This window comes from Pseudomonas sp. P867 (assembly GCF_019891455.1).
Classification (GTDB): domain Bacteria; phylum Pseudomonadota; class Gammaproteobacteria; order Pseudomonadales; family Pseudomonadaceae; genus Aquipseudomonas; species Aquipseudomonas synxantha_A.
The window spans coordinates 57,672-168,709 of record NZ_JAFLXB010000002.1 but is presented as its reverse complement, the minus strand read 5'-3'; the positions used below and the strand labels follow the sequence as shown (position 1 = coordinate 168,709).

General features: G+C 60.4%; 110 protein-coding genes, 2 pseudogenes and 1 riboswitch (2 of these 113 cut by a window edge). Of the genes and pseudogenes, 55 read left to right on the top strand and 57 right to left on the bottom strand.

The window, feature by feature from the left end; all coding sequences use genetic code 11:
• A protein-coding gene (locus J1G33_RS04275) for a DUF3482 domain-containing protein (protein ID WP_032878894.1) crosses the window boundary here: on the bottom strand, positions 1-1,029 show its 5' portion. The gene continues 339 nt to the left of window position 1, outside the view; only the first 1,029 of its 1,368 coding nucleotides appear in the window; it begins with the start codon at positions 1,027-1,029; its stop codon lies beyond the left edge, outside the window.
• Complete coding sequence (locus tag J1G33_RS04270; RefSeq protein ID WP_223017739.1) at positions 1,022-2,401, bottom strand: DUF2868 domain-containing protein; 1,380 nt, start codon at positions 2,399-2,401, stop codon at positions 1,022-1,024. Before J1G33_RS04270 ends, J1G33_RS04275 begins: the two co-directional genes overlap by 8 nt.
• 69 nt (positions 2,402-2,470) lie before the next feature.
• Between J1G33_RS04270 and J1G33_RS04265 the strand changes: the two genes are divergently transcribed.
• On the top strand, positions 2,471-2,983 hold the full coding sequence (locus J1G33_RS04265; RefSeq protein WP_032878896.1) for a dihydrofolate reductase: 513 nt from the start codon (positions 2,471-2,473) through the stop codon (positions 2,981-2,983).
• Between the two features lie 85 nt (positions 2,984-3,068).
• Here J1G33_RS04265 and J1G33_RS04260 read toward each other — a convergent pair whose 3' ends face one another.
• Entirely contained in the window at positions 3,069-4,460 is a 1,392-nt protein-coding gene (locus J1G33_RS04260) for an L-cystine transporter (protein WP_216090440.1), read from the bottom strand.
• Between the two features lie 242 nt (positions 4,461-4,702).
• Between J1G33_RS04260 and J1G33_RS04255 the strand changes: the two genes are divergently transcribed.
• Complete coding sequence (locus J1G33_RS04255) at positions 4,703-5,764, top strand: haloacid dehalogenase-like hydrolase (protein WP_223017738.1); 1,062 nt, start codon at positions 4,703-4,705, stop codon at positions 5,762-5,764.
• A gap of 189 nt (positions 5,765-5,953) precedes the next feature.
• Here the strand turns inward: J1G33_RS04255 and ilvD are convergent, their stop codons facing one another.
• The 3 genes from ilvD to J1G33_RS04240 form a co-directional block, all read right to left on the bottom strand.
• Positions 5,954-7,795, bottom strand: coding sequence for a dihydroxy-acid dehydratase (gene ilvD, locus J1G33_RS04250; RefSeq protein ID WP_003195159.1), 1,842 nt, complete (start codon positions 7,793-7,795; stop codon positions 5,954-5,956).
• A 238-nt stretch (positions 7,796-8,033) separates the two neighbouring features.
• Positions 8,034-9,224: an MFS transporter gene (locus J1G33_RS04245; protein ID WP_032878899.1), complete on the bottom strand. Its 1,191-nt coding sequence runs from the start codon at positions 9,222-9,224 to the stop codon at positions 8,034-8,036.
• A 142-nt stretch (positions 9,225-9,366) separates the two neighbouring features.
• Complete coding sequence (locus J1G33_RS04240) at positions 9,367-10,563, bottom strand: class I SAM-dependent rRNA methyltransferase (protein WP_005792302.1); 1,197 nt, start codon at positions 10,561-10,563, stop codon at positions 9,367-9,369.
• Between the two features lie 277 nt (positions 10,564-10,840).
• Here J1G33_RS04240 and J1G33_RS04235 point away from each other — a divergent pair, with 277 nt between their 5' ends.
• Both J1G33_RS04235 and mutM read left to right on the top strand, forming a co-directional pair.
• Entirely contained in the window at positions 10,841-11,653 is an 813-nt protein-coding gene (locus tag J1G33_RS04235; RefSeq protein WP_223017821.1) for an HDOD domain-containing protein, read from the top strand.
• A 21-nt stretch (positions 11,654-11,674) separates the two neighbouring features.
• Positions 11,675-12,487, top strand: a complete 813-nt coding sequence (mutM, locus tag J1G33_RS04230) for a bifunctional DNA-formamidopyrimidine glycosylase/DNA-(apurinic or apyrimidinic site) lyase (RefSeq protein ID WP_005792299.1) — start codon at positions 11,675-11,677, stop codon at positions 12,485-12,487.
• Positions 12,488-12,610: 123 nt separating this feature from the next.
• Here mutM and J1G33_RS04225 read toward each other — a convergent pair whose 3' ends face one another.
• The 5 genes from J1G33_RS04225 to J1G33_RS04205 form a co-directional block, all read right to left on the bottom strand.
• Complete coding sequence (locus J1G33_RS04225) at positions 12,611-12,862, bottom strand: YfhL family 4Fe-4S dicluster ferredoxin (RefSeq protein ID WP_003195146.1); 252 nt, start codon at positions 12,860-12,862, stop codon at positions 12,611-12,613.
• Between the two features lie 102 nt (positions 12,863-12,964).
• Positions 12,965-13,444 carry a pantetheine-phosphate adenylyltransferase gene (gene coaD / locus J1G33_RS04220; protein ID WP_003195136.1) on the bottom strand — a complete coding sequence of 160 codons (480 nt, stop codon included), beginning with the start codon at positions 13,442-13,444 and terminating at the stop codon, positions 12,965-12,967.
• A 103-nt stretch (positions 13,445-13,547) separates the two neighbouring features.
• Positions 13,548-15,143 (bottom strand): GMC family oxidoreductase, encoded by a 1,596-nt coding sequence (locus J1G33_RS04215; RefSeq protein WP_103734224.1) that lies wholly within the window; start codon positions 15,141-15,143, stop codon positions 13,548-13,550.
• A 37-nt stretch (positions 15,144-15,180) separates the two neighbouring features.
• Positions 15,181-15,726 (bottom strand): hypothetical protein, encoded by a 546-nt coding sequence (locus J1G33_RS04210; RefSeq protein ID WP_005792296.1) that lies wholly within the window; start codon positions 15,724-15,726, stop codon positions 15,181-15,183.
• 29 nt (positions 15,727-15,755) lie between these two features.
• The gene (locus tag J1G33_RS04205; RefSeq protein WP_032878902.1) at positions 15,756-17,183 is read right to left on the bottom strand and encodes a coniferyl aldehyde dehydrogenase; all 1,428 of its coding nucleotides are present in this window, start codon (positions 17,181-17,183) and stop codon (positions 15,756-15,758) included.
• A 146-nt stretch (positions 17,184-17,329) separates the two neighbouring features.
• Between J1G33_RS04205 and J1G33_RS04200 the strand changes: the two genes are divergently transcribed.
• Both J1G33_RS04200 and J1G33_RS04195 read left to right on the top strand, forming a co-directional pair.
• Positions 17,330-18,001, top strand: a complete 672-nt coding sequence (locus J1G33_RS04200) for a TetR/AcrR family transcriptional regulator (RefSeq protein WP_223017737.1) — start codon at positions 17,330-17,332, stop codon at positions 17,999-18,001.
• Positions 18,002-18,034: 33 nt separating this feature from the next.
• Positions 18,035-18,889, top strand: a complete 855-nt coding sequence (locus J1G33_RS04195) for a sulfurtransferase (RefSeq protein WP_223017736.1) — start codon at positions 18,035-18,037, stop codon at positions 18,887-18,889.
• Between the two features lie 135 nt (positions 18,890-19,024).
• On the opposite strand, the gene J1G33_RS04190 is transcribed toward J1G33_RS04195, so the two are convergent.
• From J1G33_RS04190 to J1G33_RS04175, 4 genes are read right to left on the bottom strand one after another with little or no spacing between them, the layout of a single operon-like run.
• On the bottom strand, positions 19,025-20,020 hold the full coding sequence (locus tag J1G33_RS04190; protein ID WP_223017735.1) for a hydrolase: 996 nt from the start codon (positions 20,018-20,020) through the stop codon (positions 19,025-19,027).
• Positions 20,021-20,071: 51 nt separating this feature from the next.
• Entirely contained in the window at positions 20,072-20,689 is a 618-nt protein-coding gene (gene rsmD, locus J1G33_RS04185) for a 16S rRNA (guanine(966)-N(2))-methyltransferase RsmD (protein WP_005792291.1), read from the bottom strand.
• Complete coding sequence (locus J1G33_RS04180; protein ID WP_078822563.1) at positions 20,689-22,179, bottom strand: pitrilysin family protein; 1,491 nt, start codon at positions 22,177-22,179, stop codon at positions 20,689-20,691. Before J1G33_RS04180 ends, rsmD begins: the two co-directional genes overlap by 1 nt.
• Positions 22,172-23,527, bottom strand: a complete 1,356-nt coding sequence (locus tag J1G33_RS04175) for a pitrilysin family protein (protein WP_223017734.1) — start codon at positions 23,525-23,527, stop codon at positions 22,172-22,174. The genes J1G33_RS04180 and J1G33_RS04175 overlap by 8 nt, the downstream gene beginning before the upstream one ends.
• A gap of 338 nt (positions 23,528-23,865) precedes the next feature.
• On the opposite strand from J1G33_RS04175, the gene ftsY reads away from it, so the two are divergent.
• The 4 genes from ftsY to rpoH all read left to right on the top strand — a co-directional run bounded on the left by ftsY (position 23,866) and on the right by rpoH (position 27,932).
• Positions 23,866-25,260, top strand: a complete 1,395-nt coding sequence (ftsY, locus tag J1G33_RS04170) for a signal recognition particle-docking protein FtsY (protein ID WP_223017733.1) — start codon at positions 23,866-23,868, stop codon at positions 25,258-25,260.
• Positions 25,257-25,928, top strand: coding sequence for a cell division ATP-binding protein FtsE (gene ftsE / locus J1G33_RS04165; RefSeq protein WP_003213784.1), 672 nt, complete (start codon positions 25,257-25,259; stop codon positions 25,926-25,928). Before ftsY ends, ftsE begins: the two co-directional genes overlap by 4 nt.
• Positions 25,925-26,947, top strand: coding sequence for a permease-like cell division protein FtsX (gene ftsX, locus J1G33_RS04160; RefSeq protein WP_032878914.1), 1,023 nt, complete (start codon positions 25,925-25,927; stop codon positions 26,945-26,947). The genes ftsE and ftsX overlap by 4 nt, the downstream gene beginning before the upstream one ends.
• A gap of 130 nt (positions 26,948-27,077) precedes the next feature.
• Positions 27,078-27,932, top strand: a complete 855-nt coding sequence (rpoH, locus tag J1G33_RS04155; RefSeq protein WP_003176698.1) for an RNA polymerase sigma factor RpoH — start codon at positions 27,078-27,080, stop codon at positions 27,930-27,932.
• Positions 27,933-28,063: 131 nt separating this feature from the next.
• Here the strand turns inward: rpoH and mtgA are convergent, their stop codons facing one another.
• The gene (gene mtgA / locus J1G33_RS04150) at positions 28,064-28,786 is read right to left on the bottom strand and encodes a monofunctional biosynthetic peptidoglycan transglycosylase (RefSeq protein ID WP_078822561.1); all 723 of its coding nucleotides are present in this window, start codon (positions 28,784-28,786) and stop codon (positions 28,064-28,066) included.
• A gap of 74 nt (positions 28,787-28,860) precedes the next feature.
• Here mtgA and J1G33_RS04145 point away from each other — a divergent pair, with 74 nt between their 5' ends.
• The 5 genes from J1G33_RS04145 to J1G33_RS04125 all read left to right on the top strand — a co-directional run bounded on the left by J1G33_RS04145 (position 28,861) and on the right by J1G33_RS04125 (position 31,987).
• The gene (locus tag J1G33_RS04145; protein WP_032878916.1) at positions 28,861-29,235 is read left to right on the top strand and encodes a DUF423 domain-containing protein; all 375 of its coding nucleotides are present in this window, start codon (positions 28,861-28,863) and stop codon (positions 29,233-29,235) included.
• 79 nt (positions 29,236-29,314) lie between these two features.
• Complete coding sequence (gene thiS, locus J1G33_RS04140) at positions 29,315-29,515, top strand: sulfur carrier protein ThiS (RefSeq protein ID WP_032878918.1); 201 nt, start codon at positions 29,315-29,317, stop codon at positions 29,513-29,515.
• Between the two features lie 54 nt (positions 29,516-29,569).
• The gene (locus tag J1G33_RS04135) at positions 29,570-30,364 is read left to right on the top strand and encodes a thiazole synthase (protein WP_223017732.1); all 795 of its coding nucleotides are present in this window, start codon (positions 29,570-29,572) and stop codon (positions 30,362-30,364) included.
• A 9-nt stretch (positions 30,365-30,373) separates the two neighbouring features.
• Positions 30,374-31,099, top strand: a complete 726-nt coding sequence (trmB, locus tag J1G33_RS04130; protein ID WP_032878921.1) for a tRNA (guanosine(46)-N7)-methyltransferase TrmB — start codon at positions 30,374-30,376, stop codon at positions 31,097-31,099.
• A 78-nt stretch (positions 31,100-31,177) separates the two neighbouring features.
• Positions 31,178-31,987, top strand: a complete 810-nt coding sequence (locus J1G33_RS04125; RefSeq protein WP_050549378.1) for a hypothetical protein — start codon at positions 31,178-31,180, stop codon at positions 31,985-31,987.
• Here J1G33_RS04125 and J1G33_RS04120 read toward each other — a convergent pair.
• The 10 genes from J1G33_RS04120 to J1G33_RS04075 form a co-directional block, all read right to left on the bottom strand.
• Positions 31,980-32,528 (bottom strand): RNA 2'-phosphotransferase, encoded by a 549-nt coding sequence (locus J1G33_RS04120; RefSeq protein ID WP_032878922.1) that lies wholly within the window; start codon positions 32,526-32,528, stop codon positions 31,980-31,982. The two genes, J1G33_RS04125 and J1G33_RS04120, sit on opposite strands and share 8 nt — an antisense overlap.
• A 28-nt stretch (positions 32,529-32,556) precedes the next feature.
• The gene (locus J1G33_RS04115; protein WP_005792278.1) at positions 32,557-32,880 is read right to left on the bottom strand and encodes a DUF3392 domain-containing protein; all 324 of its coding nucleotides are present in this window, start codon (positions 32,878-32,880) and stop codon (positions 32,557-32,559) included.
• 19 nt (positions 32,881-32,899) lie between these two features.
• Positions 32,900-34,102, bottom strand: a complete 1,203-nt coding sequence (gene hemW / locus J1G33_RS04110; RefSeq protein WP_032878924.1) for a radical SAM family heme chaperone HemW — start codon at positions 34,100-34,102, stop codon at positions 32,900-32,902.
• Positions 34,099-34,695: an RdgB/HAM1 family non-canonical purine NTP pyrophosphatase gene (rdgB, locus tag J1G33_RS04105; RefSeq protein ID WP_103734231.1), complete on the bottom strand. Its 597-nt coding sequence runs from the start codon at positions 34,693-34,695 to the stop codon at positions 34,099-34,101. Before rdgB ends, hemW begins: the two co-directional genes overlap by 4 nt.
• Complete coding sequence (locus tag J1G33_RS04100; protein ID WP_078822557.1) at positions 34,692-35,126, bottom strand: DUF4426 domain-containing protein; 435 nt, start codon at positions 35,124-35,126, stop codon at positions 34,692-34,694. The genes rdgB and J1G33_RS04100 overlap by 4 nt, the downstream gene beginning before the upstream one ends.
• 21 nt (positions 35,127-35,147) lie before the next feature.
• Positions 35,148-35,768, bottom strand: coding sequence for a methionine biosynthesis protein MetW (gene metW / locus J1G33_RS04095; protein WP_005792273.1), 621 nt, complete (start codon positions 35,766-35,768; stop codon positions 35,148-35,150).
• Between the two features lie 7 nt (positions 35,769-35,775).
• Positions 35,776-36,915 carry a homoserine O-acetyltransferase gene (locus tag J1G33_RS04090; protein ID WP_005792271.1) on the bottom strand — a complete coding sequence of 380 codons (1,140 nt, stop codon included), beginning with the start codon at positions 36,913-36,915 and terminating at the stop codon, positions 35,776-35,778.
• A gap of 220 nt (positions 36,916-37,135) precedes the next feature.
• Complete coding sequence (locus tag J1G33_RS04085; protein WP_003195087.1) at positions 37,136-37,723, bottom strand: YggT family protein; 588 nt, start codon at positions 37,721-37,723, stop codon at positions 37,136-37,138.
• A 25-nt stretch (positions 37,724-37,748) separates the two neighbouring features.
• The gene (gene proC, locus J1G33_RS04080; protein ID WP_223017731.1) at positions 37,749-38,567 is read right to left on the bottom strand and encodes a pyrroline-5-carboxylate reductase; all 819 of its coding nucleotides are present in this window, start codon (positions 38,565-38,567) and stop codon (positions 37,749-37,751) included.
• 25 nt (positions 38,568-38,592) lie between these two features.
• Positions 38,593-39,288 (bottom strand): YggS family pyridoxal phosphate-dependent enzyme, encoded by a 696-nt coding sequence (locus J1G33_RS04075; RefSeq protein WP_078822556.1) that lies wholly within the window; start codon positions 39,286-39,288, stop codon positions 38,593-38,595.
• 57 nt (positions 39,289-39,345) lie between these two features.
• Here J1G33_RS04075 and J1G33_RS04070 point away from each other — a divergent pair, with 57 nt between their 5' ends.
• Positions 39,346-40,380, top strand: a complete 1,035-nt coding sequence (locus J1G33_RS04070; protein ID WP_223017730.1) for a type IV pilus twitching motility protein PilT — start codon at positions 39,346-39,348, stop codon at positions 40,378-40,380.
• Positions 40,381-40,527: 147 nt separating this feature from the next.
• Here J1G33_RS04070 and J1G33_RS04065 read toward each other — a convergent pair whose 3' ends face one another.
• Positions 40,528-41,166: a C40 family peptidase gene (locus J1G33_RS04065; RefSeq protein ID WP_005792265.1), complete on the bottom strand. Its 639-nt coding sequence runs from the start codon at positions 41,164-41,166 to the stop codon at positions 40,528-40,530.
• A gap of 249 nt (positions 41,167-41,415) precedes the next feature.
• On the opposite strand from J1G33_RS04065, the gene J1G33_RS04060 reads away from it, so the two are divergent.
• Entirely contained in the window at positions 41,416-41,844 is a 429-nt protein-coding gene (locus J1G33_RS04060) for a TM2 domain-containing protein (RefSeq protein WP_032878933.1), read from the top strand.
• Between the two features lie 82 nt (positions 41,845-41,926).
• Here J1G33_RS04060 and J1G33_RS04055 read toward each other — a convergent pair whose 3' ends face one another.
• From J1G33_RS04055 to gshB, 7 genes are all read right to left on the bottom strand, one after another.
• Positions 41,927-43,198 carry a dihydroorotase gene (locus J1G33_RS04055; RefSeq protein WP_223017729.1) on the bottom strand — a complete coding sequence of 424 codons (1,272 nt, stop codon included), beginning with the start codon at positions 43,196-43,198 and terminating at the stop codon, positions 41,927-41,929.
• The gene (locus tag J1G33_RS04050; protein ID WP_032878936.1) at positions 43,195-44,199 is read right to left on the bottom strand and encodes an aspartate carbamoyltransferase catalytic subunit; all 1,005 of its coding nucleotides are present in this window, start codon (positions 44,197-44,199) and stop codon (positions 43,195-43,197) included. Before J1G33_RS04050 ends, J1G33_RS04055 begins: the two co-directional genes overlap by 4 nt.
• Before the next feature lie 24 nt (positions 44,200-44,223).
• The gene (pyrR, locus tag J1G33_RS04045; RefSeq protein ID WP_005792260.1) at positions 44,224-44,730 is read right to left on the bottom strand and encodes a bifunctional pyr operon transcriptional regulator/uracil phosphoribosyltransferase PyrR; all 507 of its coding nucleotides are present in this window, start codon (positions 44,728-44,730) and stop codon (positions 44,224-44,226) included.
• Positions 44,731-44,862: 132 nt separating this feature from the next.
• Complete coding sequence (gene ruvX / locus J1G33_RS04040) at positions 44,863-45,300, bottom strand: Holliday junction resolvase RuvX (protein ID WP_005792259.1); 438 nt, start codon at positions 45,298-45,300, stop codon at positions 44,863-44,865.
• On the bottom strand, positions 45,300-45,869 hold the full coding sequence (locus J1G33_RS04035; protein WP_005792257.1) for a YqgE/AlgH family protein: 570 nt from the start codon (positions 45,867-45,869) through the stop codon (positions 45,300-45,302). The genes ruvX and J1G33_RS04035 overlap by 1 nt, the downstream gene beginning before the upstream one ends.
• A gap of 50 nt (positions 45,870-45,919) precedes the next feature.
• Positions 45,920-46,825, bottom strand: a complete 906-nt coding sequence (locus J1G33_RS04030; RefSeq protein WP_148854561.1) for an energy transducer TonB — start codon at positions 46,823-46,825, stop codon at positions 45,920-45,922.
• A 77-nt stretch (positions 46,826-46,902) separates the two neighbouring features.
• Positions 46,903-47,856 (bottom strand): glutathione synthase, encoded by a 954-nt coding sequence (gshB, locus tag J1G33_RS04025; protein ID WP_005792255.1) that lies wholly within the window; start codon positions 47,854-47,856, stop codon positions 46,903-46,905.
• A gap of 239 nt (positions 47,857-48,095) precedes the next feature.
• Between gshB and pilG the strand changes: the two genes are divergently transcribed.
• From pilG to J1G33_RS03995, 6 genes are all read left to right on the top strand, one after another.
• The gene (pilG, locus tag J1G33_RS04020) at positions 48,096-48,503 is read left to right on the top strand and encodes a twitching motility response regulator PilG (protein ID WP_005792254.1); all 408 of its coding nucleotides are present in this window, start codon (positions 48,096-48,098) and stop codon (positions 48,501-48,503) included.
• A 46-nt stretch (positions 48,504-48,549) separates the two neighbouring features.
• Positions 48,550-48,915: a twitching motility response regulator PilH gene (pilH, locus tag J1G33_RS04015; RefSeq protein WP_003234583.1), complete on the top strand. Its 366-nt coding sequence runs from the start codon at positions 48,550-48,552 to the stop codon at positions 48,913-48,915.
• A 12-nt stretch (positions 48,916-48,927) separates the two neighbouring features.
• The gene (locus J1G33_RS04010) at positions 48,928-49,452 is read left to right on the top strand and encodes a chemotaxis protein CheW (protein ID WP_032878938.1); all 525 of its coding nucleotides are present in this window, start codon (positions 48,928-48,930) and stop codon (positions 49,450-49,452) included.
• On the top strand, positions 49,449-51,500 hold the full coding sequence (locus tag J1G33_RS04005) for a methyl-accepting chemotaxis protein (RefSeq protein WP_032878941.1): 2,052 nt from the start codon (positions 49,449-49,451) through the stop codon (positions 51,498-51,500). The genes J1G33_RS04010 and J1G33_RS04005 overlap by 4 nt, the downstream gene beginning before the upstream one ends.
• Before the next feature lie 175 nt (positions 51,501-51,675).
• Positions 51,676-57,495, top strand: a complete 5,820-nt coding sequence (locus J1G33_RS04000; RefSeq protein ID WP_223017728.1) for an Hpt domain-containing protein — start codon at positions 51,676-51,678, stop codon at positions 57,493-57,495.
• On the top strand, positions 57,488-57,943 hold the full coding sequence (locus tag J1G33_RS03995) for a chemotaxis protein CheW (RefSeq protein WP_005792246.1): 456 nt from the start codon (positions 57,488-57,490) through the stop codon (positions 57,941-57,943). Before J1G33_RS04000 ends, J1G33_RS03995 begins: the two co-directional genes overlap by 8 nt.
• A gap of 135 nt (positions 57,944-58,078) precedes the next feature.
• Here J1G33_RS03995 and J1G33_RS03990 read toward each other — a convergent pair whose 3' ends face one another.
• Positions 58,079-58,366 carry a HigA family addiction module antitoxin gene (locus J1G33_RS03990; protein WP_103734238.1) on the bottom strand — a complete coding sequence of 96 codons (288 nt, stop codon included), beginning with the start codon at positions 58,364-58,366 and terminating at the stop codon, positions 58,079-58,081.
• A 435-nt stretch (positions 58,367-58,801) separates the two neighbouring features.
• Here J1G33_RS03990 and J1G33_RS03985 point away from each other — a divergent pair, with 435 nt between their 5' ends.
• The 10 genes from J1G33_RS03985 to madM all read left to right on the top strand — a co-directional run bounded on the left by J1G33_RS03985 (position 58,802) and on the right by madM (position 66,430).
• Positions 58,802-59,056, top strand: coding sequence for a DUF6124 family protein (locus tag J1G33_RS03985; RefSeq protein ID WP_103734239.1), 255 nt, complete (start codon positions 58,802-58,804; stop codon positions 59,054-59,056).
• Positions 59,057-59,308: 252 nt separating this feature from the next.
• Entirely contained in the window at positions 59,309-60,979 is a 1,671-nt protein-coding gene (gene mdcA, locus J1G33_RS03980) for a malonate decarboxylase subunit alpha (protein WP_223017727.1), read from the top strand.
• Positions 60,980-61,813, top strand: coding sequence for a triphosphoribosyl-dephospho-CoA synthase (locus J1G33_RS03975; RefSeq protein ID WP_032878950.1), 834 nt, complete (start codon positions 60,980-60,982; stop codon positions 61,811-61,813).
• Positions 61,813-62,112 (top strand): malonate decarboxylase subunit delta, encoded by a 300-nt coding sequence (locus J1G33_RS03970; RefSeq protein WP_025857695.1) that lies wholly within the window; start codon positions 61,813-61,815, stop codon positions 62,110-62,112. Before J1G33_RS03975 ends, J1G33_RS03970 begins: the two co-directional genes overlap by 1 nt.
• Positions 62,105-62,947: a biotin-independent malonate decarboxylase subunit beta gene (locus tag J1G33_RS03965; protein WP_032878952.1), complete on the top strand. Its 843-nt coding sequence runs from the start codon at positions 62,105-62,107 to the stop codon at positions 62,945-62,947. Before J1G33_RS03970 ends, J1G33_RS03965 begins: the two co-directional genes overlap by 8 nt.
• Positions 62,944-63,714, top strand: coding sequence for a biotin-independent malonate decarboxylase subunit gamma (mdcE, locus tag J1G33_RS03960; protein WP_223017726.1), 771 nt, complete (start codon positions 62,944-62,946; stop codon positions 63,712-63,714). Before J1G33_RS03965 ends, mdcE begins: the two co-directional genes overlap by 4 nt.
• Positions 63,708-64,304 (top strand): malonate decarboxylase holo-ACP synthase, encoded by a 597-nt coding sequence (locus J1G33_RS03955; protein ID WP_223017725.1) that lies wholly within the window; start codon positions 63,708-63,710, stop codon positions 64,302-64,304. The genes mdcE and J1G33_RS03955 overlap by 7 nt, the downstream gene beginning before the upstream one ends.
• Positions 64,301-65,200: a malonate decarboxylase subunit epsilon gene (gene mdcH / locus J1G33_RS03950; RefSeq protein WP_032878955.1), complete on the top strand. Its 900-nt coding sequence runs from the start codon at positions 64,301-64,303 to the stop codon at positions 65,198-65,200. Before J1G33_RS03955 ends, mdcH begins: the two co-directional genes overlap by 4 nt.
• Positions 65,201-65,267: 67 nt before the next feature.
• Positions 65,268-65,660, top strand: a complete 393-nt coding sequence (madL, locus tag J1G33_RS03945) for a malonate transporter subunit MadL (protein ID WP_032878957.1) — start codon at positions 65,268-65,270, stop codon at positions 65,658-65,660.
• 5 nt (positions 65,661-65,665) lie between these two features.
• The gene (gene madM / locus J1G33_RS03940) at positions 65,666-66,430 is read left to right on the top strand and encodes a malonate transporter subunit MadM (RefSeq protein ID WP_032881185.1); all 765 of its coding nucleotides are present in this window, start codon (positions 65,666-65,668) and stop codon (positions 66,428-66,430) included.
• 150 nt (positions 66,431-66,580) lie between these two features.
• Here madM and J1G33_RS03935 read toward each other — a convergent pair whose 3' ends face one another.
• On the bottom strand, positions 66,581-67,495 hold the full coding sequence (locus J1G33_RS03935; RefSeq protein ID WP_223017724.1) for a LysR substrate-binding domain-containing protein: 915 nt from the start codon (positions 67,493-67,495) through the stop codon (positions 66,581-66,583).
• A gap of 144 nt (positions 67,496-67,639) precedes the next feature.
• Between J1G33_RS03935 and J1G33_RS03930 the strand changes: the two genes are divergently transcribed.
• Positions 67,640-68,257 (top strand): hemolysin III family protein, encoded by a 618-nt coding sequence (locus J1G33_RS03930; RefSeq protein ID WP_005792233.1) that lies wholly within the window; start codon positions 67,640-67,642, stop codon positions 68,255-68,257.
• Between the two features lie 24 nt (positions 68,258-68,281).
• Here the strand turns inward: J1G33_RS03930 and J1G33_RS03925 are convergent, their stop codons facing one another.
• Positions 68,282-69,184 (bottom strand): LysR family transcriptional regulator, encoded by a 903-nt coding sequence (locus tag J1G33_RS03925; protein ID WP_032878961.1) that lies wholly within the window; start codon positions 69,182-69,184, stop codon positions 68,282-68,284.
• Positions 69,185-69,292: 108 nt separating this feature from the next.
• Here J1G33_RS03925 and J1G33_RS03920 point away from each other — a divergent pair, with 108 nt between their 5' ends.
• The 3 genes from J1G33_RS03920 to J1G33_RS03910 are packed head-to-tail and all read left to right on the top strand — an operon-like array spanning position 69,293 to position 71,822.
• Complete coding sequence (locus J1G33_RS03920) at positions 69,293-70,534, top strand: D-amino acid dehydrogenase (protein WP_223017723.1); 1,242 nt, start codon at positions 69,293-69,295, stop codon at positions 70,532-70,534.
• Between the two features lie 10 nt (positions 70,535-70,544).
• Entirely contained in the window at positions 70,545-70,895 is a 351-nt protein-coding gene (locus J1G33_RS03915) for a RidA family protein (protein WP_223017722.1), read from the top strand.
• A gap of 24 nt (positions 70,896-70,919) precedes the next feature.
• The gene (locus J1G33_RS03910; RefSeq protein ID WP_078822546.1) at positions 70,920-71,822 is read left to right on the top strand and encodes a transporter substrate-binding domain-containing protein; all 903 of its coding nucleotides are present in this window, start codon (positions 70,920-70,922) and stop codon (positions 71,820-71,822) included.
• A 9-nt stretch (positions 71,823-71,831) separates the two neighbouring features.
• Here J1G33_RS03910 and J1G33_RS03905 read toward each other — a convergent pair whose 3' ends face one another.
• Both J1G33_RS03905 and J1G33_RS03900 read right to left on the bottom strand, forming a co-directional pair.
• Entirely contained in the window at positions 71,832-72,551 is a 720-nt protein-coding gene (locus tag J1G33_RS03905) for a 16S rRNA (uracil(1498)-N(3))-methyltransferase (protein ID WP_223017721.1), read from the bottom strand.
• A gap of 70 nt (positions 72,552-72,621) precedes the next feature.
• On the bottom strand, positions 72,622-74,028 hold the full coding sequence (locus J1G33_RS03900; protein ID WP_216090424.1) for an adenosylmethionine--8-amino-7-oxononanoate transaminase: 1,407 nt from the start codon (positions 74,026-74,028) through the stop codon (positions 72,622-72,624).
• A gap of 272 nt (positions 74,029-74,300) precedes the next feature.
• Here J1G33_RS03900 and J1G33_RS03895 point away from each other — a divergent pair, with 272 nt between their 5' ends.
• Both J1G33_RS03895 and J1G33_RS03890 read left to right on the top strand, forming a co-directional pair.
• Positions 74,301-74,852 (top strand): cytochrome b, encoded by a 552-nt coding sequence (locus J1G33_RS03895; protein WP_034116206.1) that lies wholly within the window; start codon positions 74,301-74,303, stop codon positions 74,850-74,852.
• Between the two features lie 32 nt (positions 74,853-74,884).
• Positions 74,885-75,484: a YceI family protein gene (locus J1G33_RS03890; RefSeq protein WP_014720298.1), complete on the top strand. Its 600-nt coding sequence runs from the start codon at positions 74,885-74,887 to the stop codon at positions 75,482-75,484.
• Between the two features lie 184 nt (positions 75,485-75,668).
• Here J1G33_RS03890 and J1G33_RS03885 read toward each other — a convergent pair whose 3' ends face one another.
• The 5 genes from J1G33_RS03885 to ahcY form a co-directional block, all read right to left on the bottom strand.
• Positions 75,669-77,552: a DEAD/DEAH box helicase gene (locus J1G33_RS03885; RefSeq protein ID WP_223017720.1), complete on the bottom strand. Its 1,884-nt coding sequence runs from the start codon at positions 77,550-77,552 to the stop codon at positions 75,669-75,671.
• A 222-nt stretch (positions 77,553-77,774) separates the two neighbouring features.
• Complete coding sequence (locus tag J1G33_RS03880) at positions 77,775-78,578, bottom strand: transporter substrate-binding domain-containing protein (RefSeq protein WP_148854552.1); 804 nt, start codon at positions 78,576-78,578, stop codon at positions 77,775-77,777.
• A gap of 63 nt (positions 78,579-78,641) precedes the next feature.
• On the bottom strand, positions 78,642-79,724 hold the full coding sequence (locus J1G33_RS03875; RefSeq protein ID WP_032878976.1) for a hypothetical protein: 1,083 nt from the start codon (positions 79,722-79,724) through the stop codon (positions 78,642-78,644).
• A gap of 75 nt (positions 79,725-79,799) precedes the next feature.
• Entirely contained in the window at positions 79,800-80,645 is an 846-nt protein-coding gene (gene metF, locus J1G33_RS03870; RefSeq protein WP_005792219.1) for a methylenetetrahydrofolate reductase [NAD(P)H], read from the bottom strand.
• Positions 80,646-80,824: 179 nt separating this feature from the next.
• Positions 80,825-82,234, bottom strand: coding sequence for an adenosylhomocysteinase (gene ahcY / locus J1G33_RS03865; RefSeq protein WP_005792218.1), 1,410 nt, complete (start codon positions 82,232-82,234; stop codon positions 80,825-80,827).
• Between the two features lie 21 nt (positions 82,235-82,255).
• Positions 82,256-82,362, bottom strand: a riboswitch (S-adenosyl-L-homocysteine riboswitch).
• Between the two features lie 198 nt (positions 82,363-82,560).
• On the opposite strand from ahcY, the gene J1G33_RS03860 reads away from it, so the two are divergent.
• From J1G33_RS03860 to J1G33_RS03850, 3 genes are all read left to right on the top strand, one after another.
• The gene (locus tag J1G33_RS03860) at positions 82,561-82,965 is read left to right on the top strand and encodes a hotdog domain-containing protein (protein WP_032878978.1); all 405 of its coding nucleotides are present in this window, start codon (positions 82,561-82,563) and stop codon (positions 82,963-82,965) included.
• Between the two features lie 100 nt (positions 82,966-83,065).
• A complete protein-coding gene (locus J1G33_RS03855) occupies positions 83,066-84,985 on the top strand; it encodes a patatin-like phospholipase family protein (protein WP_223017719.1) in 1,920 nt (639 codons plus the stop codon).
• A 71-nt stretch (positions 84,986-85,056) separates the two neighbouring features.
• On the top strand, positions 85,057-85,944 hold the full coding sequence (locus tag J1G33_RS03850) for a formate/nitrite transporter family protein (RefSeq protein ID WP_005792214.1): 888 nt from the start codon (positions 85,057-85,059) through the stop codon (positions 85,942-85,944).
• Here J1G33_RS03850 and J1G33_RS03845 read toward each other — a convergent pair.
• Positions 85,938-87,197, bottom strand: a complete 1,260-nt coding sequence (locus tag J1G33_RS03845; protein WP_223017718.1) for a sodium:proton antiporter — start codon at positions 87,195-87,197, stop codon at positions 85,938-85,940. The two genes, J1G33_RS03850 and J1G33_RS03845, sit on opposite strands and share 7 nt — an antisense overlap.
• A 125-nt stretch (positions 87,198-87,322) precedes the next feature.
• Between J1G33_RS03845 and J1G33_RS03840 the strand changes: the two are divergent.
• Together J1G33_RS03840 and J1G33_RS03835 are read left to right on the top strand one after the other, a co-directional pair.
• Positions 87,323-87,658, top strand: a pseudogene (locus tag J1G33_RS03840) (EamA family transporter); the annotation flags it as partial.
• Between the two features lie 31 nt (positions 87,659-87,689).
• On the top strand, positions 87,690-88,076 hold the full coding sequence (locus J1G33_RS03835) for an MAPEG family protein (RefSeq protein ID WP_032878985.1): 387 nt from the start codon (positions 87,690-87,692) through the stop codon (positions 88,074-88,076).
• 79 nt (positions 88,077-88,155) lie between these two features.
• On the opposite strand, the gene J1G33_RS03830 is transcribed toward J1G33_RS03835, so the two are convergent.
• Entirely contained in the window at positions 88,156-89,349 is a 1,194-nt protein-coding gene (locus J1G33_RS03830; protein ID WP_148854088.1) for an MltA domain-containing protein, read from the bottom strand.
• Positions 89,350-89,477: 128 nt separating this feature from the next.
• Between J1G33_RS03830 and J1G33_RS03825 the strand changes: the two genes are divergently transcribed.
• Positions 89,478-89,927, top strand: coding sequence for a cytochrome c (locus tag J1G33_RS03825; RefSeq protein ID WP_223017717.1), 450 nt, complete (start codon positions 89,478-89,480; stop codon positions 89,925-89,927).
• 6 nt (positions 89,928-89,933) lie between these two features.
• On the opposite strand, the gene J1G33_RS03820 is transcribed toward J1G33_RS03825, so the two are convergent.
• The 4 genes from J1G33_RS03820 to J1G33_RS03805 all read right to left on the bottom strand — a co-directional run bounded on the left by J1G33_RS03820 (position 89,934) and on the right by J1G33_RS03805 (position 94,351).
• A complete protein-coding gene (locus tag J1G33_RS03820) occupies positions 89,934-90,329 on the bottom strand; it encodes a DUF1090 domain-containing protein (RefSeq protein ID WP_103734251.1) in 396 nt (131 codons plus the stop codon).
• A gap of 41 nt (positions 90,330-90,370) precedes the next feature.
• Entirely contained in the window at positions 90,371-92,035 is a 1,665-nt protein-coding gene (gene ligB, locus J1G33_RS03815; protein ID WP_223017716.1) for an NAD-dependent DNA ligase LigB, read from the bottom strand.
• Positions 92,036-92,145: 110 nt separating this feature from the next.
• A complete protein-coding gene (metK, locus tag J1G33_RS03810) occupies positions 92,146-93,336 on the bottom strand; it encodes a methionine adenosyltransferase (RefSeq protein WP_032878996.1) in 1,191 nt (396 codons plus the stop codon).
• A gap of 19 nt (positions 93,337-93,355) precedes the next feature.
• Positions 93,356-94,351 carry a metalloregulator ArsR/SmtB family transcription factor gene (locus J1G33_RS03805; RefSeq protein ID WP_032878998.1) on the bottom strand — a complete coding sequence of 332 codons (996 nt, stop codon included), beginning with the start codon at positions 94,349-94,351 and terminating at the stop codon, positions 93,356-93,358.
• 260 nt (positions 94,352-94,611) lie between these two features.
• On the opposite strand from J1G33_RS03805, the gene tkt reads away from it, so the two are divergent.
• The 6 genes from tkt (at position 94,612) to fba (ending at position 100,827) form a co-directional block, all read left to right on the top strand.
• Positions 94,612-96,609 carry a transketolase gene (tkt, locus tag J1G33_RS03800; RefSeq protein ID WP_005792201.1) on the top strand — a complete coding sequence of 666 codons (1,998 nt, stop codon included), beginning with the start codon at positions 94,612-94,614 and terminating at the stop codon, positions 96,607-96,609.
• Positions 96,610-96,747: 138 nt separating this feature from the next.
• Positions 96,748-97,803 carry an erythrose-4-phosphate dehydrogenase gene (epd, locus tag J1G33_RS03795; protein ID WP_103734253.1) on the top strand — a complete coding sequence of 352 codons (1,056 nt, stop codon included), beginning with the start codon at positions 96,748-96,750 and terminating at the stop codon, positions 97,801-97,803.
• 17 nt (positions 97,804-97,820) lie between these two features.
• Positions 97,821-98,984, top strand: a complete 1,164-nt coding sequence (locus J1G33_RS03790) for a phosphoglycerate kinase (RefSeq protein ID WP_032879003.1) — start codon at positions 97,821-97,823, stop codon at positions 98,982-98,984.
• A 31-nt stretch (positions 98,985-99,015) separates the two neighbouring features.
• Positions 99,016-99,243: a hypothetical protein gene (locus J1G33_RS03785; protein WP_223017715.1), complete on the top strand. Its 228-nt coding sequence runs from the start codon at positions 99,016-99,018 to the stop codon at positions 99,241-99,243.
• A gap of 60 nt (positions 99,244-99,303) precedes the next feature.
• On the top strand, positions 99,304-99,639 hold the full coding sequence (locus J1G33_RS03780) for an MliC family protein (protein ID WP_005792196.1): 336 nt from the start codon (positions 99,304-99,306) through the stop codon (positions 99,637-99,639).
• Positions 99,640-99,762: 123 nt separating this feature from the next.
• Positions 99,763-100,827 (top strand): class II fructose-bisphosphate aldolase, encoded by a 1,065-nt coding sequence (gene fba / locus J1G33_RS03775; RefSeq protein ID WP_003177554.1) that lies wholly within the window; start codon positions 99,763-99,765, stop codon positions 100,825-100,827.
• Between the two features lie 119 nt (positions 100,828-100,946).
• On the opposite strand, the gene J1G33_RS03770 is transcribed toward fba, so the two are convergent.
• From J1G33_RS03770 to J1G33_RS03750, 5 genes and pseudogenes are all read right to left on the bottom strand, one after another.
• Positions 100,947-101,372, bottom strand: a complete 426-nt coding sequence (locus J1G33_RS03770) for a hypothetical protein (protein WP_223017714.1) — start codon at positions 101,370-101,372, stop codon at positions 100,947-100,949.
• An 863-nt stretch (positions 101,373-102,235) separates the two neighbouring features.
• Complete coding sequence (locus tag J1G33_RS03765; protein WP_223017713.1) at positions 102,236-102,517, bottom strand: hypothetical protein; 282 nt, start codon at positions 102,515-102,517, stop codon at positions 102,236-102,238.
• 79 nt (positions 102,518-102,596) lie between these two features.
• Positions 102,597-103,154, bottom strand: a complete 558-nt coding sequence (locus J1G33_RS03760; RefSeq protein ID WP_223017712.1) for a hypothetical protein — start codon at positions 103,152-103,154, stop codon at positions 102,597-102,599.
• A 231-nt stretch (positions 103,155-103,385) separates the two neighbouring features.
• Positions 103,386-103,673: pseudogene (locus J1G33_RS03755) on the bottom strand (fructose-bisphosphate aldolase).
• Positions 103,674-104,156: 483 nt separating this feature from the next.
• A complete protein-coding gene (locus tag J1G33_RS03750) occupies positions 104,157-104,822 on the bottom strand; it encodes a polysaccharide lyase family 7 protein (protein ID WP_223017711.1) in 666 nt (221 codons plus the stop codon).
• A 310-nt stretch (positions 104,823-105,132) separates the two neighbouring features.
• Between J1G33_RS03750 and J1G33_RS03745 the strand changes: the two genes are divergently transcribed.
• Genes J1G33_RS03745 through J1G33_RS03735 form a run of 3 tightly spaced genes read left to right on the top strand, consistent with a single transcriptional unit; the run spans position 105,133 to position 108,096 of the window.
• On the top strand, positions 105,133-107,238 hold the full coding sequence (locus tag J1G33_RS03745) for an EAL domain-containing protein (RefSeq protein ID WP_223017710.1): 2,106 nt from the start codon (positions 105,133-105,135) through the stop codon (positions 107,236-107,238).
• 43 nt (positions 107,239-107,281) lie between these two features.
• A complete protein-coding gene (locus J1G33_RS03740) occupies positions 107,282-107,782 on the top strand; it encodes a M48 family metallopeptidase (protein WP_032879017.1) in 501 nt (166 codons plus the stop codon).
• A gap of 17 nt (positions 107,783-107,799) precedes the next feature.
• Positions 107,800-108,096 carry a winged helix-turn-helix domain-containing protein gene (locus J1G33_RS03735; RefSeq protein ID WP_005792184.1) on the top strand — a complete coding sequence of 99 codons (297 nt, stop codon included), beginning with the start codon at positions 107,800-107,802 and terminating at the stop codon, positions 108,094-108,096.
• A gap of 36 nt (positions 108,097-108,132) precedes the next feature.
• Here J1G33_RS03735 and J1G33_RS03730 read toward each other — a convergent pair whose 3' ends face one another.
• Positions 108,133-108,585, bottom strand: coding sequence for a GNAT family N-acetyltransferase (locus tag J1G33_RS03730; RefSeq protein ID WP_148854084.1), 453 nt, complete (start codon positions 108,583-108,585; stop codon positions 108,133-108,135).
• Positions 108,586-108,782: 197 nt separating this feature from the next.
• Between J1G33_RS03730 and J1G33_RS03725 the strand changes: the two genes are divergently transcribed.
• Entirely contained in the window at positions 108,783-109,520 is a 738-nt protein-coding gene (locus J1G33_RS03725; RefSeq protein WP_032879022.1) for a transporter substrate-binding domain-containing protein, read from the top strand.
• Between the two features lie 109 nt (positions 109,521-109,629).
• On the opposite strand, the gene yccS is transcribed toward J1G33_RS03725, so the two are convergent.
• Positions 109,630-111,038: the 3' portion of a YccS family putative transporter gene (gene yccS, locus J1G33_RS03720; RefSeq protein ID WP_005792181.1), read on the bottom strand. 775 nt of this gene lie beyond the right edge of the window; the window shows 1,409 of its 2,184 coding nt (coding positions 776-2,184); its start codon lies beyond the right edge, outside the window; its stop codon occupies positions 109,630-109,632.

Genomic DNA, 111,038 nt, shown 5'->3' with positions numbered 1-111,038 from the left:
GGCGATAGCGCCGGCCAGGGCCGCAGCGCCAAGGGTCAGGCCGCCGACCAAGAGATCCACGCCCGCACCGGCAGCGGCACCGGCGGCGATTCCGCCACCGACCCGCACGCCAAGTTGCTTGAGGGTTTCGGGGTTGAACAAGTCATCGCCCCAGCGACCGTCGAGCAATGGCAGGTCGCTGGCGGCGGCATCCTGTGGGCGAAAGCCGAACAGTTTGAGCAGGGCTTCAACACACTTTTGTTCCCGTTGGCGCACCGCTTTGCGCAGATCGCCGATGGCTTGCTGTTCATCTTCGGTGACGACGCTGCGACGGCAGGCCGCGCAGTCGATCAGCAGTTCGGCGATCAAGCGTGCGGCGCTTTGCTGGCGGGCCTGGCGTTGGGCCTCTTGATCGAGGATCAGGCGTTCCAACTGCGGGCGGGAGTTTTCCAGCAGCAGGGCCAGGCTTTCATACAGGCGACGTTCACCGTCTTCCGGCGGCGCCACGCTGTCGAAGCGCACCAGCGCGTGCAGGCCGAGGCGGGCCAGGGCTTCGCGCCAGTCCGGCTCGCGCTGGTCGCTGCTGGTGACGAAGTTGAGCACCGGCAACAAGGGTTTGCCGCAACTGGCCAGCACTTGCAGCTCATCGCGGTACTTGGCCAGCACCGGCTCGCGGGCGTCGATCACATACAGGCCGGCGTCCGAGGCCAGCAATTGGCGTAACACCTTGGCTTCCTGTTCGAAACGCTGGCGCGCTTCGCTGCCCTCCAGAAAACGCGCCAGGCGAGCGGGACCGTCCAGGCGTTCACCGGGGCGATCCAGGCGCTCCAGATAGTCGAGCAGGGCGATGGCGTCTTCCAGGCCGGGCGTGTCGTACAGCTCCAGCAAGGCTTCGCCATCCACCGACAAGCGCGCGCCTTCGACATGCCGCGTGGTGCTGGGGCGATGGGAGACTTCGCCGAAGCCCACGTCACGGGTGAGGGTGCGCAGCAGTGAGGTCTTGCCGACATTGGTGTGGCCGACCACGGCGAGTTTCAGCGGTTTAGTCATGCCCGGTCTCCAGCCAGTTCAGCGGTGCGCAATCGGCAAACGGCAGCTCAAGTTGTTGCAGTGCGGTGTGCCAGTCACCCAAGCGTTCGGCGTCCAGCGCCTGGCCGGGCGGTGCTTGCAGCAGCCATACACGGGTGGCGGTGGCGCTGCGCGCCAGTTCGGCGATCAACGCCAGGCTGCCACGGTCCGGCGAGCGGCGCGGGTCGCAGACGATGACCAGCCGTGCGGGCGGGAAACGGCTGAGTTGTTCCAGCAGCTTGTTCCGCGATTCACGGCTGTCGAGGATGCCGGCGTTTTTAACGTTGCTGGGCAGTTTGGGCGGCCACGGGTGGTGATCGTCGAGTTCGATGGCCACCAGCAAGGCCCCGTCGCTGTCCATCTCGCTGACGCCGCCGCTGACGTGGTGCAGCTGTTCGGGCGCGGCATCGTTGACCCCAAGCCGTTCGCTGCTAGGCATCAGGCGTTCGCGCAGTTGGGCGTAGCCTTGCAGGTTGAGGTCCAGGCGCAACGCCGCACGCCCGATTTTCCAGCGCCACAGGCAGAACAGGGCGAGGATCAATCGGGGCAGCAGGCCGTAGACCAGCAACACGCCCACCAGCCAGGCGGCCCAGGCTTGGCGGGCGTTTTCGATATTCAGGGCTGAATCACCGCTGGCGCGGATCATGTCGACGGTTGGCACATTGAAACCCAGCAAAGCGGGCAGGCTGGCGAGGGCCTGGGTCACGGCGACAAACGTGTCGGCGCCGAGAATGGTGGTTTCCCACACAAAGCCGTAGCGACGGGTGGCGAGCAGGGTCAGCAGGATCACCATGGCGCTGAGCAACGCCAGCAGCCACAGGCTGTTGGCCAACACACCCACCGCCCAGCGATTGAGTTTTTTCCGTTGCAACAACAGCAGCAACGCTGGCGCCAATTGTGCGGCTTTGGCGTCACGCGCCAGTTTCTCGCTGAGCCATAACCACAGGCGCCCAAGGCTGGCGCTGTGTTCGCCAGCAAACAGCAGCCCCAGGGCCCAACTGACCAGCAGGATCAGGTTCAACCCGAGCAGGCTGCCCAGGGCCCAGAACACGTTCACCGGTGTCAGGCCATTGCCCAGCGCAGCGAATGCCAGGCCGGCGCCACTGATCACGGCCACGACCGCCAGTAAGATCAGCGCCAGGCGCGCGCCTTGCAGCCAGCGTGTGAGGGCACCGGTCAGGCCATCGCGCTCGGCCAGGTGCAAGGCGCGCTGGGTAATACGCGTCGACAGGTCGCCCCCGGCCGTGCGGGCCAGGCGGTTGGCTTCCAGGTCTTCCAGGGGGCCGGCGTGTTCTTCACGCAGGCGCACGGCTTCTGTCAGCCAGAGTGTGTGCAGAGGAGTCAGTGCAGTCACGCGCCATCCTGTTGTTTCAGTGAAGGTGGAGCATAACCGCTGACTCGCGGCTCTGGTATTCTCGTCGCCATGAAAAAAACTCTCCCTTTAAGCCTGATCGCAGCCCTCGGTGAAAACCGTGTGATCGGCGTCGACAACAGCATGCCCTGGCATTTGCCGGGGGATTTCAAGTATTTCAAAGCCACCACGCTCGGCAAGCCGATCATCATGGGGCGCAAGACCTGGGATTCCTTGGGTCGACCGCTGCCAGGGCGCTTGAACATAGTGGTCAGCCGTCAGACCGATCTGACGCTTGAAGGTGCGCAAGTTTTTCCGTCATTGGAAGCGGCGGTAGAACGGGCTGAGGAATGGGCCAAGGCGCAGGGCGCGGACGAGCTGATGCTGATCGGCGGCGCGCAGCTTTACGCGCAGGGGCTGGAACAGGCCGATCGCCTGTACCTGACGCGGGTGGCGCTGAGCCCGGAAGGGGATGCGTGGTTTCCAGAGTTTGATAGGAACCAGTGGAAGCTGGTGTCGAATGTCGAGAATCCGGCCGAAGGTGATAAACCGGCCTACAACTTCGAAGTGTGGGAAAAAGCCTAAAAGCATCGCAGGCAAGCCAGCTCCCACATTTTGATGTGTGAATACATTCAAATGTGGGAGCTGGCTTGCCTGCGATAGCGGTCTATCAGACCTGCGCTAACTCGGCATGCTCATCGGCATCCAGCAACGCTTTATCCGTCTGCCCCATGATCTGGCTGGTAATCGCCCCCGCCGTCATCGAACCATTCACGTTCAACGCTGTACGGCCCATGTCGATCAGTGGTTCCACCGAAATCAGCAACGCCACCAGTGACACCGGCAAGCCCATGGCCGGCAGTACGATCAGCGCGGCGAAGGTCGCACCACCGCCCACACCGGCGACGCCCGCCGAACTCAAGGTCACAATCGCCACCAGCGTCGCGATCCACAGCGGATCCAACGGGTTGATGCCCACGGTCGGCGCGACCATCACCGCCAACATCGCCGGGTAAAGACCGGCGCAACCGTTCTGGCCGATGGTCGCGCCAAACGAAGCGGCGAAACCGGCGATCGACTGGGGGATACCCAGGCGGCGGGTCTGCGCTTCAATACTCAAGGGGATCGAGGCGGCGCTGGAGCGGCTGGTGAAGGCAAAGGTCAGTACCGGCCACACCTTGCGGAAAAAGCGCAGCGGGTTGATCCCGGCCAACGACAGCAGCAGGCCGTGCACCACAAACATCAGGCCCAGGGCCAGGTACGACACCACCACGAAACTGCCCAGCTTGATGATGTCTTGCAGGTTGGAACCGGCGACCACCTTGGTCATCAGCGCCAACACGCCGTACGGGGTCAGCTTCATCACCAGGCGCACCAGGCGCATCACCCAGGCTTGCAGGGTGTCGATGGCGTTGATGACCTTCTGGCCCTTTTCCACATCATCCTTGAGCAGTTGCAGCGCGGCTACCCCGAGGAACGCGGCAAAAATCACCACGCTGATGATCGACGTCGGCTTGGCCCGGGCCAGGTCGGCGAACGGGTTGGCCGGCACGAACGACAGCAGCAACTGCGGGATATTCAGGTCGGCGACCTTGCCTGCGTAATCACTCTGGATCACTTGCAGGCGCGCCATTTCCTGGGTGCCGGCCACCAGGCCCTCGGCGGTGAGGCCGAACAGGTTGGTCAGGCCGATGCCGATCAGCGCCGCGATGGCCGTGGTAAACAACAGCGTGCCGATGGTCAGGAAGCTGATCTTGCCCAGGGACGAGGCGTTATGCAGGCGCGCCACGGCACTGAGGATCGAAGCGAACACCAGCGGGATCACGATCATTTGCAGCAACTGCACATAGCCATTGCCGACCAGATCAAACCAGCCGATGGAGGCTTTGAGCACTGGATTGCCGTCGCCATAGATGGTGTGCAAGGCCGCACCGAACAGCACGCCCAGGACCAGGGCGAACAGGACCTTCTTGGCCAGGCTCCAGTTAGTCCGACGGGTTTGTGCCAGGCCCAGCAAGAGGGCCACGAACACCAATAAATTGAGAATCAGGGGCAGATTCATTGAAGCTCCGTTGAGAAGGCAGCCAATCGCGTCAGCCTGCGATTGCGAACCGGCAAGCCTAACAGCTTGAAATATATTGATTTAATACCAATATGGAATGGTGACTGTCGTTTTTGGAATAAGCGTCTGACGCTGCTGCGCATGGCCGTGGCGGAATCAGAACCAAAGCCGTCGCGCTCGGGTGATAAGTGTCACAGGGATTTGTTAGCGTCGATGTCTTTCACTTGAGGGAGACAACGCCTATGAAGCTCGCGCCGAAACTACTCTTATCCGCAGCCTTTTGCCTCGGACTCGCCAGCCAGGCGTTTGCCGCCACCGAGTTGAAACATTGGCCGGCACCGGCCGCCCAGCAACTCAACGAAATGATCGCCGCCAACGCCAACAAGGGTAACTATGCGGTGTTCGACATGGACAACACCAGCTACCGCTACGACCTTGAAGAGTCGCTGCTGCCGTACATGGAAAACAAGGGCCTGATCACCCGCGAAACCATGGACCCATCGCTCAAGCTTATCCCCTTCAAAGACACCGCCGACCATAAGGAAAGTCTGTTCAGCTACTACTACCGCCTGTGCGAAGTCGACGACATGGTCTGCTACCCCTGGGTTGCGCAGATTTTTTCCGGCTTCACCCTCAAGGAACTCAAGGTGCAGGTCGACGAGCTGATGGCCTCCGGCAAGCCCGTACCCGTCAGCTATTTTGAAGGCGACGTGGTGAAAAAAACCGAGATACAGCCACCGAAAGTCTTCACTGGCCAGGCCGAGCTCTACAACAAACTGATGGAAAACGGCATCGAGGTGTATGTGATGACCGCCGCGTCCGAGGAACTGGTGCGCATGGTCGCGGCCGATCCGAAGTACGGCTACAACGTAAAGCCCGAGAACGTCATCGGCGTGACCACGATGCTCAAGGACCGCAAGACCGGCGAGTTGACCACCGCACGCAAGCAGATCACCGCGGGCAAATATGACGAGAAGGCCAACCTCGGCCTGGAGCTGACGCCCTACCTGTGGACCCCGGCGACCTGGATGGCCGGCAAGCACGCGGCGATCCTCACCTACATCGACGAGTGGAAAAAGCCGGTGATCGTCGGCGGTGATACCCCCACCAGCGACGGTTACATGCTGTTCCACGATGTGGACGTGGCCAAGGGTGGCATCCATTTGTGGATCAACCGTAAAGACAAGTACATGACCCAGCTCAACGGCATGATCGCCAAGCACGCGGCGGCTCAAGCCAAGGAAGGGTTGCCGGTGACGGCGGACAAGAACTGGGTGATCGTCAAGCCCGAGGACATTCAATAACAGACTGAATGCGGTCAAAAATGTGGGAGGGGGCTTGCCCCCGATAGCGGTGAGTCAGCTACAAATTGACTAACTGAAATACCGTCATCGGGGCAAGCCCCCTCCCACATTTTGACTTTCATTGTTCCTAGGGTTATCTCCAGGCAAAAAAATGCCCCGCACCTGGCGGGGCATTTTGATGCGCGGGGCTTACAGGCCGTCGAGCATTGCCTTGTTACGTACAGCACCCTTGTCGGCACTGGTGGCCAACAATGCGTAAGCCTTCAACGCAGTAGTGACTTTTCGCGGGCGTTTTTCTACCGGCTTCCAACCCTTTTTGTCCTGCTCAACCCGGCGTGCCGCCAGTTCTTCATCGCTGATCAACAGGTTGATCGAGCGGTTCGGAATGTCGATCAGCACCTTGTCGCCATCCTGCACCAGGCCAATCGCGCCACCGGCAGCGGCTTCCGGGGAAGCGTGGCCGATGGACAGGCCCGAAGTCCCACCGGAGAAACGCCCGTCGGTCAGCAGCGCACAGGCTTTGCCCAGGCCCTTGGATTTCAGATAGGACGTGGGGTAGAGCATCTCCTGCATACCCGGGCCGCCCTTGGGGCCTTCGTAGCGGATGATCACGATGTCGCCTTCCTTGACTTCGTCAGCGAGGATGCCGCGCACCGAGCTGTCCTGGCTTTCGTAGATCTTGGCGCGGCCTTCGAAAACGTGGATGGATTCATCCACACCTGCCGTTTTCACCACGCAGCCGTCGAGGGCGATGTTGCCGTACAGCACGGCCAGGCCGCCTTCCTGGGAGTAGGCGTGCTCGACACTGCGGATGCAGCCGTTTTCACGGTCGTCATCCAGCGTATCCCAACGGGTCGACTGGCTGAATGCGGTCTGGGTCGGGATGCCGGCCGGGCCGGCCTTGAAGAAGGTGTGCACGGCTTCGTCGTCAGTCTGGGTGATGTCCCATTTGGCGATGCCTTCGGCGATCGACTTGCTGTGCACGGTCGGCAGGTCAGTGTGCAGCAGGCCGCCACGGGCCAGGGAACCGAGGATTGAGAAGATCCCGCCGGCGCGGTGCACGTCTTCCATGTGGTACTTCTGGATGTTCGGCGCGACCTTGCACAGTTGCGGCACGTGGCGGGACAGGCGGTCAATGTCGCGCAGGTCGAAGTCGATCTCGGCTTCCTGGGCGGCAGCCAGCAAATGCAGGATGGTGTTGGTGGAACCGCCCATGGCGATGTCCAGGGTCATGGCGTTTTCGAACGCCTTGAAGTTGGCGATATTGCGCGGCAACACCGACTCATCGTTCTCACCGTAGTAACGCTTGCACAGCTCGACGATGGTGCGGCCGGCTTGCAGGAACAGTTGCTCGCGGTCGCTGTGGGTGGCCAGTGTGGAACCGTTACCCGGCAAGGCGAGACCTAAGGCTTCTACCAGGCAGTTCATCGAGTTGGCGGTGAACATGCCGGAGCACGAACCGCAGGTCGGGCAGGCGCTGCGCTCGTATTCCGCGACCTTCTCGTCAGAAGCGCTGGAATCGGCGGCGATCACCATGGCGTCGACCAGGTCGAGTCCGTGGGACGCGAGCTTGGTCTTGCCGGCTTCCATCGGGCCGCCGGAGACGAAGATCACCGGGATGTTCAGGCGCAAGGCAGCCATCAACATGCCGGGGGTGATCTTGTCGCAGTTGGAGATGCACACGATGGCGTCGGCGCAGTGGGCGTTGACCATGTACTCCACGGAGTCGGCGATGATCTCGCGGCTCGGCAGGGAATACAGCATGCCGTCATGGCCCATGGCGATGCCGTCGTCCACGGCAATGGTGTTGAATTCCTTGGCCACGCCGCCGGCCCGTTCGATCTCGCGGGCGACCAGTTGGCCCAGGTCCTTGAGGTGGACATGGCCCGGTACGAACTGGGTAAAGGAGTTGGCAATCGCGATGATCGGCTTCTTGAAGTCGTCATCCTTCATCCCCGTGGCACGCCACAGTGCGCGGGCGCCGGCCATGTTGCGGCCGTGGGTGGATGTTTTCGAGCGGTAATCTGGCATGGAGCACTCCGGGCGGCTAATCACTTATTAATCAGGTGCAAAGGGGAGTGAGCTTCTAATTGACGACTGGAACACCCGAAAAATGGCCGTGTGTCCGGAAGTTGCCACTCGCATCGCGGGATCGCCGCTTGCTTGGGCCTCGAGCTCATAAACCCGCCGGGGGATGACTGGCGATGAATAGGGCCGATTCTACACCGCTGGCGGCTGGAGGGAATGGCCGTAACCTTGAAGATAGCCGCTACAGGACATGTGGGCGCTGCTTGATCAGCGCATTCAGGGCGAGCCCGGCGGCACTCAGGGTTAGAAAGCACAGGGCTAGCGCGGTGGTCAGGTTGGCGGTGGCCAGGTTGATCACCAGGCTGATCAGGCCGCCGCACATGAAAATCAGCAAGCTACCGGCAGAGGTCGCCGTGCCAGCCAGTTGCGGGTAGAGGCTCATGGCCTTGGAGTTGGCGATGGGTCGACAGATGGTGGTGCCGGCTGTGCAGATCAACATCGGGATCAGCACCGTGGCGGCCGACAGGCCGAACTGCCAGGCCAGCCAGAGCATGACCAGACCTGAAACAGTGATCAGCAACAGGCCAGTGTTGATTTGCCGGTCGGCGTCCATTTTGCGATGCAGGATACTGGCAATCACTCCGCCGCAGACGTAGGCCGCGCCATATAGCAGCAATGCCCAGGCGAATTGATACGTCGACAGGTTCAAGCGCTCCATGAAGATCAGGGGCGACATCACGATAAACGAGAAATGGCAGGCAAAGGCCAGGGCGGAAATCAACCAATAGCTGACGAAACGGAGGTCGGAAAACAGCAGCCAATAGCCGTTGAAGAACTGTAGCGGTGAAGGGCGATGGCTGCTGCGCGAGTCGTGCAGCAGGCGTGCGGACCAGAGCCACACCACTGTGGCTAACACGATAAACACGTAAAAACTCGCCTGCCATCCGCCATAAATTTGCAGCCAGGTGCCCATCAGTGGCGAGCTTGAGATGAACACTCCGCCGGCGGTGGTCATCCAGATTCGAATCCGTTGCAGCTCCCGTCCTGTAAACAAGTCCTGGATAAGCGCCTGCGACAGGGCAAACGCCCCGCACCCTACGGCCTGAACCACGCGAAAGCCGATAAACCAATTGAAATCCGGGGCCAGCAAACAACCGGCTGCACCCAGCGCCGATAAGGCAATACCTGCCAGCAGCAGTTTTTTGCGGCCGAACATGTCAGACAACGGGCCTATCAGCAGTAACGAGACGGCCAGGCCAATGGCAAAAATACTGACGGACTGGGCGATTTCTGAAGGCGTGTGGCCAAAGTGATTGGAGAGGGCGGGAAAGGACGGCAGGACTACGTCGAGGGGGAAGACTGCGAGCAGGGTCATGGTCATCAACAGTACGATGAAATATGACTTGTTTGGTGTGGCTGTACTAATAGGCATCAACCGGACCGCTCTACCCTTCCTTGCTGGGGGGAGGAGAGTCGGTGTGACGGCAAGGGAAGTCAATGGAAATGGCAGTGGGAAACAGCTGAAAGGCCCGTAGGATCAGTCGTTGACTGTTCCTACGGGGAGCATCCCGCTGTCAGCTATTAGGCAGCAAGCGACAAGTAATGCTCTTGATATACCGCGTCTCGACAATCGCCGGATGCACCGGGTGGTCCGGGCCCTGGCCGCCGCGTTCGAGCATCTGGATATTGCGATCCAGGTGACGGGCGCTGGTCAGCAGGATGTTTTGCAGATCGTCTTCCGGCAGGTGCATCGAGCACGAAGCGCTGACCAGGATGCCGTCCTTGCTGAGCAGGCGCATGGCTTGCTCGTTGAGGCGGCGGTAGGCGCCTTCGCCATTCTTCATGTCTTTTTTGCGTTTGATGAAGGCCGGTGGATCGGCGACGATCACGTCGAAGCGCTCTTCGCTGGCTTTCAGTTCTTTCAACGCTTCAAAGACGTCGCCTTCGATGCAGGTCATCTTCTCGGCAAAGCCGTTCAGCGCGGCGTTGCGCTCTACGCCGTCGAGGGCGAAGGCCGAAGCGTCGACGCAGAACACTTCACTGGCGCCAAAGGCTGCAGCTTGCACGCCCCAGCCGCCGATGTAGCTGTACAGGTCGAGCACGCGCTTGCCTTTGGCATACGGGGCCAGGCGGGCGCGGTTCATGCGGTGGTCGTAGAACCAGCCGGTTTTCTGGCCCTGGATCACCGGGGCTTCGAATTTCACGCCGTTCTCTTCCAGCGCCACCCACTCCGGCACCAGGCCGAAAACCGTTTCGACGTAGCGGTTGAGGCCCTCGGCGTCGCGTGCGGCGGAGTCATTCTTGAACAGGATGCCGCTGGGCTTGAGCACCTGGGTGAGGGCCGCGATCACGTCTTCTTTATGCGCTTCCATGGTCGCCGAAGCGATCTGCACCACCAGGATGTCGCCGAAACGGTCGACCACCAGGCCCGGCAGCAGGTCGGAATCACCGTAGACCAGGCGGTAGAACGGCTTGTCGAACAGGCGATCACGCAGGGACAGCGCGACGTTGAGGCGGTGCACCAGCAGCGACTTGTCCAGCGGCAACTTGATGTCGCGCGACAGCAGGCGGGCGCAGATCAGGTTGTTCGGGCTCATGGCCACGATGCCCAGGGTCTTGCCGCCGGCTGCTTCCAGGATAGCCTGGTCGCCTGCCTGGAAGCCGTGAAGTGGGGTGGCGGCCACGTCGATTTCGTTGCTGTAGACCCACAGGTGGCCGTTGCGCAAACGACGATCGGCGTTGGCTTTGAGACGCAGGCTTGGCAGGGACATGACGTCGCTCCGGAAAAAAGAGCGGGAGTATACCCTTTGCGCACTCTTTCATGTGGGAGCTGGCTTGCCTGCGATGCGGGCGGTGCGGTGTATCAGACGTACGGTGGTGATGCTATCGCAGGCAAGCCAGCTCCCACATTCGATCGGGTTTCACTTGGGTTTTTGGGTGTCGGTCACGGCTGCATAAGGGGTAGAATTCGCGCCTAGCCCAGAGTGTGTATTTATGTCCCAAGAGCTTTCCGCCGAGCAGATTCAACAGGCCCTGCAAGGCATCAGCGTGCCGCCCCAACCGCAAATCATGGTGGATTTGCAGATGGAGCAGTACATGCCCGACCCGGACCTGGAAGTGATCGCACGGTTGATCTCCCAGGACCCGGGCTTGTCTGGTGCGCTGCTGAAGATCGTCAATTCGCCGTATTACGGCCTGAGCAACAAAATTGCATCGATCCAGCGTGCGGTAAACCTGTTGGGCAGCCGCTCGATCATCAACTTGATCAACGCGCAGTCGATCAAGGGCGAGATGAGCGACAACACCATCGTTACCCTCAACCGTTTCTGGGACACCGCCCAGGATGTGGCGATGACCTGCCTCACGCTGGCCAAGCGCACCGGCTCGCAAACCGTCGACGAAGCCTATGCCCTGGGCCTGTTCCACGATTGCGGCGTACCGTTGATGCTCAAGCGTTTTCCCAACTACATGTCCGTGCTGGAACAGGCTTACGCCAACGCCGGCCCGGATTGCCGCGTGGTCGACACCGAAAACAACGCGTTCCACACCAACCATGCAGTGGTCGGCTACTACACCGCCAAGTCCTGGCGCCTGCCGGAGCATGTCACCGACGCCATCGCCAATCACCACAACGCTCTGGCGATTTTCAGTGATGAGTCGTCGCGCAACCCGCAGCTCAAGAACCTGCTGGCTATCTTGAAGATGGCCGAGCATATCTGTTCGTCGTTTCGCGTACTGGGGAGCCAGGCGGTGGACCATGAGTGGAATGCAATCGGGCACCTGGTGCTGGATTACGTGGGCCTGTCGGATTACGACTTCGAAAGCCTGAAGTTGTCGATCCGCGAACTGGGTGCGCACTGAACCGTCATTCAAGAGGTACACATGCCCGAGTTACCTGAAGTCGAAACCACCCGACGCGGCATTGCCCCGCACCTGGAAGGCCAACGCGTCAGTCGCGTGGTGGTGCGTGAGCGGCGCCTGCGCTGGCCGATCCCGGAAGACCTGGATGTGCGCCTGTCTGGCCAGCGCATCGTGCTGGTGGAACGGCGGGCCAAGTACCTGTTGATCAATGCCGAAGTGGGCACCTTGATCAGTCACTTGGGTATGTCGGGCAACCTGCGTCTGGTTGAGGTCGGTATGCCCGCGGCCAAGCATGAACATGTGGATATCGAGTTGGAGTCGGGGATGGCCCTGCGCTACACCGACCCTCGGCGTTTCGGCGCGATGCTCTGGAGCCAGGATCCGCACAACCACGAACTGCTGCTGCGTCTGGGCCCGGAGCCGTTGACCGAGCTGTTTGATGGCGAGCGTTTGTTCCAGCTGTCACGCGGCAAGTCCATGGCGGTGAAGCCGTTCATCATGGACAACGCGGTGGTGGTGGGCGTGGGCAATATCTATGCGACAGAGGCGTTGTTTGCGGCGGGTATTGACCCGCGGCGTGCCGCCGGTGGCATTTCACGCGGGCGCTATTTGAAGCTGGCGATTGAGATCAAACGGGTGCTGGCCGCCGCTATCGAGCGGGGCGGCACCACGCTGCGCGACTTTATCGGCGGTGATGGGCAGCCGGGGTATTTCCAGCAGGAACTGTTCGTGTATGGCCGTGGCGGCGAGGCGTGCAAGGTCTGCGGGAGCGAGTTGCGCAATGTGGTGCTGGGGCAGCGGGCGAGTGTGTTTTGCCCCAAGTGTCAGAGCTGATAGCTTTGTGATGGCTGAGATTGTCATCGGGGGCAAGCCCCCTCCCACACTTTGATTTGTGAACACATTCAAAATGTGGGAGGGGGCTTGCCCCCGATGAGGCCCTCACAGGCACTAAAAAACTCAGGCCTTACCGGTAATCTTGCGGTACTTCTCCATCAACTGCTCTTCAGTCTCCGGGTGCGCTTCATCCAGCGGAATGCAATCAACCGGGCAAACCTGCTGGCACTGCGGTTCGTCGTAGTGGCCGACGCACTGGGTGCACAGGTTGGGGTCGATCACGTAGATCTCTTCGCCCTGGGAAATGGCGGCGTTCGGGCACTCGGGTTCGCAGACGTCGCAGTTGATGCAATCGTCGGTGATGATCAGGGACATGGAAACTCCTGCCAGGGCACTCTGCCAAGGCATCTGAAAACTAATGCGCGCAATTGTGCCGCATTGGCGCCCGCAGTGCGAGCAGGCACCGATTGAGCGGTCTTACTTCTTGAAGCGCAATGTCAGTGCGTCCGCCACGGCAGGATGCACGAACTTGGTGATATCTCCGCCCAAAGCAGCAATTTCACGAACTAACGTCGAGGAAATGAACGAATAACGCTCCGACGGTGTGAGGAACAGGCTTTCCACGTCCGGCGCCAGTTGGCGGTTCATGTTGGCCAGTTGGAATTCGTATTCGAAATCCGACACCGCCCGCAAGCCGCGCAAGAACACATTGGCGTTCTGCTCCTTGGCGAAATGCGCCAGCAATGTCGAAAAGCCCACTACTTCCACATTCGGCAGGTGCTTGGTGACCTCTTGCGCCAGCTCCACACGTTGTTCCAGGGGAAACAGCGGGTTTTTCTTGGGGCTGGCTGCGACCGCGATGATCACATGGTCGAACAGGCGAGAGGCGCGTTCGACCAGATCGCCATGGCCTTTGGTAATCGGGTCGAAGGTACCTGGGTACAACACTCGGTTCATCGCGTCGTCCTGGCGGAGTCCGTTGGGGAACCGGATGGTATCGCAGCCATCCCGGTCGGCCAAGTCGACTTACGTAGATAAATGCCGTGAATCGAACGGTTTTTCACGCTGTTTTCAGACGTTCGGCCAAGGCTGACGCCAGTTGGGCGCTCAATCCATACACCGACAACTGGGGATTTGCCCCGATGCTGGTAGGAAACAGCGAGCCGTCATGAATCGACAGGTTACGCAGTTGGTGGTGGCGACCGAGGCTGTCGGTTACCGCATGCTTCGGATCTTCGCCCATGGCACAGCCGCCCATCACATGGGCGCTGCCAAGGGTTGTGCGGTGCAACTCCAGGTTCAAACCGTCAATCATGCTGCGCGCTTCGGCCAGGCTGTTCACGTACCGTGCGTCGTGATGCAAAGGCTTGACCGATTTGGCCCCTGCCGCGAACTGAATCTCGGCCATGCTGTGGAAGGCCCGGCGCAGGCCGTCCCAGGCGTAGGGCGAAACCTGATAGTCGAGCACGGGTGTGCCATCGCCGCGTAAATCCACGCTGCCGCCCGGGCTGTCGGGGTGAAAGCCGTCGCGCAGCAGGGCGAGCATGGCGTGGGTGTGAGGCAGTTGGTTCATGTCCAACGCGTTCTGTTTGCCGTAACCGCCAAACAAGGTGCTGGCCAATCCTGGGTGTAAGGGTGGCGCTTCGAGCTTGTAGGACATTTTGCCGGTAGTGCCGTCCTGCCATTGGAAATGGTCGGAGTAAATCGATTGCGGCGCACCGTAGAACGGGTTGATCACTTCGTCGAACAGCCCCGCCGAGAAGTTGACCAGGTGCAAGAAGGTCCGCTTGCCCAGCCGCGAATGCGGGTCGGGCGCGTCCGAGCGCATCAGCAGGGCCGGGCTATTGATACCGCCGCCCGACAGCACGTAATGCCTGGCTTTTACGGTGATCTTGCGCCCGGTCGGCGCCACGCAGCGCTCGTCCATGGCCACGCATTCCAGGCTGCTGATGGTGTCGCCGCTGTATTTGAGCTGCTCGGCGCGGGCGAGGTACAGCAGTTCGCCGCCTTTCTCCAGGGTGGAGGGGATAGTCGTCACCAGCATCGATTGTTTGGCGTTCACCGGGCAACCCATGCCGCAATAACCCAGGTTGAAGCAGCCGCGCACATTGCGCGGGATCACATGCCAGCTGTAGCCAAGCTTTTCGCAGCCTTTGCGGATCACATCGTTGTTGGCATTCGGTGGAAGCGCCCAGGGTGCGATGCCCAGGCGCTGCTCCATTTTTTCGAACCAGGGCGCCATCTCGGTGCTGCTGTGGCCCTTCACCGCGTATTCGCTGGCCCAGTGGGCGAGGGTGGCGTCGGGTGTACGAAAGCTGGAGGTCCAGTTGATCAAGGTGGTGCCGCCCACCGCCCGACCTTGCAGGATGGTGATGGCGCCGTCCTTGCTCATGCGACCAATGCCTTCCTGGTAGAGGCTGGCGTAGGCTTCGTCTTCGAGCAGCTTGAAGTCACTGCTGGTCTTGAGTGGGCCCTCTTCGATCAGCAACACCTTGTAGCCAGCGGCGCTGAGGATCTCTGCGGTGGTGCCACCACCGGCACCGCTACCAATAATGGCTACATCGGCTTCCAGGGTCAGGTCGTTGTCGAGGGCGGCACCATTGTGGGTTTTCCAGCCACGGGCCAGGCCATCGCGGAACAGATCGGGTACGGGCATCAGGGTCGTCTCTGGTTTTTATTGTGAGGGATGCGAATCAGATCTTCGGTGGGCCGGGATAACCGCAATGGGCCCAGGAGGCGGGCCGGAAATACCAGGCCATGATCACCAACTTGAGCAGTGAGCCCTGGCCCATGCGTAACAGGTTCAGGTAGCTGTTTTCCCAGCGGTGCAGGAAGTTGCGGATCTGCTCGCTGCTGGCATTTTCCCAACTGCCCCAGATACCGGTCAGCGGGCCGCGGGTGATGCCCATGCCCAGCACGTCGAATAACTGCTGGGTGAGCTTGAACATCTCCGGCGACAAGTTTTGCAGGCTGTAGTCGAGTTTTTTCAGGGTGTCTTCAATGCCTGCGACCACTGTCTCGGCGCTGGCCGCACCCTCCAGCAGCACTGGGATCACCGCGCGCAAGAACGGCAAATCACTGGCGCGCAACATCGCGAAGCCGCTGGCCGGCGTACTGCTGGAGCAACCGCTGAGACTGGCGCCAAGCCCGGCCGTGGCGAGGAAAGCGCTGGCGCACAGGCCGATTTTCAAGACGCCGCGCCGAGACAGTGCGGGTGAATCGTTCAGGCTGGGGTTCATTGTTTTTATCGTCCTGAAGGTGACGGTTATCAGCGAATAAACAACTTCTGGATCAATTTCTGAATCGATTTGCCGTAAGGGGGGTAGATCAACTTCGCCGCGTTCAGGCGCTGTTTAACCAGCACGCCCTTGGCCTTGCTGAATGTCAGGAAGCCTTCATGGCCGTGGTAATGGCCCATGCCCGACGGGCCGATGCCACCAAATGGCATGTCGTCCTGGGCTACGTGCAGCAAGGTGTCGTTCAGGCATACGCCGCCGGAATGGGTTTCGTGAAGCACACGCTCCTGCTCGTTCTTGTTGTAGCCGAAGTAGTACAGGGCCAGTGGGCGTGGACGCTGGTTGATGTAGGCAAAGGCTTGGTCAAGGCCGCGATACGGCACGATGGGCAAGAGCGGGCCGAAAATCTCGTCCTGCATGACTGTCATGTCGTCGCTGACATTCAGCAGCAGGCTGTGGGCCATACGTCGAGCCTGGCCTTGCTCGTACAGTGGGACCAGGGTGGCGCCCTTGTCGGTAGCGTCCTTGGCGTAGGCATTGAGCCGGGCCAGTTGCCGCTCGTTGATGATGGCGGTGTAGTCCGGGTTGTCGGCCAGGGTCGGATAAAACCCACGCACGGCCTTGGAATATGCCTCGACAAACCCTGCGACGCGGTCCTCCGGCACCAACACATAGTCTGGCGCAACACAGGTTTGCCCGGCATTCAAGGCTTTGCCGAAGGCGATACGCTCGGCGGCGTCCTTGAGCGGTACATCGGCCGAGACGATGGCTGGTGACTTGCCGCCCAGTTCCAGGGTGACCGGCGTGAGGTTTTCGGCCGCCGCACGCATCACGTGTTTGCCAATGCTGGTGGCGCCGGTGAACAGCAGGTGATCGAAGCGCAATTTGGAAAACGCCATGCCCACTTCGGCTTCGCCCAGCACCACGCACACCAGGTCCTCGGGAAAGATCCTGGCCAGCAGCGCCTTGAGCAGTTCGCCGGTGGCCGGTGTGGACTCGCTGAGCTTGAGCATCACCCGGTTGCCGGCGGCCAAAGCCCCGACCAACGGGCCGATAGCCAGATACAACGGGTAGTTCCACGGCACGATGACGCCGACGACGCCCAACGGTTGATAAATGACTTTGGCCGAGGCGGGCTGGAAGGCAATGCCTACAGCGCGGCGGGAGGGTTTCATCCAGCCCTTGAGGTGTTTGCTGGCATAGTGAATGCCATGCAGGCTGGGCATCAATTCGGCGAACAGGGTTTCGTCTGCGCTGCGATGGCTGAAGTCCTGGCTGATCGCAGTGATCAGCGCCTGGCGTTCGTCGCTGAGCACATCGCGCAGGGCCTTGAGCCATTGTTGGCGTTGCGCAGCCGGTGGCATCGGGTTGGCGGCGTAGGCGCGACGCTGGGCTTCGAACAGCTCCTGGAGGTGGTCCAAGGCCTGGGCATCTTGCAGGTAGGCAACGTTGGCAGACATGGCGCAGTTCCCGATTGTTATAGGTCTGCCTGGATTTTTAGAGTCATTGCTCTAAATTGTCAAATAACATTGCAGTAACATCCAGATTTAACCTGGCCGGCATAGGCCGTAAGATGCCCCATCCCGTGTTTGGAAGCTGATCCCCCATGGCACCACGAGTAAAGACCAGCGAGCGCATTGTGCAAACCAGCCTGGAGCTTTTTAACCAGCAGGGCGAGCGCAGTGTCAGCACCAACCATATCGCCGCCCATATGGAGATTTCTCCGGGCAACCTGTACTACCACTTCCCCAACAAGCAGGCGATCATCGCCGTGCTGTTTCGCGAATATGAAGCCCTGGTGGACAGTTTCCTGCGCCCGCCCCAGGGGCGCACGATGGTGGTGGAGGACAAACGCTTTTATCTGCAAGCCGTGCTGGCGGGCATGTGGCGCTATCGTTTCCTGCACCGCGACCTCGAACATCTGCTGGAGAGCGATCCGGAACTGGCCACGGGCTATCGGCGGTTTTCCCAGCGTTGCCTGATCCAGGGCGGTGCCATTTACCAGGGGTTTGTCGATGCCGGCATTCTGAATATGGGCCCGGTGCAAACCGAAGCCCTGACCCTGAATGCCTGGATCATCCTGACCTCCTGGGTGCGGTTCCTGTGCACCACCAACGAAAAGTCCACCCACCTGAGCGCCGAGGCGATCAAGCGCGGGGTGTACCAGGTGCTGGTGTTGGAGGCGGGGTTTGTCACGCCCCAGGCCAAAGAAGCGGTGGATGCGTTGTTCAAGGAATTTTACGTGCCCCTGAACCAGGCACTGGAAGAAGTGAAGTAAGACCTTTCCCCTTTGTATTCACAGGAGTCAGTCATGCCGCTTGCCCAACTGATCAGCCCCCCGCAATTGGCCGAGCGCCAGAAGTCGGCAGGGCTGGTGATCCTGGATTGCCGCTTTGCCCTGGAAGACCCGGATTACGGCCTGTGCAGCTACACCGAAGGGCATATCGAGGGCGCGCAATACGCCGACCTGGAGCGTCATCTGAGTGGCCCGGTGACCAAGGGCTTGACCGGCCGCCATCCTTTGCCTGCGGCGGACACCTTCGCCCAACAGCTGCGAGCTTGGGGCATCAGCGCCGACACCGATGTGGTGCTGTATGACGACGGCCCCGGTGCCTATGCCGCCCGTGCCTGGTGGCTGCTGGCCTGGCTGGGCAAGCGTGATGGGGTGTTTATTCTCGATGGTGGCCTCAAGGCCTGGCACAGCGCCGGTTTCCCCTTGAGCCTGGATGCGCCGGTGACCGAGCCGGGCACCTTCACTGGTACGCCGGATAATCGGCTGGTGCTGGATGCCGAGCATTTGCAAAAACGCCTGGGTCAGCCCGGCCTGACCTTGATCGACGCCCGCGCCCAGCCGCGTTTTCGTGGCGAAGTAGAGCCCATAGACCCGATTGCCGGGCATATTCCCGGCGCGCAGTGCGCAGCATTCAATGAAAACCTGGGCAGTGACGGGCGCTTCCTGCCGGCCGAGCAGCTCAAGCAACGCTTTGCTGCGCAGTTGCAGGGGCGCCCGCCGCAGGAGTTGGTGGCGTATTGCGGTTCGGGGGTGACGGCATGCCATAACCTGTTTGCCCTGGCGTTGGCGGGATATCCGTTGGGCAAGTTGTATGCGGGGTCGTGGAGTGAGTGGATTACGGATCCGGCGCGGGAAATTGCAACAGGCGACTGAGCAATTGGCCCTGTAAACCCAATCAAAATGTGGGAGGGGGGTTGCCCCCGATTGCAGTGTGTCAGTCTCAGTATCTGTAACTGATCCACCGCTGTCGGGGGCAAGTCGAATCGTCGCACCGCCCCTCCCACATTTTTAACTGCGTTGTGTCAGTAACCACTGTGGGATGCGGCGTTCCAAGTAATAGCCGGGACGTTTCAGTGAACCCTCCACAAAGCCCACATGCCCACCCTTTGTCAGCAATTCAAACTCGGTGCACTCCGACAGCTCACTCGCTTCCGGCAGGCTATGAGCAAACACAAACGGATCATCGGCGGCCTGGATGATCAGTGTTGGTGTGCGGATATCGCCCAGGTAGTAGCGACTGGATGCGCGGCGATAGTAATCCTCAGCACTCAAGAAGCCATGCAACGGCGCAGTCACTCGCCCATCGAAGTCCCAGAACGTGCGCATCTTCTCCAGGGAGCCCAGTGCCTCCAGGGTTTTCAGTCCTTCCTCACGTCCATCTTGCAAAAACTGGCGTTGCTTTACGCGAATGTACGCCAGCATCTCGCGCATGAAGTGCTTCTGGTAGATCCGCGAAAACCCCAGACCGATGCGATCAGCGCATTGGTCCAGGCGAAACGGTACCGAGACCGCCGCCGCGCCTTGCAGCCCCGAAGTCACGCCGGTTTCGCCCAAGTGCTTGAGCAACACATTGCCGCCCAGGGAATACCCCACGGCATACAGCGGTGCCAGTGGCCGTTTGGCGCGCAGATGGGCAATCGCCGCGGCCAGGTCTTCGCTGGCCCCGGAGTGATAACTGCGCGCCAGAAGGTTGGGCTCGCCCGAGCAGCCGCGCCAGTTCAACGCAACGCTGGCCCAACCTTGGCCGGCGAGGGCTTGTTGCAGGCCGGCCACATAGGGCGAATTGGACGAACCGGTCAGCCCATGCAGCACCAGTACCAACGGTGCGTTCAGGTCATGGGGACCATGCCAGTCGAGGTCGAGGAAGTCGCCGTCTTCCAGCCATAGACGTTCGCGTTGGCGTTCGATATGGGTCGTTGGGCGCAACAGCGGCCCCCACAGTGTTTGCAGGTGAGGGTTGCCGAGGCCGAAGGCGGGTTTGAACAGATCGGAAGAGGGGGTCATGAAACTCTCGGTAGCCAGTGAGCTCGCCGTGGCAAGCTCCCCTGCCACAGGTTAAGCGGCGTTTTCGACCAGGCGATGCCACAACGCGTAATACACCCGCCCGGACTTTTGCTCCCGATGCAGGCGCCAACTGCCCGGCAGGCCGAGCGTTGACGGCGCGGTCTCGCTTTCAGTGTAGATCCAGGCATCCGGTGCCAGCCACTGGCGCTCTTCGAGCAAAGCACACACAGTCGGCAGCAGGTTCTGGTTGAACGGCGGGTCGAGGAACACCACGTCGTATTCAGTCACCGCCTGGGTTTCCAGGTAGCGCAGCGCGTCGGCCGTCTGCACCTGGCCGGTGGTGCAACGCAGCGTGCCCAGGTGTTCCTTGAGGCTGGACACCGCCACATTACTGGCATCCAACGCCTGGCCCTGGGCCGCGCCACGCGACAGCGCCTCCAGGAACAGCGCGCCACTGCCGGCGAACGGGTCCAGCACCTTGGCCCCGCCGATGTATGGCGCAAGCCAGTTGAACAGGGTTTCACGCACGCGATCCGGCGTCGGGCGCAGGCCTACGACGTCGGGGAAGCTCAGCTTGCGGCTGCCCCATTCACCGCCAATGATGCGCAGTTGGCCCACACCGTTATGCACGTTGTGGACAGGTTTTTTCGGGCGAGATGAACTGGCCATTAATGCTCCGGAACCCCGAGCGGCTGCTCGGCAGGTTTATCAGTGGGGGGCGGTAGTGGCTTTTGCGCAATCGTCGGGCCGGCGGTCACGATGACCATCTTGTCGGCGCTCAAGTGTTTGTTCATGGCTGCCTTGACCTGCTCTACGGTCAGGGCCTGGGATTGTTTCATGAAATCTTCCAGATAGCTCAGCGGGAGGTTGTAAAAACCCATGGCGCCCAGTTGCCCGACAATATCGGCGTTGCTCGCGGTGGACAGCGGGAAGCTGCCGGCCAGTTCGCGCTTGGCGTCGTCCAGTTCTTTTTGCGTGGGGCCGTTCTTGAGGTAGTCAGCCAGTACATCCTCAACCAGGCGCAGGGTGCCGCCGCTCATTTCGGCGCGGGTCTGCAAGTTGATCATGAACGGGCCGCGCACCTGCATTGGCGAGAAACCGGAGTACACGCCGTAGGTCAGGCCGCGTTTTTCGCGCACTTCGCTCATCAAGCGGGTGCCGAAGCCACCGCCGCCAAGGATCTGGTTGCCCAGGGACAGAGCTGCGTAGTCCGGATCGGCGCGGTCGATGCCCAATTGCGCAAACAGCAGGTGGGTTTGCTTGGAGGGAAACTCGATACGGCTCAGGCCGGCTTTTGGCTCGGTCGGTTGAGCGATCTTGGCCATGGCTGGCCCTTTGGGCAGCGAGGCCGACACTTTGGCCGTCATGGCCTCGGCCTCAGCGCGAGTCAGGTCGCCGACCACCGCAATCACAGCATTACCCGCCGCGTAGGCTTTGGCGTGGAATGCCTTCAACTGCGCCAGGGTGATCTTCGGCACACTCTCGGGGGTGCCTTCGCTCGGGTGCGCGTAAGGGTGATCGCCGTACAGGCGCTTGAACAGTTCGATGCTCGCCAGCTTGGCGGGGTTCTGCTTCTGATACTCGAAGCCGGCCAGGATCTGGTTCTTGATCCGCGCCAGGGAGTCTGCCGGGAACGTCGGTTGGCCAATAACCTGGTCGAACAGTGCCAGGGCTGCGGTGCGCTTATCGCTGTCGCTGAGGCTGCGCAGGGTGACCAGCGCCATGTCGCGGTAGGCACCATTGCCGAAGTCGGCGCCGAGGCCCTCAAAACCACTGGCGATCTGGCTGACATCCTTGCCCGGCACGCCTTCGTTGAGCATGGCGTTGGTCATCAGCGCCAGGCCCGGTGTGTCGCCATCCTGGCTGCTGCCGGCGGCGAACAGGATGCGCATATCGAACATCGGCAGTTCATGGGCTTCGACAAACAGCACCTTGGCGCCTTCGGCGGTGGTCCAGGTTTGCACATCGAGCTTGCGGTTGGTTGGCGCCTTGCCGTCCAGTTCCGCCAGCGACTGCAGGGTGCTGGCCGATTGGGCCTTTTCCAGAGCCTGGCTGGCGACCGACTCGCTCGGGCGCAGGAAATACACGGCACTGGCCGCAACCAGGGTGACTGCGATCAGGCTGGGCAGGATCAGGCGGCTGCTTTTACGATCACTCATGAGCGGTCTCCTCAGGCAATACATGGGCGACGCTCAGACGTTCGCGGGTGAAATAGGTGCGCGCGGCTTTCTGGATATCTTCTGGCGTCACGCTTTGCAGGTCGGCCAGTTCGGTGTCCATCAGCTTCCAGGACAGGCCGACGGTTTCCAGGGAGCCGATGGCAGTGGCCTGGCTGGTGATGGAGTCGCGTTGGTACACCAGGCCGGCGATGACCTGAGCACGGATGCGCTCCAGTTCTTCAGCGGTCGGCGGCTTGGCTTTCAACTCATCAAGCAGGCGCCACAGGCCGGCTTCGGCTTGGGCGACGGTCTTTTGTTTCTGCTGGTTGGGCGTGGCCGAGAGCATGAACAACGTATCGCCACGGGTATAGGCGTCGTAGTTGGTGGACGCGGCGGATACCAGCTCCTCACCACGCTCAAGTTGCTCGGAGATACGTGCACTGTAGCCGCCGTCCAGCAGGGCCGAGATCAGGCGCAAGGCTTGCACCGAGCGTTTGTCTTCGGCGGTGGCCAGGCCCGGTACGTTGAAGCCCAGGAACACGCTTGGCAGTTGGGTCTGCACCCGCAGGGTCAGCAGGCGCTCGCCGGGTTCGGCCAGCTCCAGCGGGATCTTCGCCGGTGGCACATCACGCTTGGGGATCGGGCCGAAGTAACGCTGGGCCAGGCTTTTCACCTCGTCCGGGGTCACATCGCCGACCACTACCAGGGTAGCGTTGTTGGGCAAATACCAGGATTGGTACCAGTGGCGCAGTTCCTCGACCTTCATGCGCTCAAGGTCAGCCATCCAGCCGATGGTCGGCGTGTGGTAGCCGCTGGCCGGGAAGGCCATGGCCTTGAAGCGTTCGTAGGCCTTGGACATCGGGTTGTCGTCGGTGCGCAGGCGGCGTTCTTCCTTGATTACCTCGATTTCGCGGCTGAACTCGTCGGCGGGCAGGCGCAGGCTGGCCATGCGGTCGGCTTCCAGCTCAAAGGCCACGCCCAGGCGGTCGCGGGCCAGCACCTGGTAATACGCGGTGTAGTCATCGCTGGTGAACGCGTTTTCTTCGGCGCCCAGGTCACGCAGGATCAGCGAGGCTTCGCCGGGGCCGACCTTGGCGCTGCCTTTGAACATCATGTGTTCAAGGGCGTGGGACAAACCGGTCTGGCCCGGGGTTTCGTAGCTTGAACCAACCTTGTACCAGACTTGGGAAACCACCACTGGCGCGCGATGGTCTTCGCGCACGACCACTTTAAGGCCGTTATCCAGAGTGAATTCATGAGTGGGTTGTGGGTCGGCAGCGAAGGCTGAAAGGGGCAGACAAACTGTGCTGAGCAGCAGGCCTGCGGCGCGGCGGGCTAGAGCATTCATTCGTTTTTTAACCTGTTGGGCTGCCCGCTTGGTCTTAGCGTCGGCGGGCGAGGAGGTGCTAGGATACTGATCCGATTTAGGGACGGCCACTGCGGTCGTCATCTAGTCCTGGGTTCAGTCGTAGGAAAGTTGGAGTAGTTGGCGTTTTTCCCCGACAATCTTCCACGTTTCGCCGATTTTATCGCTTCAGTCCCATATTGAAACGATTTGCCAAGGCACTTATTTACGCCTTACAAAATGTTGCGCATGAACAAGCGGGCGTTAAAGCAGTCTGTTCTGCATCGAATTTATTTACCGAGGCGCCCTGGCGCATCGCTACTTTGAGATAGCCGTCCTCCATGTTTGGTTCCAACGACGACAAGAAGAGCCCAGCTGCGGCTGGCGAGAAAAAAGGCCTGTTCGGATGGCTGCGCAAAAAGCCGCAGGAAACCGTCGTCGAACAGCCGCAGGTTCAAGCTGAGCCTATTCCAGAGCCTATAGTAGAAGCCGAGCCGGTTGCCGAGACGCCGGCGCCGGTGGTGTTGCCCATCGCGGAGCCGGTATTGCAGCCGGTGGTCGAGGCAGAACCCGAGCCGGAGCCCGAGCCCGAGCACAAACCGTGGCTTGCGCTACCGGTAGCCGAAGAGCCGGTGGCACTGGTTGAAGATGTGCAGGCTGAACACGTGACGCCGCCCATTCCGGTGGCGCCACCGGTAGAGGTAGTGGTCCAGACGCCGCCAGCGGTCGAAATCCCGGTTGAAGTGCCTGCTGTCGTTGCCGAGCCTGCGGTCATCGAAGAGCCTGTCGCGCCAGCCGAAACCAGCAAGAGCGGCTTTTTCGCCCGCCTCAAGCAGGGTCTGAGCAAGACCAGCGCCAGCATCGGCGAAGGTATGGCCAGCCTGTTTCTGGGCAAGAAGGTCATTGACGATGAACTGCTGGAAGACATCGAAACCCGCCTGCTCACCGCCGATGTGGGTGTCGAAGCCACTGCCGTGATCATCCAGAGCCTGACTCAGAAGGTCGCGCGCAAGCAACTGACCGACGCCGATGCGTTGTACAAATCCTTGCAGGCCGAACTGGCTGCAATGCTCAAGCCCGTGGAAGCGCCGTTGGTGATCACCCCGAACAAGCCGTTCGTGATCCTGGTGGTCGGCGTCAACGGCGCGGGCAAAACCACCACCATCGGCAAGCTGGCCAAGAAGCTGCAGGGCGAGGGCAAGAAAGTCATGCTCGCCGCCGGTGACACCTTCCGTGCCGCCGCCGTCGAGCAGTTGCAGGTATGGGGCGAGCGCAACAAGATCCCGGTGATCGCCCAGCACACCGGCGCCGATTCCGCTTCGGTGATCTTCGATGCCGTGCAGGCTGCCAAGGCGCGTAATATCGACGTGTTGATCGCCGATACCGCCGGGCGCCTGCACACCAAAGACAACCTGATGGAAGAGCTGAAGAAAGTGCGCCGTGTGATCAGCAAGCTCGACGCCGATGCGCCGCATGAAGTCTTGCTGGTGCTCGACGCCGGTACTGGTCAGAACGCCATCAGCCAGGCCAAACAATTCAACCAGACGGTGCAGCTGACCGGCCTGGCATTGACTAAGCTCGACGGCACGGCCAAAGGCGGGGTGATTTTCGCCCTGGCCAAACAGTTCGGGTTGCCGATTCGTTATATCGGTGTCGGTGAAGGTATCGACGACCTGCGCACCTTTGAAGCCGAACCCTTTGTACAGGCACTGTTTGCCGAGCGGGAGCGTTCATGATTCGATTCGAACAGGTCGGTAAACGCTATGCCAACGGGCATGTGGGCTTGCATGAGCTGAGCTTTCGAGTGCGTCGCGGCGAGTTCTTGTTTGTCACCGGTCACTCGGGCGCTGGCAAAAGCACGCTGTTGCGCCTGTTACTCGCCATGGAGCGCCCGACCACCGGCAAGTTGCTGCTGGCGGGCCAGGACCTGGCTACCATCAGCAATGCGCAAATTCCGTTTCTACGCCGCCAGATCGGCGTGGTGTTCCAGAATCACCAGCTGCTGTTCGATCGCACGGTGTTCAACAACATCGCGCTGCCGCTGCAGATTCTCGGGCTGTCCAAAGCCGAAATCGTCAAGCGCGTGGATTCGGCGCTGGAGCGCGTGGCATTGTCGGACAAGACCGACCTTTACCCGGGGGACCTGTCCACCGGCCAGCAACAGCGCGTCGGTATTGCCCGCGCCATCGTCCACCGCCCGGCCTTGCTGCTGGCGGACGAACCCACCGGTAACCTCGACCCGCGCCTGGCGGCCGAGATCATGGGGGTGTTCGAAGACATCAATCGGCTGGGCACCAGCGTATTGATCGCCAGCCACGACCTGGCCCTGATCGCCCGTATGCGCCATCGTATGTTGACCTTGCAACGTGGCCGCTTGATCGGTGATGGGGAGGCTGGCGTATGAGTGCTACCCGTAGCCCCAAAGTATCCGAACGCGTGGCACCCAAGCCTGCCGATCCGCAACCGCCGAAGAAAAAGCGTGACGAAGACGATGGCCCGGACTTCGGCACCTTGCTGCGCGCCTGGATCGAAAGCCATCGCGCCAGCCTGCTTGACAGCCTGCGTCGCCTGGGCAAACAGCCGATCGGCAGCTTTTTCACCTGCCTGGTCATGGCCGTAGCCTTGAGCCTGCCGATGGGCTTGTCGCTGCTGCTTAATAATGTGGAACGCCTCGGCGGTTCCTGGCAGCGGGCGGCGCAGATATCGCTGTACCTGAACCTGGACACCAGCAGCAAGGACGGCGAAGCGCTACGCGACGACATCAAGAACATTCCGGGCGTAGCGGATGCCGAATACATCAGCCGCGATCAAGCCCTTGAAGAATTCCAGCAGCAGTCCGGCCTGGGCGAGGCGCTCAAGGAGCTGCCGCAGAACCCGCTGCCGGGCGTGGTGCTGGTGACGCCGAACGAGGTCGACAAGCCGGCGCTGGAGGCCCTGCGACAAAAACTCGCAGAGATGCCCAAGGTGCAACAGGCCCAACTTGATCTAGTCTGGGTAGAGCGCCTGGCCGCGATCCTCAAGCTGGGTGACCGCTTTGTGTTCGGCCTGACGGTGTTATTAGTGTCTGCATTACTTTTGGTGATAGGTAATACCATTCGTCTTCATATTGAAAACCGTCGCACCGAGATAGAAGTGATTAAACTGGTCGGCGGCACGGACAGCTATGTACGCCGTCCTTTCCTGTACATGGGCGCGCTTTATGGCCTGGGTGCCGGGGTGTTGTCCTGGGGCGTGCTGGCGTTTGGCCTGAATTGGTTGAACGACGCGGTTGTCGGGCTGGCGGGTTTGTATGGCAGTGATTTTGCCCTGGCCGGGGTGCCGGTAGCCGATGGTCTGAGTCTCTTGCTTGGCGCGGTGTTGTTGGGGTATATCGGTGCCTGGATTGCGGTAGCACGGCATTTACGTGAACTGGCGCCGAAGTAGTTAATGCCAGATTAATGTGGTTTCGTTTGTATTGACCGTATCAGTGGTTTAGGGAACTTGTCCTACGGTTCCCAGGTCAATTTTCGCAGTGCTGAACTGCACGAGTTATGTGAGTCGGAGGTTTTTTCGTATGACCACTTCTTTGCAACCTGCTTATGCCTTGGTCCCGGGTGCGAACCTGGAGGCCTATGTGCACACGGTCAACAGCATTCCATTGCTGACACCCGAGCAGGAGCGTGAACTGGCCGAGAGTCTCTACTATGAGCAAGATTTGGGGGCGGCTCGGCAGATGGTGCTCGCCCACCTGCGTTTTGTCGTACATATCGCCCGTAGCTATAGTGGCTACGGCCTGGCCCAGGCTGACCTGATTCAGGAAGGCAACGTTGGCCTGATGAAGGCTGTAAAGCGCTTCAACCCTGAAATGGGTGTGCGCCTGGTGTCGTTCGCCGTGCACTGGATCAAGGCGGAAATCCACGAGTTCATCCTGCGCAACTGGCGCATCGTGAAAGTCGCGACCACCAAGGCCCAGCGCAAACTGTTCTTCAACCTGCGCAGCCAGAAGAAACGCCTGGCGTGGCTGAACAACGAGGAAGTCCACCGCGTGGCTGAAAGCCTCGGTGTGGAGCCTCGTGAAGTGCGCGAGATGGAAAGCCGCCTGACCGGCCATGACATGGCCTTTGACCCAGCCGCCGAAGCGGATGACGACAGCGCCTTCCAATCGCCTGCCAACTACCTGGAAGACCACCGGTACGACCCGGCGCGTCAACTGGAAGACGCCGACTGGAGTGACAATTCCAACCACAACCTGCACGAAGCGCTGGAAGTGCTGGACGACCGCAGCCGTGACATTCTCTACCAGCGCTGGCTGGCAGAAGAGAAAGCCACGCTGCATGACCTGGCGCAGAAGTACAACGTGTCGGCCGAGCGGATTCGTCAGCTTGAGAAAAGCGCGATGAACAAGTTGAAGTTGTCGATCGCCGCCTGATCCAGCTGGCAATGCTGGGTTAAAAATGTGGGAGGGGGCTTGCTCCCGATAGCAGAGTGTCAGTCAACATCAAAGTGACTGATCTATCGCTATCGGGAGCAAGCCCCCTCCCACATTTGTTTTGTGTTGTGTCAGTTGGACCAGGGGGCTTTTCGAGAGTTGTTCAGCTCAGTCAGGTAGCCATCCCCACCCAACTGACTCATCTGCTGACGAATCCACGCCGCCCGCCGTGCCACATAAGCTGTCGGGTGGCTGGCACTCCACACCCGTGGATTAGGCAACACCGCCGCCAGATAACTGGCCTGTTGCCGCGAAAGCCCCTTGGCGCTCACGCCAAAGTGATGCCGCGCCGCCGCTTCGGCACCAAACACGCCGTCATCCCACTCCACGCTGTTGAGGTACACCTCAAGAATCCGCTCCTTGGGCCACAGCACCTCGATCAACCCGGTGAACCACGCTTCCAGGCCCTTGCGCAAATAGCTGCGGCCGGCCCACAGGAACAGGTTTTTCGACACTTGCTGGCTCAGCGTACTGGCGCCGCGAATCGAGCCGCCGCGTTCGTTGTGCAGGATCGCGGCCTGGATCGCGCCAAAATCAAAGCCCCAATGTTGCGGGAAGCGCTGGTCTTCACCGGCCATCACCGCCACTTTGAGGTCATCGCTGATTTCATCCCACGGTACCCAGCTGCGTTGCAGGTCAATGGGTTCGCCGTCGATCCAGGACTCGACCTTGCGCTCCACCATCAACGCGGTAAACGGGGGCGGGACCACACGAAACAGCAGCACCAGCAACACACTGCCGATGGCGAACCATTTCACGACGTTGAGAAAGCGTTTGAAGAGGACACGCAGCATAGAGATGGCTTGGCCGAACCCGTTGAGCGGGCCATTATACAGACCCTGCCCGATGAGTCTGACTGGAGTTCCCCATGCTGCGTAGCTTTCTGATGCTGGCTGCCTTTTTCGGTTTTACCGGTGTCGCCCTGGGTGCGTTCGCCGCCCACGGCCTGAAAAACCGCCTGAGCGCCGACTACCTGGCGATCTTCCATACCGGCGTGACCTACCAACTGGTGCACGCCCTGGCGTTGTTCGGCGTGGCGTTGCTGGCGGCGCATATTCCCGGTCGATTGGTCAGTTGGGCGGGTATCTCGTTTACCGTCGGTATTCTGTTGTTCTCGGGCAGCTTGTATGCGCTGACGATGACTGGCATCAGCAAACTGGGGATCATCACGCCGTTTGGCGGGCTGGCGTTCCTGCTTGGCTGGTTCTTCCTTGGCCTGGCAGCGTGGCGCTTGCAGCTTTGACCGCTTGACGCTTGGAGCTGACCGGCAGGTCCCAATCGCGCTAGAATGCGGGCCCCTAAAAACGATGGCGGCCCGTGGCATGCGCATTCAGTTGAACGGCGAACCCTTTGAACTGCCCGACGGTGAAACCGTCGCGGCCCTGCTGACCCGCCTGGACCTGACCGGGCGTCGTGTCGCAGTGGAGCTCAACCTGGATATCGTCCCGCGTAGCCAGCACGCCGAGACCTCGCTGAAGGAAAACGACCAGGTCGAAGTGGTCCACGCCATCGGTGGCGGTTAGCCCGCCACGGCGGTAACGCATTCTGCAGAACCTCATCCAAACAGAGGATTTCCCATGAGCATCGTTCGTAACGACAAGCCTTTCGTCCTGGCCGGTCGTACCTACCAGTCCCGCTTGCTGGTCGGCACCGGCAAGTACCGCGACATGGAAGAGACCCGCCAGGCCATCGAAGACTCGGGTGCCGAAATCGTGACGTTCGCCGTGCGCCGCACCAACCTGGGCCAGATCGAAGGCGAACCGAACCTGCTCGAAGTGCTGTCCCCAGACCGCTACACCTTCCTGCCGAACACCGCCGGTTGCTACGACGCCATCGAAGCCGTGCGCACCTGCCGCCTGGCCCGTGAGTTGCTGGACGGCCACAACCTGGTGAAGCTGGAAGTGCTGGCCGACCAGAAAACCCTGTTCCCTAACGTGATCGAAACCCTCAAGGCCGCTGAAACCCTGGTCAAGGAAGGCTTTGACGTGATGGTCTACACCAGCGATGACCCGATCATCGCCCGGCAGCTGGCAGAAATCGGCTGTATCGCCGTGATGCCGCTGGCTGGCCTGATCGGTTCGGGCCTGGGCATCTGCAACCCGTACAACCTGCAGATCATCCTTGAAGAAGCCAGGATCCCAGTGCTGGTGGATGCGGGCGTGGGCACTGCCTCCGACGCGACCATCGCCATGGAACTGGGCTGCGACGCGGTGCTGATGAACTCGGCCATCGCCCACGCCCAGCAACCGATCATGATGGCCGAAGCCATGAAACACGCGATCGTCGCGGGCCGCCTGGCCTACCTCGCCGGGCGCATGCCGAAAAAACTCTATGCCAGCGCCTCTTCGCCGCTGGATGGTCTGATCAAGTAAGAGCTATTGATGACTGAATCAAACGAAACGCCGAACACCGTGGAAGCGGGCGACGAGTCCAAGCACCGCCGCATCAAGAGTTTTGTGATGCGCGCCGGCCGTATGACCGAAGGCCAGCAAAAGGGCCTGGAGCAAGGCACGCCGCTGTTCGTTTTGCCCCTGGCCGATGCGCCGGTTGATTACGACCAGGTGTTTGGCCGTTCGGCCCCACGCTCCCTGGAAATCGGTTTCGGCATGGGCCACTCCCTGCTGGAAATGGCCGCGGCCGCGCCGGAGCAGGATTTCATCGGTGTGGAAGTCCACCGTCCAGGTGTCGGCGCATTGCTCAATGGCGTGCTGACCCAGGGCCTGACCAACCTGCGAGTTTACGACTGCGACGCGATTGAAGTGCTCAACCGCTGCATCGCCGACAACAGCCTCGACCGCCTGATGCTGTTCTTCCCCGACCCGTGGCACAAAGCCCGTCACCACAAGCGTCGTATCGTCCAGGCGTCCTTTGCGGAGTTGGTGCGCAGCAAGCTGAAAGTGGGCGGTATCCTGCACATGGCCACCGACTGGGAACCGTACGCGGAATACATGCTGGAAGTGATGAACGTTGCCCCTGGCTACCGCAACCTGGCCGAAGACGGCAAATGCGTGCCACGCCCGGCCGAGCGGCCGATCACCAAGTTCGAACGCCGCGGCGAGCGATTGGGGCATGGGGTGTGGGATTTGAAGTTTGAGAAGCTGGCTTAAGTAACCCTGCTATCACGGCAGTGGAATGGCTGCGTTCCACTGCCACTTGGTTTTTTTCTTGTAAAGGAATACAAGCGCTTGAAGTCCATTCTTTCCAGCCTGCTGCTCAGTCTGCTGTCTGCGGCAGCCTTCGCGGCTAGCTCCCCCTCTCTACCAGTGATTTCCCCTGATGATTATTTTGAGCGTGCTCAAAAGAAGGCGGAACAACTCAAGCTGCTGTTCGATGATAACGTCAAGCTTGAAGCCAGTGGCGAGCTGGATAAGGCCACGTTGCCCGAACAACTCAAAGAGGTTCAGGGCGCTATAGCGGCGTACCAACATGATTTGAAGATGGCCTCAGAGGGCGGGCACGTTGTCGCGACTTACATGCTGGCCAATATCCAAAGCCGGTTCGGCATGTCCGAGCAAGAGCGCAAGCAGGTTTGTGAACCGATGCACAAGGCGATGGATCAAGGTCTGTTGGCCGCTGGTGTGGGTTATTACTATCAGTGCGATATGACGTACATGCGTCTTGATCTGCTTGATCCTGGGCACATAAAGTATCTTGAGACGCTCAAGCAGATGCTGCTCAAAGTTGACGCCAACCGTGATTATTACCCGTTGTACACCAATCGCTCGCTTTGTTTTGAGAGTGATCGGCTAGCCGAGGCCAAGGAAGAAAGAACCTTGGGCAACATGCAAGCTCGCGCCAGTGTGCGGATGCTGACCTATGATCAGTACCGGGCTGACGCCTACTATATCTTGGCGGCGACACGTATGAACGACGAAGGTAAGCCCGACAGCGTGAACTTGACTTACCTGAATCAGGCTCTGGCCTTGGGTTGTAAAGACCCGATGACGCTTAAAGAGTATTACGAAAAAAGTTTTGGTAATCAGGCCGCTAAATAGGTTCGAGGAACCGAACAGGAACCTGCTCCGTCAGCCAGACGCCGTTCTCAGCCTGGAAAAACTTGAAACCCTCGGCCAGCATCTCCGGGGTGTTTACCTTAAGAATCACGACAGTCCCGTAGCGCTGCCCAACTTCCCTGGCAGTCTCAAGCTGTTCGCTGAGGTGCACATGATGACGGGAGCCTGGAATAAGGCCCTTCTGGTTGATTGACTCGACAAATCGTGTTGCGGTGCCGTGGTAGAGGAGTGCTGGCGGTTGTTTTTCTTCGAGTTGCAGCTGGACGCTTGGGTTGGAGTGGCCCTGCACGGCCCGAATATTTTGACCATTTTCGGAAAACGAAAAGCGTTTCTTCTCGTTTGTGCGCACGACCTGTTCCAGCAGTTCCCGGGTAAGGTTGCGTCCTTCACGTGACGCGGCGTCGATCAGTGCCGTCACGCTTGCCCAGCCCTCTGAATCCAGCGAAAGGCCTATCGCTTGCGGTTCGTGACGTAATACATAGCTCAGGAATTTGCTGGTGTCGTCCAGTAGCTTTTTGCTCATGTGATGTCCTTATCTCGGTCTGGTCTGATCAGCGCCGGTCTGCCACTACCCCAATCAACACCAGCACCACGATCAACACCGGCGCCAGGCTGTAGTTATTGAATTGGCTCAGCCCCCGCACAATCCACGGCGTAGCGTAGATCAACGCCGCACCGCTGCCGATCAGGCACAGCAGGGCCATCAAGGGTACGCGCAAGGCGCCGGCAATGTTGCCCAGACGTGCTTCGACCCAGCCCTTGATATCGGCGCCGAACAGCACCAGCAAGCAGCCCACGAGGGCCAGGGAGATTTCCGACAGGTTGCTACGGCTCCAGCGGGATACGGTGGCGAGCAGGTCGAGTACCAGATCCATTCGATTTCCTTAAGAGCGATCAGCTCAAAAACTTCTGCAACAGGTCATTGAGAAAGAGTTGCCCGCGGTCGGTTGCCGCCAGGCGTGACGGTTCGACCTGCATTAATCCACTTTGTTCTGCCTCGCGGCGGCCTTCATCGAGGCTGGCCAGATCAAGGCCGGTGCGTTCGGCGTAGAGCTTGGCATCGACCCCTTCGGTCAGGCGCAGAGCGTTCATCAGGAACTCGAACGGCAGTTCGTCGTTGGTCAGCTCTTTCGCTCCGGCCTGGAAGCTTTTGGCCGGGTTGAGGTAGTCCTTGGGGGCGCGGGTTTTCCAGGTGCGTACGATGCGCCCGTCCGGGTGGCTGAGCTTGCCGTGGGCACCGGCACCGATGCCGATAAAGTCGCCAAAGCTCCAGTAATTCAGGTTATGCCGTGCCGGCCGCCCCGGTTGGGCATAGGCCGACACCTCGTATTGCGCGTAACCGTGTTCGGCGAGCAGCGCCTGGCCGGCTTCCTGGATATCCCACAGTGTGTCGTCTTCCGGCAGCGCGGGCGGCTGGTTCCAGAAGACGGTGTTGGGTTCCAAGGTCAGTTGGTACCAGGACAGGTGTGTCGGCTTGAGCGCAATGGCTTGGCGCAGGTCGCCCAGGGCGTCGTCCAGGGACTGGTTGGGCAAACCGTGCATCAAGTCCAGGTTGAAGTTATCGAACCCTGCCTGGCGCGCCATGCCAGCGGCGCGCACGGCTTCATCGCCATTGTGAATACGGCCCAGGGCTTCAAGCTTCTCTTGCTGGAAGCTCTGGATGCCGATGGACAGGCGATTGATCCCCAGTTTGCGGTACGCCACGAACTTCTCTTGCTCGAAGGTTCCGGGGTTGGCTTCCAGGGTGATCTCGATATCCGCGGCGAACCGAATACGGGCTTCCACGCCTTTTAACAAGCGGCCCAACGCGGCGGCGCTGAACAGGCTGGGCGTGCCGCCACCGAAGAAAATCGAACTCAGCTCCCGGCCATAAACGGCGTGCAGGTCTTGATCCAGATCCGCCAGCAATGCATCTACATACTCTTCTTCCGGCAGCACCTTGCTGGCGGTGTGGGAGTTGAAGTCGCAATACGGGCATTTGCGCACGCACCAAGGGATGTGGATGTACAGCGCCAGGGGCGGCAGGTGGGGCAGGGCCGCCCGTGGTGTTTGCGCGCCACCGTGGATCAGCGGCTGCGCAGAGGTGTTCTGGGTCATTTCAAGCCCAGGCGCTGGCGCAGCAACACCATGGCGCGGGCGCGGTGGCTGATCTGGTTCTTGTCGGCCGGGCTCAGTTCGGCGCTGGAGACATTGCGCTCCGGTACCCAGAACAAAGGGTCGTAACCGAAGCCATGCTCACCGCTGGCGGCGTGCAGGATGCGCCCGTGCCACAAGCCTTCGCACAGGATCGGCAGCGGGTCATCGGCATGTCGCACCAGGGCCAGCACGCAGACGAACTGTGCACCACGTTCGGCGTCGGGCACGTCCTTGAGCGCGTCGAGCAGCTTGGCGTTATTGGCTGCGTCGCCCTTGCCATCAGCGTAACGGGCCGAATAAATGCCGGGCGCGCCGCCGAGAAAGTCCACCGCCAGGCCCGAGTCATCCGCCAGGGCCGGCAGGCCGGAGATGCGTGCTGCGTTGCGGGCCTTGAGGATGGCGTTCTCAACGAACGACAAGCCGGTTTCTTCCGGTTCGACCTGGCTGAACTCGCCAATCGAACGCAGTTGCACGGATTCGCCGAGCATGGCCTGCAGTTCTTTGAGTTTGCCGGCGTTATGGCTGGCCAGTACGAGTTGGGTAAGGTTCATCATTCGGCCGGAAACAGTTCTTGGTTGAATTGGAAACCATGGGCTTTGCCGCCGGTTTCAACGTTGATGGTAAATGTCTTGTATTCCCGCTGGGTCACCGAGTAGGGCGCGAGGTAGCTGATGCCGCCTTTCTCTTCGATTTGCTTGAACGTCAGGATCTCGCTTTTGCCGCCCAAATCCTTGATGGTGCCGGTCACCTGGGCCGCGACCGGGGCCACGCCCTTGATCACAGTCACATTGATCAAACCCTTCTCCTTGCTGCGCACTACGCCGACTTTCTGAGCGGTCTCGGGTGGCAGGAAGCTGGAGGTAAAGGTGTTGTAGTGGACGGTGATATCGCCAAAGTCTTTCTTGCGATTAGCGTCGATAGCGTCTGCAGCCATGGCGCTGGCGCCCAGGCATGCGGTCAATAGAAAAATAGCCAAACGACTCATGAACGTCCCTCTTGAAGATGATTAGACGGCAACTTTGTGGTCGGTCAGGCCAGGACTGCTGACCCGGTAAATACCGATTTCGCCCAATAGATTGGGCCATAGCTTACTCGCCCAGCCGTGGCGGTGCTGTTGATCGACGGCAAGGCGGTTGATGACCTTGGCTTCACGCTCGCCACACAACGCTTCGAAGTCTTCGAAGGTGCAGAAGTGGATGTTGGGCGTGTTGTACCACGTGTACGGCAGGAAATCCGAGACCGGCATACGGCCCTTGGTGGCCAGGTACCAGCGGCAGCGCCAGTGGCCGAAATTGGGGAAGGTGATGATGCATTGGCGGCCAACGCGCAGCATTTCGTCGAGGATGCGGTCCGGGTAGTGCACCGCTTGCAGGGCCTGGGTCATCACCACGATATCGAAGCTGTTGCTGGCGAAGTTGCCCAGGCCCTTGTCCAGGTCCTGCTCGATTACGTTGATGCCCTTGGCCACGCACTGGGCGATGTTGTCCGGGTCGTTTTCCAGGCCGTAGCCGGTGACTTGCTTGTTGTCGCGCAGCCAGCTCAGCAGTTCGCCATCGCCGCAGCCCAGGTCGAGCACGCGGCTGCCGGCGGGGATCCAGTCTTGGATGATTTCCAGGTCGGCTCTCATGGCGTTCTCACAGTGCGATTCGGTTCATGTAGTTGCTAAAGGCCTGCAGGTAACGCGGGATCGGAATCAGGAAGGCGTCGTGGCCCTGCGGTGCATCGATCTCCAGGTAGCAGACGTCTTTTTTGGCGGCCATCAGCGCATCCACCAGCTCACGGGAGCGGGCCGGCGAGAAGCGCCAGTCGGTAGTGAATGACATCACGCAGAACTTGGCCGTGGCGTGCTCGAAGGTTTTCGCCAGGTCGTCGTCGTGGTTGGCCGCCGGGTCGAAGTAGTCCAGGGCCTTGGTCATCAACAGGTAGGTGTTGGCATCAAAACGTCCGGAGAATTCTTCACCCTGATAGCGCAGGTAGCTTTCCACCTGGAACTCGACGCTGTGGAAGTCGTAGTTGAGCTTCTCGCTCTTGAGGCCGCGACCGAATTTTTCGCCCATGGAATCATCGGACAGGTAGGTGATATGCCCCACCATCCGCGCCAGCATCAGGCCGCGCTTGGGGATCACGCCGGCTTCCTGGAACGAACCGCCGTGGAACTCGGGGTCGGTGAGGATGGCCTGGCGTGCCACTTCGTTGAAGGCGATGTTCTGCGCCGACAGCTTGGGCGCCGAGGCGATAGCCAGGCAGTGGCGCACGCGGTCCGGGTAGCTGATGGTCCATTGCAGCGCCTGCATACCGCCCAGGCTGCCACCAATGACTGCGGCCCACTGGTGGATGCCCAGCAGGTCGGCCAGGCGTGCCTGGCTGTGTACCCAGTCTTCTACGGTCAACACCGGGAAGTCCGCGCCGAATGGCTTGCCGGTGTCCGGATTGAGGCTGCTGGGGCCGGTGGAGCCATTGCAGCCGCCGAGGTTGTTGAGGCTGACCACGAAGAACTTGTTGGTGTCGATGGGCTTGCCGGGGCCGATGCAACTGTCCCACCAGCCGGGTTTGCGCTCGTCAACGCTGTGGAAACCGGCGGCGTGGTGGTGGCCGGACAGGGCGTGGCAGATCAGCACGGCGTTGCTCGCCGTGGCGTTCAGTTGGCCGTAGGTTTCGTAGATCAGGTCGTAGGCAGGCAACGAACGGCCGCAGGCCAGGGCCAGCGGTTCGCTGAAGTGCGCCACTTGAGGCACGACCAGTCCAACAGAATCGGGGGGGAAGGCAGCTGGCATCGACCCTGCTCTCGTTTAAATGAGGCGTAAGTCTAAAGAGCGGGGACCCTAGCGGCAAGCAATGGTCTGTACCAGTACGCAGATACAAAATGTGGGAAGGGTTGATGTGGGAGCCGGGCTTGCCCGCGATGCAGGCACCGCGGTTTCAGACACACCGAGGTGATGCTATCGCAGGCAAGCCAGCTCCCACACAAGCCAGCTCCTATAGGGGCTACGGCATTCAGATCAGGCCGAACAGCTCTTTGGGCATGTAGGCAAAGTACGCCAGGCGTGGAATCACCCAGCTTTGCAGCAGCTGAATCACGATAAACGCAAAGATCGGCGAGATATCCAGGCCACCCAGGTTCGGGATCAGGCGACGGAAGGGTGCCAGCACCGGTTCGGTGATCTGAGCCACCAGTTCGGCACCCGGGCTACGGCTACCGGGTGCGACCCACGAGAGAATCACGCTGATGATCATCGACCAGAAAATGATCTTCAGGAACAGCGAGAAAATACCGATCAGGCCCCACGGCAACAGCAGCACGGTGAACGCCTGGTAGCCGTTGAGCATCAGGATCACCACGAACAGCAGGATCTGCAGCAGCAACGCCAGCACCAGCGACGACATGTCCAGGCCGAACAGGCTCGGGATCACCCGGCGCAGTGGCTTGAGCAGCGGTTGGGTGGCCTTGACTACGAACTGGCACAACGGGTTGTAGAAGTTCGCCCGCACCAGTTGCAGGATAAAGCGCATCAGCACGATCAGCAGGTACAGGCTGCCCAAGGTCTGAATGATGAAAATGGCAGCGTCATTGATTCCGAGCATGTTTGATTACCTTGGTAAGGGACGACTATTTGCCCAGTTGCTCAGCCATCTCGGCCGAACGATGTGCCGCGGCACCCAGTGCTTTTTCCACCAGGGCCTCAAAGCCCCCGGCCTGGAACGATTCAATGGCGGCTTGCGTGGTGCCGCCCGGCGACGTTACCCGCCGGCGCAGTTCGGCGGCATCGACATCGCTGCCGACAGCCATTTTCGCGGCGCCCAGGGCCGTTTGCACAGCCAGTTGTTCGGCAACCTCGTGGGGCAGGCCCAGTTTGACGCCAGCGGCGGTCATGGCCTCGATCAACAGGAAGAAGTAGGCCGGGCCGCTGCCGGAAACGGCGGTGACCGCATCCAGTTGCTGCTCCTGCTCCAGCCATACGGCAAGGCCCACCGCAGACAGCAACTCCTGAGCCTGGTCACGCTGCTGCGCGCTGACTTCAGCGGTGGCGTACAAACCGCTTACGCCCTGGCGCAGCAACGCTGGGGTATTGGGCATGCAACGTACGATCGGCTGGTCACCGAGCCAGGCTTTCATGCTGGCACAGGTGATGCCGGCGGCAATGGACACCACCAATTGATGCGGCTGCAGGCTTGGGCGCAGGCTTTCGCACACGGCCTTCATGGCCTGGGGCTTGACCGCCAGCACGATCACATCGACGCCGTGGATGGCTTCGGCGTTATCGGCAAAGGTTTCAATGCCGTGTTCGGCGCTGACGCGCTCGCGGGTCTCGGCGCCCGGGTCGCTGGCGCGGATCTGTTCGGCGTCCAGGCCCTTGGCCCGCAGGCCACCGATCAGGCTGGCCGCCATGTTACCGGCGCCGATAAAGGCAATACGCGTGTTGCTCATGACAGGTCCTTATTTTCGAGGGAAGTCAGCCATTTTGCGGCTGGCCGTAGTCGCGGGCGCCAAACAGGGCGGTACCGATCCGCACCCAGGTGGCGCCTTGGGCGATGGCCGACTCAAGGTCATGGCTCATGCCCATGGAAAGTGTGTCCAGCGCCAGGTTCAAGCTGGCTTGCAGGTCGCGTACGCTGGCAAACGCCGCATCCTGTGCGGCCCGGTCTTCAGTCGGCTCGGGGATCGCCATCAGGCCGCGCAGCTTCAAGCGCGGCAGGGCGCTGATCGCGTTGGCCAGGGCTGGCAGGTCGGCCGGCGTACAGCCAGATTTGCTGGCCTCGCCACTGACATTGACCTGGATGCAGATATTCAGCGGCGGCAGGTCGGCCGGGCGTTGTTCGGACAGGCGTTGTGCGATTTTCAGGCGGTCCACGGAATGCACCCAAGCGAAGTTCTCGGCGATGGCGCGAGTCTTGTTCGATTGAATGGGGCCGATGAAGTGCCAACTCAAGGGCAGGTCGGTTAAATCCGCCTGTTTGCCCAAGGCTTCCTGCAGGTAGTTCTCGCCAAAATCGCGCATCCCGGCGGCATAGGCGTCGCGCACGGCTTGTGCGGGTTTGGTCTTGCTCACGGCCAGCAGGTGGATGCTGCTTGCGTCACGTTGCACGGCGTCGGCTGCGGCGCGGATGCGCTGGCTAACCAGGCCGATGTTGTCTGCTATCGTCGACATTCAAGATGCGCCCGTGGATATGGAGTCCGCGGCATTCTACTGGAAATGGAAAGCCCTATGGATATCACGCAATTGCTGACGGCCAGCGTAAGCCGTGGCGCCTGTGACCTGCATTTGTCGGCCGGCCTGGCGCCGATGGTGCGAGTCGATGGCGAGGTCTGGCCGATGGATGAGCCGGTGCTTAGCGCAGCGCAACTGGTCGATCTGGTGAGCCCTTTGTTGAATAAACACCAACAAAAGGATTTCGAAACATCTCTTGAAACGGATTTTGCCTTCGAATTGCCGGGAGTCGCACGCTTTCGGGCGAACGTGTTCCGCCAGAGTCGCGGTATAGGCGCGGTGTTTCGTGCCATCCCGACCGAGGTCCAGAGCCTGGAAGACCTCGGGTTGGGCGAGGTATTCCAGCGTATGGCTCAGTTCCCCCGTGGCCTGGTGCTGGTCACCGGGCCTACGGGTTCGGGCAAGTCCACGACGCTGGCGGCGATGATCGATTATCTGAACCGGCACCGGCGCCAGCACATCCTCACGCTTGAAGATCCCATCGAATTTATCCACAGGCCGAAACTGGCCCTGATCACCCAACGCCAGGTGCACCGCGACACCCACAGCTTCTGCGTGGCCCTGCGCTCGGCCCTGAGGGAAGACCCGGATGTGATCCTGGTGGGCGAATTGCGCGACCTGGAAACCATCCGCCTGGCCTTGACGGCAGCTGAGACCGGGCATCTGGTGTTTGGCACCCTGCACACTTCATCGGCTGCAAAGACTGTAGACAGGCTGGTGGACGTCTTTCCGGCCGGGGAAAAGGCCATGGTCCGCTCGATGTTGTCGGAGTCGTTGCAGGCGGTGGTGTCTCAGGTACTGGTGAAGAAGGTCGGCGGCGGCCGTGTGGCCGCCCATGAAATCATGCTGGGCACGCCGGCGATTCGCAATCTGATCCGTGAGGACAAGGTGGCGCAGATGGTTTCGGCAATTCAGACCGGTGGCGCGTTGGGGATGAAGACCCTGGATATGAGTTTGAAGGCGTTGGTCGGCGCGGGGCTGGTCAGCCGGGAAGAGGCGCGGGAGAAGGCGAGGGTGCCTGCAGATATCTAAAACGCACAGATACTCATGTGGGAGCTGGCTTGCCTGCGATAGCGGGCTGTCAGGCGCTCTCTCTGCCAACTGACACACCGTCATCGCAGGCAAGCCAGCTCCCACATTTGATTGCATTTCAAATGGGGAGCTTCAGTGGCGCCTGGCTTAGCGCTGCACGATCCGCAGGTTGCTGTTCTGCTCTTTAGGCAGCACACGCTTGGCAATCACGTAGTTCTTGTCCCAGAACGGCTTTTTCAGCGTGTCGATGCTCACCGACTTGCCACGACGCGGCGCGTGGATAAAACGGTCGTTGCCCAGGTAGATGGCTACGTGATTGACCTGGCGGCTCTTGAGCTTGAAGAACAACAAGTCGCCGGGCTTCAGGTCTTTGCGATCAACCTTCAAGCCGTGACCAGCCGCCATGGCGTTGGAGGTGCGCGGCAAATCCACCGCTTTTACATCGTTGAATGCATATTTCACCAGGCCGCTGCAGTCGAACCCTTTACTTGGGCTGCTACCGCCCCAACGATAAGGAGTACCCAGCACGTTGACGGCACGGCTGAGGACGTTGCTGCTTTGCTTGGTGTTGACAGCCATCAGGCCGGGTGTTGCTTTACCGTGTGCCTTGCTCAGTTGAGTCGGGCGGTTGACGGTCAGCTTTACCGATTTGGCCTTGGTGGTTGTGCTGTGGACTTTAGGGGTGAAACCATTGACGTTCGGAAGTCGTTGCTCACGATTGGTGGCGTGGGCGGCCAGTGGCATTAATAGGCAGATGGTCAGCCATGTCTTGAAAAATGGTCGCATTAGGCGTGGCTCTTATGGGTTTGCGCGCAACTTTATAACAGCTTTTTGTGTCGTTCTCAGGCCGTTTGTCGACTGAACCTTGGGGTCAAATCCAGGAAAAACGCGACGAATTGCCGCAATTGTCCTACACAAGTCAGGTGGCATAAGGCTTTGAGGACAGGAAGATACCATTTGCCGTACGTCGGGCGCTCGTAAAAAAGTCACAAAGAAAATGAAAAAATTTATCTATCGAAGCAAAAGAGGTACTCCATGAACACCTATCAACAGGTTGGTCAGCAGCAAGATACCCATAGCAAGGTGATCGGTTACCTGCTGTGGATTTTCGGTTTTACCGGGGCGCATCGCTTTTATTACGGCAAACCCGTGACCGGCACGATCTGGTTTTTTACCTTCGGCCTGCTGGGCATTGGTTGGTTGATCGACGTATTCCTCATCCCGGCCATGGACCGTGAAGCCGACCTGCGTTTTACCGCCGGGCCTATCGAATACAACGTCGCGTGGATCCTGTTGGCGTTCCTGGGCCTGTTCGGTGTGCACCGTATGTACCAGGGCAAATGGATCACCGGCCTGATCTACCTGCTGACCGGCGGTTTGTTCCTGATTGGGGTGCTGTATGACTTCTGGACGTTGAATACGCAGATCTCGATCCGCAATGCCGAGCGCAATAACGGCCGCTGATCTCTCGGCCCTATAGAGAACAAAATGTGGGAGGGAGCAAGCCCCCTCCCATATTTTTTACTGCGCTCACTCTAGACCGGTTTCAGGCCTGGTAAGTGATCCGCCCATCCATCAAGGTGTACCGCACCGTCGCCGGCAGGCTGTGGCCAATGAACGGGCAGTTTTCACCCTTGGACAACCAATGCTCCCCTGCCACCGTCGAGCTGCCCAGGTCAAACAGCACCAGGTCCGCTGGCGAACCGACTTCAAGCTTGCCCGCCGGCAAGCGCAGAGCGTCGGCCGGGCCGGCGCTCAGGCGGGCCAATAGCGTCGGCAGGTCGAGCAAGCCGTCTTCCACCAAGGTCATTGCCAATGGCAACAACAACTCCACGCTACTGATACCCGGCTCGGTCGCGCCAAATGGCGCCAACTTGGCGTCACGCTCGTGAGGCTGGTGATGGCTGGAAATCGCTGACACCACCCCCGACTTCACCGCCGCACGCAAACCGTCACGGTCGGCCTTGGTACGCAGGGGAGGCTGCACGTGATACAGGCTGGAGAAGTCGATCAGCGCCTCATCCGTCAGGATCAATTGGTACAGCGCCACATCCGCCGTCACCGGCAAGCCACGGGCCTGGGCCTGGGCGATCAGGGCAACGCCGCGGGCGCTGGTCAGCTGGCTGAAGTGTGCGCGTACGCCGCTTTGCTCCACCAGCAACAGGTCACGGGCCAGGGCCACGGTTTCGGCGGTTTCCGGGATGCCCGGCAGGCCGAGGAAGCTGGCGACTGCCCCTTCATGGGCCAGGCCGCCTTCGGCCAGGTCGCGGTCCTGGGAGTGGAAGATCACCGTCAGGTCGAAGGTGGCCGCGTATTCCAGGGCACGGCACAGCGTGCGGGTGCTGCGAAAACTTTCCAGGCCGTTGCTGAAGGCCACGCAACCGGCATCGCGCAGTGCGATCAGTTCGGCCAGTTGTTCGCCATCCAGGCCTTTGCTCAAGGCTCCGACGGGAAACACCTTGCAATTGCCGGCTTCACGGGCGCGGTCCAGGATCAGCTCGGTCACCGCCGAAGTGTCCAGCACCGGCTTGGTGTTCGGCGGGCAGCACAGGCTGGTCACGCCACCGGCCGCAGCGGCCTGGGTTTCGCTGTTGATGTTGCCTTTGCGGCTGTAGCCCGGCTCGCGCAGGGCGACGTTCAGGTCCACCAGCCCGGGCGCGGCCACCAGGCCCTTGGCGTTGATGCTTTCGATGGCGTTGAAGCCGGCAGGTGCGGCGCCAATGGCGATGATCTTGCCGGCGTCCAGATAAAGATCGGTAACTTGGTCCAGGCCACTGGCTGGATCGATGACTCGGGCGCCGAGAATGCTGAGCTTCACTGGGCCTGCTCCTGCTCGAATTGACGTTGCGCGGTCTGCCCGCTCATGGCCATGGACAGCACGGCCATGCGTACCGCGATGCCGTAGGTCACTTGGTTCAAGATCACCGACTGCGGGCCATCGGCCACCGCCGACTCAATCTCCACCCCGCGGTTGATCGGCCCCGGGTGCATCACGATGGCATCCGGCTTGGCCCCGGCCAAACGTGCGGTGGTCAGGCCGAACAGGCGGTAGAACTCGCCTTCGCTCGGCAGCAAGCCACCAGCCATGCGCTCGCGTTGCAGGCGCAGCATGATCACCACGTCCACATCCTTGAGGCCCTCGGCCATGTCGGTGTAGACCTTCACGCCATACTGTTCGATGCCGATGGGCAGCAGGGTTTTCGGCGCGATCACGCGGATATCCGGGCAGCCCAGGGCTTTGAGGGCCAGCATGTTCGAGCGTGCTACACGGGAGTGCAGGATGTCGCCGACGATGGCCACCGAGAGGTTTTCAAAGCTGCCCTTGTGCCGACGGATGGTGAGCATGTCGAGCATGCCCTGGGTCGGGTGGGCGTGGCGGCCGTCGCCGCCGTTGATGACCGCTACCTGCGGGCACACATGCTCGGCGATGAAGTGCGCGGCGCCGGAGTCGCCGTGGCGGACCACGAACATGTCAGCGGCCATGGCTTCGAGGTTGCGCAGGGTGTCGAGCAGGGTCTCGCCCTTGCTCGCCGACGAGGTGGACACGTTCAGCGTGATCACGTCGGCCGACAGCCGCTGGGCTGCCAGTTCAAAGGTGGTGCGGGTGCGGGTGGAGTTCTCGAAGAACACATTGCAGATGGTTTTGCCGCGCAACAGCGGGACCTTCTTCACCGCGCGGCCGCCGACTTCAAGGAACGAGTCGGCGGTGTCGAGGATTTCGGTGAGCAGTTCGCGGGGCAAACCGTCGAGGGACAAGAAATGTTGCAACTGGCCCTGAGCATTGAGCTGCAGCGGGCGCTTGGCATCTAGAGGCGTCATCGCGGGGACTCTGTACAAGGCGGTTTAAAGGGCAAGGTCTTGCAGTTCGAGTTCGAGCGGCGTGGGACCGGACAATTTTACCCGCTGCCGGGCTTGCAAAGACAGTGTTGCACCTACGACATCCGGGCTGATCGGCAATTCGCCAGCGTCCAGGTCCAGCAGGCAGACCAACGTAATGCTGGCCGGGCGCCCGTAATCGAACAGTTCGTTCATGGCGGCGCGGATGGTACGGCCGCTCATCAGGACGTCATCGATCAGGATCAGGTGCTGGCCCTCAACCTCAAACGGCAGAGCCGAAGGCTGCACCTGTGGGTGCAGGCCGTTCTGGCTGAAGTCGTCGCGGTAGAAGGACACGTCCAGCGTACCCAGGGGCGAATCGCTGCCCAGTTCTTCCAGTAACGCCTGGGCTACCCAGACACCGCCGGTGCGGATGCCGATAAAGCGCGGTTCGCTGATGCCGCGGTGTTCCAGGTGCGCCTTGAGGCGTAATGCCATCTGGCTGATCAGTTCGGCGGGATTGGGCAGGCTCATGGGGGCTCCTTTTTAAGTGTGTAGGCGCAAGCTTGCTCGCGAAAAACTCATGGGTACCGCGTTCATCCAGCCTTCACGCGGTATCGTTAACGTTCTTCGCGGGCAAGCCCGCTCCCACAGGATCGCGGCGGGTCAGGATTCAAATAAAGCGGTGTTTTCATCCAGCCAACCCTGCAACAGCAAGGCGGCGGCGATGGCGTCCACGGGGTTGTCGCGGTAACTGCCCTTCTGCCCGCCGCGGTCACGACGCTCACCCTTGGCTTCAAAGGTGGTCAGGCGCTCATCGTGGGTATAGAAGGGCAGGTTGTAGCGGCCATTGAGGCGGCGCGCGAATTTTTCGGCGCGCAGGCACATGTCGCTGGGGGTGCCATCCATGTTCAGGGGCAGGCCGACCACCACAGCGTCGGGCTTCCACTCTTTGATAAGGGCTTCAACCTGGTTCCAGTCCGGTATGCCGTTCTGGGCCTTCAAGGTGCACAGCTCGCGGGCCTGGCCGGTAATAACCTGGCCGACCGCTACGCCGATCTGTTTAGTGCCGTAGTCAAAACCCAGGATCAGACGCAAGGCCATCAGGCGTGCCCCGCCTGGCTGGTCAACAGGCTGAGGTTGACCCGCAGCTTGGCGGCGGCAGCATCAAGGCGCAGTTCGCTGGCGGTGTTGAACAGGATGTCGGCGTCGAACGGGCAGGTCAGCCAGGCATTGCTCGCCAGCTCGGCCTCCAGTTGCCCGGCTTCCCAACCGGCGTAGCCCAGGGTAATCAGGCTTTGCTCAGGGCCGACGCCATCGGCGATCGCGAACAGCACGTCCTGAGACGTGGACAGTGACACGCCCTCAAGATCCACCGTGGCCTGGTATTGCGGCCCGGTGGGGTGCAACACAAAGCCGCGATCGGTCTGCACCGGCCCGCCGATATAGATCGGCACATCCTGGCAGCGGGTCGGTGGGTCGAGTTCCGGGCGCAATTGCTCAAGGATATCGGCCAGGCTCAGCTCCTGTGGACGGTTGACCACCAGCCCCATGGCACCATTGGCCGTGTGCTCGACGATGTAGGTCAAGGTCTGCGCAAAGTTCGGGTCGGCCATATGGGGCATGGCGATCAGGAATTGGTGCTTGAGGTAGGTCGGGCTGACGTTTTTCATGTCCGCTAGTGTGGCGTTGGAGGGGCGAACTGACAAGTGTAGGAGCGGTGTCAGTTGCTGGACAGCCGGTCGCCCTTGGCAAACTTCCAGGTGCGGATGATTTCCAGGCGGTCCACGTCATTCAAGTCGCCGCTGAACGGCGCAAAAGGCGCGGCCAGGCGCACGATGCGCTGGGCGGCCTGGTCCAGCAGCGGTTGGCCGGAGGACTCCAGCACCTGCACTTCATAGAGCGAACCGTCACGGTTGATCGATACCAGCAAGCGCAAGTTGCCATAAATCTGCTGACGCCGGGCTTCGTCCGGGTAATTGAGGTTGCCGATGCGCTCGACCTTCTTGCGCCACTCGTCCTTATACCAGGCGCCTTTGTCGCGCATGGTCGACGCGGCGTTCAGGCGGTAGATGCGCGGGCGCTTGGCATACAGCTGTTGTTCGTGGGCCAGTTCGGCTTCCAGGCTGGAAATTTCGTCGGACAGCGTCGAACTGTCGAAGGTTGGCGCGGGCTTCACCGGCTCGGGCTTGGGTTCAGTCCTGGTTTTTTCGCGCTGGGTCGGGGCCTTTTGCGGCTTGGGCGCAACGGTGGTCACGGCGGCCTTGGGCGTTGCCTGCTTGACCTCGGGCTTGGGCATCGGCGGCGGGGTGACCTTATTGACCTTGTTGTCCTGGAAGGGCGCTACTTCAGTGGTCTTGGGCACGGCTTTCTTGTCGAGCGTACCGCTGCCCTGCTGGTTGTCCTGGGCAAGAAAGTCGGCCTTTTCGGGCTTCTTCTCACTTTTGAACGTAGCGAGGGTGATTTCCAGGGTCTTGGTGATCTGCTTGGGCTCGACCATGGTGAAGCCCACGCCCAGCAACAAGGCGAGGTGAATCAATGCGGCGAGAAACAGGGTAAATCCGAGCCGATCAGCCGGGCGCACGCCTCTGTGGGTGAGTTCTGGGGGCAGATCGGACGGGAGTGTCATGACAAGAAAACCAACATCGCGCGTTTCACAGGTGGCGCATGATAACGCAATGTTGGTGTGTGTCCGGCTGTTCTATGTCACTTGGCTTGTAGCTTGCGCTCAATGGCGGCCATCAGCATTTCGCCGATGTTCGTGCCAAATGCATTGTCGATCTCGCGAATACAGGTAGGGCTGGTGACGTTGATTTCCGTGAGGTTCTCACCAATTACGTCGAGTCCGACAAACAGCAGACCTTTTTCGCGCAGGGTCGGGCCAACTTGAGCGGCGATCCAGCGGTCCTTGTCCGACAACGGCCGTGCTTCACCACGACCACCGGCCGCCAGGTTGCCACGGGTCTCGCCCGCTGCCGGGATGCGCGCCAGGCAGTAGTCCACCGGCTCGCCGTCGATCATCAGGATGCGCTTGTCGCCATCCTTGATCGCCGGCAGGTAAGCCTGGCCCATGATCTGCTGGGTGCCCAGCGCAGTCAGGGTTTCGAGGATCACCGACAGGTTCGGGTCGCCAGCGCGGTGGCGGAAGATCGAAGTGCCGCCCATGCCGTCCAGCGGTTTGAGGATCACATCGCCATGCTTGGCAGCGAATTCACGCAGTACATCGGCGCGGCGGCTGACCACGGTCGGCGGCGTGCACTGCGGGAACAGGGTGGCAAACAGCTTTTCATTGCAGTCGCGCAGGCTCTGCGGCTTGTTGACGATCAACACGCCGGCGCGTTCGGCCTGTTCCAGCAAGTAGGTGGAGTACACAAACTCCATGTCGAACGGCGGATCCTTGCGCATCAGGATCACATCGAGGTCGCTCAGGGGGCTGTCGATTTCATCCGAAAGCTCGAACCATTTCTCGGGGTTGGCGAATACCTGCAACGGACGCATCCGCGCCCGCGCCTCGCCGTCGCCCTGGTACAGGTCGCGCTGTTCCATATAGAACAACGTCCAGCCGCGGGCCTGGGCGGCCAGGAGCATGGCCAGCGAGCTGTCCTTTTTATAGGAAATGCTGGCGATTGGGTCCATGACAATGCCGACGCGAACGCTCATGGGGGATTTCCTCTAGCAAATTAGGGCGCATAAAAGTGGCGTCAGAGTGGCGCTGTGGTTGTTGTGGGTCAAGGAAAAACCACCGGGTGGGTGCCTCGATAGATTGCGCCCGGAGACTGTGCTAAAAAGACTGCCACGGCGTAGCAGCCCTTGAATTCCAAGGCTTGCGGCGCTCATCCTGTGCAACATCAGGCAGTACACACCGAAAACCGATTCGCTGTGGCGATGGTAGAGCAGATATGGAACAGCATTCCAACGCCTTGAGAGTGATGGTGATCGACGATTCGAAAACGATCCGCCGCACCGCCGAGACACTGTTGAAGAACATGGGGTGCGAGGTCATCACCGCCATCGACGGTTTCGATGCCCTGGCGCGGATTGTGGATCATCACCCGCACATTATCTTTGTCGACATCATGATGCCGCGCCTGGATGGCTACCAGACCTGCGCCCTGGTGAAGAACAACCCGGCGTTCAAGGCGATCCCGGTGATCATGTTGTCCTCCAGGGATGGCCTGTTCGACAAGGCCAAGGGGCGCATCGTGGGTGTCGATCAATTTTTGACCAAGCCTTTCAGCAAGGAAGAACTGCTGGGTGCGATCAAGGCCTATGTGCCTGCCTTCGCCGCAGTAGAACAAGCACACTGACGCCACCCCACAAGGGCCGGCGCCGACCAATGTAGTGGGGAAAACCATGGCACGTGTTCTGATCGTCGACGACTCGCCGACCGAAATGTACAAACTGACCGGCATGCTGGAAAAGCACGGCCATCAAGTCCTGAAAGCCGAAAACGGCGCGGACGGCGTAGCGCTGGCTCGTCAGGAAAAGCCCGACGCCGTGTTGATGGACATCGTGATGCCGGGCCTCAACGGCTTCCAGGCCACCCGCCAGTTGTCCAAGGAGCCGGAAACCAACGGTATTCCGATCATCATCATCACCACCAAGGACCAGGAAACCGACAAGATCTGGGGTGCACGCCAGGGCGCCAAGGATTACCTGACCAAGCCGGTGGACGAAGACACACTGATCGCCACCCTGAACAAGGTACTGGCCGGCTAAAGGCTCGCGATCATGACCGAGTCGCAAACCGCCTTCGAGCTGCTGCTGGACATCGACCGCCGTTGCCGCCTGCTGGCCGCCGACCTGCCGTCCCAGGAAACCCGCCTGCAACGCTGGAGCGGTATCGGCTTTCGCCTGGGGCCACACTGGTACGTGGCGCCCATGGGCGAGGTCGCCGAGGTGTTGCATGAACCGCGCTGCACCTTGATGCCGGGGGTCAAACCCTGGGTCAAGGGCGTGGCCAACCTGCGCGGGCGCTTGCTGCCGGTGCTGGACCTGGGCGGTTTCCTTGGCCTTGAGTTATCCAAGGCGCGCAAGCAAAGGCGGGTGCTGGTCGTGGAGTTCAATGACGTGTTTGTCGGGCTGCTGGTAGACGAAGTGGTCGGTATGCAGCACTTCCCATTGGATGCCTGGATGGCCAGCACCGCGTCCGGCGCGCCGTTTATCCAGGGCCAGTTCGACGGCGACCCGCAGTGGCAAGTCTTCAGCCCCTTCGCTTTGGCCCAGGCCCCTGGCTTCATGGATGTCGCCGCATGAGCACCGTTACTACGCCCAAACCCCAGGCCGCTTCGCGCAGCCGTTCGCAGATCATTGTGCTGTTTATCGCCTTGATCGTGTTCATCATGTTGCTGTTCGCCAACTTTGCGTACCTCAACACCCAGTCCACCTACGACAAGCAGTACATCGGCCACGCCGGTGAGCTGCGCGTGCTGTCCCAGCGCATTGCCAAGAACGCCACCGAAGCCGCCGCCGGCAAGGCCGCCGCGTTCAAGCTGCTGGGCGAGGCGCGCAACGATTTTGCCCAGCGCTGGGGCTACCTGAAAAAGGGTGATCCGCAAACCGGCTTGCCCGCCGCACCCAGCGCGGTGCGCGCCGAAATGCGTGCCGTGCAGACCGACTGGGAAGCGCTGCTGAAAAACACCGATGCGATCCTCGCCAGCGAGCAGACCGTTCTGTCCCTGCACCAGGTGGCTGCGACCCTGGCCGAAACCGTGCCGCAACTGCAAATGGAGTCGGAAAAAGTCGTCGATATCCTGCTGCAACGCGGCGCCCCGGCCAGCCAGGTGGCGTTGGCCCAGCGCCAGTCGCTGCTGGCCGAACGGATCCTGGGGGCGGTCAACACCGTGCTTGCGGGCGATGAAACCGCCGTGCAGGCTGCCGATGCCTTCGGTCGCGACGCCAACCGTTTTGGCGTGGTGCTCAACGGTATGCTCAACGGCAACCCCGGGCTGCGTATCACTCAGGTCGAAGACCCTGACGCCCGTACGCGGCTGGTGGAGATTGCCGAGCTGTTCGAGTTTGTCTCAGGCTCCGTGGATGAAATCCTCGAAACCTCGCCGCAGTTGTTCCAGGTGCGGGCTTCGGCGAGCCATATCTTCAACCTGTCGCAAACCCTGCTCGATGAAGCCTCGCACCTGGCCACCGGTTTTGAAAACCTCGCCGGCGGGCGCAGTTTCGACACCATCGGCGGCTATCTGCTGGGCCTGCTGGCGCTGGCCTCGATCATCCTGATCGGCTTGGTGATGGTGCGCGAGACCAACCGCCAACTGCGTGAAACCGCCGAGAAGAACGAGCGCAATCAGAACGCGATCATGCGCCTGCTGGATGAAATCGAAGACCTGGCCGACGGCGACCTCACTGTCACCGCCTCGGTTACCGAAGACTTCACCGGCACCATCGCCGATTCGATCAACTATTCCGTGGATCAATTGCGTGACCTGGTCGCCACCATCAACCTGACGGCCGGGCAAGTCGCCGGTGCGGTGCAAGACACTCAGGCCACCGCCATGCACCTGGCCCAGGCGTCGGAACATCAAGCGCAGCAGATTGCCGAAGCGTCTACCGCGATCAACCAGATGGCGCAGTCGATCGACCAGGTATCGGCCAACGCCGCCGAGTCCTCAGCGGTGGCAGAGCGCTCGGTTGAGATCGCCAACAAAGGCAACGAGGTGGTGCACAACACCATCCATGGCATGGACAACATTCGCGAACAGATCCAGGACACCGCCAAGCGCATCAAGCGCCTGGGCGAGTCATCCCAGGAAATTGGCGACATCGTCAGCCTGATCGACGACATTGCCGACCAGACCAATATCCTCGCCCTCAACGCCGCGATCCAGGCCAGCATGGCAGGCGATGCCGGGCGCGGTTTTGCGGTGGTGGCCGATGAGGTGCAACGCCTGGCCGAGCGCTCGTCGGCGGCCACCCGGCAGATCGAAACTCTGGTGCGGGCGATCCAGGCCGACACCAACGAAGCAGTGATCTCCATGGAGCAGACCACCACCGAGGTGGTGCGCGGCGCACGCCTGGCCCAGGATGCCGGGGTCGCGCTGGAAGAGATCGAAGGCGTGTCGAAAACCCTGGCGGCGCTGATCCAGAGCATTTCCAATGCGGCGCAGCAGCAGACGTCTTCGGCCGGGCAGATTTCCCTGACCATGAATGTGATCCAGCAGATCACCACCCAGACGTCGTCGGGGTCGACCGCGACCGCCGAGAGCATTGGTAACCTGGCGAAGATGGCCAGTCAGTTGCGCAGGTCGGTGTCGGGTTTCACCTTGCCGCCACCCAAACAGGTGGACGATTGAAATACGACCTGAAGAACGCCACAGTCCAATTGTGGGAGCTGGCTTGCCTGCGATAGCGGTCTGTCAAATACAGATGTATTGCTGACCCACCGCTATCGCAGGCAAGCCAGCTCCCACATTGGATCTCCATTGTTTGTGAGATACCAGCAACCCACGAATTCTAAGCGGAGCAGTTATGGTTGATCGGCACGACTACGTGGCCCTCGAATGGGTCAAGGGCGACATTGCCGAAACCCTGAAACAGGCCCGTTCGGCGCTGGACGCTTACGTTGAAACCGGCGACGGCGACACCCTCGACAATTGCCTGGCCGGGATCCACCAGGTGCATGGCGCGCTGCAAATGGTCGAGTTCTACGGCGCGGCGCTGTTGGCCGAAGAGATCGAGGAACTGGCCCTGGCGCTCCAGACCGCTCGCGTCAGCCAGCGCGAAGAAAGCATCCGCCTGCTGCAACAAGCCCTCGGCCAGTTGCCGCTGTACCTGGACCGCGTACACAGCGCCCGCCGCGACCTGCCGCTGGTGGTACTGCCGCTGCTCAACGACCTGCGCACTGCGCGGGGTGAAAGCCTGCTGTCGGAAACCAGCCTGTTCAGCCCGCAACTGCTGTCGATCGCGCCGCTGCCTGATGAAACACTGGCCCAACGAGCAACGCCGCAGTTGCATGAGCAGTTGCGCCAATGGCATCCCCTGCTGCAACAAGCCCTCGCCGGGTTGCTGCGTGAAGACCACGGCCCGAGCAACCTGGAAGACATGGCGCGAGTGTTCGCACGCCTTGAGACGTTGTGCCAGGGCGCGCCGTTGTTACCGTTGTGGCAGGTGGCCTCGGCGCTGGTCGAGGGCATGTTGACCGGCGTGGTCGCCAACAGCCCGGCGCTGCGCAGCCTGCTCAAGGCCAGCGGCAAGCAACTCAAGCGCCTGCTGGCCCAGGGCATTGGCGGCATCAATCAGCCTGCGCCGGATGAGTTGCTCAAAAGCCTGCTGTTTTACGTGGCCAAAGTCACCCGGCCGACGCCACGCATGCAAAGCCTTAAAGAGCGCTATGGCCTGGATGAAGCTTTGCCCGACAGCGCCGTGGTCGACGCCGAACGTGCGCGAATGGCCGGGCCGGACCGCAATGCCATGGGGTCGGTGCTCGGTGCCTTGTGTGAGGAGTTGGTGCGGGTCAAGGAGCGCCTCGATCTGTTCGTACGCAGCGACCGCCAGCACATCGACGAACTCGACGCGCTGCTGGCGCCCCTGCGGCAGATCGCCGACACCCTCGCCGTACTGGGTTTTGGCCAGCCGCGCAAAGTGATCATCGACCAGTTGGCTGTCGTGCTGAGCCTGGCCCAGGGGCAACGCGAACCCAATGACGCGGTGCTGATGGACGTGGCAGGCGCGTTGCTCTACGTCGAAGCCACGCTGGCGGGCATGATCGGCACGGTAGAGCCGCAAAGCCGCGAAGAAAGCCGGCTGCCCACCACCGACCTGACCCAGATCCATCAGTTGGTGATTGCTGAATCCTGCCAGTGCCTCAAACAAGCCAAGGAACTGGTGATCGACTGCATCGAAGCCCATTGGGACCGCCAGCGCCTGGAATCCTTGCCGCAATTGCTGAGCCAGGTGCGTGGCGCGCTGGCGATGATCCCCCTGCCGCGTGCGGCGAGCCTGATGCGCGGCTGCACCGATTATGTCGACGAGCAGTTGATGATCAGCGATGTCGCGCCTTCGCCGGTGCAACTGGAGCAGTTCGCCGATGTGATCAGCAGCCTGGAGTATTACCTGGAACGCATGCTCCAGGACCCTGACGCCGCTGGCGAGCGTGTGCTGGAGCGGGCCACCCAAAGCCTGGCGGCGCTGGGTTATCTGCCGGCCGAAAAGCCCTGGCGCCAGGCGTTGGTCGCGCCCGATGGCGCACTGTCGACCGAACAGGCACCGAGCCAATCCCAATTTGACGCACTGGCAAGCCCCACGTCAGGCCTTAATCCTCCGGCTCTGCAACGCCCCGGCAGCCTGTTGCCACCGCCGGCGGGTGAAGAGCCGATTGACGATGAGCTGCGCGAAGTCTTCCTCGAAGAAACCGACGAAGTCCTCGACGTGCTGCACCGCAACCTGCCCAACAGTGTGGACAAAACCGCCCAGGGCGAAATGCGCCGCGCTTTCCATACGTTGAAGGGCAGCGGTCGCATGGTCCGTGCCCTGGTGCTGGCCGAACTGGCCTGGGCCGTGGAAAACCTGCTTAACCGCGTGTTGGAACGCAGCGTCGCCCTTGGCGCCGAGGTGCAGCAGGTGCTGGATGAGGCCGTGGCCGTGCTGCCGGAATTGATCGCCGATTTTGCCATCGACGACCAACGCCAGCGCGACGAGGTCGACGCCCTGGCCGCCCGCGCCCATGCCTTGGCCAGTGGCGCGGCAACAACCGCTGGCGAGCCCCATGACCCGATGCTGATGGAGATCTTCCGCAACGAAGCCCAGAGCCATCTGGACAGCCTCAACCACTTCCTGCACCACGCCGCCGAGCAGGTGCCGTTGCAGGTCAGTGATGAACTGCAACGCGCCCTGCATACGCTCAAGGGCAGTGCCTACATGGCCGGGGTGTTGCCCATCGCCGAACTGGCGCGCCCCCTCGACCACCTGACCCGCGAATACAAGGCCCACCGCTTGCCCCTGGACCTGGACGAAGTGGAGTTGCTGCTGGAGGCCCAAGGGCTGTTCCAGCGTGGCCTGCGCGACCTGGACAGCGATCCCCTGGCACCCATCCAGGGCGCGGCGGATCTGATCAGACGCACCCAAAGCCTGTTGGACCAGCAGCTTGCAGCGTTGCTCGAAACCCCTGGTCCCGGCCTGCCGATCAAGCGCGATCGGCATCTGATCACCAACTTCCTGGCCCAGGGCATGGACATTCTGCTCGACGCCGACAACCTGTTGCGCCGCTGGCAGCAACATCCCGGCGAACGCCAGGAACTGACCGCCTTGCTGGATGCGCTGACCACCTTGGGGGAGGGCGCGCACATCGCCGACCTGCACGCCATCGACGCGTTGTGCGAGGCCTTGCTCGACCTGTATGGCGCTGTGGAAGAAAGCAGCCTGGCGGTCAGCGAGCGGTTTTTCCATGAGGCGGAACAGGCCCATGAGGCGCTGATCAACATGCTCGACCAGCTGGCCGCCGGCCAGGAAATCAGCCCGGCGCCTGCGCGGGTGCAAGCCCTGCACGCGTTGCTGGATGACGCGCTGGACCCGTCCGCCACCGGCCTGATCAAAAGCGACGGCAGCCACGCCTTGAGCATTTCGGAACTGGGCGCTGCCACTGCGCAGTTGGATCAGCAAACAGCCATGGATGATGAGATTGTCGACATCTTTCTTGAGGAGGCCGTAGATATCCTCGACAGTGCCGGGCAGTCACTCAAGCGCTGGTTGCTGGAGCCCGAAAGCGCCGCGCCTTTGTCCTCACTGCAACGGGACCTGCACACCCTCAAGGGCGGTGCGCGCATGGCCGAAATCGACCCGGTGGGCGACTTGGCCCATGAGCTGGAATGCCTGTACGAGGGCCTGGTGGACCGCCGGTACAGTTACACCCCCGAGCTGTCCCAGGTGCTGATGGCCAGCCACGAACGGTTGGCCTTGCAACTGGAAGAACTGCAACAGCAGCAGCCTTTGAGCGATGCTGCCGAGCTGATCGCCAAACTGCGCGAGCTGCGCCAGAACAGCGCGCCGGCGACTCCGGCTGCGGCGGCGCCGGCCTCGGGTGCAGACCCTGAATTGCTGGATATCTTCCTCGAAGAGGCCGCCGATATCCTCGACAGTTCAGGCAGCGCGTTGCTGCGCTGGCAGGCCGAGCCGGGCAGCCGCCAGGAAGTTGAAACCCTGTTGCGTGACCTGCACACCCTCAAGGGCGGGGCGCGCATGGTAGAGATCGGGCCGATTGGCGATTTGGCCCATGAGCTGGAGTTTCTCTACGAGGGGTTATCCGCCGGGTTGCTGGCGCCGACCCCAGAGCTGTTTGCGCTGCTGCAAGGTTGCCATGATCGTTTGGCACAGATGGTCGATGCCGTAGCGGATGGGCTGCCGGTGGGGGCGGTGGACAAACTTATCGAGCGCATCAAAAGCCTGGTGCACCCCAGTGTAGAGCCGGTGGTGCCCGTAGCGTTGCCTGCGGGCAAGGCTGAAGCGACGGTCGACCCCGCTGCCGACATGGTGAAAATCTCCGCCGAACTGCTCGACGACTTGGTTAACCTCGCCGGTGAAACCTCTATTTTCCGTGGCCGTATCGAGCAGCAAGTCAACGATGCGCGCATTGCATTGAATGAAGTGCAAACCACCATCGAGCGGATGCGCGATCAATTGCGCCGGCTCGACAGCGAAACCCAGGGGCGCCTGCTCAGTCGTCAGCAGGCCGAGGCCGAACGCCTGGGCTACGAAGAGTTTGACCCACTGGAAATGGATCGCCATTCGCAGTTGCAGCAGCTGTCCCGCGCGCTGTCCGAATCGGCCTCCGACCTGCTCGACCTCAAGGACACCCTGGAGCAGCGCCATCAGGATGCCCACGATTTGCTCCAGCAACAGGCGCGTATCAACACCGAATTGCAGGAGGGCCTGATGCGCACGCGCATGGTGCCTTTCGAGCGGATGTTGCCACGCCTCAAGCGCATCGTGCGCCAAGTGGCGCAGGAGCTGGGCAAGGACGTGGAGTTCATCGTCGGCAATGCCGAAGGCGAGATGGACCGCAACGTGCTCGAACGCATGGCGGCGCCACTGGAACATATGCTGCGCAATGCCGTCGACCACGGCCTGGAGTCGCGCGAGGTGCGGTTGCAGGGGGGCAAGCCGGAAAAGGGGCGCATTACCCTGGACCTGACCCACGAAGGCGGCGACATCGTCTTCGACATGCGCGATGACGGCGCCGGCGTGCCCCTTGAAGCGGTGCGGCGCAAGGCGATCAAACGCGGCCTGCTCGGCCCGGATCAAACCATCAGCGACCGCGACGTGCTGCAGTTCATCCTGCAACCGGGCTTTTCCACGGCAGAAAAAATCACCCAGATCTCCGGGCGTGGCGTGGGCATGGACGTGGTGCACGAAGAAGTGCGTCAGCTCGGCGGCTCGATGGTGATCGACTCGACCCCAGGCGTGGGCGTGCACTTTCGTATTCGCCTGCCGTTTACCGTGTCGGTCAATCGTGCGCTGATGGTGCAATGCGCAGACGACCAATACGCGATTCCCCTCAACACCCTCGAAGGCCTGGTGCGCGTACTGCCCCACGAACTGGCCGGGCACTACCAGCAAGACCCGCCGCATTATGAATACGCCGGCCAGCGCTACGAGTTGTTTTACCTGGGTGATTTGCTGCACACCGTCAGCCGCCCGAAACTGCTCGGTCAGTACCAGCCGCTGCCGGTGTTGCTGGTGCACTGCAATGAACGGCGCGTAGCGGTGCATGTAGACGCCATGGCCGGCACGCGCGAAATCGTGGTCAAGGGCCTGGGGCCACAGTTTGCCGGGGTACAGGGCGTGCCCGGTGCGACCATCCTCGGTGATGGCCGCGTGGTGTTGATCATCGACCTGCTGGCGCATATCCGCGCCCGCCAACCGGCCTTGCCGGCCCAGGCAGTGGATGTGCCGCTGGTCCTCAACGACCCGCTGAAAAAACGCCCGCTGCTGGTACTGGTGGTGGACGACTCGGTCACCGTGCGCAAAGTCACCAGCCGCCTGCTGGAGCGCAATGGAATGAACGTGCTTACCGCCAAGGACGGCATTGATGCCCTCGCGGTGCTTGAAGAACACACCCCGGACCTGATGCTGCTCGACATCGAAATGCCGCGCATGGACGGCTTCGAAGTGGCCATCCAGATACGCAATGACCCGCGCCTGATGCGCCTGCCGATCATCATGATCACCTCGCGCACCGGCCAGAAACACCGCGACCGCGCCATGGCCATTGGCGTCAACGACTACCTCGGCAAGCCGTACCAAGAGTCGGTGCTGCTGGAAAGCATCGCCTACTGGAGCAAGTCCCATGCTTGACCACCGCGCCAGCCAACTCACCGGCCTGCTGCTGCCCCTGGCCGACCGCCACCTGGTGCTGCCCAACGTGGCCATCGCAGAGCTGATCGACTTCCAGCGCGGCGAACCGGCCAGCGATGCACCGCCGTGGTACCTGCGGCAAGTGACCTGGCGTGATCGGCAAATCCCCTTGATCAGCTTTGAAGCCGTGTGCGGTGAAGCCAGCGTGACCGGCGAACGCTCGCGGATCGTGGTGTTGAATGCGTTGGGGGGCAGGCCCACGTTGAAATTCATTGCGCTGGTTATTCAGGGCATTCCCCGCTCGTACAAACTCGATAGCGAGTTGAGCTATGTGGATGTGCCGCTGTGCCCGCTGGAACTGGCGGCAGTGCAGGTAGGGGAGCAGGTGGCGAAGGTGCCGGATTTGATGGGGTTGGAGGCGCTGTTGGTTGAGTCCGGCCTGGCCTGAATATAAGCCTTGTGAAATTCCAATGTGGGAGCTGGCTTGCCTGCGATAGCGGTGGGTCAGCAATACATCTGTATTTGACAGACCGCTATCGCAGGCAAGCCAGCTCCCACACTGAATTGTGCTTGGCCCAAGATCTCAATCAATCCGCGCAAACCGCTCAATTACCGGTTGCTCCCGATGCTCGGCCTGCCATAAGTCGTAGGCACTTTGCATCGACAACCATAACTGGGCTTTACTCACGCCAGCCCGTTCCAACCGAACGGCAAGGTCCGGGCTGACCGGGGCGTGGCCATGCAAGATCCTTGAAAAAGTCTCGCGGGCGAAGCCAAGACGTCGCGCCATCTCGGTAATGGTGATGCCCAAGGCTGGGATAACGTCCTCAAGTAAAATTTCACCTGGGTGAGTTGGGTTGTGCATCGGCATGTTGGTACGTCCTTCGACTATGGGCATTCAACCGCGAAGGCTAGAAGGACCAGTTCCAAGCAACAACCCCAAAACGCTGTATGAAACTTCCTGCGCGCCCTTCGACATAAAAGGCTTCGGATTTTTCCTGCAAGATTTTGGGCCGCGCATGAACTTGTGGTGAGAGGTCCGCACGCCTAGTCTTCGTCCCGTCATCGCAAAAAACGGTGACACGGACGTGCAAGTCCGGTTACATGTCGGCGCACCAACGCCCATAGCCATTCAACGGGCGTTTTTTATGCCTGCTGTACTCGTTATGGCGGCTGTGCGTGGGAGACTCTTCGGAGTCTGCCGGGGTCCGATATGCCCGGTCTTGCACACCTGCGCACAGCTGCCACCTTGATTCGCGTGCAAGCGGAAGAGGGCAGCTTCCATCACATATCGGAGCTGTAAATCATGATCAAACCTACCCCCAATCCACCCCTTTTCACCGTCAACCCCCACCAAACCACCGAAACCCTGCTGGTCAACGCCAGTGAAACCCTGTCCTCCCTCAACGCACTCACCTGCAACCTGGCCTTTGACCTGGACACTTCCCAGCGCGCCATCATGCTCGGGATTCAGCAAATGGCAGAGTTTGGTCAGTTGTTGGTCGATAGGGCACTTGAGCAAATCAGCCATTCGCCGGAATTTTCAAACGGTCCCAAATAGGGACTGATCGGTCCTTGTTTGGGACCGATATCTAACAAGCAACACTGAGCAAATGTGGGAGGGGGCTTGCTCCCGATAGCGGTGTGTCAGTTGACAAACTTATTGCTGACCCACCGCAATCGGGAGCAAGCCCCCTCCCACATTTTTAGCTTCGTTACTCCAGGCGTAACGGTCTGCCGCTGAGCTTGATTGATAGCACCTAAATTCACTCCTAAGGTACAGCCCCACGACAGCAAACCCCGTGGAGCGACCATGACAACAACCATCACCCCCGACTCGCGCTGGACGCGGCGGCGCGACGAGAAGCAGCGGCGGCTCGGGCTGGTCAAACAGTATGCAGAAGGGGCGGTGCTGCCCAGTGACAAGATCGTCGAGGCGCTTGAAGCGCTGATCCTCCCCGGCGACCGCGTGGTACTGGAAGGCAACAACCAGAAGCAGGCCGACTTCCTCTCGCGCTCCCTGGCCAAGGCCAACCCGGCCAAGCTCCACGATTTGCACATGATCATGCCCAGTGTCGGGCGCGCCGAGCACCTGGACCTGTTTGAAAAGGGCATCGCCCGCAAGCTCGACTTTTCCTTCGCCGGCACTCAATCCCTGCGCATCAGCCAGTTGCTGGAAGACGGCCTGCTGGAAATCGGCGCGATCCATACCTACATCGAACTCTATGCGCGCCTGGTGGTGGACCTGATCCCCAACGTGGTGCTCTCGGCCGGCTTCATGGCCGACCGCGCCGGCAATATCTACACCGGCGCCAGCACCGAAGACACCCCGGCGCTGATCGAACCCGCCGCGTTCAGCGATGGCATCGTCATTGTGCAGGTCAACCAGTTGGTGGACGACGTCACCGACTTGCCCCGTGTGGACATCCCCGCAAGCTGGGTGGATTTCGTGGTGGTGGCCGACAAGCCTTTCTACATCGAACCGCTGTTCACCCGCGACCCGCGCCATATTAAGCCGGTGCATGTGTTGATGGCGATGATGGCGATCCGTGGCATCTACGAAAAACACAATGTGCAGTCGCTCAACCATGGCATCGGCTTCAACACCGCCGCCATCGAATTGATCCTGCCCACCTACGGCGAATCCCTGGGTCTGAAGGGCAAGATCTGCCGCAACTGGACCCTCAACCCACACCCCACGTTGATCCCGGCGATTGAAAGCGGTTGGGTCGAGAGCGTGCATTGCTTCGGCACCGAGCTGGGCATGGAAAACTACATCGCCGCCCGCCCGGATGTGTTCTTCACCGGCCGCGACGGCTCGATGCGCTCCAACCGCATGTTCTGCCAACTCGCCGGCCAGTACGCGGTGGACCTGTTTATCGGCGCCACCCTGCAAGTGGATGGCGACGGGCATTCCAGCACCGTGACCCGTGGCCGCCTTGCCGGTTTCGGTGGCGCGCCGAACATGGGCCACGACCCACGTGGTCGTCGGCACGGCACACCGGCCTGGCTGGATATGCGCCATGACGATGCGCCCGAGGCCTTGCTTGAGCGCGGCAAAAAACTTGTGGTGCAAATGGTCGAGACCTTCCAGGAGGGCGGCAAACCGACCTTTGTCGACACCCTCGACGCAGTAGAAGTGGCCCGCAAAAGCGGCATGCCCCTGGCGCCGATCATGATCTACGGCGACGACGTTACCCACTTGCTCACCGAAGAAGGCATCGCCTACCTCTACAAGGCGCGCTCCCTGGAAGAGCGCCAGGCAATGATCGCTGCCGTCGCCGGGGTGACGGCAATCGGTATGCGCCATAACCCCAAGGACACCGCCCGTATGCGTCGCGAAGGCTTGATCGCCTTGCCCGAAGACTTGGGTATCCGCCGCACCGACGCCACCCGCGAGTTGCTGGCTGCCAAGAGCGTAGCCGATCTGGTGGAGTGGTCCGGTGGCTTGTACAACCCGCCCGCCAAATTCAGGAGCTGGTAAATGCGCGCTCTAAAACAGCATGAATTGAGCCTGGCCGATCGCCTGGCGGATATGGCCGTCGACGCGCTGATCGATGAAGCGGATTTGTCGCCTAAACCCGCCTTGGTTGACCGGCGCGGCAACGGCGCCCACAGCGATTTGCACCTGGGCCTGATGCACGCCTCGGCGCTGTCGTTGTGGCCGATGTTCAAGGAAATGGCCGAGGCCGCCCTTGAATTTGGTGAAGTCGGTGTACCCCTGCGTGAAGCGCTCGGCCGTATAGGTCGCGAAGGCGAACAAGCGATGCTCATCACCACCCACGGCGTAAATACCCATCGCGGCGCAATCTGGGCTCTTGGTTTGCTCACCGCAGCAGCGGCCCTGCAACCACGCGCCGTAACCCTGACCGCGGCCAAACTAGCTCTGCTCGAAGACCGCTTCGCGCCGCAACCACTAAGCCACGGCGCACAGGTCGCCCAGCGCTACGGCGCACGCGGTGCCCGTGAAGAAGCGCAACTGGGCTTCCCCGCTGTGATGCAACGCGGCCTGCCGCAACTGCATAAAAGCCGCGGGCAAAACGCCGGTGAGCAGAATGCCCGCCTGGATGCCTTGCTCGCGATCATGACCGAGCTGGCCGACACCTGCGTGCTCTACCGCGCCGGCACTGAAGGCCTCCAAGCCATGCAGCAAGGCGCCCAGGCCGTGCTCGACGCTGGCGGTAGCGCAACCCTCGCGGGCCGTCGCCAACTGCACGCACTGGACCAGCAACTCCTGGCCCTGAATGCCTCCCCTGGCGGCGCTGCCGACTTGCTCGCCGCCTGCCTGTTTATCGACCGCCTCGACGGAGCGTTGTGATGGAAACCTTATCCTTTGAATTCCCCGCGGGCCAGCCGCCAAAAGGCCGCGCGCTGGTGGGTTGCGTCGGTTCGGGCGACCTCGAAGTGCTGCTGGAGCCGGGCACTCCCGGCACGCTGACCATCCAAGTGCAGACCTCGGTCAACGGCGCCGAGCAACGTTGGCAGCACCTGTTCGAACGCATCTTCCAGGAGCAGACGCCACCTGCCTTGAACATCGATATCCACGATTTCGGCGCCACCCCCGGCGTGGTGCGTTTGCGCCTGGAGCAAGGTTTCGAGGAGGTCGGCCATGACTGATTTGCTCAACAAACACAGCTTCGTCGAACTCGGTGCGCGGCAGCGCGCCAAGGCGTTGTTGGATGCTGGCACTTATCGTGAACTGATCGACCCGTTCCAACGGGTCATGTCGCCGTGGCTCAGCCGCCAGGGCGTGGTGCCCCAGGCCGATGACGGTGTGGTGATTGCCAAGGGCAGCATCGGCGGTTTGCCGGTAGTGGTCGCCGCTATCGAGGGCAATTTCCAAGGCGGCAGCCTCGGTGAAGTCGGTGGCGCAAAAATCGCGGGGGCACTGGAACTGGCTGCCGAAGACAACCGCAACGGCATCCCGACCCGCGCCGTGCTGCTGCTGGAGACCGGTGGGGTGCGCTTGCAGGAAGCCAATCTGGGGCTGGCCGCGATTGCTGATATCCATGCTGCGATTGTCGACCTGCGCCAGTACCAGCCGGTGGTCGGTGTGGTGGCGGGCAGTGTCGGTTGTTTTGGCGGTATGTCCATCGCTGCCGGACTGTGCAGTTACCTGGTGGTCACCCGCGAAGCGCGCCTGGGTTTGAATGGCCCGCAAGTGATCGAGCAGGAGGCCGGCCTGGAAGAATACGACTCCCGCGACCGGCCTTTCATCTGGAGCCTTACGGGCGGCGAACAACGTTTTAACAGTGGCTTGGCCGACCGTTACGTGGCGGACGATGTGGTGCAGATCCAGCAGACCGTGAGCGCGCTGTTGCAACACGGGGCGCCCGAACAACCCCGCAGCCGGCGCGCTGATTTCTACCTGGCGCGGCTGGCCGAACTCGACACAGCGGCGCAAATCGAGCCCGCGACGGTTCGCGCTCTGTATCAGGGAGAACGCCCATGAGAGGGTTACAGTGGTTCAATGCATTGAGCGCTGGCGCAGCACCCGTAGAGGGCTTGCCGGACTCATTGAAAGTCGCAGACGGCGTATTGGGTGAACAGGCGGTGCGCTTTATCGCCGTGGTCACCGACCCGAATAACCGCTTCCCGCGTGCGCGCAATGGCGAAGTCGGGTTGCTGGAAGGTTGGGGGCTAGCCAAGGCCGTCGATGAAGCCATCGTGACGGGTGACAAACGCCCCATCATCGCCATCGTCGATGTGCCCAGCCAAGCCTATGGTCGCCGTGAAGAAGCCCTCGGCATCCACCAGGCCCTGGCCGCCGCTGCCGACAGCTACGCCCGCGCACGCCTGGCCGGGCACCCGGTCATTGCGTTGCTGGTGGGCAAGGCCATGTCCGGTGCGTTTCTGGCCCACGGTTACCAGGCCAACCGCTTGATCGCCCTGCGCGACCCTGGGGTAATGGTGCACGCCATGGGCAAGGCTTCGGCCGCACGGGTGACCCTGCGCAGCGTCGAAGAACTCGAAGCCCTGGCCGCCAGTGTGCCGCCGATGGCCTATGACATCGACAGTTATGCCAGCCTGGGTTTGCTCTGGGAGACCTTGTCGGTGAGCCAGATTGAACAGCCGACAACGGACGATGTGGCGCGGGTCAGCGATTGCCTGGTGCAGGCGATCAAAGATGTCGTGCAACCCGATTTAAAAGGACGTCTCGGTGCGACTAATCGCACCGCCTCAAGCCATGTACGCCAACTGCTGCGGGAACAATGGTGAACGCCCATGACTTGCTCTGGGGCATGACCCCGGCGCACCTGCCTGCGGATGCTCCGGCCTGGGCGCGGGACGCGCTGAGCGCCGGCCATCCAGTAGTGGTGCGGCGCGCCATTACCGAAGCAGGTCAAGTGGCGGTTGGCGTACGTGGGCGTCTGCGTGAGCAGCGTTATGGGGCGGTGATGCCTGTTGCTGCGGTGCAACGGCGCGTGGCGCCCGAAGACTTGCGCCAGGTGATCTCGCCACGGGATTTACCGGCGCTGCGGGCGCTCGATCAACTGCGGCCAGTGTTGGCGCAGTATCACTGGGGCGTCAGCGGCAGCGCCGGATTTGAATTGGCGAGCGGCGTCGAAGCGTTGCATGCCATGAGTGATCTGGATTTGATCCTGCGCACCCCCGAACCGCTTGAGCGCAACGCAGCGCGGGCGTTACTGGAGAAACTGGATGCCGCGCCATGCGCCGTGGACCTGCAACTGCAAACCCCGTTTGGCGCTGTTGCCTTGCGCGAATGGGCCACAGGCTCACGCCGCGTACTGCTCAAAACCACTGGCGGCGCGCACCTTGTACTTGACCCCTGGCAGGCCGTGGCATGAGCAGCTTGTTGGTGTTTCCGGGGCAGGGTGCCCAGCGCGTGGGCATGCTCCAGGCGCTATCGGCCCAGGTTCTGGAAGAAGCCAGTGATGCCTTGGGTGAAGATGTTCGTCGGCTCGATTCGGCGCAAGCCTTGGCGAGCACGCGTGCGGTGCAACTGTGCCTGCTGATCGTCGGCGTTGCCCATGCCCAGCAGTTGCACCATACGCCTGACTACGTGGCGGGCCTGTCCATCGGCGCCTACCCGGCCGCCGTCATCGCCGGCGCCCTGGACTTCGCCGATGCGCTGAAACTGGTCAGCCTGCGTGGCGAGCTGATGCAACAGGCTTATCCACAAGGCTACGGCATGACCGCCCTGATCGGCCCCGATTTATCCACGGTTGAAGCCTTGCTGGCAGATATCCACAGCGCCGCAACTCCGGTGTATCTGGCCAATATCAACGCCGACAACCAGACCGTGATCGCCGGCAGCAATGAAGCGATGCAGCGTGTCGCCGAGCGCATCAAAGGCAACGGCGTCGCCAAGCGTCTGGCAGTGAGCGTGCCGTCCCACTGTGCGCTGCTGGAAGCGCCGGCCAAGGTGCTTGCCCAAGCGTTCGTCCCACTCAAGGCGCCGCGCATCACCTACCTGAGCAGCACCCGCGCGCGACCTATCCACAACCCTGAGCAACTGCGCGATGACCTGGCCTTCAACATGTGCCGCGTCGTCGACTGGCGCGGCACCGTGCAAGGCGCCTACGAGCGTGGCGTACGCCTGCAAATCGAACTGCCCCCGGGCGCGGTGCTCACTGGTCTGTCACGCCGCGTGTTCGAACAAGGCACGGTGATCGCCTGCGAAGGCGCACGCCTGGACACCTTGCAGGCCCTGCTGCAAGAGGAGGAGCGCCGCCACCGATAAAGCAACACCCAAGGCTTTCGAAGCACAACAACAACAATTTCGAACGAGCACTTTGAGGACAACAATCATGATTATCTACGGTGTGGCGTTTCTGGCGCTGTGCACGTTGGCCGGCCTGTTTGTCGGTGAACTGCTGGGCAAATGGATGGGTATCCCGGCTAACGTCGGCGGGGTGGGTATCGCCATGTTGCTGCTGATTGGCCTGGGCAGTTACCTCGGCAAGCGTGGCTTGTTTACCGGCAAGTCGGAGCAGGGCGTGAGCTTCTGGGCTGCGATTTATATCCCGATTGTGGTGGCGATGGCCGCCCAGCAAAACGTGTATGGCGCCATCAGTGGCGGGCCCATGGCGATTCTGGCCGGGACCCTCGCCGTGGTGCTCGGCTTTGCCCTGGTACCGGTGCTGGTGCGTATCGGTAACCGCGAGCCGGTTGCAGCTGTTCCGACCAAAGAAGCCGGGTGATCGCCATGTACGAATCGATGATGAAAGTGATCACCGGGTACGGATTGATCAGTGGTTTTGCCGTGATCGGCCTGACCATGTGGGTTTCCTACTGGATCTCTGACACTTTTACCAAAGGCCGCCTGCATGGCTCGGCCATTGCCATTCTGTTGGGCCTGGTGTTGTCGTATGTGGGAGGCGCTTTTACTGGCGGCTCCAAGGGCGTGGTGGATATTCCACTGTTGTCAGGCATTGGCCTGTTGGGCGGCGCGATGCTGCGGGACTTCGCTATTGTAGCCACGGCGTTTGGCGTGAGTGTCGATGAGTTGAAGCGCGCCGGATACGTCGGCGTGCTGGCTCTGTTTGTCGGTGTGGGCTCGTCGTTTGTTGCCGGGGTAGGGGTGGCAATGGCGTTTGGTTATACCGATGCGGTGAGCCTCACCACCATCGGCGCCGGTGCCGTGACCTATATCGTTGGCCCGGTTACCGGGGCGGCGATTGGGGCCAGTTCCGAGGTGATGGCGCTGTCGATTGCCGCAGGGTTGATCAAGGCTATTTTGGTGATGGTAATGACACCGTTCGTGGCCCCGCTGATCGGGCTGAACAATCCACGTAGTGCGGTGATCTTCGGTGGCTTGATGGGCACTTCCAGCGGCGTGGCGGGCGGGTTGGCGGCGACTGATCCGAAGTTGGTGCCTTATGGGTGTTTGACCGCGGCGTTCTATACAGCGCTGGGGTGTTTGTTGGGGCCGTCGTTGTTGTTTTTGGTGATGAGGGGGTTGGTGGGCTGACTGGGGATTTTCGCTGTCTGGTCTGGCGCAATCGGGGGCAAGTCGAATCGTCGCACCGCCCCTCCCACATTTTGACCGCATTCTCAGGTTGGAATGCGGTCAAGTGTGGGAGGGGCGGTGCGACGATTCGACTTGCCCCCGATGGCATTCTCAAGCCTGGCGATTGGCATACATCCGACACTCCGCCAACAACGCCAGCAGGTTCGGGTCACGCTCCTTGGCCTTCAAGAACACCACGCCGATCTGCTGCTGCAACCGATACCTGGGTTGCAGCGGTATCAGCTTCACGCGGTTCTCATACACCGCCGCAATCCGCCCAGGCAGCAGCGCATAACCCACCCCCGAGCTGACCATGCTCAGCAAGGTAAATATATCGTTCACCTGCATCGCCACCTTCGGTTCGAACCCCGCCTGCTTGAACACCCGGTTGCCGTCCTGATGCGTGGCGAAGCCCTGGGTGAGGGTGATGAAGGTGGCGTCGCGCACGTCGGCCAGGTCGATTTCCTGATGACGGTCCAGGGGGGAATCGGCCGGTGTGGCAAGGAAGATGTCATCGCTGAACAGCGCGATCTGCTCACAGTCCGGATCGGTGGCGTGATCGTCCAGAGAGATGAGGATCGCATCCACCTCCATGTTCTTGAGCTTGTAGAACAGGTCGAAATTGGAGCCCAGGATCAGGTCGATATTGAGTTCGCTGCGGCGGATCTTCAGGCCCATGATCAGTTGCGGCACGGTCTTGACCGTCAGCGAGTACAGCGAGCCGAGCTTGAAGCGTTCGGCGCAGAAGCCGGCGGCTTCGCGGGTCAGGCGCACTCCCTCGACCACATCGGCTATCAGCTTTTGCGCACGCTCTTCGAGCACGTAGGCGCTTTCCAGCGGGGTGAGGTTGCGCCCTTCATGCTTGAACAGCGGGCAGCGCAAGGCACTTTCCAGGGAGTGGATGGCGCGGTGCACGCTGACGTTGCTGGTTTTCAGTTCGGCGGCGGCGCGGGCCAGGTTGCCGGTGCGCATGAACGCCAGGAAGATTTCCAGCTTCTTGAGGGTGAACTCTTCGTCGATCAGCATGGCCGTGGGCTCTTGTTCGATTGCGCTCGATTGTGCCTGCAAACGCAGCCCTCGTCGCTGGAACGTCACACGCTGCTTGCACTCTTATGCGCAAGGCTGGAGGCTTGCCGCCAGTCGTCAACGATGAGGGGAGGTTAACGATAGATGTATCACGGGGAACGGTTCAACGCCTGGAGCCATTTGCTCGGTGCAGTCGCGGCGTGTATTGGCGCCGTGTGGATGTTGGTGGTGGCGAGCCTGGACGGCAGCCCCTGGAAGATCGTCAGCGTGGCGATTTATGGCTTTACCCTGATGGTGCTGTACAGCGCGTCGACCGTCTACCACAGCGTGCGGGGGCGGCGAAAAGAGATCATGCAAAAGGTCGATCACTTTTCGATCTACCTGTTGATAGCCGGCAGCTACACACCGTTCTGCCTGGTGACTCTGCGCGGGCCCTGGGGCTGGACGCTGTTCGGGATTGTGTGGGGGCTGGCGGTGATCGGCATCCTGCAAGAGATCAAGCCGCGCTCGGAGGCGCGGATTCTGTCCATCGTGATCTACGCGGTGATGGGCTGGATCGTACTCGTGGCAGTCAAGCCGCTGATAGCGGCGCTGGGCACGGCAGGGTTTATCTGGTTGGCGTCGGGCGGCGTGTTGTACACCGTGGGCATCATCTTTTTTGCCCTGGAAGATCGCCTGCGCCATTCCCATGGGATCTGGCATTTGTTTGTGATTGGCGGCAGCCTCCTGCATTTTGTGGCGATCATGCATTACGTGCTCTGAATGTGGGAGGGGGCTTCGGTGGTATTAGAGACGTGCCAGTAGCTCACAGGCACGAATGCCGAAGATCTGCAGCAGCTTGGCGAGCATATGCGGCGGTGGTTCATCGCCACGGGTCAGGGCGTAGAGGGTGATCGGCAGGGGTGGCGTGAGGGTGCGGATGCAGGTGGTTGCCGTCGATGCGCCGAGGGCGGTAAAGGGGTCAATGACCGTCAAACCGGCGCCGGACTCCACCATCGCCCGGGCCAGGGAATAGGTTTGTACCGAGATGGTCACGCGTGGCGGTGGATCGACGTTCTCCAGGTAGCTGTCCAGCTTGGTTGCCAGCGGATCAGCACTGGAAAGCCCGATCAATGGCGCGCCCGCCAGTTCGCTCAGCGGCAATGGCTGGTTGATTTCAGCCGCCGACCAATAGCCCTTGGACGCCAATGCAACCAGCACACCATTGGCCAGCACCTGGGTGGTCAACCCAGGATGGCCGGAAAAGTTGAGGGTCAGCGCCAGGTCGATTTCGCGCATCAGCAGCTTCTGGACCAGCTCACGGCTATGGTCGCTGGACAGCTCGCAAGCCATGTCGGGGTATTCGCGCTTCCATTCCAGAATCGCCGGAGGCAGCAGCGACAAGGCCAACGCCGGAATCGCACCAATGCGCACGCTTTGCCCTGGGGCGCGGCGCAGGCTCTTGGCTAGACGCCTTACACCTTGCAAGCTCTCGGTGACTTTCTCGACTTCGCTTTCCAGTGCCAGGGCTTCCGGCGTGGGCTGCAATTTGCCGCGCACCCGCAGAAACAGCGCAAAGCCCAGCTGCAATTCGGCGTGCTGCAACACTTTGGTCACCGCTGGTTGCGAGACGTGCAGCAACTGCGCGGCAGCACTGATCGAGCCAGTCTGGCGAATGGCCTGGAAGATTTCGATATGACGCAAGCGCATGGCAAGTCCATAACCTTTGTTTATAGGTGACCCATCTTTATTCATTGTCGGTGGCCTGTCACCTGCGCCTACGCTTGGTCTTCAGTTAATCAACGGTCGGGGGCTGGGATGGCCAGGCAGGTTTGCATCATCGGCGGTGGGGTTATCGGCTTGGCCAGTGCTTATGCTTTGGTACGGGCTGGCCATGAGGTAACGGTGATCGACGCCCGCGATACCTTGGGCAGCGAAACCAGTTTCGCCAACGGTGGGCAGTTGTCCTATCGCTATGTTGCGCCATTGGCCGACGCGGGCGTGCCGCTGCAAGCGATTGGGTGGCTGTTGCGCGGCGACTCGCCGCTGAAGCTGCGCCCACGGCTTGACCTCCAGCAATGGCGCTGGATGGCCGCGTTCATCGGTGCCTGCCGGGGCTCGGTAAACAAGCGCAACGCTGCCCACTTGCTGCGGCTGGCGAGCCTGAGTCAAGACACCTTGCAGCAATGGCGTGTCGATGATCGCCTGGACGGCTTCGACTGGCGGCGCAACGGCAAGCTGGTGACCTTTCGCAATGCCGAGACGTTTGAGCGTGTACGCAGCAAGGTCACTGACGTCCTTCAGCAGCAGGTGCTGTCTGCGGTGGATTGTACGCACCTGGAACCGGCGTTGGCGGCAGGTGGGTTTGTCGGCGGCATCTATACCCCGAATGAGGAAGTGGCGGACTGTCATGCTTTTTGCCAACGGCTGGCAGCTCGGTTAAAGGCTTCAGGGCGTTGTACATTTTTGCTGGGTCGCAAGGTTACCGGGATTCGTCACGCCGACGGTGCGGTGCAGGCCATCGAAATGGGCCATGACGTGATGCCGGTCGAACAGTTGGTGCTGGCTGCCGGGCATCGCAGCGCCGAGTTGGCGTTGCCGCGCTTGTCGCTGCCGCTGTACCCGCTCAAGGGCTACAGCCTGAGCGTGCCGATCGGCGCTCAGCACAAGGCGCCGAACGTGAGCATCACCGACTATGACCGCAAGATCGTCTACGCGCGCATTGGTGAGCAACTGCGGATCGCGGCCATGGTGGATATTGTCGGCTTTGATGCGCGTCTTGAGCCCAAGCGCCTGGCCTTGATAAAGCGCCAGGCGCTGGAGACGTTTCCTTTGGCCGGTGACTACGCCCACGCGGTCGAGTGGGCCGGTATGCGCCCGGCAACACCGACGGGCGTGCCGTTGATCGGTGCCAGCGCCTACCGCAACTTGTGGCTGAACCTGGGGCATGGCGCGCTTGGTTTTACCCTGGCCTGTGGCAGTGGCCAGCTATTGGCTGAGTTGATCAGCCAGCATGTTCCTTCCATTGATATGCAGGGCCTGGCGCCCCGCGCCGCTTGAGGATGCAGCCATGACTATCACCCGAATCAACAGCAACGAGCGTCTTAGCGCTGCCGTGACCTTCAAGGATTTGGTGTTTCTCTCGGGCCAGGTACCGGGCGATGGCCAGGACGTAGCCAGCCAAACCCGAGAAGTGTTGGCCAGGATCGACGCGCTGTTGGTCGAGGCGGGCAGTGACAAAGATCACCTGCTCAACGCGACGATTTACCTGAAGGACATCAGTACCGGTTTTAAGCCGATGAATGAAGCCTGGTCTGCATGGCTTTCGCCAGGCATGGCGCCCACCCGTACCACCCTGCAAGCAGAGCTGGCGCGACCGAGTGTACTGGTGGAAATCAGCGTGATTGCAGTACGTAAATAACCGATCTACCAACGGAGAATAACAATGAAAAAAATCCTGTTGACCGGCTGCGCTCTTGGACTATTTTTGAGCGCAAACGCCCATGCGACCGAAGCGCCTCTGGAGGGCACCTTGAGCAAGATCGCCAGCGCCAAGGCCATCACCCTGGGGTATCGCGATGCGTCGGTGCCGTTTTCCTACATTGGGGATAACAGTGGCAAACCGATGGGCTACTCGGTGGACCTGGCGAGCAAGATTGTCGAGCGCATCCAGCAGAAAATCGGGGTGAGTGAGCTCAAGGTGAAGTACAACCTGGTGACTTCTCAAACCCGTATTCCGCTGGTGCAGAACGGCACCGTCGACCTGGAGTGCGGCTCCACCGGCGTGACCGCCGAGCGGCAGAAGCAGGTAGCATTCTCCTACGGGTTCATCTACGTGAAGGGGCAGTTGCTAACGGCCAAGGACAGCGGGATCAAAGGCTTTGCCGACCTCAAGGGCAAGAACGTGGTGACCACTGCCGGCACCACCAATGAACGCTTTCTCAAAAGTTACAACGCTGAACACAAAGCCAATATGTTCGTGATCAGCGCCAAGGACCATGGCGAAGCGTTCAAGATGCTCGAGACCGGCCGTGCGGTAGCGTTCTATATGGATGATGCGTTGCTTTACGGCGAGCGCGCCAAGGCCAGGGACCCGCACCACTGGGTGGTGGTGGGCGAGGAGCAGTCGCGGGAGATCTACAGCTGCATGGTGCGCAAGGACGATCCGCAGTTTCTCGCCGTGGTCAACGAGACCTTGGGTGATCTGTACCGTTCGGGAGAGATCAACGGGATTTACCAGCGCTGGTTTGAGCAGCCGATCCCGCCGAAGGGCCTGAACCTGGAATTCCCGATGACCAGCGAGTTGAAGGCGATCATTGCCAAGCCGGTGAGTGATCCGGTGGAGTGATCGCTCCGTTTAGAAATCACCCCAGAGTTGCTGGGCGACCGACAGAGCCACCACGGGCGCGGTTTCGGTACGTAATACCCGTGGCCCCAACCGCGCAGCATGGAAGCCAGCGCCTTGGGCGGTGTCGACTTCGCCGTCGGTCAAGCCACCTTCCGGCCCGATCAGAAACGCCAGGCTCGAAGGCTTCGCGTGACTGATCATCGGCTCGGCGACTGGGTGCAGTACCAGTTTCAGGTCGGCTTCAGTTTGCTTCAGCCAGTCGGCCAGCAACACCGGTGCGTGAATCACCGGCACCGTTGAACGCCCACACTGCTCGCACGCGCTGATGGCAACCTGACGCCAGTGCAGCAGGCGTTTGTCGGCGCGTTCGTCCTTGAGGCGCACTTCGCAGCGCTCGCTGAAGATCGGTGTGATCGCATTGACGCCCAGTTCAGTGGCCTTCTGGATCGCCCAATCCATGCGCTCACCCCGGGACAGGCCCTGGCCGAGGTGGATATGCAGCGGCGATTCATCTTGGCCCGCAAATCTTTGCGTCAGTTGCACGGTGACGCGTTTTTTACCGACTTCCAGCAGCGTGCCACTGAACTCCTGGCCAGAGCCGTCGAACAGCTGCACGGCATCGCCTTCACCCATGCGCAACACACGGCTGATGTAATGCGCCTGGGCTTCAGGAAGTTCATGATCGCCGAGGCTCAGCGGGGTGTCGGTGAAAAAGCGGGACAGTCTCATTTCTGTTCTCTGAAGAGGTGTATGTAGGAGCGAGCTTGCTGTGGCAAGTCGGTTCTTACAGGGGTTGGTATCAACCCGGGTCACGAAAGCCAGGATGGAAATCTTTCGGCACAGCCACACTGACGTTGCTGTTAGTGGCGATATCAATCCCCTCGCTGGCCACTTCGGCCAGGAAGTCGATCTGCTCCGGTGTAATCACATAGGGCGGCAGGAAATACACCACGCTGCCCAGTGGCCGCAACAGCGCGCCGCGCTCCAGTGCGTGTTCGAATACCTTCAAGCCACGGCGTTCCTGCCACGGGTAGGCGGCCTTGGTGGCTTTGTCCTGCACCATCTCGATCGCCAGCACCATGCCCGTCTGGCGCACTTCCGAAACGTGAGGATGGTCCACCAGGTGCGCGGTGGCGGTCGCCATGCGCTGGGCCAGGGCCTTGTTGTTTTCGATGACGTTGTCTTCTTCAAAGATATCCAGCGTCGCCAAGGCTGCCGCGCACGCCAGCGGGTTGCCGGTGTAGCTGTGGGAGTGCAGGAAGGCGCGCAGGGTAGGGTAGTCGTCGTAGAAGGCACTGTAGACATCTTCGGTGGTGACCACGGCGGCCAGCGGCAAGTAGCCGCCGGTGAGGGCCTTGGACAGGCACAGGAAGTCCGGGCGGATGCCGGCTTGTTCACAGGCGAACATGCTGCCGGTGCGGCCGAAGCCCACGGCGATTTCGTCGTGGATCAAGTGCACGCCGTAGCGGTCGCAGGCTTCGCGCAGCAGCTTGAGGTACACCGGGTGGTACATCCTCATGCCGCCGGCGCCCTGGATCAGTGGCTCGACAATCACTGCGGCAACGGTATCGTGGTGGTCAGCCAGGGTCTGTTCCATGGCGAGGAACATGTTGCGCGAGTGTTCTTCCCAGCTCATGCCGTCGGGGCGCAGGTAGCAATCGGGGCTCGGCACTTTGATGGTGTCGAGCAGCAGCGCCTTGTAGGTCTCGGTAAACAACGGCACGTCGCCTACCGACATCGCGGCGATGGTTTCGCCGTGGTAGCTGTTGGTCAGGGTGACGAAGCGCTTCTTGTTCGGCAGGCCGCGGTTGAGCCAGTAGTGAAAGCTCATCTTCAATGCGACTTCGATACAGGATGAACCGTTATCGGCGTAGAAGCAGCGCGTCAGGCCTTCAGGCGTCATCTGCACGAGGCGCTCGGACAACTCGATCACTGGCTGGTGGCTGAAACCGGCGAGGATCACATGCTCCAACTGATCGACCTGGTCCTTGATGCGCTGGTTGATGCGCGGGTTGGCGTGGCCGAACACGTTGACCCACCAGGAGCTGACGGCGTCGAGGTAGCGTTTGCCTTCGAAGTCTTCCAGCCATACGCCTTCACCGCGCTTGATCGGGACCAGCGGAAGTTGCTGGTGGTCTTTCATCTGGGTGCAGGGATGCCACAGCACCGCGAGGTCGCGTTGCATCCACTGGTTGTTCAAGCCCATCGGTGATCTCCTCAAAGCGATCCTGCGGCGCGCGCAGGCGAAACAATCGCGCAAGCCTATGCAATGGTGGCGCGTGTCACAAGCCATTGTGGGGCAATTGGCGGTAAATGCAGGACGGTCTGTCGCGTTTCTTGGGAATAGTCTTAATCCCTTGTTAATTTATGATACCTAGCCTCTTCATCGTATTTCTCGATATTTCAAAGCGAAATTTTCCGCTTTAATTCGATAGGTAAAACGCTAGTCTTGGGCACAGTTCTTACGGGATTAAGTACATGCAGCTACGCAATTCTCCCGCCCGGTACGGCTGGGTCAGCATGGTTCTACACTGGGGCGTCGCCTTGGTGGTGTTTGGTTTATTCGCATTGGGCCTGTGGATGGTCGGCCTCGACTACTACAGCGCCTGGCGCAAAGATGCGCCCGACTTGCACAAGAGCATTGGCATCACGCTGTTTGCCATCATGCTGGTGCGTATCGTCTGGCGTCTGGTCAGCCCGCCGCCACCGCCGCTGGCCAGCTATAGCCGTATGACGCGGATCGGTGCTGCATTTGGCCATGCGTTCCTGTATGTGGGGCTGTTTGCCGTGATGATTGCCGGTTACCTGATTTCCACCGCCGACGGTGTCGGTATTCCGGTGTTTGGCCTGTTTGAAATTCCTGCCGTGGTTTCCGGTCTACCGGACCAGGCAGACACAGCCGGTTGGGTGCATCTGTACCTGGCCTGGGTGTTGGTGGTCTTCGCCGGTTTGCATGGCGTGGCTGCATTGAAACACCACTTTATCGATCGTGATGCGACCCTGACACGAATGCTGGGGCGCAAAGCCTGATGTTCAACCTCGACTCACAAGGAATAGAAAGCATGTTGAAAAAAACACTCGCTGCGCTGGCAATCGGTTCTGCTCTGCTGTCCGCAGGTTCGGCGATGGCCGCTGACTACGTGATCGACAAGGAAGGCCAGCACGCCTTCGTCGATTTCAAGATCAGCCACCTGGGCTACAGCTACATTACCGGTACCTTCAAGGACCTGGACGGCAAGTTCAGCTTTGACGCCGCCAAGCCGGAAGACGCCAAGATTGAAGTTAACGTGCGTACTGCCAGCGTGTTCTCCAACCACGCCGAGCGCGACAAGCACGTCAACAGCAAGGACTTCCTGGAGTCGGGCAAATTCCCTGATGCCAAGTTCGTCTCCACCAGCGTCAAGCCAACTGGCAAAAATGCTGATGGCAAGCTGACTGCTGATGTGACCGGCGACCTGACCTTCCACGGTGTGACCAAGCCGATCCTGGTCAAAGCCACGTTCCTGGGCGAAGGCAAGGATCCATGGGGCGGCTACCGTGCCGGCTTTGAAGGCACCACCAACATCAGCCGCAAGGAATTCAACAAAGACGGTATGGACGTAGGTCCACAGTCTGACAACGTTCAGCTGTACATCACGTTTGAAGGTGTGAAAGCGAAGTAATTTTCGCCGCGCATAAAAAATGCCCTGCATCGAAAGATGCGGGGCATTTTTTTGGCTGGGGATTCGTGTTGCCTAGCCGGCCTCATCGCAGGCAAGCCAGCTCCCACAATTGAAATGCATTCCCTTGTGGGAGTGGGCTTGCCCGCGATGGCGTTGTAACAGTCAACGCCTATGGCTTTGGAACTCAGCGGTTGCGGGTCAGCAGCGCCGGTTTCTCACCACGAGGACGGCCTGGCAGTTGGTCCAACTGCTCGGGTGTCGGGAAGCGATCAGCTTTCGACTCCTTGTGGATGATCTTCGGCGCCGGGCCACCACGCGGGTTTTGCACCGCTGGCTCGGACAGGCGTGGCTGGTCGTCACGGGCCGGGCGGCGGTTGTTGCTGCGCGAATCTTCGCGACGCGCCTGGCCGTCACGCGGTGCACCATTACGCGGGCCGCTGCGCTTGGCAGGCGGAGTACCGGTGCTGCCGCCGCTGCTGTTGCGCGGGCCGTTCTGGCGACCGCCCTGAGGCTGGCCGCCACGGGGAGCACCCGCACCGGCGCCTTGTGCCGGGGCACCTGGACGACGGCCACGGCCCTGGGCCGGCTTGGCCTGGGGCACGTAGTCGACGCGGTTACCAAAGTTATCCACATCGTCGTCGAGGAACTCGTCCGGGGCACGGTCAGCGGCGGCGCGTGGCGGCTGGCTCGGCTGGCGCTGTTCGCGGGCCGGGGTGCCTTCACGTGGCTTTTGCTCACGGGCCTGGCGTTCACCTCGGCTGCTGGTGGCGGACTTTTCCTTGCCCTTGTCCTTGCCTTTGTCGCGACGACCACCGCCACCACCGCCGCCGTTCGGGCCATCGCCCTTCGGACCGCGTGGGTTGCGCGGGTTACGCACATCCGGACGCTCGCGGGCTTCAGGTTTCTCGGCCTCCACGGCGCTGGCATCGAAGCCCATCAGGTCGCCGTCGGCGATTTTCTGCTTGGTCATGCGTTCGATGCTTTTCAGCAGTTTTTCTTCGTCCGGTGCGACCAGGGAAATGGCCTCGCCCGAACGACCGGCACGGCCAGTACGGCCGATACGGTGCACATAGTCTTCATCGACGTTCGGCAGCTCGAAGTTGACTACGTGTGGCAACTGGTCGATATCCAGGCCGCGGGCGGCGATATCGGTGGCGACCAGGATGCGCACAGTGCCGGCCTTGAAGTCGGCCAGGGCTTTGGTGCGAGCGTTCTGGCTCTTGTTACCGTGGATGGCAACAGCGGTGAGGCCGTGTTTGTCCAGGTACTCGGCCAGGCGGTTGGCGCCGTGCTTGGTGCGGGTGAAGACCAGCACCTGTTCCCACGCGCCGTGGGTGATCAGGTGCGCCAGCAGCGAGCGCTTGTGGCTGGCGGCGAGGCGGAATACGCGTTGCTCGATACGCTCGACCGTGGTGTTCGGTGGCGTGACTTCGATGCGCTCCGGGTTGTGCAGCAGCTTGCCGGCCAGGGCCGTGATGTCCTGGGAGAACGTTGCCGAAAACAGCAGGTTCTGACGTTTGGCCGGCAGGCGTGCGAGGACCTTTTTCACGTCATGGACAAAGCCCATGTCGAGCATACGGTCGGCTTCGTCCAGCACGAGGATTTCCACGTGGGACAAATCGACGCTGCCCTGGCCGCACAGGTCGAGCAAACGACCCGGGCAAGCGACCAGTACGTCAACGCCACGGGACATGGCCTGAACCTGTGGGTTCATGCCGACGCCGCCGAAGATGCAGGCGCTGACGAACTTCAGGTCGCGGGCGTACAGCTTGAAGCTGTCGTGGACCTGGGCTGCGAGTTCGCGGGTAGGGGTCAGGACCAGTACACGCGGTTGGCGCGGGCCGTGACGCTGGGATTTGTCCGGGTGACCGTTGGGAAACAACCGCTCCAGAATCGGGAGGGCGAAACCACCGGTTTTACCGGTACCTGTCTGAGCCGCGACCATCAGGTCGCGACCTTGCAACACGGCGGGAATGGCCCGCTGTTGCACCGGAGTAGGCTCGGTATAGCCCGCTGCCTCGATGGCGCGGACTAAAGCCTCGGAGAGACCGAGGGAAGCAAAGGACATGAGTAATCCTGTTTTAGTTAGGGCTTGGCCCAAAGGGATAATCTTGCCGGGCGTGAATGGCGCTTAGGGGAGCGCAATCCCGTCCGGTCCTGCTGTGTCTGGCGGGCACTCCACCGGCTCGCGCGGGCTGCAAAGCTGCGCAGTAGCTGGGTTGGGTGCCTTTTTCAAGACCCGAGCGGCCGGGCGTAAGCCTGGCGGAAAGGCCGGAGTATAACAGAGCAATCACGGCGCGCTGCTTTCCTGCTGCTCAACGGCGTGTCCGGAGGCTGATATCGGGGAGGTTTGAGCCTGCATCCCACCATATTTGGCGCTCAAGGCGGCATAGGCCGGCTCTTGCTTGAAGCGCTTGAGCTCGGCGGCAAAGCGCTGTACCAACAGGTCCATGCCGGCTCCACGGCGCACCGCGAGAAATTGTTGTTGGCGGCTGACCACCACTGCCGCCTGGCTGACTTTGCCCTCAAGGCCCAGCGTCTTGATGATGTGCTGCCCCACTCGCCGGTCAGTCACGACCATGTCGATGCGCCCGAGCATCAGCTTGCCGAAATTGGCTTCATGGCTGGGGGCAGGCTCGCGCTCGAATGCGCTGGACCCACTGAATGTCTCGCCATAGAGGTAGCCGGGCGAGATGCCGACAGTCAGGCCACGCAGCTCATCGAGGGTTGTGGCGGGGTGAGGGCGATCATTGGCGTAGAACAGGACGAATTCGACTTCCGACAAGGGTTCACTGGGGTAGAGCAACTGGGCGTCGCGTTCATGGCTGTGGAAAATATCCAGCGCGCCATCGGCGTGACCCTGCTCGAGCATCGCCAGGCAGCGCTTCCAGGGCAGGAATTGCCATTGCACTTCCACGCCCAGACGTTGGAACACGGCCACTGTGGTTTCGTAATCCAGGCCGGCCCTGGTGCCGTTATCGTCGTAGACATAGGGCGCCCAGGGCTCGGTGACAATGCGCAGTTTCTCGCCATGAGCGACCAGGCTCAGGCAAGAAAAAAGCACGGCGGTCAGTAGCTTGAAAATGGCGGGCATACCTTGAGGTTACGACGCTCCCGACAGAAAGAGAAGCTCTACCACGCGCATTGGCGGGCGGTGTTATTTCGCCGGAGCGTCCAGCAAGTGTTCGTGGATCGCGGCGCGACGCTCGCCCAGTATCAGCCGCACCACGGGGTTGGCGAACCAGTGTTCCAGTTGGTGGGCATCCAGTGGGCGCTTCTGGCGTTCTTCCTGGTTTTGTCGTGCCTTGTCCCACCAAACCGGACCGCAGGCCTGATCGAACTCGTTTTCGTGCTCGTAGCAACCATAGAGGATTTCACGAATGAACTGTTGCTGGTGCTTGGGCAGCAGCAGGGTGATCAGCTTGTACATCAAGCGCTGCAAGCGCGGCGGGCGCGGCAGGTGCGAGGAGACCTGGCGGGTATCGGCCAGGGCCTGCGCACTGGTTGGGGCACTGGCGTGTTTGGCGATCCACGCCTTGACCTTGGCCCGGAACAGCTGTTTGCGGCTCCAGTAATGGTGGATCAGGTCCGGGCATTCGCGCACGTTGACGGTGCGGTAGGCGGCGATGGACAGGCAGAACTCTTCCAGGGTGTAGGCGCCCTGGGCGTGGGGGAACAGTTCATCCATCAATTCGATGGAGCGGTCGAGGATGTGTGCATCCTGTTGGGTCAGGCCCATGACCCCGGAATTGAGGGTCATCATGTCATCGTCGGCCACGCCCATCTCCAGCAGGCGCTGGTGCAGGGCGGTGTAGAGGATGCTTTCGTGGTTGTCGCCGTACTTGGTGTAGAAGGCGTTGCACAGCAGGGTGCCGGGCTGCACGCGCTCGAACAGGGCCATGGGCGAATGGTGGAAGAACGTGTCGGTGTCGATCAGCAGCGCCACCTCCGACTCTTCCAGTACCTGGCGCAGTACCACGTGTTTGGTGCGGAAATGATAACCGTGGGGCTCGCTCCAGCGTTTGCGAGTGGCCTCGTCCAGTGGGCGCACGCGTACCGGCAGCAAGTGATAAGGCTCTGGATTGTCGGTGAACACCTGAATGTCCACGTTCGCGTCCGGGGTGTCCTGCAGGAACGCCAGTGCGCTGGCGATGCTGAATACCGCTTCCTGGTGGTAGGTCTGGGCACCGAAGACCAGATAGACCAGTTGCGGGCGGGAAGTCGGGGACACTGTATTCATGGACTGCGGGGTTCCGTGGGTCACGTAAAACGACAAAGGCCCTCGTCTGAGGGCCTTGGTACAACCGAACAGACCTCAGCGTGGCAGCTTGAGGTTGTTCCAGACAGCAAGACTGGGTTCAGATTGGTTCAGGGTATAGAAATGCAACCCTGGCGCACCACCCTGCAACAATTGCTCACACATCTCGGTGATGACCTGCTCGCCGAAGGCCTGGATGCTTTTGACGTCGTCGCCATAGGCTTCCAGTTGCTTGCGCACCCAGCGGGGGATTTCGGCACCGCAGGCGTCGGAGAAACGTGCCAGCTTGCTGTAGTTGGTGATCGGCATGATGCCCGGCACGATCGGGATATTCACACCCATCGCTTGTACACGCTCGACGAAGTAGAAGTAGCTGTCGGCGTTGAAGAAGTACTGGGTGATCGCACTGTTGGCGCCGGCATTGGCCTTGCGTACGAAGTTCTGCAAATCGTCTTCGAAATTGCGCGCCTGGGGGTGCATCTCCGGGTAAGCGGCCACTTCGATATGGAAGTGATCGCCGCTTTCTTCGCGGATGAAACTCACCAGGTCATTGGCGTAGCGCAGCTCACCGCTGGCCATGCCCATGCCGGACGGCAGGTCGCCACGCAAGGCGACGATACGCTTGATGCCGGCAGCTTTGTATTGGGTCAGCAGACCACGCAGGTCGGCCTTGCTGTCGCCCACGCACGACAAGTGCGGAGCGGCGGGAATTTTGACTTCGCTTTCCAGCTGCAAAACGGTGTTGATCGTGCGGTCGCGGGTCGAACCGCCGGCGCCGTAGGTGCAGGAGAAGAAGTCGGGGTTGTAGCTGGCCAGCACCTTGGCAGTGGCCATCAGCTTTTCATGCCCAGCATCGGTCTTGGTCGGGAAAAACTCGAAGCTGTAGCGACGGTCTTGGGACATGGTAATACCCTTTGAAACCCAGAATTGCGGAGTGTGTACACCGTCGATGTGGGAGGGGGCTTGCTCCCGATGGCGGAGTGTCAGTTAATAAATATATTGACTGACCCACCGCCATCGGGAGCAAGCCCCCTCCCACATTAAAGCCCGTTCCCCCACAGGGAGAGTGGGCAGCAGGTGTATCAGTAGCGGTAAGCGTGCGGCTTGAACGGGCCTTCAACCGTCACACCGATGTAGTCGGCCTGGGTCTTGGTCAGTTGAGTCACGACGCCGCCGAAGCCGCGGACCATTTCCAGGGCCACTTCTTCGTCGAGTTTCTTGGGCAGTACTTCAACGGTCAGGCGCTCGGCTTTCTGGGCTGGCGACAGGTCGGCGTACTTCTGTTCGAACAGGAAGATCTGCGCCAGTACCTGGTTGGCGAACGAGCCGTCCATGATGCGGCTTGGGTGACCGGTGGCGTTGCCCAGGTTAACCAGGCGGCCTTCGGCCAGCAGGATCAGGTAGTCATCGTTCTGCGGGTCGAAATTGCCGGCGCCGGTACGGTGAACCTTGTGCACCTGCGGTTTCACTTCTTCCCATGCCCAGTTCTTGCGCATGAATGCGGTGTCGATCTCGTTGTCGAAGTGGCCGATGTTGCAGACAACGGCGCGCTTCTTCAGGGCCTTGAGCATGTTCGCATCGCACACATTCACGTTACCGGTGGTGGTGACGATCAGGTCGATCTTGCCCAGCAGGGCCTTGTCGATGCTTGCTTCGGTACCGTCGTTGATACCGTCGATGAACGGCGAAACCACTTCGAAACCGTCCATGCAGGCTTGCATGGCACAGATCGGGTCAACTTCGGAGACCTTGACGATCATGCCTTCCTGACGCAGGGACTGGGACGAACCCTTGCCCACGTCACCGTAGCCGATCACCAGGGCTTGCTTGCCCGACAGCAGGTGGTCTGTGCCACGCTTGATCGCATCGTTCAGGCTGTGACGGCAGCCGTACTTGTTGTCGTTCTTGCTCTTGGTCACCGAGTCGTTGACGTTGATGGCCGGGATCTTCAGCTCGCCCTTGGCCAGCATATCCAGCAGGCGGTGCACGCCAGTGGTGGTTTCTTCGGTCACGCCATGGACGCGGTCGAGGATCTGCGGGTACTTCTTGTGCAGCAGTTCGGTCAGGTCGCCGCCGTCGTCGAGGATCATGTTGGCATCCCATGGCGCGCCATCCTTGAGGATGGTTTGCTCCAGGCACCACTCGTACTCTTCTTCGGTTTCGCCCTTCCAGGCAAATACCGGGATACCGGCGGCAGCGATAGCGGCGGCGGCCTGGTCCTGAGTCGAGAAGATGTTGCACGAGGACCAACGCACTTCGGCACCCAGGGCAACCAGGGTTTCGATCAGTACGGCGGTCTGGATGGTCATGTGGATGCAGCCCAGAATCTTCGCGCCCTTGAGCGGCTGTTCAGCGGCGTACTTGCGACGCAGGCCCATCAGGGCCGGCATTTCGGATTCGGCGATAAAGGTTTCGCGACGGCCCCAGGCAGCGAGGGACATGTCGGCGACTTTGTAGTCGTTGAAATCTGCAGGCGTCATTACAGCGCTCATAGAGAGCCTCCATTCGTAGTGTGCGAATGGGCGCCGTTGTGCGTTTAGTATCAGGCCAGGGCAACCAGGCCGGACAACGCCCCATCCGAGCCTGACAGGTTGAACCTGCTGCAGCGCCCCTCGGACAGGTGGCGGGAGAACGGTATCAATCGAAGATGACCGTTTTGAAACGGAGGCGATTATAGCCGTGTATGTGGCACTTCCCAAGCCTTTCTGTCGGCGGCATGAAGATCGCGCATGGGGGCGATAGGCAATGGCTCATAGAGCTTGGGCCCTGGCTCTGCCATGATGTTGCCCATCATTTGGCAAGACGCTTTGGAGTGATCATGAACTTCCACACCCGCAAATGGGTAAAACCCGAAGACCTCAACCCCAACGGCACCCTGTTCGGTGGCAGCCTGCTGCGCTGGATCGATGAAGAAGCAGCCATTTACGCGATTGTCCAATTGGGCAACCAGCGCGTGGTGACCAAATACATCTCCGAAATCAACTTTGTCAGCGCCTCGCGCCAGGGCGACATCATTGAACTGGGTATCACCGCCACTGAGTTCGGCCGCACCTCCATCACTCTGACCTGTGAAGTGCGCAACAAGATCACCCGCAAAAGTATCCTGACGGTGGAAAAAATGGTCTTCGTCAACCTGGGCGAAGACGGTTTGCCGGCGCCCCATGGCCGTACCGAAATCAAGTATGTGAAGGACCAGTTCCAGGACGACGGTCTTTCTGAGTAACACCTGCGCGACGTGATTTGCGTTACCAAATCATTCCGTGTGGATCCTTCCGAGGCTCTCTCATCACTCAGGCCTACACCCTGTAGAGAGAGCCTCATGTATGAAAGTCTCCAGTTCTGTTGTAGAAAATAAGCCTCTTTCGTCTCAAACCTTCAGCCAGGACGTGAAGACGCCTTTGGTCAAGGGCGTGGGCGAGCGCAACCTGAGTATTTATCGGCATAGCGATGGCCGCGTCGAGGTGGTGCTGTCACCGCCGCCGCCCGCTCACTTGGTGCTCAGTGGCGGTGGCGCCAAGGGCATTGCCTTTCCCGGGATGGTGCAGGCGCTTGAAGACGCCGACAAACTCAAAGGCGTCAAGGTGGTGTCGGGCTCGTCTGCCGGTGCGATTTCTGCAGCGTTACTCGCCAGTGGCATGGACGCGAAGGCGTTCACGCAGTTGTCGAACAGCCTCGACTTGCCCAGCCTGCTCAATAGCAAAGATCCGATCCTGGCCTGGCTGCAGGATGCCAGTTCCAAACTTGGCAAGCTTGCGGGCAATCTACCTGGCCCGGGCGGCAATATTTCGCAACTGCTGCTGACCCTGCTGCCGCGCCTGCAAACCGAGGGGCAGCCCCTGGAAGAATTGATTCGCAACCAGTCACGTCAATCGATTCTTGCCCATATCGAGCGTGTGCCCAAGGCGGACCGCCCGCCTGAAGTCACGCAAATCGCCGACCGGCTCAAAGCCGGAGCCGGGCCCACCTTTCGCGACCTGGAGGTGTTGAGCCGCCATATTCCGGCGATCAAGCAACTGAACATCACGGGCACAGGCATGTTCGACGGTCGTCCACAGTTGGTGGTGTTCAATGCCAGCCTGACGCCAGATATGGACATCGCCCGTGCTGCGCTTATTTCGGGGGCGTTGCCGGGCCTGTTCAAGAGCCCGTCCGAACAGGGCCATGGGTTTCAGGCGGATGCAGAGGTTACGGCGTTTCAAGACGGAGGGCTGCTCCTCAATACCCCTGCCCCCGGTGTCATTGAACGTTCGTTTCCGGAGAGCCCTTTGGGCAAGGACGAATCGCTGATCGTCAAGTTCGAATCCGAGCAGAGCTCACCACCGCGCCAGAGCGGTGGTTTTTTCAGCCATTTGGCTGACAAGTTCACAGGCACGCCGCATACCGCGGCTGAAACCTACCAAGATGACCGGCTCAAGGCGTTCTCGGATCAAACGGTGACATTGCCGTTGAACTCGAACAAAGGCGATTTTCGCGGCCTGCTCAACGGCACCGTCAACTTCACCATGACGCTTGAACAGAAACAGCATTTGCAGGCCCAGGCTCGCCAATCGGTGTCGAGCCACCTGCAAAAGCGTGAACTGACACGTGAGCGCCATGAGTTCGCCTCCCTGGACGATGCTGTGTTGGCGATGGATGATCAAATGCTTGCCAGCGTGCAGGGTGAATTGCGCAAGGACCCCGCCAGCGCAGACGCACTGCGGTTTCGCGATGAGGCGAAACAGGCGTTGGAGGCGTTGGACAGTGCAATTACCGAAGCCAACCAATCCGACACGTCCCTGAAGATTACTCCGAAGATTGCTGCGGCCTTACGCAACCTGGACTCTCTCGCCAGCAGGCCCGAGCACATCGAGTGGTTGGGCAAACGTCTGAATACGCCGGGCCAGCGTAATTTCCAGCAGCTTTTACAGGTGGGCGCCAAGCAAAAATCGGGCAGTGTGCCAAGTATGTCCAAGGTATTGAGCAGTGCGGTCGCCGAGATGCAAAGTCGGGATATCGGGGCGAAAGCTGAAAACTTTACGCGGGAGGTCATCTACCCATCGCTGTACCGTCCTGGCCAGCCGGCATCCAACGTTGAGCTGCTGCAACGTGCGATGCGTGACTTAAAAGAGGCGAAGACGCCACAAGACTTCAATAGCGTGCTCGATGGCATCATCAAATACTATCAAGCGCGCAATAAACCCTGGAGCAAACCCGTGAGTTCCACCACCGTGGAACAGGCCAAGGCGTGGCGCATTCCGGTTTAATTGCCGGGCCATTGAACAGCCATCGTCGCGGCATGTCGTAGCTTCAGGCACCCCTCGGACTTTGGTACATCATGGCCACTCAAGCAGACGGCAAGACCCCCAACCTGTCGCAGGAAGAGCAGCAGGACGTCGACAAGAACCAGCCGCCCCGTGCGGCGGTTCTTCACGAAATCATCCGTACCCAGGGCGACCAGGAGCTGGAGCGCAGTGTCGCCGCCTTATGGTGGTCGGCACTGGCCGCCGGACTCACCATGGGCCTGTCGTTGATGGCGATGGGTTTGCTCAATTCACGCCTGCCGGACGCCGAGGGCTTCAAGGTGATAGCCAGTTTTGGCTATTGCGCGGGGTTTCTGGCGGTGATCCTCGCACGCCAGCAACTGTTCACCGAAAACACCCTGACCGCGGTGCTGCCGGTCATGAGCAAGCCCACTCTGGGCAATGCTGCACGTCTGCTACGACTATGGACAGTCGTGCTGGTAGGCAATCTGTGCGGCACTTTGCTGGTGGCTTATGTGATGTTGCATTTACCGATTTTCGATACCAAGACCGACCTGGCCTTTCTTGAAATCGGACGCAAGATCATGGAGAACGATTCTGGCCAGATGTTTGCCAAGGGCATCGTTTCCGGCTGGATGATCGCCACCATGGTGTGGATGATCCCATCAATGGAAAGCGCAAAGATGTGGATCATTATCCTGATCACATACCTTATGGCCCTGGGTGACTTCACGCATATCGTCGTCGGTTCGGCGGAAGTGTCTTACCTGGTGTTTGCCGGCGAGCTGCCGTGGAAGGATTTCTGGCTGGTGTTTGCCGGACCGACCCTGGCGGGCAATATCATCGGCGGCAGTTTTATCTTCGCCCTGATCAGCCATGCGCAGATTCGCAGTGAGAGCAGCCTGCCAGGCAAAGCTGCTGCGGACCCTCGGCATCCGCAGCCGACTAGAAAAGATCAGTGATGTTCAGGCGTGGTCTGGGGTTCGCCCCGGGTCACGTGTTTGACCAGCTTGCCGATGCTCAACCCCTGCAACAGGATTGATGACAGCACCACGATGTAGGTGATGCTCAGCAACAAGTCGCGCTCCGGACCCAAGGGCAGCGCCAAGGCCAAGGCCACCGAGACACCGCCACGCAAACCACCCCAGGTCAGGATGCGGATAGTGCCGCGCGGCACCGTGCGCCAGCGCCGCAGCAGCAAGATCGCCGGGGCCACCGTCAACAGGCGCGAGAGCAGGATCGCCACGGCGAGCAAACTGGCCGCGAATACGTGCAGCCAGTTGAATGGCAACAGCAGCAATTCCATGCCGATCAGCGCAAACAGCAAGGCGTTGAGCATGTCATCAAGCAGTTCCCAGAAACCATCCAGGTAGCGACGCGTCATGTCGTTCATCGCCAGCTTGCGCCCCAGGTTGCCGATGATCAGCCCCGCGACCACCATTGCAATCGGCGCGGACACGTGCAGTTGCGAAGCCATGGCCGAACCGCCGATCACCAGAGCAAGGGTCAGCATCACTTCGATCTGGTGCTGTTCGATACTCTTGATCATCAGGTACACGAGGTAGCCGGTCAGCCCGCCGAATAGCACGCCGCCTATGGCCTCGTGGGCAAACAGCAGGGCAGTGGCGCCCGCGGTAGGCGTCTCGCCCAACTGCGCGATACCCAACAGCACGGTAAACACCACCACGGCGGTGCCATCATTGAACAGCGACTCGCCGACAATGGTGGTCTTCAGTGGTTTCGACGCATTGGCGGTACGCAGCACGCCGAGCACCGCAATCGGGTCTGTAGGCGAAATCAGCGCGCCGAACAGCAGGCAGTAGAGGAAGCTCACGTGCCAGCCGAACAGGGCGAAGATGTAATAGGCCAGGCTGCCGATCACCACGGTGGCGATCAACACGCCAAAGGTGGCCAGCAGGCCGATGGGCCAGCGGTAACTGCGCAAGTCGTTCAAGTTGACGTGCAAGGCGCCAGCGAACAGCAGGAACGAGAGCATCCAGTTCATCAGCAAGTCGCCGAAGTCGATCTGGCCGATCAGTTGCTGGATGCGCTCTTCCAGGCCGGGATAGCCGATAAAGCTCAGGCCCTGCAGGATCAGGGAAAAAAGCAGCGCAGTGACCATTACACCGATGGTCGGCGGCAGGCCGATAAAGCGGTAGTTCACATAGGTGAGCAGGGTGGTGAGGCAAATGAAGGCGGCGACAAGTTCGAGCATCCGGGGTCCTTGGAGCAGGGAAATGTAGGCGCATGGGGGGCGCCGAGGTGGTGTTTAGTATAAACAGGTGAAGTTACATCACGAATCAATTGAGGAGGTTCTGGTGGTAGCGACAGCCCTGGTGCTGGTCGCACCCGCTGGATTACCTGGTGTGGCTGACATTGATCAGTGCCTGGCCATTTCCGTTGCTGGCGCTGGTGCGCAAGCGTGCGGCCTTCAGCCTGTTCTGGCGCACTCAATGGCGGTTGGGCCTGAGCGTGGGATTGTGCGTGTTGTTGAGCTACGCTTTGGTGCTTTGGGCCATGCAGTTGGGCTCGATTGCCGAGGCGGCGGCGTCGCGGGAAGTCAGCGTGATCCTGGTGGTGCTGTTCGGCATGCGTTACTTGAAAGAACCTTTTGGCCGTCCACGGCTCATAGCTTGTGGGTTGGTGCTGATCGGCATGTTCGTGATGAAACTCTAACCGTCGGATAAATCCAAAAAAGGAATGAGTGATGACAGTCGCTTTCTGGTGTGTGTTGATCGCAATTTTTCTGCCCTATCTATGCACGGGTGTCGCCAAGTTCAGCACGGGCAAGTTCGGAGCTCGGCACAACCACGACCCGCGTGCTTTCCTCGATACCGTTGAGGGCGTCGCCAAGCGCGCCAATAATGCGCAACTCAACAGCTTTGAAGTGACCCCGGCGTTTGCCGCGGCGGTGGTCATTGCGCACATGGCCGGCAACGCCGAACTGGTGACGATCAATGTGCTGGCGGTGCTGTTTATCACCAGCCGCCTGCTGTACATCATTTGCTACCTGGCCGATTGGGCGATTTTGCGTTCGCTGGTGTGGGCCGTGGGAATGGCGTTGATTGCGAGTTTCTTCTTTGTCTCGATCTAACGCCTGATGCAAATCCTTTGTGGCAGGGGGCAAGGCGAATCGTCGCACCGCCCCTCCCACATTTCATTATCAGCGTCTGTCAGGTGCCGGCGGGGGCATCCGGTACTTGCGGCAGCGCCGCGCCTTTGGGCCACAGCATCCAGATTTGCCCTTGTTGTTTCATATTTCCTGCCAGCTCTCCCGCCGCATCACCTGTGCCCCAGAACAAGTCTGCCCGTACTTCGCCGGTGATTGCGCCGCCGGTGTCCTGGGCCGCGACAGGTCTGGTGATCGGTGAACCATCGGGTTTGGTGGTCGACAACCACAATAGGCTACCCAGCGGGATGACCTTGCGGTCCACTGCCACGCTGTAGCCGGCGGTCAATGGCACGTTCAGCGAACCGCGTGGGCCTTCGTTGCTGTCGGGGCGTGCGCTGAAGAATACGTAGCTGGGGTTGCTCGCCAGCAGTTCAGGAATGCGCTGCGGATGTGCCTTGGCCCAGGCGCTGATGGCGCCCATGGTCACCTCTTCTTTTTTCAGCTCGCCTTGCTCTACCAGCCAACGGCCGATTGGGCGGTACGGGTAGCCGTTCTGGTCGCCGTAACCTACGCGCAGTTGGCGCCCTCCCGCCAGTTGGATACGCCCTGAGCCCTGGATTTGCAGGAATTGCAGGTCCATTGGGTCGGTCAGCCAGGCGATCGGCTTGGCAGTGGAGCCCTGGCTGTTGACCGTGCTGGCGTCGTCATAAGGCTTGAGTACCCGACCTTCCAGGCGTCCACGCAGGCGCTTGCCTTTAAGCTCCGGGTAGATGCTTTCGAGGTTGACGATAATCAAGTCATCCGGCACGCCGTAGACCGGCACATGGGCGGTAGCGGTTTTGGTCAGGCTGCCGGGGTAGACCGGCTCGTAATAACCGGTGATCAAACCATTGGGTGTGTTGTTGGCCGAACGCAAGCCGAAGACATCGAGGTGTTCCTTGAGAAAGCCGCGAACCGCCACGGCATCGCCCGGTACGCTGGCCGCTGCCGCGCAGGTGGTGCCCCATATCGGGTCGGCTTTGAGGCGCTGGCAGGCGCTGCGCCAGGATTCAAAACCGGCCAGCAAATCGCTGTCGGAGACCACCGGCAAGGCTTCCCAGGGTGCACTCACATAGGTGGCGACCGCATGGGGTTTGGCTTCTTCTTTGGCGACCTCTTTGCCGGAATCTTTACCTGCATCGCAGCCGGCCAGCAGTGCGATCATTGGCAGAGCCCACGCGAGTCGGCGGCTCCAGGGTTTCGCGGTGATATTCATGTAAGCATTTCCTGAAGCGATTACCCATGCTTCATTGCATTCGGGCAACCCTTATTATTAATAGGGCTATTGGTCTTTGCGGGCGGGGCGAGGATACTGGCCGCCGTTTCCCGTGACCTGAAGCCATCATGATTCTAAAAAAACTGACCGTTGTACTGCTGGCCTGCCTGGCCTTGTCCGCCTGTGGCGGTGTTGACCCCAATTCCCCACTGGGCCAACGCAAGGCGATCTTCAAGCAGATGCTCAAGACCGGCGAAGACCTGGGCGGGATGTTGCGCGGGCGTATCCCGTTCGACGGTGCCAGGTTTGCAGAAGGCGCGGTCAAGCTGGATGCGTTGTCCCATGAGCCGTGGAAGCACTTCCCAAGCGTGCGCGAAGAAGATCACACCAGCGCCAAGGACAACGTGTGGCAGAAACAGGCGCAGTTCCAGCAACTGGCCCGCGACCTTGAGGCGGCCACCGGTGAATTGGTGATCGCCAGCCAAGTGCAACCCTACAAGGCCAGTAACCTTCAGCCACTGGTGCAAAAAGTCGAAGACGCCTGTAGCGCCTGCCATAAACAGTTCCGCGATCACTGATCGTTTTTACTGGTCGAGTTCTTCCACCGCGTCCTGTAGTTCTTTGCGCGACTCGGCCAGTTTGTCCTTACGCTTGTTGATCTTGTCCGGATCGCCTTTTTTCATGGCCTTGTCGAGGTCGGCCTGACGGCGGGAGACTTCGTGCTTGGCGTCGAGCACTTTGTTTTCACGTTCTTTTTTCAAGGTGGCGTCGGTGCAGTTGGCGGTGACTTCGCTCAGGGCTTTTTCCAGGCCGGCCTGTTGGGCGCTGTTACCGTGGGCCTTGGCTTGTTCGATCTGGCTGCTGATGGCCTGGCGCTTGGCGGCGCAGCCGGTGAGCGGTTGCGCTTCTTCGGCGGCCAGCAGTGGCATGGTTGTGAAACTTGCGAGGGTCAGCAAGGCAAAGGGGGCGAGAAATTTCATCTATAAAGCTCCAAGGTCGCAATCAGGTGGCCGGGTGGCGTTCAAAACCCATCTATCCCGGCCTCGCGTAATGTTTCAGCCAAGGCTTGCACCTGCGGGTCGCGAAAAAACGCGCTCAGTTGCGCTGCACGACCCGGGCCGATGCCGTCTGAGGCCAGCCAGGCTTGGGTGTCTTTGGCGGCCAGCGTCTGCCAGTCGCCCTCCAGGTTGTTGCGCGCCGCTGGCGGTACGCCCAAGGCCTTGAGCCATTGTGAAAAAGGGCGTTGCCGGGCGTTGTTAAAACTGTCGAGCACTCGCTCACGAGTGCGATCACCGAAGCCCTCAATGGTAGCAAGCTGCGCCGCATCCAGGGTTAACCAATCGAGAAAGCCTGCGATTAGACCGGCCTGGATCAATATGTTCCAGGTTTCACGGCCCATATGTGGCAAGGCCAGGCCCTGTTTGCCGCTCAGCCAGGTGAGGCGGGCGAGTAATTGATCTTCGCAGCCGGGCTCCATTTGCCAGCAACTCAGGGCGTGAAAATCGCGAGGGTTGGGTAGCTGCATGTCCACACGGGTTTCGTTGCGCAGGATCACCTCGTCCAGTCGGGGAATGACCTGGCCCGCCAGGCTGATCGACACATGGTCGCCGGGGCGGATATCCAGGGCTTGCCAGCGTTTCAGGGAGCCGGCGCTGACCCGGCTGATCTGCCGATCATCCAGCCACACGGGTTCCAGTTCGAGGATGGGGGTGATGCGCCCGGTGCGACCGATCCTGAATTGCACCTTGCGCACCAGTGCCAGGGCTTTGATGGCTGGGTACTTCCAGGCGACCATCCAATAAGGCGCACTGGCTTGCCAGCGCTCGGCGGGTGCCCGTGCAGCCTGGTGCAGCACCACGCCATCGCTGGCGAAGGGCAGCGGTGCGTTGTACCAATGCGTGCGCCAATGAGTGGCTTCGCTGATGTGCGCAATGGGGTGGCTATAACGCTGTGTATCGCTGAAGCCCCAGCGCGTCAGGGTGGCCAGGCGCTCGGTGAAGTCCGCCGGACCGTCAGGCCAGGCCCAGACGAACAAGCCGATGCCTGCCGCCTCAGCGTCGCTCAATTGTCGCCGGTTCATCAGGCCGGCCACTTTGCTGCGCGCATTGAGCCCACCGTTTATCGCTTGCACATGGTGATCAAGGCGCCAGTAAAGTTCGCCTTGCAGCACCACATCAATCGCGTCTGGCAGCTGTTGGACGATACCGGGGATCCTGGCGGCCGAGGCCGACCAATCGTGGCCCAGCACGCCATCGCCTCGGCTGATGAGTTGCTGCAAGCGGCCCTCGCGATAGACGAGCGTCACCGCCACCCCATCGACCTTGGGTTGGATCCATACGTCCTGGCGGGTGCTGAGCCACTCCTTGACTGCCGGTTCGTCCGGCAGCTTTTCCAGGCCGGTGTGCGCGACTGGGTGCCGTAACGTGCCGCGTGAACTGGCCAGCGGGTTTTCCGCTTTCGGCGTGGCTTGGCGTGTGCATTCACGCCATTGCGCCAGGCGCTGGCGGGCCTGGTCGTAGAGTTCGTCACTGATGGGGGATTGGCCCTGGCGGTGGTAACTGTCGTCCCACTGGCTGATCTGCCTGGCCAAGCTGTCGAGTTGCAGGTGAGCGTGATCGGGGCACGTTTCTGCCCACGTCCAGCTGGATAAAACACTGAGAAAAAAAGCCATGAACATATGCATCATGAGCATCCTTGCTCGAAAAGGGAGCCCAGCCTAAGTCATCCAGGCGCCCACAAAAAAGCCCCGATTGCTCGGGGCTTTTTACCGGGTGTTTCTGTATACAGCGCGAACGCTTACAGGCCGGCAGCGATACGCAGGTCGTTGGCTCGGTCGGTTTTTTCCCAGGTGAAGGTGCTGAAGGTGTCATCGCCAACAGTCTTCTGCGCAGGGGTACGGCCGAAGTGGCCGTAGGCTGCGGTTTCCTGATACATCGGGTGCAGCAGGTCGAGCATGGTGGTGATTGCGTAGGGGCGCAGGTCAAAGATTTCACGCACCAGCTTGACGATTTTCTCGTCGCTGATCTTGCCGGTGCCGAATGTATTCAGCGAGATCGACGTAGGCTGCGCCACGCCAATAGCGTAGGAAACCTGAATTTCGCAGCGCTCGGCCAGGCCGGCAGCCACGATGTTCTTGGCCACATAACGACCGGCATAAGCGGCCGAACGGTCAACCTTGGACGGGTCTTTACCCGAGAACGCGCCACCGCCGTGACGGGCCATGCCGCCGTAGCTGTCGACGATGATCTTGCGACCGGTCAGGCCGCAGTCGCCCACGGGGCCGCCGATGATGAACTGTCCGGTCGGGTTGATGTGGAACTGGGTGTCCTTGGTCAGCAACTCGGCAGGCAGCACGTGCTTGACGATCAGCTCCATCACGCCTTCGCGCAGGTCGGCGTAGGACACGTCCGGGTTGTGCTGGGTCGACAGCACAACGGCGTCGATACCCACGACTTTGCCGCCTTCGTAACGGCAGGTCACCTGGGACTTGGCGTCCGGGCGCAGCCAAGGCAATACCCCGGATTTACGTGCTTCGGCCTGGCGTTGCACCAACTGGTGCGAGAAGGTGATCGGCGCCGGCATCAGCACGTCGGTTTCATTGCTGGCGTAGCCGAACATCAGGCCCTGGTCGCCGGCGCCCTGGTCTTCAGGCTTGGCACGGTCTACACCCTGGTTGATGTCAGGCGATTGCTTGCCGATGATGTTCATCACGCCGCAGGTCGCGCCGTCGAAGCCGACGTCGGAGCTGTTGTAGCCAATGTCGGTGATCACGTCACGAACGATCTGCTCCAGGTCGACCCAGGCTGTAGTGGTGACTTCGCCGGCGATGATCGCCACGCCCGTTTTCACCAGCGTCTCGCACGCCACACGGGCGAACTTGTCTTCAGCGATGATAGCGTCCAGCACCGCGTCAGAAATCTGGTCGGCGATTTTGTCCGGATGCCCTTCAGACACGGACTCGGAGGTGAAAAGGGAGTATTCGCTCATCTCGATGTTTTCCTGATATTTACCGATGGTGAGTGTCGCCAGCCGGTCGCTGAAAATGGCGGACCTGAATCTGGAAACCATTACGTAAACCTACATAGAGGCTTTCCCCGGGAACGAGTCCCGCAGCGGTGGCCCAACGGGCCAGATCGTCCTGTTCAAAACCCAGCCAGAGATCACCGCAGGCCTCCTTGGCCCAATTCTGGTTGTGGCTGCATAAATCCGTAACCAGCAGGCTACCGCCGGGGTGCAGTAACCCGGCCATTTGCTTGAGGGCGTCGGCGGGGGCGGCGAAATGGTGCAAGACCATGTTCAGCACCACGCAATCGGCCCGCAGGCTGGTGTCATTCAAGGCGTCAGCCAACTGCAGGCGCACATTGCCCAGGGCTTCGCGTTCACAGAGTTGGCGCGCCAGTTCAAGCATTGCCGGGCTGTTGTCCAGCGCCGTCACCTGCCCGAAACGCCGTGCCAGGTCCGGCAGAAAGCCGCCATCGCCAGGGCCGACTTCCACGGCCGTTGCCTCAGTACTGAAGCTCAGCTTGTCCAACAGCGCCAGTACACTTTCGCGGTACTGGGGCAAGCCGGCGATAAGGTCCTGCTGGGCGCGAAACTTGTCGGCAACCCGGGAGAAAAAGTCCTGGCTGGCGGCGGCGCGTTGCCCGTGGACCTGGCCGATGCGCGACTGTACGTCGCTCGGCAGGCCCAGGTTATCCACTTCCTCAAGCAAGGCGGCGTGCAGTTTGCCGCCGAGCTGTTCGGTATGGGGCAGGGCGCGGCGGTAAAAAATCGCATTACCTTCGCGGCGCGTGGCGACCAGGTCGGCCTGGGCCAGCACTTTCAAGTGGTGGCTCATGCCGGATTGGCCGATGGCGAAGATCTGCGCCAGTTCCAGCACCCCGAACGAATCGTTGGCCAGTGCGCGCAATACGTTCAGGCGCAACGGATCACCTGCAGCCTTGCAAAGGGCTGCCAGTTCATCGCCGTCGTCAGGACGTAGGGAGGGCACGGGTAGGTTCATAAGGCCAGCAGTCTAGTGACGGGGGTAAATCCCTGCAAGGTCAATATCAAAAAGTTTTGATATTGATCGATAAGTGGCGGTTATAAGCTGCCGCTATAACCTTTAGACGAACCAGTTAAAGGTTTCTGCAACCTATTGCCGTCCAAACAACAGGAAAAACACCCTCAAGTGACTATCTGTCATTGCCCGCAGGCGGTGGCTGAGGGAAAATGCCGGTCCTTTTTTCCGTTTCTTTATAAGTAAACTCCAGGAGATCAGCGATGCCCAGCCGTCGTGAGCGTGCCAACGCCATTCGTGCCCTCAGCATGGATGCCGTGCAAAAAGCCAACAGCGGCCATCCCGGTGCCCCGATGGGCATGGCGGATATCGCCGAGGTACTTTGGCGTGACTACCTGAAACACAACCCGAGCAACCCGTCGTTCGCCGACCGTGACCGCTTCGTGCTGTCCAACGGCCACGGCTCGATGCTGATCTATTCGCTGCTGCACCTGACCGGCTACGACGTCACCATCGACGACCTCAAGAGCTTCCGTCAGCTGCACAGCCGCACCCCCGGTCACCCGGAATTCGGCTACACCCCAGGCGTGGAGACCACTACCGGTCCCCTGGGTCAGGGCCTGGCCAACGCTGTCGGCTTCGCGCTGGCTGAAAAAGTTCTGGGCGCGCAATTCAACCGCCCTGGCCACGACATCGTCGACCACCACACCTATGTGTTCCTGGGTGATGGCTGCATGATGGAAGGCATCTCCCACGAAGTCGCCTCCCTGGCCGGCACTCTCGGCCTGGGCAAGCTGATTGCCTTCTACGACGACAACGGCATTTCCATCGACGGCGAAGTCGAAGGCTGGTTCACCGACGACACCCCCAAGCGTTTCGAAGCCTACAACTGGCAGGTGATCCGCAACGTCGACGGCCACGATCCGGAAGAAATCAAGATCGCCATCGACACCGCTCGCAAGAGCGCGCAGCCAACCCTGATCTGCTGCAAGACCACCATCGGTTTCGGCTCGCCGAACAAGCAAGGTAAAGAAGACTGCCACGGCGCCCCACTGGGTGACGCGGAAATCGCCCTGACCCGTGAAGCGCTGAAGTGGAACCACGGCCCGTTTGAAATCCCGGCCGACATCTATGCCGAATGGGACGCCAAGGAAAAAGGCCTGGCCACCGAAGCCGAGTGGGACCAGCGTTTCGCGGCCTACTCCGCCGAATTCCCGGAGCTTGCCAACGAGCTGGTTCGTCGCCTGGCCGGTGACCTGCCTGCCGACTTCTCGGCAAAAGCCTCGGCCTACATCGCCGAAGTCGCGGCCAAGGGCGAGACCATCGCCAGCCGTAAAGCCAGCCAGAACACCCTGAACGCCTTTGGCCCGCTGCTGCCTGAGATCCTCGGCGGTTCGGCTGACCTGGCCGGTTCCAACCTGACCCTGTGGAAAGGCTGCAAAGGTGTCTCGGCCGAAGACGCCAGCGGCAACTACATGTACTACGGCGTGCGCGAGTTCGGCATGAGCGCCATCATGAACGGCGTGTCCTTGCACGGCGGCCTGGTGCCTTACGGCGCGACCTTCCTGATGTTCATGGAGTACGCACGTAACGCCGTACGTATGGCTGCGCTGATGAAGAAGCGTGTGATCCATGTGTACACCCACGACTCCATCGGCCTGGGTGAAGACGGCCCGACGCACCAGCCGGTCGAGCAACTGACCAGCCTGCGTACCACGCCGAACCTGGACTGCTGGCGCCCAGCCGACGCGGTCGAATCCGCCGTGGCCTGGAAGCACGCCATCGAGCGCAAGGACGGCCCTTCGGCGCTGATCTTCTCGCGTCAGAACCTGCAACACCAGGTGCGTACCGACGCGCAGATCGCCGACATCAGCCGTGGTGGTTATGTGCTCAAGGACTGCATCGGCGAGCCGGAGCTGATCCTGATCTCCACCGGTTCCGAAGTGGGCCTGACTGTTCAGGCCTACGACAAGCTGACCGCCCAGGGCCGCAACGTTCGCGTTGTATCCATGCCATGCACCAGCGTGTTCGAAGCCCAGGACGCCGGCTACAAGCAATCGGTGTTGCCGCTGCAGGTCAGCGCGCGTATCGCCATCGAAGCGGCTCACGCTGACTACTGGTACAAGTACGTGGGCCTGGAAGGCCGCGTGATCGGCATGACCACCTATGGTGAGTCGGCGCCGGCACCAGCGTTGTTCGAAGAGTTCGGTTTCACCCTGGAAAATATCCTGGGTCAGGCTGAAGAGTTGCTGGAAGACTAAGTCAGTCTGCGTTGTCTGCACTGGCGCTATCGCGGGCAAGCCCGCTCCCACATTTGGATCGCGGTCTAATGTGGGAGTGGGCTTGCCCGCGATGGCGTCAGAACATTCAACACCGCACTAACCTTGATCGAGAACCCCATGCCCCAACCGCGTCCCTACAAAGTTGCACTCAACGGCTACGGCCGCATTGGTCGTTGCGTCTTGCGTGCTCTGTTCGAGCGAGGGGCTGCAGCCGGGTTTGAAATTGTTGCAATCAACGATCTGGCCGACATGGCCAGCATCGAATACCTGACACGCTTTGACTCCACCCACGGCCGCTTTCCCGGCGAAGTGCGAGTCGACGGCGATTGTCTGCATATCAATGGCAACTGCGTACAAGTGTTGCGCAGTGCCACCCCCGAAGGCATCGACTGGAAAGCACTGGGCGTCGACCTGGTGCTGGAATGCTCCGGTGTCTATAACACCCGTGCCGATGGCCAGCGTTTTCTCGACGCCGGTGCGCCGCGTGTGCTGTTTTCACAGCCGATGGCCAGCGAGGCGGATGTCGACGCCACCATTGTCTATGGCATCAACCAGGATTGCCTGACCGGTGATGAGCTGCTGGTGTCCAACGCTTCGTGTACCACCAACTGCAGCGTGCCATTGTTGCGCCTGCTGGATCAGGCGATCGGCCTGGATTATGTGTCGATCACCACGATTCACTCGGCGATGAACGACCAGCCGGTGATCGACGCCTATCACCACGAAGACCTGCGCCGCACGCGTTCGGCGTTCCAGTCAGTGATTCCGGTGTCCACAGGCTTAGCTCGCGGCATCGAGCGGCTGTTGCCGGAACTTGCCGGGCGAATCCAGGCCAAAGCCGTACGGGTGCCGACGGTGAATGTGTCTTGCCTGGATATCACCATGCAAACCGTCAGCGACACTGATGCGACGGAGGTCAACCGGATACTGCGTGACGCCGCCACCAGCGGCCCGCTCAAAGGCCTGCTGGCCTACACCGAGTTGCCCCACGCCAGTTGCGATTTCAACCATGACCCGCATTCGGCGATTGTCGATGCCAGCCAGACTCGCGTTTCCGGCCCCAGGCTGGTGAACATCCTGGCCTGGTTCGACAACGAATGGGGTTTTGCCAACCGAATGCTGGATGTTGCGGAACATTATCTGCACATCGCCTCTAAACAACCTCAACAGTAATTCAGGAACTGCGACCCATGACCGTGTTGAAGATGACCGACCTCGATCTGCAAGGTAAACGCGTACTGATCCGCGAAGACCTCAACGTCCCAGTCAAGGACGGTGTTGTCACCAGCGATGCGCGAATCCTGGCCTCGCTGCCGACCATCAAGCTGGCCCTGGAAAAAGGCGCGGCCGTGATGGTCTGCTCCCACCTGGGTCGCCCGACCGAAGGTGAGTTCTCTGCCGAAAACAGCCTCAAGCCTGTCGCCGAGTACCTGAGCAAGGCCCTGGGCCGTGACGTTCCGTTGGTCGCGGATTACCTGGGCGGCGTAGATGTGAAGGCCGGCGACATCGTGCTGTTCGAAAACGTGCGCTTTAACAAGGGCGAGAAAAAGAACAGCGACGAACTGGCCCAGCAATATGCTGCCTTGTGCGATGTGTTCGTGATGGACGCTTTCGGCACTGCTCACCGCGCTGAAGGTTCGACCCACGGTGTGGCCAAGTTCGCCAAGGTTGCCGCTGCCGGCCCACTGCTGGCTGCTGAGCTGGATGCGTTGGGCAAGGCCCTGGGCGCTCCGGCCCAGCCAATGGCGGCCATCGTTGCCGGCTCCAAGGTCTCCACCAAGCTGGATGTACTCAATAGCCTCAGCCAGATCTGCAACCAGTTGATCGTCGGCGGCGGCATCGCCAACACCTTCCTGGCCGCAGCCGGCCACCCGGTGGGCAAGTCCCTGTACGAACCGGACCTGCTGGATACCGCGCGCGCCATCGCCGCCAAAGTCAGCGTGCCATTGCCGGTGGACGTGGTCGTTGCCAAAGAGTTCGCTGAAAGCGCCGAAGCCACCGTCAAGCTCATCGCTGACGTGGCCGCTGACGACATGATCCTGGATATCGGCCCGCAAACCGCGGCCAATTTCGCTGAACTGCTCAAGGCATCCCAGACTATCCTGTGGAATGGCCCGGTAGGCGTGTTCGAGTTCGACCAGTTCGGCAACGGCACCAAAGTGCTGGCCAAAGCTATTGCTGAAAGCTCGGCCTTCTCCATCGCCGGCGGCGGTGACACCTTGGCGGCCATCGATAAATATGGCGTTGCTGATCAGATCTCCTACATTTCTACCGGTGGCGGCGCCTTCCTCGAATTCGTCGAGGGCAAGGTTTTGCCAGCCGTGGAAGTGCTGGAAACCCGAGCCAAGGGCTAAGGCTCGCGTGATCAGGAAAAGGAGTGTTCCCATGATCAAGTTGTTGGCACTGGTGATCGCAGCGGGCCTGTTGGCCGGCTGCGGCAGCACACCCAGCGCGGCGCCCGAGGCGGATAACGCCAAGGCACCGTTGAGAAAAAGCTGTTACCAGGCTGACTGGCAAGCCGAGACCATGCCGGTGATCAACAAGCGCATCGGCAACGAACGGCTGGAGAAATACGACTCCGCGCCCAACGGTCAGGAACAGGGTTGCCCTTGACGGGTCTGATCCACTAACCAACAGCAACGGCGGCCCCAGGTCGCCCTGCGAGGATTGGCAATGAAAGGCGTTTTCGCCCTGGCAGCCCTGGCCCTGTTGGCCGGTTGCAGCAGCATGAACATGTTCAGCAAGGCCGCAGAGCCTGCCGACAAGTGGACCACCTGGACCTGCGATAGCAAGGCCGAGCTCAACTGGCGCTTCGCCAACCAGGCCCGTTCCGAAGTGGATGTACGCCTCGGCGGCTCGGACCAGGTTTACCGTCTCAAGCAAGAGGTAGCCGCCTCGGGCGTGCTGTACAGCGACGGCCAGCTGGCGTTTCACACCAAAGGTGAGGAAGGCCTGGTGTACTGGGTTGCCACCGATGATTTGATTGGGCGCGGCTGCAAAGCCAACTGAACCCAACAGCAATAACGATTCAGCAGCTCAAGCTTAACCCCTTGATCTGCAATAACTTGAATAGCAGCCGCCGCTACGGCAGGCTTGCACGATTAACGACCCTCGACCGGGAGAGACAACACAATGGCACTTATCAGCATGCGTCAAATGCTGGACCACGCAGCCGAGTTCGGCTACGGCGTCCCAGCCTTTAACGTCAACAACCTTGAGCAGATGCGCGCCATCATGGAAGCCGCTGACAAGACCGACTCCCCTGTGATCGTCCAGGCTTCGGCCGGTGCGCGCAAATACGCCGGTGCCCCGTTCCTGCGTCACCTGATCCTTGCGGCCATCGAAGAATTCCCACATATCCCGGTGTGCATGCACCAGGACCACGGCACCAGCCCTGACGTGTGCCAGCGCTCCATCCAGCTGGGCTTCAGCTCGGTGATGATGGATGGCTCCCTCGGCGAAGACGGCAAGACCCCAACCGACTACGAGTACAACGTACGCGTCACCCAACAAACTGTGGCCATGGCTCATGCCTGCGGCGTGTCGGTCGAAGGCGAGCTGGGCTGCCTGGGCTCGCTTGAAACCGGCATGGCCGGCGAAGAAGACGGCATCGGCGCCGAAGGCGTGCTGGATCACAGCCAGATGCTGACCGACCCGGAAGAAGCGGCCGACTTCGTCAAGAAGACCCAGGTCGACGCCTTGGCCATCGCCATCGGCACCAGCCACGGCGCCTACAAGTTCACCAAGCCACCTACCGGCGACGTGCTGGCTATCGACCGCATCAAGGAAATCCACAAGCGCATCCCCAACACCCACCTGGTGATGCACGGCTCTTCCTCGGTCCCGCAAGAGTGGCTGGCGATCATCAACCAGTACGGCGGCGACATCAAAGAAACCTACGGCGTACCGGTTGAAGAAATCGTCGAAGGCATCAAGTACGGCGTGCGCAAGGTCAACATCGACACCGACCTGCGCCTGGCCTCTACTGGCGCAATGCGTCGCCTGATGGCCACCAACCCGAGCGAGTTCGACCCACGTAAATTCTTCGGTGCCACCGTGACCGCAATGCGCGACGTGTGTATTGCTCGCTACGAAGCGTTTGGTACTGCGGGTAATGCTTCGAAGATCAAGCCGATCTCGTTGGAAGCGATGTACCAGCGGTATTTGAAGGGTGAGTTGAACGCTAAGGTGAACTGAGTCCACAAGGCTGGTGCGTATTAAAAACCCGTCTCGAGACGGGTTTTTTGTGTGTGAGCGAGCGTGTCCCGCCACCCTTGGGCATTACCTGTCATGATTGAACTACCACTGTTCCAATATCAGGGCGCTACTGCGGTAATCAATAAGATTATGGACTGTAGAACCGTGCCATTAGGTTTTGTAACGACGTAATAGAACTGCAGATCACCAGCGCCTGTCGTGACCCTGCCGTTATGGTAGAAGTCGAATTCAAACACATACGGGGCTAAATATGCACGATGCCCGGAGAACGTTCCTACTTTTCCCGTCGTTGTGTTTTTTACGTGCAAAACTACGTTGTCGTTGTTGACGTCAAATACAGTGCTCTGTGGCACATAGATACCATAGCCGTCTATCGCACGAAAAGCATCAGGAATAGTGGTCGACTTCCTCGTGATGTTGTTGGGATTGTTAAAGTCAATGCCGATGGGCGATATATTGTTCAAGACGGTTCTGCTCGAGTTATAAAGCAACAAGTCAACCGGTGGCATAAAGATAGGTGGCATGATTTTGGTTCACTATGAGTGCTGGAGAAGGTTAAACACGTCTGACACCTAAGTAATTCGTACCCCATGTGCTATTTGTAAAATGAATGGTATGACTGCCCTCAAGTAAGCTGTAGTAAGGGTCCGCTGCATTCAGTTCTATGTTCAGCCCGCTTACCCGAGTTCCGCTCGATTGGGTCGACTGCATTCTGATTACTGTGCCCTGTGCAGATCCGGGATTCGGGGTGTTAAATGTGCCAGAGAGGGAGATAAAATCTCCGTAGTAGTTGCAGTTTCCTGCAAAGACTCCGGTAGTGGGCGACGTATATATGATGTTTCCAACGGTAATGTAAATCGATAGATCGCCGTAACCACCGGTGTATTGGCCAGATGTAAAGACTGCAGTCATTTTATATGCTCCAGATAATGATGTTGCTTATTGAATGCTCTGTGTAAGCGCTTTGCTCAAGTCGTCCCAGTTTCCATAAGCGGGCTGTTGTTGAATGCTGGCAGCGGTACGGGCACCCCTAAAATTTATATGGGCAATCGCGCCTGGCTCCATGTTGACGTCGGTAACAGTTCTGTTGGGCTCATCAAATAATTGAAAAGAACTGGTCGTTATTAAGGATATGATACTGTCTGCGGGAATGGAGGCGACCTCTCCGTTAATGCTCATTATATGGCTATTGGTGTTCGAATCGAATCCAAGAAATGTACCCGTAATTACACCTAGGGTGGTGTTGAGTGTAAACGTTAAGTCTTCGAAGCCTGTATAAACATCCATGCGAATACTCTCTGTAATAGTAAGATGTGGAAGTCCTTTTATTTAGACACAAGGCCCAGACCTACCGTGTAGGTGATAAGGCTGGACCTTGATACTTCGCTTAACTGTTACTGGATGGGATCTGTGTAGGCTCCTGCACTGGCGGGATTACTACGTTTGTTGGAGTCGTTTGCAACGTCGAGGGAATATCGGCGGTTCGAATGAGGCGAACATTATTTTGGGAAAGCGTAAGAAGTTGTTGAGTTGAAATTTCTTTGATGCTAAAGGTCTCCTTTGAAATTCCCGCTACTTTTCCAATGATGATTTTTTTATCAATGGTCTCGAAAACTGCGAGGTCATTTTCCTTGAGTGGCAGACCTTGCGGGTTGCTGGCGTTATCCATGGTCGTATTCTCCAATTTTGCTATTTTATTTCATGTGTGTTGATGAAGGGCGCTGATGTATTCAGTATAGACACGTCTATTAGTTTCTAATGACCGCTACGCTACCACTCGGCACGATAGTAGTCTGGCTAGGATAAATGGTTGTTGTAGGAATGCCGGTGTAGGTTTGATAGTGAGGGTTGTTGAAGTAAAAGCCTGCCCACAGTGCCCAGAACTTTTCTTCATCGGTGCATTTTATACAGGTGGGTGGCTGTGGAAGAGTGACCATTGAACTCCGCTGGTTGTAGATCTGGACGACGCTTCCTGCTTGAGCATAGACGGTGTTATAGGTGTTGTAAGTGGTGTAGTCTTGAATGTAAGAGCCAGGTTGGGCAACGACAAATGTTCGAGCGCCCACCTTCGGTCCTTCCGTTGGCGCTTGTGGTTGCGAATTTAAAAGCGCCGAATTGACCCATGCCTTGATACTTTGCTCTTCAAAAGTAACGAACTCACCTGTTGGGGTTGCCACCGTGTAGGTTTTTGCGACGCCATCATAATGATCAATTGTACCGGCAAAGGTTCCGTGATCGGTTACGGCGCACACCTTATCACCGGCAGTGTACCGTTTAAGTTCGATAGTGGCGTTTAGAGTTTCCATGTTTGCACTTCCTTAGTGAGATGAGTGAGGCCTTATCGTCTAATAATCGGGAAGGAGCGGCTACTGTCAACATTAACAGGTGTCTAGAACGATTCGGAATTAAGCTGCGATTTATTACAAGGCCGAATCGCTTGTGACTCTTATACGGCATGTTTATTCAAAATGTGAGTTGTGGGCATGAGCCTATAGGGGAAAACCCGCAAAAGTGCGGGCTTTTGTTGCAGGGCTTGATCAAGCAGCGGCAGGATCATCGAACACCACGGTGTTCAATGACCCGAAACACATCACTTACATCCTGCACCAGAATGCGTGCGGTATTCGCCACGTTGTTCAGGTCGCGTTCGGCGAAGTCCGGCATGGAGCACGCCATCAGGTTGAGGTGCTCAAGCGCCGCGTTGAGGCGTTCGCGCAGACAGGCGTGAAGGTCAAGCAGTGGTGCGTCGCTGTCGATCAGGAGCACGGGGTAGTCGGTGGCGGTTTCGGTGCGGTGAAGCGGCGGGGTGGTAGTTGTTGGGTCATGGTGAATCCTTAACTCGAAAGAAGATTGACCACCGTTTGCTGCGAAACAAATTAGGTGGCAGCTGTACGCGGGTTCGCAGACCGAGGAGCTAAGACCCGGCAGACCCGAAGGTCTCCCACGCACAGCCGCCATAACAAAGACTGCCGTCGGCAAGATACCGGGACTGTTTTGACGGGTGCGGTTTTAACTCTGTAGGGCTGCGAAACCCTATCGCTGATCAACGCCGGCGACGGGGCGAGCTATAAGCGGCGAGTTGGCTTGTCGCAATGGTGCTGTAGGACGGACACCAAGCCCTCAGGCCACACAGGCCAAATGTGGGAGGGGGCTTGCCCCCGATTGCGGTGGGTCAGTCACAGCTATTGGAGCTGGCACACCGCTATCGGGAGCAAGCCCCCTCCCACAGGGGATTTAATCGTCTGGATTTATCGGGGAATGATCCTTGGGCTTGTCGGACGTTGCCTACTCGAAATAGGCTAATCCATTCACTCGTGATCAATATCCAACTTCGCAAACGTCACCCGCGCGCCTTCCTTGCTGTCCCCACTGTTGTCCTGCACATACACCCCCGCCTTGAAGTACAACGGCTTGTCGCCCCAGGCAGCACCAATGCGTTCATTCCACTCGCTGTCGGCGGCGTACACGCTGAGCAGCCCGGCTTTGTTGAGATTGATAACGTAGGTGAAGCTCTTCTCCAGCGGCACGTCGGAGGCGACGATGATGACCTGGCTCTCGGCCTCGTCCGGGCGCATGCGCACCTTGGCGACGATGTTGCCGGTCTGGGTTTTTTCCTTGAACTGGTACTCCAGCTTGATCAGTGGTTTCTGGCTGTCATAGGCGTGGATCTGGCCGATGACGACTTTGCCGGAGGTGGGTACCTGGTTGACCGTGAGGGTGGCGCGCAGGAAGTTGTCGGCCTCGGGGTAGGTCCAGTTGCGCAGGCGCCCGTCGGCGTAGGTTTCGCGCAGTTCGCTGCGTGGGTAAATGGCGTTTTCGGTGCGGGTGCCGGTCACGGGGGTCCAGAACTGCACATCGCTGCCTTCGGCCTGGAAGTATTGATCGTTGAAGCCACTCAGCAGCCTTGGGGTGTCGATGGTCGTGGGCGGGGAGCCGACCGGAATGCTCAGGTTCCAGGTGGAGAGGTCGATCATGGTGTTGGCCTTTTACAGAGGGTGAAAACGTTGGCCCAGAGGCCTTACCGGTTCTTTATAGGCGGTGCTGGTGAAATTGTTAAACAATCGCTGGCAATTAATTGGCGTCAGAGGAATGCCAAAAAGCCATGTTGCCCATGAGCCGCGGGCTGTAGGGCCTTACCGTTAGTCGGCTTCCTGGCTTTTGTTTCAATGAGGGCATCCACGTCACTTCTGCTTTTTTGGAACCGAGGCTAGAGTGAGCCCTCAGTATTTATCCGGGTTTGGTAACAGAACTGACCGGTGCAGCTCCCCAAGGAAGAGACGTAGCATGGATTGCGCTCCACACCCAGGCGATGCCAGTTCGGTCCTTTTGGTGGTCGATGACTACCCGGAAAACCTCGTCAGCATGCGTGCGCTATTGCAGTGTGAAGACTGGCGGGTAATGACCGCCGCTTCCGGCCTGGAAGCCTTGGAATTGCTGCTGGCCCACGACGTCGACCTGGTGTTGCTGGACGTGCGCATGCCCGGTATGGATGGCTTCGAGGTGGCACGTCTGATGCGTGGCAGCCAACGCACGCGCATGACGCCGATTATCTTCCTGACAGCCACTGCCCATTCACCCGATGCGGTACTTGAAGGGTATGCCAGCGGTGCGATCGACTACCTGTTCAAGCCGTTTGACCCACTTATCCTCAAGCCCAAGGTGCAGGCGTTGCTGGATCACCAGCGTAATCGCCGCGCTTTGCAGCGCCTGAGCCATGACCTGGAACTGGCCCGCGCCTTTAATGCCTCGGTGCTGGATAACGCCGCCGAGGGCATTCTGGTGGTGGGCGAAACCAGTGTGATCGAGTACGCCAACCCGGCCATTTCGCGGCTGCTCAATGCCACGATGGCCGAGTTGCAGGGGGAGAGTTTCCTCAGTTTTCTGCAAAAACCTCATGTGCCCACTTGGCTGGGCTTCCCGATGTACGAGGCGTATCGCAAGGGCCAGACGTGGCGCCAGCACGATGCCATTTTGCGTACTGGTCGCGGGCAGCAGGTGCCGGTGGCGTTATCCTGCGCGCCCTTGCCTGCCGAGCAGCAGGCGATGGTGGTGACAGTGCTGGACATGTCTGAAGTGCGCCACCTGCACCAGCAGCTGGAGTTCCAGGCCGTGACCGACCCGTTGACCGGGCTGCTGAACCGGCGGGGTTTTCATCAGGCGGTGGAGAATACGTTGCTGCGCGGCGAACGCAGTGAGCAGGCGCTGGTATTGCTGTACCTGGACCTTGATGGCTTCAAGCGAGTCAACGATACGTTGGGCCACGACGCCGGTGATCGCGTGCTGCGTTGGGTTTCTGAACAAATGCAGGCATGTCTGCGTTCCTACGACATTCTCGGACGCATTGGCGGGGACGAGTTCACCGCCTTGCTGGAGCTTGAGTTCCCCGAACAGGCTGCGAAGATCGCGGAAAAGCTGATCGAGCGAGTGTCTGTGTGCCAGCAGGCCGACGGTCTGGATGTGATGCTCGGCGTCAGTATTGGCATTGCGACGTTTCCGGATTGCGGCTCGGACCTGAGCGGTCTGTTACGGGCAGCAGATATCGCTATGTACGAAGCCAAGCGCGCCGGACGTCAGCAGTATCGTTACTTCGACCAGGAAATGAACGGCCGCGCCCGTTCGCGGCTGATGCTCGAAGACAGCGTACGCACAGCCATTGCGAACAAGGATTTCACCTTGGTGTACCAACCCCAGATGTGCCTGGATGATGGGCGTCTGCGCGGTGTCGAAGCACTGTTGCGCTGGCAGCATCCGAGTGTCGGCGATGTGCCACCAGGTTTGTTTTTGCCGCTGTTGGAAGAGGCGCGCTTGATCAGCCAGTTGAGCACCTGGATCTACCAGCAAGTCGCTGCTCAGCGCCAGGCCTGGCAAGCTACCTTCGACCCTGAGCTGGTGCTGAGCGTGAGCCTGAGCAGTAGCCAGTTCAATATGCCCAACCTGGCCAACCAACTGCAGCAGGTACTGGAGCGACATGGGCTGCGTGGGCGGCAGTTGGAGGTGGAAATCGGTGAAGACTGCCTGATGAATAATCTTGAGGAGTCGACCAAACAGTTGCAGTTACTGCGCCGCATTGGCGTGCGTATAGCCCTGGATGACTTTGGTGCTGGCCACTGCTCCCTGGCCCATTTGCGCGATCTTGCGTTCGACACCCTCAAGCTTGACCCGCAGTTGGTGGCGCGCCTGCCAGGCTCGTCGCGGGATGCCGCAATGGCACGCAGCATCATCCAGTTGTGTGGGCATTTTGATGTGTTGGTGATCGCTGAAGGCGTAGAGACCCTTGAGCAAACAGAATGGCTCAAGGCCAATGGCTGCACGTATATCCAGGGGCCGTGGGCGGCGTTGCCGTTAATGGCCGAGGACGTTGCAGGCTGGTCGTACCCTCGCGGGCGTTGAATTCGCTACACTGGCGCCCGTCCCATTTGCGTTGCACACCCCCATGACTGCGTTGAAATACCTCCAGGCCTATCCCGCTGCGCTTCAGGAGCAAGTGCGTCAACTGATCGCCAAGGACCAGTTGGGTGCCTATCTGGAGCAGCGTTACCCCGAACGCCACGCCGTGCAGAGCGACAAGGCGCTGTATGCCTACGCGCTGGCCTTGAAGCAGGAACACCTGCGCAACGCACCGTCCATCGACAAGGTGCTGTTCGATAACCGGCTGGACCTGACTCATCGCGCCTTGGGTTTGCACACCACGATTTCGCGGGTACAGGGCGGTAATCTCAAGTCCAAGAAAGAGATTCGCATCGCTTCGCTGTTCAAGGAGGCCGCCCCGCAGTTTCTACGCATGATCGTGGTGCATGAACTGGCGCACTTCAAGGAATCGGACCACAACAAGGCGTTCTACAAACTCTGCCAATACATGATGCCGGACTACCATCAGGTGGAATTCGACCTGCGGGTGTACCTCACCTGGCGCGATTTGCAGGGCAAGCCCTAACCACAAGGCGACAGACCATGGATGTGAGCAAGACCAAAAGCAGCTTCTATCGCCGCCTGTATGTGGCGTATTTGATCGACAGCCAGTTGGCCAGCAGCGTCCCGGCGCTGACCGAGGCCACTGGCATGCCACGGCGCACGGCCCAGGACACGATTGCGGCGTTGGCTGACTTGGATATCGTGTGCGAGTTTGAGCAGGAAGAGGGGGCGCGTAATCACGCTGGGCATTATCGGATTCGTGATTGGGGTGCGATTGACCGGGGGTGGATCGCGGCCAATCTTGCGATGATCAAGCAGGTGTTGGGTTACCCCTGACACAGGTGGTGGCTGGGCTTGCCCCCGATGAGGCCATCAAGCCCGCCGCATACCAATATGTGGAATATCGTCTTCCAGGTATTCCTCGCCCGCCACTACGAACCCATAGCGCCCGTAATACCCCTGCAAATGCGCCTGGGCTGAGAGAAAAATCGGCATTTCTGGCCAGATACTCTCAATGCGCTTGAGCGCTTCCTCCATCATTTGATGCCCCAGCCCGGTGCCCCGTGCCACCTTTGCTACGATGACGCGGCCGATCACTACGTCGTCGCCCTGGGACTCAGGGTCCAGTAACCGCAGGTAGGCCACCAGCTCATCATCTTGCCAGGCCATCAAGTGGTGGGTATCGCCCGCCAGATCCTGGTCGTCGATGTCCTGGTAAACGCATTGTTGCTCGACGACGAAGACCTCGTTGCGCAGGCGCAGGATGGCGTACAGCTGTTCCTTGCCCAAGTCGTCGTGATGTTTGCAGACCCAATCAACCGTCATGATGTGTGCTCGTATAAAGACGTGCCAAGAATAGTAAGCGCGGCGGGCGCTGGTGTCTAAAATGGTAATTTTGTGAATGGCATCAATTTGCCATCATTCGGCGCGGGCACCGCGGGTTTCTTTGTGTAATCTGCAGTGCACGCTCATTGATGAGCTACTGTTATCAGGCCACTGCCTGCCCGCCAAGGACTTTGAGCATGCCGCGATTGACTCGTGCCGTTGCTTTGATCGCCGTGTTGTTACTGGCCCAACCGGTGTTGGCACAACGCCTGCGCCTGGTGGCGGATAGCTGGCCGCCGTTTACCGATGCCACCCTGATCAATGGCGGCCTGGCCACGGATATCGTCAGCACGGCCCTGGCCCGTGCGGGGTATGCCAGTGATTTTGACCAGGTGCCTTGGGCTCGCGCCTTGAAAGGGGTGGGGGACGGACGCTACGACGTGCTGATCAACGCCTGGTACGACGAGGCCCGTACGCAGTTGGGGCAGTTTTCCGGCGAGTATTTGCTTAACCGTGTGCGCTTTCTCAAGCGTAGCGATGATCCCATTGCTTATCGCAACCTGACAGAACTGCACGACGAGACGATCGCCGTGGTGCGCGGCTACGCCTACTCGGCAGCGTTTGACCAAGACACACTGTTGCAGAAAGTGCCGGTGCACAACTTTGCCATGGCCGTGCGCATGTTGGCGGCCCGGCGCGTGCGGTTGACGCTGGAGGATGAATACGTAGCGCGTTACTACCTGGCGCGGGAATCGCCGCGGGTGCGCAATGCCGTGGCGTTTGTGGGCGAGCCCTTGAGCCAGAACAGCTTGCATATCCTGGTCAGCCTGAAGAACCCCGAACACGCGCAGATTGTTGCCGGTTTTGATCGGGAGATTGCGCGGATGAAGGCGGATGGCAGTTATGCGCGGTTGATGAAGGCGCATGGGATGTAGCGTCTGTGCGGGCCTCATCGGGGGCAAGCCCCCTCCCACAATGGACCGGCATACACCAATCGAATGTGGGAGGGGCGGTGCGACGATTCGACTTGCCCCCGATAGCGGCCTAAGCCGCGCTGGTGTCTTTGATCAAGTGCGCGGCCAACGTGCGCAACGGCCCCAACTGCCGACAAATCAACGCCAACTGCGTTTGCACCAGCCGCTGCGCCTCATCGATCTCATCCGGCATTTGCTCCAACTCTGCCGCCAACCCTTCCTCGGCATCACTCTGGATCGCAATCGGCTGTTTGTTGGCCAGGCCGCTGGCGATCTCATCAATGCTTGCCGCCAGGCTGTTGCCTGCGCCTTCGATCAAATGCTCACGCACGTCGGCCGGTAGCTGGGTTTCGCGGTGCGCACCCAAACCCGACAAATAGCTGAGCAAGGTGTGGGACAGCACCAGAAAGCGAAAGCCTACGTCGGCCTCCTTACGAAAGTGCCCAGGCTCCATCAGCATATTCGCCAGCGTAGTGGATAGCGCGGCATCGGCGTTATGCGCGTTGCGCCGGGCCAGGCGGTAGGCCAGGTCGTCGCTCTTGCCGGCGGCGTATTGCTGCATGATCTGGCGCAGGTAGATGCTGTTGCAGGTCAGGGTATTGGCCAGCACTTTGTTCAGGCGCCGGCCTTGCCAGTCCGGCAGGAACAGGAATACCGCCAGCCCCGCGATCAGGCTGCCAAGCAGGGTATCGAACAGGCGAGGCAGAAACAGCCCGTAGCCATCGCCCACCTGGTTGAAGCAGAACAGCACCATCAGGGTGATCGCTGCAGTCGCCAGGGTGTAGCGCGTGGTGCGGTTGATAAAGAACACCAGGCCCGCAGCGATGGCGAACATCGATTGCACGACCGGGTTGGGGAACAAATCGAACAGCGCCCAGGCCACGGTCAGGCCGATGGCGGTGCCGATGATCCGCTGGCCGAGTTTGCGGCGGGTGGCGCCGTAGCTCGGCTGGCAGACGAACAGGGTGGTGAGGATGATCCAGTAACCTTGGGACGCGTGGATGGCGTGCAGGGTGCCATAGCCGATGGTCAATGCCAGTGACAGGCGCAAGGCGTGCCGAAACAGCAATGACGTCGGCGTGAGTTGGGTGCGCAGGCGCGTCCACATTTCCTTGAAGTTACGCGGGGCGCGGTCCAACAGGTTGCTGTCGGTAGCGTCGGCCAGGGCATCGGGGTTGCTGGCGTCGCCCAGCAGGCGGTCGAGGGTGGACAGGTTGGCGGCCAAGGCGCGCAACGAGCGCAACAGGCCACGCCAGGCGGGGTTGCTCTGGATGCGCAGGTGCTCCAGGGAGGCGTTCAGGTCGCCCAGGGCCTCGGCGAAGCTGTCGTCATAGATGAACGGTTGGCGCAGTTGGATCGATTCGGCCAGGGTCTGGCAGGCTTTGCCTTGCTGGCGCAGCAGGCGCTGGCAGCGAAACAGCACATCGCTGTGGAAAAAGGCATCGGTCAGGGCGTTGTACGGGTAGTGAGACGAACTGG

What these genes read in the sequence shown, in the direction of transcription:
- J1G33_RS04265 (WP_032878896.1), top strand. Translation starts at nt 2,471, where the DNA reads ATGAAAAAAACTCTCCCTTTAAGCCTGATCGCAGCCCTCGGTGAAAAC.
- J1G33_RS04260 (WP_216090440.1), bottom strand. Translation starts at nt 4,460, where the DNA reads ATGAATCTGCCCCTGATTCTCAATTTATTGGTGTTCGTGGCCCTCTTG.
- J1G33_RS04255 (WP_223017738.1), top strand. Translation starts at nt 4,703, where the DNA reads ATGAAGCTCGCGCCGAAACTACTCTTATCCGCAGCCTTTTGCCTCGGA.
- ilvD (WP_003195159.1), bottom strand. Translation starts at nt 7,795, where the DNA reads ATGCCAGATTACCGCTCGAAAACATCCACCCACGGCCGCAACATGGCC.
- J1G33_RS04245 (WP_032878899.1), bottom strand. Translation starts at nt 9,224, where the DNA reads ATGCCTATTAGTACAGCCACACCAAACAAGTCATATTTCATCGTACTG.
- J1G33_RS04240 (WP_005792302.1), bottom strand. Translation starts at nt 10,563, where the DNA reads ATGTCCCTGCCAAGCCTGCGTCTCAAAGCCAACGCCGATCGTCGTTTG.
- mutM (WP_005792299.1), top strand. Translation starts at nt 11,675, where the DNA reads ATGCCCGAGTTACCTGAAGTCGAAACCACCCGACGCGGCATTGCCCCG.
- J1G33_RS04225 (WP_003195146.1), bottom strand. Translation starts at nt 12,862, where the DNA reads ATGTCCCTGATCATCACCGACGATTGCATCAACTGCGACGTCTGCGAA.
- coaD (WP_003195136.1), bottom strand. Translation starts at nt 13,444, where the DNA reads ATGAACCGAGTGTTGTACCCAGGTACCTTCGACCCGATTACCAAAGGC.
- J1G33_RS04215 (WP_103734224.1), bottom strand. Translation starts at nt 15,143, where the DNA reads ATGCCCGTACCCGATCTGTTCCGCGATGGCCTGGCCCGTGGCTGGAAA.
- J1G33_RS04210 (WP_005792296.1), bottom strand. Translation starts at nt 15,726, where the DNA reads ATGAACCCCAGCCTGAACGATTCACCCGCACTGTCTCGGCGCGGCGTC.
- J1G33_RS04205 (WP_032878902.1), bottom strand. Translation starts at nt 17,183, where the DNA reads ATGTCTGCCAACGTTGCCTACCTGCAAGATGCCCAGGCCTTGGACCAC.
- J1G33_RS04200 (WP_223017737.1), top strand. Translation starts at nt 17,330, where the DNA reads ATGGCACCACGAGTAAAGACCAGCGAGCGCATTGTGCAAACCAGCCTG.
- J1G33_RS04195 (WP_223017736.1), top strand. Translation starts at nt 18,035, where the DNA reads ATGCCGCTTGCCCAACTGATCAGCCCCCCGCAATTGGCCGAGCGCCAG.
- J1G33_RS04190 (WP_223017735.1), bottom strand. Translation starts at nt 20,020, where the DNA reads ATGACCCCCTCTTCCGATCTGTTCAAACCCGCCTTCGGCCTCGGCAAC.
- rsmD (WP_005792291.1), bottom strand. Translation starts at nt 20,689, where the DNA reads ATGGCCAGTTCATCTCGCCCGAAAAAACCTGTCCACAACGTGCATAAC.
- J1G33_RS04180 (WP_078822563.1), bottom strand. Translation starts at nt 22,179, where the DNA reads ATGAGTGATCGTAAAAGCAGCCGCCTGATCCTGCCCAGCCTGATCGCA.
- J1G33_RS04175 (WP_223017734.1), bottom strand. Translation starts at nt 23,527, where the DNA reads ATGAATGCTCTAGCCCGCCGCGCCGCAGGCCTGCTGCTCAGCACAGTT.
- ftsY (WP_223017733.1), top strand. Translation starts at nt 23,866, where the DNA reads ATGTTTGGTTCCAACGACGACAAGAAGAGCCCAGCTGCGGCTGGCGAG.
- ftsE (WP_003213784.1), top strand. Translation starts at nt 25,257, where the DNA reads ATGATTCGATTCGAACAGGTCGGTAAACGCTATGCCAACGGGCATGTG.
- ftsX (WP_032878914.1), top strand. Translation starts at nt 25,925, where the DNA reads ATGAGTGCTACCCGTAGCCCCAAAGTATCCGAACGCGTGGCACCCAAG.
- rpoH (WP_003176698.1), top strand. Translation starts at nt 27,078, where the DNA reads ATGACCACTTCTTTGCAACCTGCTTATGCCTTGGTCCCGGGTGCGAAC.
- mtgA (WP_078822561.1), bottom strand. Translation starts at nt 28,786, where the DNA reads ATGCTGCGTGTCCTCTTCAAACGCTTTCTCAACGTCGTGAAATGGTTC.
- J1G33_RS04145 (WP_032878916.1), top strand. Translation starts at nt 28,861, where the DNA reads ATGCTGCGTAGCTTTCTGATGCTGGCTGCCTTTTTCGGTTTTACCGGT.
- thiS (WP_032878918.1), top strand. Translation starts at nt 29,315, where the DNA reads ATGCGCATTCAGTTGAACGGCGAACCCTTTGAACTGCCCGACGGTGAA.
- J1G33_RS04135 (WP_223017732.1), top strand. Translation starts at nt 29,570, where the DNA reads ATGAGCATCGTTCGTAACGACAAGCCTTTCGTCCTGGCCGGTCGTACC.
- trmB (WP_032878921.1), top strand. Translation starts at nt 30,374, where the DNA reads ATGACTGAATCAAACGAAACGCCGAACACCGTGGAAGCGGGCGACGAG.
- J1G33_RS04120 (WP_032878922.1), bottom strand. Translation starts at nt 32,528, where the DNA reads ATGAGCAAAAAGCTACTGGACGACACCAGCAAATTCCTGAGCTATGTA.
- J1G33_RS04115 (WP_005792278.1), bottom strand. Translation starts at nt 32,880, where the DNA reads ATGGATCTGGTACTCGACCTGCTCGCCACCGTATCCCGCTGGAGCCGT.
- hemW (WP_032878924.1), bottom strand. Translation starts at nt 34,102, where the DNA reads ATGACCCAGAACACCTCTGCGCAGCCGCTGATCCACGGTGGCGCGCAA.
- rdgB (WP_103734231.1), bottom strand. Translation starts at nt 34,695, where the DNA reads ATGATGAACCTTACCCAACTCGTACTGGCCAGCCATAACGCCGGCAAA.
- J1G33_RS04100 (WP_078822557.1), bottom strand. Translation starts at nt 35,126, where the DNA reads ATGAGTCGTTTGGCTATTTTTCTATTGACCGCATGCCTGGGCGCCAGC.
- metW (WP_005792273.1), bottom strand. Translation starts at nt 35,768, where the DNA reads ATGAGAGCCGACCTGGAAATCATCCAAGACTGGATCCCCGCCGGCAGC.
- J1G33_RS04090 (WP_005792271.1), bottom strand. Translation starts at nt 36,915, where the DNA reads ATGCCAGCTGCCTTCCCCCCCGATTCTGTTGGACTGGTCGTGCCTCAA.
- J1G33_RS04085 (WP_003195087.1), bottom strand. Translation starts at nt 37,723, where the DNA reads ATGCTCGGAATCAATGACGCTGCCATTTTCATCATTCAGACCTTGGGC.
- proC (WP_223017731.1), bottom strand. Translation starts at nt 38,567, where the DNA reads ATGAGCAACACGCGTATTGCCTTTATCGGCGCCGGTAACATGGCGGCC.
- J1G33_RS04075 (WP_078822556.1), bottom strand. Translation starts at nt 39,288, where the DNA reads ATGTCGACGATAGCAGACAACATCGGCCTGGTTAGCCAGCGCATCCGC.
- J1G33_RS04070 (WP_223017730.1), top strand. Translation starts at nt 39,346, where the DNA reads ATGGATATCACGCAATTGCTGACGGCCAGCGTAAGCCGTGGCGCCTGT.
- J1G33_RS04065 (WP_005792265.1), bottom strand. Translation starts at nt 41,166, where the DNA reads ATGCGACCATTTTTCAAGACATGGCTGACCATCTGCCTATTAATGCCA.
- J1G33_RS04060 (WP_032878933.1), top strand. Translation starts at nt 41,416, where the DNA reads ATGAACACCTATCAACAGGTTGGTCAGCAGCAAGATACCCATAGCAAG.
- J1G33_RS04050 (WP_032878936.1), bottom strand. Translation starts at nt 44,199, where the DNA reads ATGACGCCTCTAGATGCCAAGCGCCCGCTGCAGCTCAATGCTCAGGGC.
- pyrR (WP_005792260.1), bottom strand. Translation starts at nt 44,730, where the DNA reads ATGAGCCTGCCCAATCCCGCCGAACTGATCAGCCAGATGGCATTACGC.
- ruvX (WP_005792259.1), bottom strand. Translation starts at nt 45,300, where the DNA reads ATGGCCTTGCGTCTGATCCTGGGTTTTGACTACGGCACTAAACAGATC.
- J1G33_RS04035 (WP_005792257.1), bottom strand. Translation starts at nt 45,869, where the DNA reads ATGAAAAACGTCAGCCCGACCTACCTCAAGCACCAATTCCTGATCGCC.
- J1G33_RS04030 (WP_148854561.1), bottom strand. Translation starts at nt 46,825, where the DNA reads ATGACACTCCCGTCCGATCTGCCCCCAGAACTCACCCACAGAGGCGTG.
- gshB (WP_005792255.1), bottom strand. Translation starts at nt 47,856, where the DNA reads ATGAGCGTTCGCGTCGGCATTGTCATGGACCCAATCGCCAGCATTTCC.
- pilG (WP_005792254.1), top strand. Translation starts at nt 48,096, where the DNA reads ATGGAACAGCATTCCAACGCCTTGAGAGTGATGGTGATCGACGATTCG.
- pilH (WP_003234583.1), top strand. Translation starts at nt 48,550, where the DNA reads ATGGCACGTGTTCTGATCGTCGACGACTCGCCGACCGAAATGTACAAA.
- J1G33_RS04010 (WP_032878938.1), top strand. Translation starts at nt 48,928, where the DNA reads ATGACCGAGTCGCAAACCGCCTTCGAGCTGCTGCTGGACATCGACCGC.
- J1G33_RS04005 (WP_032878941.1), top strand. Translation starts at nt 49,449, where the DNA reads ATGAGCACCGTTACTACGCCCAAACCCCAGGCCGCTTCGCGCAGCCGT.
- J1G33_RS04000 (WP_223017728.1), top strand. Translation starts at nt 51,676, where the DNA reads ATGGTTGATCGGCACGACTACGTGGCCCTCGAATGGGTCAAGGGCGAC.
- J1G33_RS03995 (WP_005792246.1), top strand. Translation starts at nt 57,488, where the DNA reads ATGCTTGACCACCGCGCCAGCCAACTCACCGGCCTGCTGCTGCCCCTG.
- J1G33_RS03990 (WP_103734238.1), bottom strand. Translation starts at nt 58,366, where the DNA reads ATGCCGATGCACAACCCAACTCACCCAGGTGAAATTTTACTTGAGGAC.
- J1G33_RS03985 (WP_103734239.1), top strand. Translation starts at nt 58,802, where the DNA reads ATGATCAAACCTACCCCCAATCCACCCCTTTTCACCGTCAACCCCCAC.
- mdcA (WP_223017727.1), top strand. Translation starts at nt 59,309, where the DNA reads ATGACAACAACCATCACCCCCGACTCGCGCTGGACGCGGCGGCGCGAC.
- J1G33_RS03975 (WP_032878950.1), top strand. Translation starts at nt 60,980, where the DNA reads ATGCGCGCTCTAAAACAGCATGAATTGAGCCTGGCCGATCGCCTGGCG.
- J1G33_RS03970 (WP_025857695.1), top strand. Translation starts at nt 61,813, where the DNA reads ATGGAAACCTTATCCTTTGAATTCCCCGCGGGCCAGCCGCCAAAAGGC.
- J1G33_RS03965 (WP_032878952.1), top strand. Translation starts at nt 62,105, where the DNA reads ATGACTGATTTGCTCAACAAACACAGCTTCGTCGAACTCGGTGCGCGG.
- mdcE (WP_223017726.1), top strand. Translation starts at nt 62,944, where the DNA reads ATGAGAGGGTTACAGTGGTTCAATGCATTGAGCGCTGGCGCAGCACCC.
- J1G33_RS03955 (WP_223017725.1), top strand. Translation starts at nt 63,708, where the DNA reads ATGGTGAACGCCCATGACTTGCTCTGGGGCATGACCCCGGCGCACCTG.
- mdcH (WP_032878955.1), top strand. Translation starts at nt 64,301, where the DNA reads ATGAGCAGCTTGTTGGTGTTTCCGGGGCAGGGTGCCCAGCGCGTGGGC.
- madL (WP_032878957.1), top strand. Translation starts at nt 65,268, where the DNA reads ATGATTATCTACGGTGTGGCGTTTCTGGCGCTGTGCACGTTGGCCGGC.
- madM (WP_032881185.1), top strand. Translation starts at nt 65,666, where the DNA reads ATGTACGAATCGATGATGAAAGTGATCACCGGGTACGGATTGATCAGT.
- J1G33_RS03935 (WP_223017724.1), bottom strand. Translation starts at nt 67,495, where the DNA reads ATGCTGATCGACGAAGAGTTCACCCTCAAGAAGCTGGAAATCTTCCTG.
- J1G33_RS03930 (WP_005792233.1), top strand. Translation starts at nt 67,640, where the DNA reads ATGTATCACGGGGAACGGTTCAACGCCTGGAGCCATTTGCTCGGTGCA.
- J1G33_RS03925 (WP_032878961.1), bottom strand. Translation starts at nt 69,184, where the DNA reads ATGCGCTTGCGTCATATCGAAATCTTCCAGGCCATTCGCCAGACTGGC.
- J1G33_RS03920 (WP_223017723.1), top strand. Translation starts at nt 69,293, where the DNA reads ATGGCCAGGCAGGTTTGCATCATCGGCGGTGGGGTTATCGGCTTGGCC.
- J1G33_RS03915 (WP_223017722.1), top strand. Translation starts at nt 70,545, where the DNA reads ATGACTATCACCCGAATCAACAGCAACGAGCGTCTTAGCGCTGCCGTG.
- J1G33_RS03910 (WP_078822546.1), top strand. Translation starts at nt 70,920, where the DNA reads ATGAAAAAAATCCTGTTGACCGGCTGCGCTCTTGGACTATTTTTGAGC.
- J1G33_RS03905 (WP_223017721.1), bottom strand. Translation starts at nt 72,551, where the DNA reads ATGAGACTGTCCCGCTTTTTCACCGACACCCCGCTGAGCCTCGGCGAT.
- J1G33_RS03900 (WP_216090424.1), bottom strand. Translation starts at nt 74,028, where the DNA reads ATGGGCTTGAACAACCAGTGGATGCAACGCGACCTCGCGGTGCTGTGG.
- J1G33_RS03895 (WP_034116206.1), top strand. Translation starts at nt 74,301, where the DNA reads ATGCAGCTACGCAATTCTCCCGCCCGGTACGGCTGGGTCAGCATGGTT.
- J1G33_RS03890 (WP_014720298.1), top strand. Translation starts at nt 74,885, where the DNA reads ATGTTGAAAAAAACACTCGCTGCGCTGGCAATCGGTTCTGCTCTGCTG.
- J1G33_RS03885 (WP_223017720.1), bottom strand. Translation starts at nt 77,552, where the DNA reads ATGTCCTTTGCTTCCCTCGGTCTCTCCGAGGCTTTAGTCCGCGCCATC.
- J1G33_RS03880 (WP_148854552.1), bottom strand. Translation starts at nt 78,578, where the DNA reads ATGCCCGCCATTTTCAAGCTACTGACCGCCGTGCTTTTTTCTTGCCTG.
- J1G33_RS03875 (WP_032878976.1), bottom strand. Translation starts at nt 79,724, where the DNA reads ATGAATACAGTGTCCCCGACTTCCCGCCCGCAACTGGTCTATCTGGTC.
- metF (WP_005792219.1), bottom strand. Translation starts at nt 80,645, where the DNA reads ATGTCCCAAGACCGTCGCTACAGCTTCGAGTTTTTCCCGACCAAGACC.
- ahcY (WP_005792218.1), bottom strand. Translation starts at nt 82,234, where the DNA reads ATGAGCGCTGTAATGACGCCTGCAGATTTCAACGACTACAAAGTCGCC.
- J1G33_RS03860 (WP_032878978.1), top strand. Translation starts at nt 82,561, where the DNA reads ATGAACTTCCACACCCGCAAATGGGTAAAACCCGAAGACCTCAACCCC.
- J1G33_RS03855 (WP_223017719.1), top strand. Translation starts at nt 83,066, where the DNA reads ATGAAAGTCTCCAGTTCTGTTGTAGAAAATAAGCCTCTTTCGTCTCAA.
- J1G33_RS03850 (WP_005792214.1), top strand. Translation starts at nt 85,057, where the DNA reads ATGGCCACTCAAGCAGACGGCAAGACCCCCAACCTGTCGCAGGAAGAG.
- J1G33_RS03845 (WP_223017718.1), bottom strand. Translation starts at nt 87,197, where the DNA reads ATGCTCGAACTTGTCGCCGCCTTCATTTGCCTCACCACCCTGCTCACC.
- J1G33_RS03835 (WP_032878985.1), top strand. Translation starts at nt 87,690, where the DNA reads ATGACAGTCGCTTTCTGGTGTGTGTTGATCGCAATTTTTCTGCCCTAT.
- J1G33_RS03830 (WP_148854088.1), bottom strand. Translation starts at nt 89,349, where the DNA reads ATGAATATCACCGCGAAACCCTGGAGCCGCCGACTCGCGTGGGCTCTG.
- J1G33_RS03825 (WP_223017717.1), top strand. Translation starts at nt 89,478, where the DNA reads ATGATTCTAAAAAAACTGACCGTTGTACTGCTGGCCTGCCTGGCCTTG.
- J1G33_RS03820 (WP_103734251.1), bottom strand. Translation starts at nt 90,329, where the DNA reads ATGAAATTTCTCGCCCCCTTTGCCTTGCTGACCCTCGCAAGTTTCACA.
- ligB (WP_223017716.1), bottom strand. Translation starts at nt 92,035, where the DNA reads ATGATGCATATGTTCATGGCTTTTTTTCTCAGTGTTTTATCCAGCTGG.
- metK (WP_032878996.1), bottom strand. Translation starts at nt 93,336, where the DNA reads ATGAGCGAATACTCCCTTTTCACCTCCGAGTCCGTGTCTGAAGGGCAT.
- J1G33_RS03805 (WP_032878998.1), bottom strand. Translation starts at nt 94,351, where the DNA reads ATGAACCTACCCGTGCCCTCCCTACGTCCTGACGACGGCGATGAACTG.
- tkt (WP_005792201.1), top strand. Translation starts at nt 94,612, where the DNA reads ATGCCCAGCCGTCGTGAGCGTGCCAACGCCATTCGTGCCCTCAGCATG.
- epd (WP_103734253.1), top strand. Translation starts at nt 96,748, where the DNA reads ATGCCCCAACCGCGTCCCTACAAAGTTGCACTCAACGGCTACGGCCGC.
- J1G33_RS03790 (WP_032879003.1), top strand. Translation starts at nt 97,821, where the DNA reads ATGACCGTGTTGAAGATGACCGACCTCGATCTGCAAGGTAAACGCGTA.
- J1G33_RS03785 (WP_223017715.1), top strand. Translation starts at nt 99,016, where the DNA reads ATGATCAAGTTGTTGGCACTGGTGATCGCAGCGGGCCTGTTGGCCGGC.
- J1G33_RS03780 (WP_005792196.1), top strand. Translation starts at nt 99,304, where the DNA reads ATGAAAGGCGTTTTCGCCCTGGCAGCCCTGGCCCTGTTGGCCGGTTGC.
- fba (WP_003177554.1), top strand. Translation starts at nt 99,763, where the DNA reads ATGGCACTTATCAGCATGCGTCAAATGCTGGACCACGCAGCCGAGTTC.
- J1G33_RS03770 (WP_223017714.1), bottom strand. Translation starts at nt 101,372, where the DNA reads ATGCCACCTATCTTTATGCCACCGGTTGACTTGTTGCTTTATAACTCG.
- J1G33_RS03765 (WP_223017713.1), bottom strand. Translation starts at nt 102,517, where the DNA reads ATGGATAACGCCAGCAACCCGCAAGGTCTGCCACTCAAGGAAAATGAC.
- J1G33_RS03760 (WP_223017712.1), bottom strand. Translation starts at nt 103,154, where the DNA reads ATGGAAACTCTAAACGCCACTATCGAACTTAAACGGTACACTGCCGGT.
- J1G33_RS03750 (WP_223017711.1), bottom strand. Translation starts at nt 104,822, where the DNA reads ATGATCGACCTCTCCACCTGGAACCTGAGCATTCCGGTCGGCTCCCCG.
- J1G33_RS03745 (WP_223017710.1), top strand. Translation starts at nt 105,133, where the DNA reads ATGGATTGCGCTCCACACCCAGGCGATGCCAGTTCGGTCCTTTTGGTG.
- J1G33_RS03740 (WP_032879017.1), top strand. Translation starts at nt 107,282, where the DNA reads ATGACTGCGTTGAAATACCTCCAGGCCTATCCCGCTGCGCTTCAGGAG.
- J1G33_RS03735 (WP_005792184.1), top strand. Translation starts at nt 107,800, where the DNA reads ATGGATGTGAGCAAGACCAAAAGCAGCTTCTATCGCCGCCTGTATGTG.
- J1G33_RS03730 (WP_148854084.1), bottom strand. Translation starts at nt 108,585, where the DNA reads ATGACGGTTGATTGGGTCTGCAAACATCACGACGACTTGGGCAAGGAA.
- J1G33_RS03725 (WP_032879022.1), top strand. Translation starts at nt 108,783, where the DNA reads ATGCCGCGATTGACTCGTGCCGTTGCTTTGATCGCCGTGTTGTTACTG.